The sequence below is a fragment of the Amycolatopsis sp. 195334CR genome (assembly GCF_017309385.1).
Classification (GTDB): Bacteria; Actinomycetota; Actinomycetes; order Mycobacteriales; family Pseudonocardiaceae; genus Amycolatopsis.
Map to the genome: position 1 here is coordinate 2,647,511 of NZ_JAFJMJ010000001.1, position 110,953 is coordinate 2,758,463.

Here is a 110,953-nt window from a genome sequence, read left to right on the forward strand (position 1 = left end):
CCGCGGACGGTGCCGGGGCCGGCTTGCGCTTGACCGCGGTGAGCAGCAGCTGCGCCACGTCCACCACTTCGACCTTCTCGCTGGCGAGCCCGTCGCTCTGGCGCGAGGTGACCCCGTCGGTCAGCATCACGCGGCAGAACGGGCACCCGGTGGCGATCTTCGACGGCGCGGTGCCGAGGGCCTCGTCCACCCGCTCCACGTTGATCCGCTTGCCGATGCGCTCTTCCATCCACATCCGGGCGCCACCGGCACCGCAGCACATCGACCGGTCGCCGTGCCGCGGCATCTCCCGCAGCGCGGCCCCCGAAGCGCCGACCAGTTCACGCGGCGCGTCGTAGACCTTGTTGTGGCGGCCCAGGTAACACGGGTCGTGGTAGGTGACGTCCTCGGCGATCGGCGCCACCGGGACCAGCCGCTTCTCCCGCACCAGGCGGTTCAGCAGCTGCGTGTGGTGCACCACCTCGTACTGCCCGCCCAGCTCCGGGTACTCGTTCGCGAGCGTGTTGAAGCAGTGCGCGCAGGTCACCACGATCTTGCGCTTGAGCGGTTCGACGTCCTCGAATACCGAGTTCAGCACCTCGACGTTCTGCTGCGCGAGCATCTGGAAGACGAACTCGTTGCCCGCGCGGCGAGCCGGGTCACCGGTGCAGGTCTCCTCCGGGCCGAGCACGGTGTACTTGACGTCGGCCATGTGCAGCAGTTCGGCCACCGCGCGGGTGGTCTTCTTCGCGCGGTCCTCGAAGGCGCCGGCGCAGCCGACCCAGAACAGGTACTCGGTGTCGCCGAACTCGCCGTCGAACACCGGTACCTCGAAGTCCAGGTCCTCCGCCCAGGCCAGCCGGTCCTTGGCGTTCTGGCCCCACGGGTTGCCCTTGTTCTCCAGGTTCTTGAACATCCCGTTCAGCTCGGTCGGGAAGTTCGACTCGATCATCACCTGGTAGCGGCGCATGTCGACGATGTGGTCCACGTGCTCGATGTCCACCGGGCACTGCTCCACGCAGGCACCGCAGCTGGTGCACGACCACAGCACCTCGGGATCGATCACGCCGAGCTCGTCCGGGCCGCCGATCAGCGGGCGCTCGGCCTCGGCCAGCGCCAGCACGTCGATGCCCGCGTGGGGGTTGTCCCCGGTGAGGCCGACCTCTTCCCCGGTGACGTCCTTGCGGCCGCCGGCGAGCAGGTACGGCGCCTTCGCGTAGGCGTGGTCGCGCAGCTGCGTGATCACCAGCTTCGGCGAGAGCGGCTTGCCGGTGTTCCACGCCGGGCACTGCGACTGGCAGCGGCCGCATTCGGTGCAGGTGGTGAAGTCCAGCCAGCCCTTCCAGCTGAAGTCCTCGATCTTGCCCGCGCCGAAGACGTCCTTCTCCGGGTCGGCCTCCTCGAAGTCGAGCGGCTTGCCGTCGCTCATCATCGGCTTGAGCGCGCCCAGCGCCACGCCGCCGTCGTCCTCGCGCTTGAAGTAGATGTTGAAGAAGGCGCTGAACCGGTGCCAGGCCACACCCATGGTCATGTTCCTGGCCACCACGTACAGCCAGACCACCGCGCTCATCAGCTTGACGAAGGCGAAGGCGGAGACCAGGTTCCCGCTGGCGGGCAGCAGGTTGCCGAGCGGCTCGGAAACAAAACCGGCCCACAGCGGCAGGTCGTGCGAGCCCATCGCGGACTTCGCCGCGCGGACGCCGAGGATACCGAGGCCCTCGATGATCACCACGGCCTCGACGAAGTAGGCCGACTTGAAGCTCGACCCGGCGAACCGCGAGACGCGGTCGGCGCGGCGCGGGTGGTTGGCCTGGCGGATCAGCGCGAGCGCGATGCCGCCGATCACGGTGCCGACACCGAGGATCTCCATCAGCAGGTGCCACAGCGACCAGTGGTCCAGGATCGGCCAGCCCCAGGTGGGCACGAAGACCTCACCGTAGGCCTCGAACAGGGCCAGCGAGCCGATCAGGAAGCCCCACATCACCAGCCAGTGCCACGGGCCGACGTGCTTGAGCTTGTTCATCCGCGTGTGCGCGGCGAACTCCTTGATCAGGGTTTTCATCCTGGGCGCGAACGGGCCGCGCCGGGTCGGGTCCGGCTGGCCGAGTCGGATGATCTTGACGAAGCGCACGATCGTCGCGGCGAACATGCTCCAGGCGACCAGGCTGACCGCGACGGCGATCAGCCCGAGCGTGAGCTGTACAGCACCCATGTCGGGGGCCTCCGGGGTTCATCTGGCATGTGGTGGTGCGAGGAGGGTAGCGCTGATTACTCATCAGTAACCAATTGGCGGGCGAGAAGTCCCACGGATGTGGCGCACAACTCGCTGGTTAGTGGGACGATCGTTCCGGTAGTTTCGGGTCATGGGCGCGTACCTTCTCCTGGCCGTCGCCATCGCGGGCGAAGTGACGGCCACCATCTCACTGAAACTGTCCGAGGGCTTCTCGAAGCCGATCCCCTCGGTGATCGTGGTGCTCGGGTACGGGCTCGCCTTCGCGATGCTCGCCCAGGTGCTCAAGGCCGGTCTGCCGATCGGCGTGGCGTACGCGATCTGGGCGGCGGCCGGGGTCGCGCTGGTCGCCCTGATCGGCGCGGTCTTCTTCAGCGAGAGCCTCAACTGGACCATGGGCGCCGGCCTGGTGCTGGTCATGGCCGGTGTGGTGCTGCTGGAAGTGGGGCGGTCGCATTGAGCGCGCTGAAGCGGCAGACGGACGGCCGCAAGGCTCGCGGGGAGAAGCGGCGCGCGGAGATCATCGACGCCACGCTGCGGGTGATCGAACGCGACGGCGTCGCCGGGGTCACCCACCGCACGGTGGCCGCCGAGGCCGAGGTGCCGCTGACCTCGACCACCTACCACTTCGACAGCCTCGACGACCTGCTGATCGCCACCCTCATCTCGTGCGCGCGCGACATGGCGACCGAGGTGTACTGGATGATCGACCGCGCCCGCTCGCGCGGCAGCCGGGGTGCCGAGGAGGTCGCGTCGCTGCTCGCCGAGGCGCTCGGGCCGCGGCGCGGGCGCACGATGGCGGAGTACGAGCTGTACCTGCTCGCCGCGCGGCGGCCGGAACTGCGCCCCGCCGCCCGGCGCTGGCTGGATGTGCTCACCTCGATGGTCCGGCATGATGACGAGGTGGCGTTCAGGGTGTTCCTCGCGGGGATCGACGGCCTGCTGGTGCAGGGCCTGATCGACGACGAACCGCCGTCGGCGGAGGAACTGCGGCCGGTGGTCGACTACCTGCTGAAGCCGCGCTGATGTTCACCGGGGTGGCGCGGGCCGACCGGGGCGGTGAGGTGGTGTTCGCCGAGGCGCGCGGGCTGGCGCACCGGGCGCACGGCGTGGCGAACACGCTGGAGACGCGGTTCGCGCTCGCCAGCGGTACCAAGGGGTTCACCGCGGCGACGGTGCTTTCGCTGGTCGATTCGGGGTTGCTCACCGAGTCGACCACGGTCCGCTCGGTGCTGGGGGCCGAACTGCCGCTGGTGCACCCGGAGGTGACCGTCGGGCACCTGCTGCGGCACACCTCGGGCATCGGCGACTACTGCCCCGACGACGAGGACCCGCCGCCCGGCCAGTGCCTGCTGGCGTCCACTTCGGACTACCTGGCCGCGGTGGCGCCGTGCCCGACGGCTTTTCCGCCCGGCGAGCGGTTTTCCTACAACAACGGCGGTTACGTGGTGCTGGGGGCGATCGCGGAACGGGTTTCCGGGGTGGCTTTCCCCGACCTGGTGCGGGAGCGGGTGTGCGAACCGGCGGGGATGCCGGACACCGCTTTCCTGCGCTCGGACGACCTGCCCGCCGGGGTGGCGACGGGTTACCTGGAGGACGGGCGCACGAACGTGTTCGCCATCCCGGTCCTGGGCCACGGTGACGGCGGCATCTACTCGACGGTGGCCGATATCCACGCCTTCTGGCGGGCACTGGTGGCGGGACGGATCATCTCGGCGCCGGAACGCATGTTCGCGGGCGAGGAGTACGGCCTCGGCTTGTGGGTGGTGCCGGGCGGGGTGGCGTTGGAGGGTGGTGACGCGGGGGTGAACTTCCGGAGCGTGCACCTGGTGGAGCGGGACACCACGTACACGGTGATCGCGAACGCGGGCGGCGTCATGGCGATGTCGCGGTACCTGGCCGACCTGGTCGACGCCGCGCTGTGAATGTGGCTTTCACGGCACATTCCGCTGTGAAAGCCACATTCACTGCACTGAGTCAGCCCTTGTTCTCGTGCACGCCGGTCAGGTGCGCCCGGCCCACCGTGTGCGAGAAGAGGTTGAAGCCGAGGAAGGCCGGGGTGGCGCTGTCCGGGATGTCCAGTGACTCCACGCCGACCGCGTGCACGGTGAAGATGTACCGGTGCGGCCCGTGGCCCGGCGGCGGGGCGGCGCCGAGGAACCGGTTCAGGCCGCCGTCGTTCTTCAGGGTCACCGCGCCCGGGGCGGGCGACGGGTTCTTGCCCGCGTCCGTCGGCAGCGAGGTTACCGTGGCCGGGATGTTGAACACGGCCCAGTGCCAGAACCCGCTGGCGGTCGGGGCGTCGGGGTCGTAGCAGGTGACCGCGAAGCTCTTGGTCTCCGCGGGGAAGCCCTCCCACGACAGCTCCGGCGAGACGTCGTCGCCACCGGCGCCGAAGATGCCGCTCAGCTGCGGCGTGCCCAGCGCGGCGCCCTCGGCCAGCTCCGCGCTGCGCACGGTGAACTCCGGCACCGCGGGCAGGAAGTCGTACGGGTTGGGCGGTTGAGGCATGCGATCCTCCTGTGCGTCGGCTACGCGGCACAGGCTATCGGCGCGCCCGTCCCCGGGCAGGGTAGGGACAACCTCAGGGGACATTCGGGGGTTCGCCCGGATGTCCCTCCCCGCCGGCACGTCTTAGCGTTGCTCGCAGAAGAAACCTGCATCGGGAGGACTCAATGGCGCGGCCTGGGCTAGCCATCGGCGGTATCGCGTTGATCGTGGCCGGAGCGGCGATCGGTTTCGGCTGGTGGTGGCCGTCGACGAGTGAGGCGACGGCGCAGGTGGACACCAAGATCCAGCGGGTCCGGCTCGCGTCGGACTCGGGGAGCGTGCACGTCCGCGCCGCGGACGTGCAGCAGAGCACCGTGGTCCAGCGCTTCGACTACCGCTGGGGCGAGCCGGACCAGAGCTACTCGGTCAACGGGGACGAGCTGGTGCTCGCCGACTGCGGCAACTGGTGCTCGGTGGACTACGACGTGGTCGTGCCGTTCGGAACCACGGTGTCGGGGGACGCCGATTCCGGTGAGATCGTGCTGACGGGGGTGGCCAGCGCGGATGTCACGGCCGATTCGGGGAGCGTCGACGTCCGCAACGTCGCGGGTCCGGTCACGGTGCAGGTTTCTTCGGGGAACGTGACGCTCGCCGACCTCGGCAGCACGGCCAAGGTGGTGGCCAACTCGGGGAAGATCAGCGGCACCGGCCTGAAGGGGAGCGTCGACGCGCAGGCCGATTCCGGGGACATCGAGCTGGTCATGGCCGCGGCGCAGGAAGTGAAGGCGCACGCCGACAGCGGCGAGGTCGAAGTCACCGTGCCGCCGGGCACGTACCGGGTCGAGGGCGACACCGACAGCGGCAGCCGGGACATCTCGATCCCGACCGGGGGCGGCGGCACGGCCGTGCTGCTGCAGCTGAACACCGAAAGCGGCGACGTCACCGTTCGCCAGGCCTGAGCACGGACACGAAGGGGATCACGGGGACATGGGGAAAACGGGCTGGGTGCTGACCGGGGTGGCGGCGTCGGCGCTGGTACTGGCCGGCTGCGACGCGATCGCGCCGCAGGAGGAGTTCAGCGACGGCACGCCGGTGCCGGACCAGATCACCAGCGTGCGGTTCGACGTGCCGGCCGGCGAGGTGAAGATCCGGGTGGAGCAGGGCGCGCCGGTCTCGCTGCGCCGCGACGTGCACTACCGGGGCACCAAACCGGGCCAGTCGCACCGGGTCGAGGGCACCACGCTGGTGCTCGACAAGTGCGGCAGCGACTGCTCGGTGAACTACGACGTGGTCATCCCGGCCGCGTTGCCGGTCAGCGGCAGCGCGTCGGCGGGGAACGTGACCATCACCGGGGCCGGGGCCACCGACGTGGACGCCTCGGCGGGCAACGTGGTGCTCGGCCAGCTCGCCGGGCCGGCGAACGTGACCGCGTCCGCCGGGAACGTCGAGGTCGGGCTGGCCACCCCGGCCGACGCGCGGGTCAAGGCGTCCGCGGGCACGGTGACCGTCACCGTGCCGCAGGGCACCTACCGCGTGACCACCGAGGCCAACGCGGGGGACTCCCACGTCTCGGTGCCGAACACGCCCGGTGCGCCGCACGTCGTGGACGTCGCCGCCTCCGCCGGTGACGTGACCGTTCGAACCGCGTGATCGGGACCCGCCGCGTCGCCCTCCTGTGCCCGGCGGACTACCTGGTCAGCGGGGTGCTCCCGGAAATCGGTGCCACCCGCCGGGAACAACCGGCGGACCCGGTACGTTGAGCCAGTCAGAAAGGTTGAGTCGCCCTCGCTCAAGTCCGAGTTGACCTGAGAAAGCGGCTCCAGATACAACTTGAGTGTGCCCGGCTCAACGCGGCGGGGGCGCGACTCGGTTACCCAGTGTTTCAAGAGAGAGGGAACGAACCATGGCGCGAGCGGTCGGCATCGACCTCGGTACGACCAACTCGGTCGTCGCCGTCCTGGAGGGCGGCGAGCCGACGGTCATCGCCAACTCGGAAGGTTCGCGGACGACCCCGTCCATCGTCGCCTTCGCCAAGAACGGCGAAGTGCTGACCGGGCAGCCCGCGAAGAACCAGGCCGTCACCAACGTCGACCGCACGATCCGCTCGGTGAAGCGGCACGTCGGCACCGACTGGAAGACCGAGATCGACGGCAAGGCCTACACCTCGCAGGAGATCAGCGCCCGCGTGCTGATGAAGCTCAAGCGCGACGCGGAGGCCTACCTCGGCGAGGAGATCACCGACGCGGTGATCACCGTGCCCGCGTACTTCGAGGACGCGCAGCGGCAGGCCACCAAGGAAGCCGGCCAGATCGCCGGCCTGAACGTGCTCCGCATCGTCAACGAGCCGACCGCGGCCGCGCTGGCCTACGGCCTGGACAAGGGCGAGAAGGAGCAGACCATCCTGGTCTTCGACCTCGGTGGCGGCACCTTCGACGTGTCGCTGCTGGAGATCGGCGAGGGTGTGGTCGAGGTCCGCGCCACCTCCGGTGACAACCACCTCGGTGGCGACGACTGGGACGAGCGCATCGTCACCTGGCTGGTGGACAAGTTCAAGTCCTCCAGCGGCATCGACCTGACCAAGGACAAGATGGCGCTGCAGCGCATCCGCGAGGCGGCCGAGAAGGCGAAGATCGAGCTGTCCAGCTCGAACAGCGCCAGCATCAACCTGCCCTACATCACCGTGGACGCGGACAAGAACCCGCTGTTCCTGGACGAGACGCTGTCCCGCGCGGAGTTCCAGCGGATCACCTCCGACCTGCTCGAGCGCACCCGCCAGCCGTTCAACAACGTGATCCGCGACGCGAACATCAGCGTCGGCGACATCGACCACGTGGTGCTCGTCGGTGGGTCCACCCGCATGCCCGCGGTGTCCGAGCTGGTCAAGGAGCTGACCGGCGGCCGCGAGCCGAACAAGGGCGTGAACCCGGACGAGGTCGTCGCGGTCGGCGCGGTGCTGCAGGCCGGCGTGCTCAAGGGCGAGGTCAAGGACGTCCTGCTGCTCGACGTGACCCCGCTGTCGCTGGGCATCGAGACCAAGGGCGGGGTGTTCACCAAGCTCATCGAGCGCAACACCACCATCCCGACCAAGCGCTCGGAGATCTTCTCCACCGCGGACGACAACCAGCCCTCGGTGCAGATCCAGGTCTTCCAGGGTGAGCGCGAGATCGCCGCGCACAACAAGAAGCTCGGCATGTTCGAGCTGACCGGCCTGCCGCCCGCCCCGCGTGGCGTGCCGCAGATCGAGGTCACCTTCGACATCGACGCCAACGGCATCGTGCACGTCCTGGCCAAGGACCTCGGCACGAACAAGGAGCAGTCGATGACCATCACCGGTGGCTCCGCGCTGCCGAAGGACGACATCGAGCGCATGGTCAAGGACGCCGAGGCGCACGCCGAGGAGGACAAGCAGCGCCGCGAGGAGGCCGAGACCCGCAACCAGGCCGAGACGCTGGTCTACCAGACCGAGAAGTTCGTCAAGGACAACGAGGACAAGCTCCCCGACGAGCTCAAGGGCAAGGTCAAGACCGCCATCGACGAGGCGAACGAGGCGCTCAAGGGCACCGACTCGGCGAAGATCCGCGAGTCCATCGAGAAGCTGAACAGCGCTTCGCAGGAGCTGGGCACCGCGCTCTACGCCAACGCCAACGCCGCGCAGGAAGCCGCCGGCGCCCCCGGCGCTGACGCCGGTGCCGGCGCCTCGTCCTCGGCCAAGGCCGACGACGTGGTCGACGCCGAGATCGTCGACGAGGACGACAAGAAGGGCGCGGAGGGCGAGAAGAAGTGACCCACGCGAATCGCGAAAACTCCGAGGGTCCCCGGCACGGGACCGGTGAAGAGCCAGAGGAGCCGCGAGTCGTGGTGCGCGATCGCCGCAAGATCGACCCGGTGACCGGCGAACTGCGGCAGCAGCCGGTTCTTGAAGAGGAGGAGCCCGTGGCGGGCAAGCACGCGGGCCCCTCCCTCGGCGAGTCCATTGTGGACGAGTCGGTGGAGCCGGTGTCCGACCTGGAGAAGCAGCTGGAGGAGCGCACCGCGGACCTCCAGCGGCTCCAGGCCGAGTACACCAACTACCGCCGCCGGGTGGACCGCGACCGCGAGCAGGTGGTGAACGGGGCGAAGGCCGGGGTGGTCGGCGACCTGCTGCCGCTGCTCGACGACCTGGAGCGGGCCGAGCAGCACGGTGACCTCACCGGCGCGTTCAAGGCGGTGGCCGACAAGCTGGTGGCCAGCCTGCAGCGAGCCGGGCTCGAACCGTTCGGCGCCGAGGGCGAGCCCTTCGACCCGAGCGTGCACGAGGCCGTGCAGCACGCCACTTCGTCCGAAGTGGACGGTCCGACGGTGACCCTGGTGATGCGCCGGGGCTACCGCTTCGGCGACCGGGTGCTGCGGGCGGCGCTGGTCGGCGTGACCGACCACGAGCCAGGCGAGGCACCGGCACCGCCGGTGGCCGAGGTGGAGCCCGAACTGGACGCCACCCAGTCCGGTGAGCTGCCCCTTGATGAGAACAGTCGCTAGCGAAGAACCGGAGGGAGGAGACGCCCGATGAGTGCTCGGGAGTGGATCGGCAAGGACTTCTACCGTGAGTTGGGCGTCTCCTCCGACGCCTCCGCGGACGAGATCAAGAAGGCCTACCGCAAGCTGGCCAAGGAGAACCACCCGGACGCCAACTCCGGCAACGCCGAAGCCGAGAAGAAGTTCAAGGCGGTGTCCGAGGCGTACGGGGTGTTGTCCGACAGCGCCAAGCGCAAGGAGTACGACGAGGCGAGGCGCCTTTTCGGGTCGGGCGGCCCCGGGGGTTTCGGGTTTCCCGGAGGCGGAGCCGGTGGCACCGACTTCGGCGATATCTTCGGAAACGCCGCCGGACAAGGCGGGGGCTTCGGTGGCCTCGGTGACATCCTCGGCGGGCTGTTCGGCCGCCGCGGGGCCGCCGGTGCCACGGCGAACCGCGCGCAGCGCGGCGCCGACGTGGAAACGGATGTCCGGATCGACTTCGTCGAGGCGGTCAAGGGCGCGACCCTGCCGCTGCGCCTGTCCAGCCCGGCGACCTGCGGCACCTGTGGTGGCAACGGCGCCAAGCCGGGCACCACGCCGCGGACCTGCGCCAGCTGTGGTGGGTCGGGGCTGGTCAGCCGGAGCCAGGGGGCGTTCGCCTTCTCGGAGCCGTGCCGGGACTGCCGTGGCCGCGGCACCATCATCGACGACCCGTGCGGCGAGTGCGGTGGCGAGGGCATCAGCACCCGCACCCGCACGCTGACCGTCCGGATCCCCGCCGGGGTGGACGACGACCAGCGCATCCGGCTGGCCGGTCAGGGCGAACCGGGCCGGGGCGGCGCGCAACCGGGCGATCTGTACGTCCGGGTGCACGTGGCGCCGCACGCGGTGTTCGGCCGATCGGGCAATGATCTGACCATCACCGTGCCGGTGAGCTTCACCGAACTGGCGCTGGGTGGCACGATCACGGTGCCGACGCTCGACGGCAAGGTCTCGGTCAAGGTGCCCCCGGGCACCGCGAGCGGGCGGGTGCTGCGGGTGCGCGGCAAGGGCATCACCAAGCGCGACGGCACCCAGGGCGATCTGCTGGTCACCCTGCAGGTGGCGGTCCCGGCCCGGTTGGACGACCAGGCACGGGCGGCACTGGAGAGTTACGCGGAAGCCTCCGCGCAGCACGACCCGCGTCCGGAGATCACCGCGCTGATCAGGGAACGGAGCTGAGCTGACGATGTTCGGTTCTTCGCTGCCGGGCGGCGTGCCGCAGGACGAGGACACCCCGGTATTCGTCATCTCCGTGGCGGCGCAGCTCTCCGGGCTGCACGCGCAAACCCTCCGGTCGTACGACCGGCAGGGGCTGGTCTCCCCCGGCCGCACGGCCGGGGGTGGCCGGCGGTACTCGATGCGGGACATCGCGCTGCTGCGCGAGGTCCAGCGGCTGTCCCAGGAGGCGGGGGTCAACCTCGCCGGGATCAAGCGGATCATCGAGCTCGAGAACCAGGTGGACGCGCTGCGTTCCCGGGTGAGCGAGCTGACGGAGGAACTGGCGGCCGCCTACGCCGCCGCCGAGCAGGCCGCGGCCGCGGTGCACGCGTCGTACCGCAAGGACCTCGTCCCCATGCGCAACCAGACGGCCCTGGTGGTGTGGCGGCCCAACCCGCCACGGCCCCGCCGCTGATTTCCTGGCGAAGACCAGGCCTCAGAACCCGGCGGTGGTGGCGACCCGATCCCCCGGGGTCGCCGCCGCCGTCGCTGGACGACGACGTGACTGTCCTCAGTCGACGGTGAACTGGTCGTACTTGATCCGCTCGGCCGGGGTTCCCTCTTCCATCAACCGCATCATGGTGGCGCGGATCATCGTGGGCGAGCCCGAAACCAGCACATCCGTCTTCGGCCACGGGCCGCGTCTGAGCACGGCTTCGACGAGCGTGCCCTGCTCGCCGCCCTTGACCTCGCCTTCCTCCACCACCGGCACCACGGTCAACCACGGGTTGGTCGCGGCCAGCATCTTCAGCGTGGGCAGGTCGTAGAGGTCCTCCGGGGTCCGGCCGCCGAAGAACAGGTGGACCGCCGGATTCTGCTTCCACCGCGCCAGATCGTCGGCGATCGCGCGCAGCGGGGCCAGGCCGGTGCCGCCGGCGATCAGCAGGAGCTTCCGCTTGTCGGCCTGCCGCACGGCGAGCGTGCCCAGCGCCGGGCCGATGCGCCATTCGTCGCCGATCCTGGTGTGGTGCACCATCGACCGGCTCACCCAGCCCCCGTCCACCGCGCGCACGTGGAACTCCAGCACGCCGTCGGTGCGCGGCGCGGTGGCCGGGGAGAAGTACCGCCACATGCGCGGCCGCTGCGGGACCTGCACGCTCAGGTACTGGCCCGCCCGGAACGGCACCGGGTGCTTCGGCACCACCCGGATCACCGCCACGCTCGAGTTCGGCTTGCGGTGGTCGATCACCCTGGCCGGCCACCACGCCGGGCCCTTCTCGGCATCGGCGGCTTCCCGCATGGCTTTCGCGATGATCCCGTAGGCATCGGTCCAGGCGCGTTCGACCTCCGCGGTCCAGTCGTCCTTCAGGTACTTCTTCAACGCGGCCAGCAACGCCACCCCAACCGCGTCGTAGTGGTGCGCGACCACGTCGAACTTGCGGTGGTCGCGGCCGAGCTGGTGCAGGAACGGCACCAGTTCGTCGGGCTGGTCGACCAGCCCGACCACGTGCACCAGTGCCCGCAGCAGCCGATCCCGCTGGGTGTTCATGTTGGCCGGGAAAAGGGCTCTCGTCGCCGGGGAAACGGTGAACAGCACACCGTAGAAGAACTGCGCGAGTTCGGCGGCCCTCGGTTCGATCTTCGCAAAGGAATCTCTGATCAGCTTTGTGGTCCGGTTGGTTTTGCTCCAGTTCGCCGGAATGGTCACGGGCAACGGGTCGGGAAACATGGCGTGGACACCCATCAGTGCGACGAATTCTCCAATCGATTCGAACGCGGCGTGATCTTCCAACACTCCCGTTTCCCCGACGGGGCAGGGACTCTACGACGCCAGTCGCTCGGCGGCGCCGGATCGCCACGCTTTCAGCTCGAATGGAGCAATGTGGATACTCGGTGTCGAACGGGGGTATTCACTGCGTGCCGCCGCCGTTCGGGTGCTTTTTCGGCGAACACATGTTTTTCTGGCTATTCGCCGTGAAAGCATCAGTCGATGGTGAACGGGTCGTACTTGATCTGGTCGAGCGCGGTGCCCGCGACCAGCATGCGCGAAACCGTGGCCCGGATCATCTGCGGTGAACCGGAGACCAGGACGTCGTGCTTCGGCCAGGCGCCGTACTTGGTCACCACCTCGGCCAGCGTGCCCTGCTCGAACCCGGGCAGCCCGGGGTTGTTCTCCACCACCGGGACCACGGTCAGCCAGGGGTTCACCGCCGCCAGCGAGCGCAGCTCCTCCAGGTCGTACAGGTCGTCGCGGTCGCGGCCGCCGTAGAACAGCTTCACCTTGGGGTTCTCGCCCCACTGCGCGAGCTCGTCGAGCATCGCGCGCAGCGGCGCCACCCCGGTGCCGCCGGCGATCATCAGCACGTCCCGGCCGGACTCGCGGTCGACGGCCAGCCGCCCGAGCGGCGGGCCGAGGCGCCAGCGGTCGCCACGCGCGGTGTGGCCGACGATGGCGCGGGAGACCCAGCCGCCCTCGACCGCGCGGATGTGGAACTCGATCGAGCCGTCCTCGCGGGGCGCGTTCGCCGGGGAGAGGTACCGCCACAGCCGCGGGCGCTGCGGCACCTCCACGCTCAGGTACTGGCCTGCCTGGTACGGCACCGGCTGCTCCGGCTCCACCAGCACCAGCGCGAGGTCCCAGGTGAGCCGGCGGTGCTCGGCGACGGTGGCGGTCCACGAACCGGGGTGCCGGTCGGCCGCGGCGGCCTCCTGCATCGCCCGCGCGATGATGGTGAACGCCTCGGCCCAGGCGCGCTCCACTTCGGGCGTCCACTCCGGACCGAGGTTCGTCTTCAGCGCGGCGAGCAGCGCGGTGCCGACCGCCTCGTAGTGGTTCGGGATGACGCCGAACTTGCGGTGGTCGCGGCCGAGCTGGCGCAGGAACGGCACCAGGTCGTCGGGCCGGTCGACCATCTGCACGATGTGCACCAGCGCGCGCACCAGCCTGCCCCGCTGGACCTCCATGTTGATCGGGAAGAAGTCCCTGGTGGCCGGCGCGAGGGTGAACAGCATGCCGTAGAAGAACTGGGAGATCTCCGGCGTGTACGGCTCGGCCTTCGTCCAGGTGTCACGAATCAGCCGCACCATCGCCGCGACGGCGGGCGGGGTCTCCCTCGTGGTGGAGGTCCTGGGTACTGGGCTGACCGGTTCTGCTGTCATCGTCGGCTGGTATCGGCTCCTCGTCCGGTTGCGCGGCGTGTTCGGCGGGGTGCCCCGCACGCCGATTGTGGCCTGGATTATTCATTAATGCGCGTAGCTCTGGGTTCCGCCGACCGGGGCAGGCCAGCGGCCTGAACCAGGGGTTGTGGTGTAGGGAATATTCCCCCTTTCGGAATAAGTCGATCGAGGTAAGCGGTCCAGTGGTTCATCTCGGAGGGTAGTCGTACTGGCCGGAAACCCCGGCTACGTTGCTCCGGACGGGTCAATCTAGGTACGTCTGCCGTGTGATGGATCACTGGTAAACTAGTTGCAACATACAACTAGTAACCCCCGGATTTTTTCACCGATCGGGGCAACGGGGAGGCTGGACCCATGGGTCCGACGGACGACGCCGCACTGGAGCTGGTGCGGCAACTCAAAGTGAACGCGCAGTTGCAGCAGGCGTGGACGACGCACCTGTGGCAGGCGCAGAACGGCCTCCACCCCGCCTCCGCCTGGCTGCTCGCCGAACTCGCCCAGCTCGGCGAGTCGCGCCCGTCCGAACTGGCCAAGCGGCGGATGGTGGACGTCTCGGTGGTCAGCCGCCAGGTGGCGCAGCTGACCGCGGCCGGGTTGATCGAGCGACGCCCGGCGCCCGAGGACGGCCGGGCGGCGCTGATCCGGGTGTCCGAACGCGGTGAGCAGGAGCTGGTCCGCTGGCGGCGGCAGTACACCGACTTCCTCACCGACGCGCTCTCCGGCTGGGACCCGGGCGAGCTCGACGCGCTCACCGAACGGCTGAAAGCGGCCAACGAGAGCCTTCGCACCACCCTCGACCGACGGTCGGGACCGCGCTGACCTGCGGTTTCGGCGAATTCAGAGTTGAGCGGAACAGACTCAACTTTCCTGACGTTGAGCATGTCGAGGACTTTTCCGGAAGGCTGGCGTCAAGCGACGCACGACATGAGGTGAGGGATGGACGCTTTCAACCCGACCACGAAGACCCAGCAGGCGATCTCGTCGGCTGCCCAGGCGGCCACCGTCGCGGGCAACCCCGACATCGCGCCCGCCCACCTGCTCGGCGCGCTGCTGGCCCAGGGCGAGGGGCTCGCCGGGCCGCTGCTGACCGCGGTCGGGGCGGACCCGGAGCAGGTGCACAAGGAACTCGAGCCGATCACCCAGGCGCTGCCGTCCGCGGTCGGCGCCACGGTCTCGCAGCCGCAGTTCGACACGCACGCGGTCAAGTCGATCACCAGCGCGCAGAAGCTGGCCACCGAGCTCGGTGACGAGTACGTCTCCACCGAGCACCTGATGGTCGGCCTCGCCGCCGAGGGCGGTCAGGTGGCCGACCTGCTCAAGCGCCACGGCGCCACGCCGGAGGCGCTGCGCGAGGCGTTCACCGCGGTCCGCGGCTCGGCCCGGATCACCAGCCCCGACCCCGAGGGCACGTTCAAGGCGCTGGAGAAGTACGGCGTCGACCTGACCGCGCGCGCCCGCGCGGGTGAGCTGGACCCGGTGATCGGCCGCGACACCGAGATCCGCCGGGTGGTGCAGGTGCTCTCGCGCCGGACCAAGAACAACCCGGTGCTGATCGGCGAGCCCGGCGTCGGCAAGACCGCCATCGTGGAGGGGCTGGCCCAGCGCATCATCGCCGGTGACGTGCCCGAATCGCTGCGCGGCAAGCGCGTGGTCGCGCTCGACCTCGGCTCGATGGTGGCCGGCGCGAAGTTCCGCGGTGAGTTCGAGGAGCGGCTGAAGGCGGTGCTCAAGGAGATCACCGACTCGGCCGGTCAGGTGGTCACCTTCATCGACGAGCTGCACACCATCGTCGGCGCCGGGGCCACCGGCGAGGGCGCGATGGACGCGGGCAACATGATCAAGCCCATGCTCGCCCGCGGTGAGCTGCGCATGGTCGGTGCCACCACGCTCGACGAGTACCGCCAGCACATCGAGAAGGACGCCGCGCTGGAGCGCCGGTTCCAGCAGGTGCTGGTCGGCGAGCCGTCCACCGAGGACACCATCGGCATCCTGCGCGGGCTCAAGGAGCGCTACGAGGTGCACCACGGCGTCCGCATCACCGACGGCGCGCTGGTCGCCGCGGCCACCCTGTCCGACCGCTACATCACCGCCCGGTTCCTCCCGGACAAGGCGATCGACCTGGTCGACGAGGCGGCCTCGCGGCTGCGCATGGAGATCGACTCGCGGCCGGTGGAGATCGACGAGGTCGAGCGCGGGGTGCGCCGGATGGAGATCGAGGAGATGGCGCTGTCCAAAGAGGACGACGCCGCCTCGAAGCAGCGCCTGGCCGCGCTGCGCGCCGAACTGGCCGAGAAGCGCGAGGAACTGAGCGCGCTGACCGCGCGCTGGCAGAACGAGAAGGGCTCGATCGAGCGCGTCCGCGACCTCAAGGAGCAGCTGGAGCAGCTGCGCGGCGAGTCGGAGCGGGCCGAGCGCGACGGCGACCTCGGCCGGGCCGCGGAGCTGCGCTACGGCAAGATCCCCGCGCTGGAGAAGGAACTGGACGCCGCCACCGCCACCGAGAAGGCGGTGCAGGCCGAGGTGATGCTCAAGGAGGAGGTCGGCGCCGACGACGTCGCGGACGTGGTCAGCGCGTGGACCGGCATCCCGGCGGGCAGGCTGCTCGAAGGCGAGACCGGCAAGTTGCTCCGGATGGAGGAGGAGCTGGGCAGGCGGGTGATCGGCCAGGAAGAGGCGGTCAAGGTCGTCTCGGACGCGGTGCGCCGCACGCGCGCCGGGGTGGCCGACCCGGACCGCCCGACCGGCTCGTTCCTGTTCCTCGGCCCGACCGGGGTCGGCAAGACCGAGCTGGCGAAGGCGCTGGCGGAGTTCCTGTTCGACGACGAGCGCGCGATGCTGCGGATCGACATGAGCGAGTACGCCGAGAAGCACTCGGTGGCCAGGCTGGTCGGCGCGCCGCCCGGGTACGTCGGCTACGACCAGGGCGGGCAGCTGACCGAGTCGGTGCGGCGGCGGCCGTACAGCGTGGTGCTGCTCGACGAGGTGGAGAAGGCGCACCCGGACGTCTTCGACGTGCTGCTGCAGGTGCTCGACGACGGCAGGCTGACCGACGGCCAGGGCCGGACGGTCGACTTCCGCAACACCATCCTGGTGCTCACCTCGAACCTCGGCTCGCAGGCCATCGCGGACGCCGCGCTGGACGACCGGCAGCGCCGCGACGCGGTGCTCTCGGTGGTGCAGCGGCACTTCAAGCCGGAGTTCCTGAATCGGCTGGACGACCTGGTGGTCTTCCACGCGCTCGGCACCGAGCAGCTGACGTCCATTGTGGACATCCAGGTGGACCGGCTGGCCAAGCGGCTGGCCCAGCGGCGGCTCACCCTCGAGGTCACCGAGGGCGCGCGGGAGTGGCTGGCGCTCAACGGCTTCGACCCGATCTACGGGGCCAGGCCGCTGCGGCGGCTGGTGCAGTCCGCGATCGGCGACCAGCTGGCGCGCCTCCTGCTCGGCGGCGAGGTCCTCGACGGCGACACGGTCCGGGTGGACATCCCGGCCGTGGAGGCCGGTGATTCGCTCACTGTGCGGAAGGTGTGAGTTACGTCCGTAGTCGCCCCCACTCGATCGGGTGGGGGCGACACGGCGTCCTGATCTCGGCGTTCGGGCCCAGGGCGATACGCTGGTCTTCGTGGGTATTCCGGCGTGGATCTGGTTCGTCGTCGCCGCCGTCGCCTTGGTGGCGGGGCTCGGGTTGCTCGGTGCCGACCGAGCACGAGAAGGCTCGCGCAACCGGGAGCGGATGCGCTGGGCGGATCTGCGCGGCTGGGAGTTCGTCGAGGAGGACGAACGCCTGCCGCGGCAGTGGTCCGGCGGCGCGATCGGCTACTTCGGCGCGGAGGCCGCGGTCAACGTGGTGGGCGGGTCCACCTTCACCTCGGACGGCCGCCGCCCGGTCTTCGTCTTCGACATCGAGTCCGAGGGCCAGATCCCCGCGGTGATCGTGGCGGTCCGCTGCAACCGCGTGCACCAGGTGCTCGTCGAGCTGTGGCTGGCCAGCGTGCCGTTCCAGCGCGCGGAGATGCCGGAGCTGCTCGGCCCGGTCGGCCAGCGCTACGCCTTCGCCGACGACGCCGAGGGCGCCCGCGCGGTGATCACCCAGGACCTGGTGGACGCGGCCGACGCGCTCGGCGGGGACGTCGGCGTGGCCTGGCTGGAGAACGAGTGGGTGCTCGCCAGCGTCGCGCCCAACGCCGGCCCGTCGCGGCTGGAGCGCCTCCTGCGCGACCTCGGCGAGATCGCCGACATCGTCGACCCGTTCGACGAGGCCGTCGAGCCGGAGTCGGAGGGCAGGCACTGGCAGAACCAGGGTTCCGCCGCTTCCGAGTACCGCCAGCAGGCGGGCGACTGACGCCGTGGGCACCGCACTGGTCACCGGCGCCACCGCCGGCATCGGCGCCGCGTTCTCCCACCGGCTCGCCGCCGAAGGACGCGACGTGGTCCTCGTCGCCAGGGACACCGCGCGGCTGGAGCAGTTGGCCGCGGAACTGACCGAGCGCTACGGCGTCGGCACCGAGGTGCTGACCGCCGACCTCGCCTCCGCCGAAGGCCGCGAGAAGGTCGAAGCCCGGGTCGCCGCCGGGGTCGACCTGCTGGTGAACAACGCGGGGTTCGGCCTCGGCGGGGAACTCCAGGACGCCTCACCCGAGCAACTGCAGGCGCAGCTGGACGTCAACGTCACCGCCGTGCTGCGGCTGACCCGCGCCGCCCTGCCGGGCATGCTGGAGCGCGGGCACGGCGACGTGATCAACGTGTCGAGCGTGGCCGGCTTCCTGCCCGGCCGCGGCTCCACCTACACGGCCAGCAAGACCTACGTCACCTCGTTCACCGAGGGCGTGGCGGGTTCGGTGCAGGGCACCGGGGTCCGCGTGATGGCCTTGTGCCCCGGGTTCACCCACACCGAGTTCCACCAGCGGGCCGGGCTGGACAAGCCGGGCCCCAAGCTGTTCTGGCTCGACGCCGACCGGGTGGTCGACGAAGGCCTGGCCGATCTGCGCCGCGGGCGGTGGGTGTCCATCCCGAGCCCGCAGTACAAGGCACTGGTGGCGGTACTGCGCGTGGTGCCGCGGTCGCTGATCCGGATCGCCGCGGGTCGCTTCGCCGGACGAGGCCGTACCTGAGCGATTCCGTCGGTGCCGTGTGAGAAGCTGAGCGCCGTGGCGATTCCTGGCATTGATCAAGCGGCGAAACTCGAGCTCGCCCGGCTCATCACCGAACTGTCCGTGGTGCACGGCAAGGTGACCCTGGCTTCCGGCAAGGAGGCCGACTACTACGTCGACCTGCGGCGCGCGACCCTGCACCACGCGGCCGCCCCGTTGATCGGCAAGCTGCTCCGCCAGCTCACCGCCGACTGGGACTTCGTCTCCGTCGGCGGCCTCACCCTCGGCGCCGACCCGGTCGCCGCCGCCATGCTGCACTCCGCGGCCGCGGACGGCGTGGTGCTCGACGCCTTCGTGGTCCGCAAGGCCACCAAGACCCACGGCATGCAGCGCCGGGTCGAAGGGGTTGAGGTGCGCGGGCAGCGGGTACTCGCGGTGGAGGACACCTCCACCACCGGCGGCAGCGTGCTCACCGCGGTGGAAGCACTGGAAGAGGCCGGTGCCACGGTGGTGGGTGTGGCCACCGTGGTGGACCGCGACACGGGTGCCAGGGAAGCGATCGAGAAGGAAGGCCTGGCGTACCGCTACCTTCTGGATGCGCACGACCTCGGTCTGTCCTGACCCCCGGGTTTCCCCTACGGGTCTTCCCCCCATTGTGGGGTGAGACCCGGTTTTCACCAGCGGTTCTCCAGCGGGCAGGAGTACGTTGGTGATGTAAGGGGGACGTGAAGGGGAGGGGTGACGGAGCCGGTGGCCGGATTTCTCGCGGATGTCACGGTCGCGATCCACGTTGTTGCCCTGCTGTACATCGGCCTGGGCGGGTTCGTCGCGTGGCGGTGGCCCAAGACCATTTTCGTGCACATCTTTTTCGCCGCATGGGGAATTCTGGTCAATGTTTTTCCCATTCCCTGCCCGCTGACCGCGCTGGAGAACTTCTTCCGCGCGCAGGAGGGGCTCGGCGACCTGCCCGGCGGGTTCAACGCGTACTACATCTACGACACGGTGTTCCCGCGCGAGATGATGCCGGTGATCGCCGCGCTCGCGCTGGTGGTGCTGGTGGTCTCCTACATCGGGGCCTACGTGCACTGGAAGCACCGCGACAGCGACGACGACCAGGCCGAAGGCACCCAGGCCCACCCCATCGGCCTCGGCTGAGGAGAATCGCAACGTGGTCATCGTTGCGATCTTTCTCGGCATCATCCTGCTGGGCCTGGTGATCGGCCTGGTCATGCGGCCGAAGGTGCAGGCCCGCGCCCGCGCGCACGTGGACGCGCTGCAGGCGATGGCCACCTCGTTCGGCTGGCAGATCGACCGGCGCGCGGTACCGGACATCCGGGCCCGGCTGCCGATCGGCGGCATGTGGGACGAGGACACCGGCATCCGCGCCACCGCCCAGCTGACCGGCCAGTGGCGCGGGGTGCCGGTGGTGGCGCTGCAGCTGGCCTACGGCACCGAGGGGCTGGCCACGCACACCTGGCACACCATGACGATGATCATGGTGCCGCGGCCGGTGCCCGGTCCGGTGGTCGCGCTGACCCCGCCGGGCGTGTCGTGGGCGAACTTCCTCGCCTCGGACCGGCAGGTCGGTTATCCCCCGTTCGACGGGCGCTTCCACGTGCACGCGAGGAGCGACGAGGAGGCCCGCGTCACGCTGACCCCGGCGGTGGCCGGTCAGCTGGCCGCCGACCCGCGCACGCGGGACCGGATGCTGTTCTTCGGGGAGCGCGACCTCGCCGCCACCTTCCCGGGTTCGATCACGCAGCAGCAGGCCGTGGCGCAGACCGCGGACCTGCTGCTGGAGGTCTCGCAGCGGATGGCGGTCCGATGACCGAGGCCGGGCCCACCGAATGGGTGGCGGAGCACGAGGTCGGCGTCGGACCGTGGCCGGGCGAATGGCCGACCGACGAGCGCTACGACCCGGAACTGCTGGCCGAGGGCGACCGCCGCAACGTGGTGGACGCCTACCGGTACTGGCGGCGCGAGGCCATCGTGTCCGATGTGGACAGCCGACGGCACCCGTTCCACGTGGCCATCGAGAACTTCCAGCACGACCACAACATCGGCACGGTGGTGCGCACGGCGAACGCGTTCGCCGCGGCCGCGGTGCACATCGTCGGCCGCCGCCGCTGGAACCGCCGGGGCGCCATGGTCACCGACCGCTACCAGCACCTGCACCACCACCCGACGGTCGGCGAGTTCACCAGCTACGCGGCGGAGTCCGGGCTGGCGGTGGTCGCCGTCGACAACACCCCGGGCGCGGTGCGGCTGGAAACCGCCGAGCTGCCGCGCGAGTGCGTGCTGTTGTTCGGGCAGGAGGGGCCGGGCCTGTCCGCCGAGGCGCAGGAAGCCGCGTCGCTGGTGGTGTCGATCGCGCAGTTCGGCACCACGCGGTCGATCAACGCCGGGGTGGCGGCGGGCGTGGTCATGCACACGTGGATCGAGCAGCACGCGGATCTCTCGACGGCTTGGTGATTCCCTAGGCGGGCGCGATCTCCACCGGGATGCCGTTCAGCACGCTGGTGCCGGACAGCGCGTCCATCAGGGTTTCGTCGGAGAGCAGGTTCGTGTTCGCGCCGGCGTGCGCGGTGGCCACCGCGGTCCGCATGCCCGCCGGGTCGTGGCCCCAGCCGTGCGGAATGCTCACCACGCCGGGCCGGATGACGTCGGTGACCTCCACCGGCACCTCGATCTTGCCCGCCCGCGAGTGCACCACGGCCTGCCCGCCGTCGGTCAGCCCGAGCCGCGTCGCGTCCTCCGGGTGCACCTGGACCGTGCACCGGTTCTGCCCGCGCACCAGCGGTTCCAGGTTGTGCATCCACGAGTTGTTCGAGCTGAGGTGCCGCCGTCCGATGAGGACCAGTTCGCCGTCGGGCGTCCGGTCCAGCTCGCGCGCCAGCCGCGGCACGTCCTCGGTGATCGGTTCGGGGGCCAGTTCGATCTTGCCGCTGGCGGTGGTCAGCACCTCGGGGACGCGCTGCTTCAGCGGTCCCAGGTCGACGCCGTGCGGGGCGGCTTCGAGATCGGCCAGCGTCAGGTCGTACGGCCCGGCGCGCAGCATCAGGTCGACCAGCCGCTCGGGACCGGTGCGCCCGGCGGCGACCGCGGGATCCAGCCCGGCGCGCCGCGCGGCTTCGGCGGCGACGAACTCGTCGAGCGCGGCGACGTCGGCGTCCGGCCCCTGACCGGTGACGACGCCGGTCAGCCGCAGCATGGTCTCCCACTCCTGCGGCAGCTCGGTCGGCAGCGCGGCCGGGGTCCAGTTCGCCACGTCCCGGACCGCGTACTGGTAGAGCGCCATGTCGTAGTGCGGGCGTTCCAGCGCGCTCGGGCCGGGCAGGATCACGTCGGCCAGCCTGCTCGTCTCGTTCAGGTAGACGTCCAGCGAGACCATGAAGTCGAGCTGCTCCAGCGCGCCGGTGAGCCGGTCGGCGTTCGGGGTGCTCAGGCACGGGTTGCCGCTGACCGTGACCAGCGCGCGGACCTGGCCTTCGCCGGGGGTGAGGATCTCGTCGGCCAGCACGCCGACCGGGACCTCGCCGAGCACTTCGGGCAGGCCGTGCACGCGGGTCTTCCAGCGGCCGGTGCGGAACGGCTTCGGCTTCGGCGTGGAGCTGTTCGGCTGCCCGGCGGCGGCCAGCGGGAACATCGCGCCACCGGGGCGGTCGAGGTTCCCGGTGAGCGTGTTGAGCACGTCGACCAGCCAGCTCGCGACCGTGCCGAAGGCCTGCGTGGTGGTGCCGATCCGGCCGTAGACCGCGGCGTGGTCGGCGTCGGAGAGTTCGCGGGCGAGCCGCCGGATCTCGTCCGCCGCGATGCCGGTCGGCCCGGCGACGGCCTCCGGGGTGAACTCGCGCGCCAGTTCACGGACTTCGTCGACGCCGTTGACGTGCTCGGTGAGCCTGCCGAGGTGCACGCGGTTCTCGTCGAACAGCACGTTGATCATGGCGAACAGCAGCAGCGCGTCGGTGCCGGGGCGGATGGCGTGGTGCTCGTCGGCGAGTTCGGCGGTGCGCGTGCGCCGCGGGTCGACCACGACGACCTTGCCGCCGCGGCGCTGGATGCCCTTGAGCCTGCCGCGCGCGTCCGGGGCGGTCATCAGGCTGCCGTTGGAGACGAGCGGGTTGGCGCCGAGGATGAGGAGGTGGCCGGTGCGGTCGAGGTCGGGCACCGGGATGGAGAGCCCGCTGCCGAAGAGGTAGCCGGACGAGAAGTGCTTCGGGACCTGGTCGACCGTGCCGGCGGTGAAGAAGTTCTTGGTGCCGAGCGCCTTGTAGAGGACGCGGCCGTAGAGCAGGGCGCCCAGGTTGTGCGCGCTGGGATTGCCGACGTAGAAGGCGACCGCGTCCTTGCCGTGGGCCTCGATGATCGGCGGCAGCCGCCGGTGGATCTCGGCGAACGCCTCGTCCCAGGAGGCCTCGACGAACTCGCCGTCGCGCTTGATCAGCGGCGTGCGCAGGCGGTCGGGGTCGTGGTGGAGCGCGCCGAGCGAGGCGCCCTTCGGGCAGATGTACCCGCTGGAGAAGACGTCGGCGCTGTCCCCTCGCACCTTCGAGACACGCGTTCCCTCGAACGTGACGTCGAGTCCGCAGGTCGCTTCGCACAGTGGGCAGGTGACGGCAGCCATCGCCTGAACATACCGACTGGTATGTCGACGAACAAGGGAGAATGGGCGGCATGACGGCGGCGGAACGGGCCGGTGAGGCGGAGAACGCGCTGCGGACGAGGCATTTCCGGCGGTTGTGGGGCTGGCCGTCGACGGTGCTGTCCCGCAGTGGCTGGCCCGCCGACGCCGGGCAGCGGGTGCACTGGCACTGGAACTACTGGTGGCAGGCGCACGTGCTGGACTGCCTGGTCGACGCGCAGGTCCGCGCGCCGTCGCCGGAGCGCGCCGAGCTGGTCTCGCGGTACGCGCGGACGATCAAGCTGCGGAACTTCGGCCGGTGGACCAACGAGTACTACGACGACATGGCGTGGCTCGGCATCGCGCTGGAGCGGGCGCGGCGGCTGGTCGAGTTGGAGTGCTCCCCCGCGGTGGACGCCCTCGTCGCGCAGCTGCGGGAGGGCTGGACCGAGGACGCGGGCGGCGGGATCTGGTGGCGGAAGAACGACCAGTTCAAGAACGCCCCGGCGAACGGGCCGGCGGCGATCCTGCACGCGCGGGTCGGGGACCTGACGCGGGCGCGGGAGTTGTTCGCGTGGATGGATTCGCGGTTGGTGGATCCGGTGACGGGGTTGGTGTGGGACGGGCTGCGGGTGGATACCGGGGAGCTGGTGAAGCACATTTACACGTACTGCCAGGGGGTTTTCCTGGGGACGTGTCTAGAACTGTCCGAAGTGGAGGCTGCTTCGCGGACCGTGCTGGCGGTGGCGGAGCATTGTGCGCCGGGCGGGGTGCTGCGGGCGCAGGGCGGTGGGGACGGGGGGTTGTTCGCCGGGATTTTGGCTCGGTATCTGGCGTTGGCGGCGCTTCGGCTGGAGGGGGCGGCGGCTGTGGTGGCTCGGGAGTTGGTGCTTTCTTCGGCGGAGGCTTGTTATGGGAGTACGGTAGCTGCTCCTGGTGGGCCCCTGTTCAGTCCAACGTGGACGGAGCCGGTTGCGTTGCCGTTGGTGGGTGGTGATCCGGCGCGGGATCTTTCCGTGCAGGTGGGTGCGTGGATGTTGTTGGAGGCGGCTGCGACGCTCGAATGAAGACGCTTGAATGAAGCGGGCCCCGCCCCGGTTTTTTAGTGTGACTACGGCGAAGTACCCGTTGTCAAGGCGGGAAAGATGCCTTGACAACGGGTACTTCGCCGTGTTTTTGGCTGGGGACCGGGGTGGGATGGGGAGTCTGGGCGGTGGTTTCGGTTTTGCGCCCGGGTTCTGTTTGTGCCCGGGTTCTGGTCTGTGGCCGGGGGCGGCCTTGGTGGTCAGCCTCGGCGTTGTTGAGGGCAGCCGCAGGAGGTGCGGTGTTGGAAGGTGGGGGCCAGGCGAACCGAGTCCGGGCGGCGGTCCGGGGTGGTGATCCTGCTGATCAGGGTGTGGACGGCGCGCCTGCCGATCTCCTCGATGGGGGGCGCCATGGTGGTCAGAGCGGGATCCACCTTGCCCATCCAGTCCGCGTCCCCGTAGCCCGCCAGGCCCAGTTCCTCGCCTAGCCGGAGGCCTCGGCGGTGCACTTCGTAGTGCACGCCGATCATCATCGCTTCGCTGGCGACCACGAGTGCGGTGGGTGCGTCCGCCATGTCGAGCAGTCGTCCGGTGGCGGCGGCCGCTCCACCTGCTGTCGACTCGCCGCAGGCGACCAGGTCCGGTTGCCACGCGAGGCCCGCTCGGCCCAGGCCGAGGCGGTAGCCGAGGGCGCGTTCGTCGTTCGCGGCTATGCCCACCGCGCCGGAGATCAGCCCGATCCGCTCGTGCCCGGCGCCGGCCAGGTGGCGGACCAGGTCGCACATGGCCTGGATGTTCTCCGTCCCCACCTGGTCCACGTCCCCCCGCGTGGCCAGCCGGTCCATCAACACCGTCGGCACGCCCAGGCGCACCAGGCTGGTCACCACCACGTCGTCCCCGGCGGCGGGCGTGAGCAGGATGCCGTCGATGCCCCCCGCGCGCAGCGAGCGCACGGCGTCCATCTCGACCCTGGCGGCGTCCTCGGTTTCGGCGAAGGTCACCGCGCAGCCCGCGTCGGCGGCGGCGCGTTCGATCGCCCTGGACAGTGCGGTCGCGTACGGGGTGGCGTCGAACGCCATCGCCACGCCCAGCCGATGGGTGACAGGCGCGCCCCAAAGTGGAATGTCGTGTGTCAGTGCGGTCATCTCTCCCGGCCCCTCGATGCCTGAATGAGAACGTGCCCGCCCGATAGACGCTCTCGAAACTACCGGCGCCGAAGATATCCCCGATTCGGGCGTCATCCGGTCGGGAGTCACTCGATGAAGCAGAAATTCAGCGAACCGGGTGAATTCCGGCGCAGCCGCACGACTCTCGGTGTCGCAGGGTCGGGGGCAGCCGGACCACCTCGGCCTTGCGGTCCGGGTCGGCGATCCTGGCCAGCAGCAACCGCACCGCGCGGCGGCCGATCTCCTCGATCGGCTGCGCCATGGTGGTCAGCGGCGGGTCGACCAGATCGGCCCACTCGACGTCGTCGTAGACCACCACCGGCAGGTCGCGCCCTATTTTCAGGCCGCGGCTGCGTGCCTCGTGCAGCACGCCGACCATCATGCCGTCGTTGGCCACCACCAGCGCCGTCGGTGGTTCGGGGAGGGCGAGCAGGGTGCGCAGGGCCGCCGCCCCGCCGTCGCGTGAGGAGTGTCCGCATTCGACCAGGGACGGGTTCCACACCAGCCCGCCGCGCCCCAGCCCGAGCCGGTAGCCGAGCGTGCGTTCCTCGCTCGTGGACAGTCCGGCCGCGCCGCTGATCAGGCCGATCCGGCGGTGGCCGAGTGAGGCGAGGTGCTCGGTCAGCGCCGAGGTCGCCTGGATGTTCTCCGCGCCGACCTGGTCCACGTCCCCGCGGGTGGCCAGCCGGTCGACGAGCACCGTCGGCACGCCCAGCGACACCAGTTCCCCGACCACCTGGCCGTCACCGGGCGCCGGCGTGATCAGCAGGCCCTCGACCCGGCGTGACCGCAGCGCGCGCACGGTCGACTGCTCGGTCTCCAGCTCGTCGTGGGTGTCGGCCAGCAACACCGTGTACCCGGCGGCCGCGGCCTCGCGTTCCACGGCCTGCATCAGCATCGCGAAGTACGGGTTCGCCATCAGGGAGATCGCCACGCCGATCGACCGCGTGCCGCCGGTGACCAGCGAGCGCGCGATCGCGTCGCCGGTGTAGCCGGTGGTCTCGATGGCCCGCAGCACCGCGGCCCTGGTCTCCTCCGCCACCGCGCGCGTGCCGTTGACCACGTGTGACACGGTGGTGATCGAGACGCCGGCCATCTCGGCGATGTCGCGCTGGGTCGGGCGGGACGAGCGTCCTGGTGGCACGGGGCTCCCTTCGCCGGTGTTGGCAAGCGTTTGCGCAAACGCTTGCGCGGCAGCATAGCCCGATCTACCGTCCCGGGTCATCTGTTCCGATCCTCAACGCGGAGGATGTCGTGCGAAAAATCTTGACCGCGGGGCTGGCGGTCGCGGTACTGGTGTCGGCGGGCGGGTGCACCGTCGAGCGGCACTGGGGCGGCAACACCAACTCCGGTGGCGGGGGCGGCAAGGCCAAGGTCGGCCTGGTCACCAAAACCGACACCAATCCCTACTTCGTCGAACTGCGAGCCGCGGCGAGCGCGGCCGCGCAGGCCAACGGCGCCGACTTCAGCGCGCTGGCCGGCCAGTTCGACGGGGACAACGACGGCCAGGTCCGGGCCATCGAGAACCTGATGCAGCAGGGCGCCACCACCATCCTGATCACGCCGAGCTCGTCCACCGGCGTGCTCGACGCGATCGACCGGGCGCGCAAGTCGGGCGTGCTGGTGATCGCGCTGGACACCGCGACCGAACCGGCGGAGGCGGTCGACGCCACCTTCGCCACCGACAACTTCGCGGCGGGCCAGCAGCAGGGCGCCTACGTGAAGGCCGCGCTCGGCGGCGCGCAGCCGAAGCTGTTCATGGTGGACGGCACCGCGGGCAGCACGGTGGACACCCAGCGGCACACCGGGTTCCTCTCCGGCATCGGCCTGGCCGACGGCGCACCCGAGATCAAGGGCGCCACGCCGGCCAACGGTGACCAGAGCACCGCGCAGCAGGGCGTGGAGAACCTGTTGCAGCGCACCACCGACATCAACGCCGTGTACACGATGAACGAGCCGATGGGCCGCGGCACCTACGCGGCGCTGAAGGCCCGCGGGCTGACCGGCCAGATCGTGATGGGCTCGATCGACGGCGGCTGCGAAGGCGTGCAGAACGTGCGCGACGGGCAGTACGCGGCCACCGTCATGCAGTTCCCGAAGAAGATGGCCGAGCAGGGCGTGCTCGCCGCCGTCGAATACGCCAAGACCGGCAAGAAGCCGACCGGGTTCAACAACACCGGGTCCGTGGTGATCACCAACAAGCCGATGCCCGGGGTGGAAAGCCGGAACACCGACTGGGGTCTGCAGAACTGCTGGGGGGAGAAATGAGCACCGCCACCGTTGAGTCCGATCGCCCCTCCGTCGGCGAGTTCTTCCTGCGCGCCCCGGCGGTCGGCCCGGCGCTGGCCCTCGTGGTCGCCGTCGTGGTCTTCTCGCTGTCCACCGACACCTTCCTCAACCTGGACAACATCTCCCTGGTGGTCCAGCAGTCGCTGGTGATCGGCACGCTCGCACTCGGGCAGACGCTGATCATCCTCACCGCGGGCATCGACCTGGCGAACGCGGCGTCGATGGTGCTGGCCACGCTGATCATGGCGAAACTGCTGGCCGGCGGGGTGTCCGGGATCTTCGCGCTGCTGCTCGGGATCGTGGCCACCGTGCTGGTCAGCGGGGTGGTCGGCTCGCTGGTCACCAAGGTGAAGCTGCCGCCGTTCATCGTCACGCTCGGCGCGCTGACCATGCTCACCGCGGCGGGCAGGCTGTTCGCCGGCGGCGAGGCGGTCCCGGTGGCCGACGGGCTGCTCAACTGGCTCGGCACCCGCCGCTACCTGTTCGGCGGCATCGAGATCACCTACGGCATGACGCTGGCGCTGATCATGTACCTGGTCATGTGGTACGCGCTGACCAGGACGGCGTGGGGCAAGCACGTGTACGCGGTGGGCAACGCGCCGGAGTCCGCGCGGCTGTCCGGGATCAAGGTCAACCGCACGGTGCTCTCGGTGTACCTCGTCGCGGGCGTGATCTTCGGCATCGCCGCGTGGCAGGCGCTGGGCCGCGTGCCCAACGCCGACCCGAACGCCTACCAGCTGGGCAACCTCGACTCGATCACCGCGGTGGTGCTGGGCGGAACCAGCCTGTTCGGCGGCCGCGGTTCGGTGCTCGGCACGATGATGGGCGCGTTGATCGTGGCGGTGCTGCGGTCCGGGCTGACCCAGCTGGGCGTGGACGCGCTCTACCAGGACGTGGCGACCGGCGCGCTGGTGATCGCGGCCGTCGCGGTGGACCGACTCGCCAGGAGGCAGCGATGACTTCGTCGAACCAGCCCACCCTGTCCGCCCGCGGCCTGGTCAAGCGCTACGGCCGGGTGACCGCGATCGACGGCGCCGACTTCGACCTGTACCCCGGCGAAGTGCTCGCCGTGGTCGGGGACAACGGTGCCGGGAAGTCCAGTCTGATCAAGGCGCTGTCCGGCGCGCTGGTGCCCGACGAGGGCGAGATCCAGGTCGACGGCGAGGCGGTGCACTTCCGCACGCCGATCGACGCGCGCAAGTTCGGCATCGAGACGGTGTACCAGGACCTCGCCGTGGCGCCCGCGCTCGACATCGCGTCGAACATGTTCCTGGGACGGGAAAAGCGGCGCTCGGGGCCGTTGGGTCTGGTGCGCAAGCTGGACACGGCGACCATGCGCGCCGAGGCGCAGCGGATCCTCGACGAGCTGGGCATCCAGATCAAGTCGATCACGCAGCCGGTGGAGACGCTCTCCGGTGGTCAGCGCCAGGGCGTGGCGGTGGCGCGCGCGGCGGCGTTCGGCACCAAGGCGGTGATCATGGACGAGCCGACCGCGGCGCTCGGCGTCGCCGAGTCCGGCAAGGTGCTCGCGCTGATCGACCGGATCCGCGAGCGCGGCCTGCCGGTGGTGCTGATCAGCCACAACATGCCGCACGTGTTCGAGATCGCCGACCGGATCCACGTGCACCGGCTGGGCAAGCGGGTGGCCGTGGTCTCGCCGAAGACGCACACGATGAACCAGGTGGTCGGGCTGATCACCGGGGCGCTGCGGATCGGTGAGAACGGTGAGGTGGAAGAGGTCCCGGCGGCTGTGCGGGCGGGTCTGTCCGGATGAGGGTGGTACTGGCTGGACTGTCCACTGTGGATCTCGTGCAGCGGGTGGCGGAGCTGCCCGCGCCCGGGGAGAAGGTGCAGTCGCTCGCGGTCGAGGTGGCCGCGGGCGGTCCGGCCGCGAACGCGGCGGTGACGGTGGCGGCGCTGGGCGGCGAGGCGGTCCTGCTGACCGTGCTCGGTGCCCACCCGCTCGCCGACCTGGCGCGCGCCGATCTCGAGGCGTACGGCGTGCGGGTGGTCGACGCGTTGCCGTCGCGGGTTTCGCCGCCGCCGGTGAGCGCGGTGTCGGTGCGCGACGAGGACGGCGAGCGCACGGTCGTCTCGCACAACGCCGCCGACGTCCCGGATTTCCCGGTTTCCCCGTTGCTGGACGAGGTTCACGGCGACTGCGTGTTGTTGGACGGGCACCACCCCGAGCTGGCGCTGGGAGTCGCGCGGCGGGCGCGGGAACTCGGCGTGCCGGTGGTCCTCGACGCGGGGAGCTGGAAGCCCGTGCTGACGGATCTGTTGCCACTGGTGGACATCGCGGCGTGCTCGGCGAATTTCCGGGCGCCGGTCGAACTGGACGTGCCCGTGGTGATCACCACCGCGGGGGCCGGGCCGGTGCGTTATTCCACTGTGGACGATTCCGGTTCGGTGCCGGTGCCCGAGGTCGAAGCCGCCGACACGCTGGGCGCGGGGGACGTCTGGCACGGCGCGTTCGCTTACGGCGCGGGCCTTCCGCTGGTGGAGCGGATCCGCTTCGCCAACGAGGTGGCCGCCGAACGGGTGTGGCATGCGGGGCCGCGGGCGTGGGTACCCGCGGTCCGCGAAATGAGGAGATAGAGGGAGTGCGATGACCTCGTTCGAGGACCTGCTGGAGCGCGCGCAGGGGTTGATCAAGTCCGGTGAGCGGGCCGTGCTGGGCATCGTCGGCGCGCCGGCGTCGGGCAAGACGACGCTGGCGTGGGGGCTGGCGGACGCGCTGGGCAACCGGGCCGCGGTGGTCGGCATGGACGGGTTCCACCTGGCCCAGGTCGAACTGCGGCGGCTGGGGCGGACCGAGCGGAAGGGCGCGCCGGACACCTTCGACGCGGGCGGCTACGTCAGCCTGGTCTCGCGGCTCGCGGCGGGCGGGGAAACGGTGTACGCCCCGGAATTCCGGCGGGAGATCGAGGAGCCGATCGCGGGTGCGGTGGCCGTGCCGCCGGACGTGCCGCTGGTCATCACCGAAGGCAACTACCTGTTGGTCGACGAGGATCCGTGGTCGCGGATCCCGCCGCTGCTGGCGGAAACGTGGTTCCTCCGCCCGGACGAAAACGACCGCATCGAGCGGCTGGTGTCGCGGCACCGGCACTACGGCCGTTCACTGGTGGAGGCGCAGCAGCGGGCGCGGGGCTCGGACCAGCGCAACGCCGACCTGATCGCGACCACGGCTTCACGCGCGGACCTGATCGTCGAGGACATGTCGCTGGCGAACTTCTCGCTCTAGGGTGACGCCTATGAGCGTTGTGATCGTCACCGGGGGAAGTCGCGGCATCGGCGCGGAGATCTGCGTGCAGGCGGCCGCGGGCGGCTACGACGTGGTGGTCAACTACGCCGGAGACGCCGCGGCTGCCGCCGATGTCGTTTCGCGGGTCGAGGCGTTGGGGCAGCGGGCGTTGGCCGTGCGGGGCGATGTCTCGTCGGAGCCGGACGTGCTCGCGTTGTTCGAGGCCGCTGTTTCCTTGGGCCCGCTCTACGGGCTGGTGAACAACGCGGGCGTCGTCGGGCGGTCGGCGCGCCTCGAGGACCAGGACGTCGACACGGTCCGGCGGGTGATGGACGTGAACGTGGTCGGGGTGTTCCTGTGCTGCCGGGAAGCCGTGCGCCGCATGGCCGACGGGGGTGCCATCGTGAACGTCACCTCCACGGCCGCCCGGCTGGGCTCGGCGGGCGAATGGGTCCACTACGCGGCCAGCAAGGCGGCGGTCGAAACGCTCACGTTCGGCCTGGCCCAGGAGGTGGCGGCGGCGGGCATCCGGGTGAACGCCGTGGCCCCGGGCCTGGTGAACACCGGCTTCCACGCAACAGCCGGCGTCCCCGACCGGATCTCGAGGCTGGGTCCCGCGCAGCCGATGGGCCGCGCGGGGGACCCGGCGGAAATCGCCGCCGCGGTGGTGTGGCTGCTGTCGCCGGCCGCCTCGTACGCCTCGGGCGCGGTCCTCCCCATCTCGGGTGGCCGCTGATCAGTCCGCGGGGAACTCGTACGCGAGCTCGTAGCGATCGCCGGACAGCCGCATGTCGTTGACCTCGACGACGACGCCCTCCCGGTCGAACGCCACCCGGCGCACCACGATGATCGGCGTGCCCGCGGTCAACTGAAGCAGCGATGCCTCCTCGGGTGTCGGCATGCGGGCGCCGACGGTCTCGCTGAAGTGGCCGAGCACGTGCCCGGCCTCCTCCAGGCGGGCGTAACTGCCACCGGGTCCGGTGTCGGCCTGCTCGATGGCGGTGCCTTCGGTGAGCGTCCGCGGAAGGCGCGACGTGGCCAGCTGGATGGGGTGCCCGTCCGCACTCATCACCCGCTCACGAACGAGGACTTCGTTCCCTTCGTCGATCCCGAGGATCACCGCTGTCTCCGCGTCGGCCTCTTCGACCCGGACCTCGACCTCGACGGTAGGCGTGAACTGGTTGGTCTCGGCGTCTCCCAAGAACGCGCCCTTCTCCGCAGCTCGCGCCGCCCGGGTAAGCCGCTCCGGCGAGCGCGCGAGCCGGTACTTCTCACGGACGAACACCCCTTTGCCGTGAATGGCCACGACCAGGCCTTCCTCGGTCAGTAGGCGGACCGCTTCGCGTGCGGTGTTCCGCGCGACCCCGTGCTCGTCGGAGAGCGAGCGCTCCGACGGCAGCTTCATCCCCTGGGCGAGTGCGCCCGAGTTGATCGAGTCGCGCAGTGCGGCGGCGAGTCGGCGGCTGGGAAGTTCGCTGCTGGACACGCCACGACCCTACTGGTTCAAGCCAGTTCCTTGACAAGGCCGCCATCGGGTACTTCACTGGCTTGAGCCAGTACAGGCTTAAGCCAGTTGGAGTGACCATGCGACGTGCACGTGGGCTCAAGGCGTTTCTCGACGAGTTGGTGGTGGCGGGTGAGATCGGCTCGCCGGCGGTTTCGGCGCGGACGGTGCGGTCGTTGCAGCCGCTCGAGTTGCAGCGCGACCATTCCGTGCTGGAGATCGGCGTCGGTGACGGGGTGACGACCGCGGTGCTGGCGGAGACCGTCGGGCACGGGGGGTTGGTGACCACTGTGGACAGTGACGTCGACCGCGTCGTGCTGGCGCGGAGGAGGTTGGTTCGGCACTACGGGCACGTGTCCGTGCTCCACCGCGAGGCCGCCGCCGGGGCGCCGAAGTACGCGCCCTTCGATCGCGTGCTCGCGCACGCGGGCATTCCGCTCCGGCGGCTCCCCTACGCCTGGGTCGAGCAGGCCGAGCCCGGCGCGCTCATCCTCGCGCCGGTGCGGGACTTCCTGGTCCGGTTCACCGTGCACGCCGACGGCACGGCGACCGGGCGTCCCGTGCTCGTGCACGCCGATCTGACCGAGGTGAACTGGCGGATTCGCTGGGACGAGCGCGCACCACGCCGCACCGGACGGGGACGCCAGTCCGTGGGCGTCGGTCGCCCCCGAGGGTGGGGCTTACCTGGTGCGACAGGCCGGTCCACGTCGCCTCTGGGACGAGAGCGAAGCCGCTTACCGGTGGTGGTTGGACCGCGGCACGCCGAACCCGCAGGACTGGGAATGGCTGGTGGCACGCGACCGCCAGTGCGTGCGCCTGCGGCCTGAACTGCGGTGATCCCCGGCCACGGACAGGTCACGTTTTGTGGTCGACAAGGTCGGGTACGTGGGCGGCAACGGGGAATTCACGGAGGGTGGGTGAAGGTCGGAGCCGGTCCACGACTAGGGAAGGGCGGCCGCGTAGCCATGCCGAGATTGAAGTCCGTGCACCACCTGGCCCTCACGGTCACCGACGTGGACCGGAGTGTGCCGTGGTACGTGCGGGTTCTCGAGCTCGAGGAAGCCGCGCGGCGCGAGGATCCCGAGAGCGGGTTGCGCAAGGTTGTGCTCAAGTCCGCTGACCAGGGGTTCTCCGTGGTCCTCGTACAACACCCGGACACCGAGCGCCCCTGGTTCGACGAGCGTCGCACCGGGCTGGACCACGTTGCCTTCTGCGTGGGCACCAGGGACGAACTCAAGGACTGGGAGAAGCGCCTCGCCGAGCACGGGGTGACCTTCAGCTCCGCGAAGGAGTCACGCACGCTGCCCGGGTCCGAGGTCGTCGTCTTCCGCGATCCGGACGGGATCCAGCTCGAGGTCTGGGCCGACACCGACAGCTGACCCGTCGTCCACCGGCTTCTTCATCTCCTGCCGGTACCGCCACACGCCCCAGCCGGTGCCCAGCACGAAGAACGCCACGCTCAGCCACACCACCGCCGTCTTCAACCACGGCAGCACGTCCAGCAACCCGGCCCCGTAGTACCCCAGCAGCACCAGCGTCGGCACCCACAGCAGGCCACCGGCCGCCGTGGCCAGGGCGAAGCGCTTCGGGTCCATGCGCGCGGCACCGGCGATCAGCGGCGCCAGCGTCCGCACCCACGGGATCCACCGCGCCGCGACGATGGCGAAGAACCCCCGCCGATCGAGGAACGCCCGCGCCCGCTCCAGGTTGTGCCGGTTCAGCACCTTGCCGCCGCGCCGGGCGATCAGCCTGGTCCCCGTGTGCTTCCCGATGTAGTACCCGACCTGGTTGCCGACCACCGCCACGACCAGCGCGGCCAGCGACAGCAACCACGCGCTCAGCTCGGCGTGGTGCTGCGCGAGCACCACGCCGGCCCCGAACAGCAGGGAGTCACCCGGCAGGAACAGGCCGACGATCAGCGCGCACTCGACGAAGACGAAGCTCAGCACGATGATCCACACCAGCGTGGGACCGGCCGTGTCCAGCCAGCTCACCCCGGTGCCCGCGGCCAGTACCTCCGTCACACCGGCAGCCTACGTCGGGAATCCCGGACCGGCCCGGCTTCCGTGGTCACAGCTGGGGAAGGGCCTCGCCCTGCATCGCCTGGATGTCCAGCTCCACCTTGACCACCGTGCCGATCGCCGCCACCCCGGCGCGCACCATCGCGTTGTAGTTGATGGCGTAGTCACCGCGCCGCAGCTGCGTCTCGGCGTGGAAGGCCGCCCGCACCCCGCCCCACGGATCGGCCTCGCAGCCGCCGTAGCGCAGGTCCAGCTCGACCTCCCGCTGCTGCCCGTGCAGCGTGAGCACGCCGTGCAGGGTCCAGTTCACCGGCCCGTGCTGGCGCAGCCCGGTGCTGGCGAACTCGATCACCGGGTACCGCTCCACGTCGAGGAAGTCGCTGGAGCGGAGGTGGTCGTCGCGCATGGTGATGCCGGTGTCGATGGCGGCCGCCTTGATCTCGGCCTGCACCGACGACCGCTCGGCGGGCCGGGCCACGGTGATCCGCCCGGACAGCTCGCTGAACCGCGCCTTGATGCTGGCGATGCCGAGGTGGCGGGCGGTGGCCACGACCGTCGAATGCGCCGGGTCGATCACCCACGGCCCGGCGGGCGGCAGTTCGACCGCCTCCGCGTCGGACTCGAGAACGATCTCGCCGAGCGAGCCGGAGCCGTCCGCGCCGACCCGCGCGGTGCGGGCGACCGGGGCGAACCCGGCCGCCGTGAGCACCGCGGTGTAGACGCCGGGGGCCAGCGGCGCGGTGTTCACCACGCCCAGCTGGTCGGCCTCCACCCTGGCCACCTGCTTGCCGGTCAGGTCGGTCACGGTCAGCACGGCGTGCGCCACGGCCCAGCCCGCGGCCCCGCTGACCTGCGCGCGCAGTCCCGCTGTGCTCATGCCCGTCCGTTCGTCAGCTCGTCGATCACCTGGTCGTAGCCGAGCCGGACGTCGTGGGTGGAATCACCGCCGCCCGCGAGCTCGACCCGGCTGGTGGCCGGAGGGTACCCGCTGGCCACGACGGTATAGGCGCCTTCGGGAAGATCGCTGATCACGTAGTTGCCCGAGTCGTTGGTCCGCGACACGGCCGCCACGTTGCCCTGGTCGTCGAGCACGGTGATCCGCGCGTCCGGCACCGGCTGGTCCGCCTCGTTCAGCGCGGTCCCGGACAGCACCACCGCGCCGCTGAGCTTCACGTCGTGCCGCAGCACACCGCAGTCCGGCACGGCCAGCGTGACCGCGAGCGGGCGCAGGTGCTCCCCGCTGGCGACCAGCGTGTAGTTGCCCGCGCCGATGCCGTGGAAGGCGTACCGGCCCTCTTCGTCGGTGGCCGAGGCCCCGGCGACCTCACCGCGTTCGTCGGTCAGCGTCACGGTGACCCCGCGCAGCGGCTCACCGGAGCCCGCCGCGGTCACCATCCCGCCGACCTCGCCCGAACCGGCGAGCGTGAGGTCCAGCTTGGCCGGGCCGTCCCCGACGACCACGCTCGACGCCTGCGGCTCGTGCCCGGCGGCCGAGACGATCAGCACGTAGGTGCCCGGTCCCGGGGTGACGATGGTGTACTCGCCGTCGCCACCGCCGGTGGCGCGCGAGACCTGGCGGCCGCTCTGGTCGATCAGCGTCAGCGCGGCCCGGACCACCGGGCTGCCGTCCTGCCGCCGGACGTATCCGGTGATCGGCTGCCCGACGTCGAGGTGACCGCTGACCGCGGCGGTGGTGATCGGCTGGGTCATGCCCTGCATCCTCGCGTGTCCGTTCTCCTCCGGCCGGGCGTGCGCGCCCACCAGTTCGGGCTCGCGCAGCGCCTGGTCGACCTCGTCCCAGGTGTCGGTCTTGGTGGACGACACCGCGGTCGCCTTCTTCTCCGGCTCCTCCTCCATCAGCGCCTCGCCGCCTTCCAGCACCGAAGCCGCGGCCGAGGGCGCGCCACCGGCCAGCGGGATCTCCCGCATGAACAGCAGCACGACGAAGGCCACCAGGGTCACCGCCGCCGCGCACCAGAACACCGTGGTGATCGACTCGGTGAACCCGGTCAGCACCGGGATCTTCAGCGCGTCCGGCAGGTTCGCGATGCCGGAGGTGTCGGCCTGGAAGTTGCCCAGCTGCGCCCCGGCTTCCGGCGGCAGCGCGCCGCCGAAGGCCTTGGCGATGTTGTCGGCCAGGGTGTTGAACAGGATGGTCAGGAACACCGCGACCCCCGCGGTGCCACCGATCTGGCGGAAGAAGGTGGCGGTCGCGGTGGACACGCCCATGTCGCTGCGCGGTCCGGCGTTCTGCACCGCGATCACCAGCGTCTGCATGCAGCTACCGAGGCCGAGGCCGATGATGCCGGCCGCGACCAGCGGGTGCCACAGCGCGCTGTCGTACTCGACCTGCGCGAAGAACACCGAGCCGGCGGTGATGATCAGCGTGCCGATCACCGGGAAGATCTTGTACCGGCCGGTGCGGCTGGTGATCTGCCCGGAGATCACCGAGGCGGCCATGATGCCGACCATCAGCGGCAACATCAGCAGCCCGGACTCGGTCGGCGAGTAGCCCTGCACCACCTGCATGTACTGCGGGATCATCATGATCGCGCCGAACATGCCGATGCCGACGATGAAGCTGCCCGCGATGGCCACCGAGAAGGTGCCGTTGCGGAACAGGCGCAGCGGGATCAGCGCCTCGTCCTTCATCAGCCGTTCCACGAACAGGAACAGCAGGATGCCCACGCCGCCGATGACGTAGCAGGCGATCGCCTCGGTGGAGCCCCAGCCCCACTTGTTGCCCTGCTCGGCGATGATCAGCAGCGGCACCACGGCCACCACCAGCGCCAGCCCGCCCCACCAGTCGATCCGGTGGTCGTGGCGCTCGTGCGGCACGTTGAGCACCTTGGCCACCACCAGGAAGGCGGCCAGGCCGATCGGCACGTTGATCAGGAACACCCAGCGCCAGCCGGTGATGCCGGCGATCGAGTCGATGTCGGCGAAGAAGCCGCCGAGCACCGGGCCGAGCACCGTGGACACACCGAACACGGCGAGGAAGAAGCCCTGGTAGCGGGCGCGTTCCCGGGGCGGCACGATGTCGCCGATGATGGTCATCGCCAGCGACATCAGGCCGCCGGCGCCGAGGCCCTGGATGGCCCGGAACGCGGCGAGCTGGTACATCGAGTCGGCGAAGGTGGCGGCCACCGAGCCGATCACGAAGATGGAGATCGCGGCCAGGTAGAACGGCCGCCGCCCGTAGATGTCGGACAGCTTGCCGTAGATCGGCGTGACGATCGTCGAGGTGATCAGGTAGGCGGTGGTGATCCACGCCTGGAGGTCGAAGCCGTGCAGGTCGTTGGCGATCCGCACGATCGAGGTGCCGACGATGGTCTGGTCCAGCGCGGCCAGGAACATGCCGGACATCAGGCCGATCAGGATGGTGACGATCTGCCGGTGGGACAGGCGTTCCGGTTCCTTCGCGGCGTGCTGTGGTGGTTGCACCGGGTTCGCGGCGCGGGTCATCTGGTGCCCCCCTTGGGCTGTGCGTGTTCTTCGGCGTGCTGCTGCTGGACCTGCTGCTGCTGGTGCTCGATGCCGACGTTGAGCCGGTCGAGCAGGCGCATCAGCGTGTGCCGGTCCTCCTCCGGCCAGTCCGCGAGCAGTGCGGCGATCCACTGGTTGCGCGACTTGCGGTTCTCCTCGAAGACCCGCTGGCCCTCGGCGGTCGGCGCGAGCAGGCAGGCGCGGCCGTCCTCGGGATCGGCGGTGCGTTCCACCAGGCCGTGCTGCACCAGCGAACTGCTCTGCCTGCTGATCGTGGAGATCTCCGAGTGGAGCGATTCGGCGAGCTTGCTGGTGCGCTGCGGGCCCTCGTGGATCAGGGTGAACAGGATCGCGTAGGCGGCCCGTTCGATGCCGTCCGGTCCCTGCTTGGCGACCTGCGCCTTGGCGCGGTTGACCAGCCGCATGAAGCGGACGAGCTGGAAGCCGAGCTGGTCGGCGACGTCGAGCTCGGCGTCGCTGGCCGAGGGTGGATCGCCGTGAAGAGGTGCCATGACCGGGTCTTTCGTGGGGTATGTCCGCTATGACTTGTTTGATCTCTGCAACTAGTTGCCTCTGGCAAGCATGTGCCCGGACCGCGGGCGGGCGCAACTCGATTTACCTGGTTGTGGCTGAGGCCACCCTCGATCGGGTGGCGGGATCAGGCGCCGAGGCGCCGGAGGACCTCGTCGATCTGGTTGGCCAGCGTCTCGGTCTCCTCGCCCATGGTGGCGCGCAGGTAGAGGCCGTCCCCGAGGGCGCCGACCATCTCCGCGGTCAGCGGGTCCTCGATGTGCTCGGCGAGCAGGTTCCGCCAGAGCTGGCCGCAGTTGCGGATGGTCTGCGCGACGCGCTCGTCCGCGCCGACCTGGCGCAGGGCGGCCATCGAGGCCCGGTGGGCTGGCTTGTCCATTGAGGCGTCGGTCACCGACGAGGTGAGGAAGTAGCGGACCGGGCCGCCGGGTGCGGTCCGTGCGTGCTCGACGTCGGCGAAGCTGAGCCGCCACACGCGGTCCAACAGGCCCGTGAGCAGGGCTTCCTTCGAGCCGAAGTGGTAGAGCAGGCCGCCCTTGGAGACCTTCGCCTTGGCTGCGACGGCGTCCAGGGTGACCGAGCCGGGGCCGTGCTCGATGAGGATGTCGACGTAGGCGTCGAGCACGATTTCGCGGGCGGATGGCCGGGGCACGAGTTGACTGTACCGTCTGGACGGTTTACTTTCGAATCGGGCGGAAACTGTACCGTCTGGACTGTTCAGTAATCAGGGGAGAGATCGTGGTCAAGGCGGGTCGCCGGGAGTGGGCGGCATTGGCCGTACTGGTGCTGCCGGTGTTGTTGATCAGCGTGGACATGACCGTGCTGGGGTTCGCGCTGCCCTACCTCAGCGAGGACCTCGCGCCCACCGGCACCGAGCAGCTGTGGATCGTGGACATCTACTCGTTCATGCTCGCCGGGTTGCTGGTGCTGATGGGCACGCTCGGCGACCGGATCGGCCGCCGGAAACTGCTGCTGGCCGGGGCCGTCGCGTTCGGCGCGGCCTCGGTGCTCGCGGCCTTCGCGACCAGCCCGTGGCTGCTGATCGCGGCCCGCGCGCTGCTCGGGGTCGGCGGGGCGACGCTGATGCCGTCGACGTTGTCGCTGATCCGCGGCATCTTCGTGGACCCGACGCAGCGGCGTGTGGCGATCGCGGTGTGGAGCGCCGGCTTCTCCGGCGGGATGGCGCTCGGCCCGGTGCTCGGCGGCTGGCTGCTGGAGCACTTCTGGTGGGGCTCGGTGTTCCTGATCAACGTGCCGGTGATGCTGGTGCTGCTGGTCGCCGGTCCGCTGCTGCTGCCGGAGGCGCGCGACCCGAACCCCGGCCGCTTCGACCCGCTGTCGGCGGTGCTGTCGCTGGCCACCATGCTGCCGGTCGTCTACGGCATCAAGCTGTTCGCCGAGCACGGCTTCGACCTGGTGGCCGTGGTGAGCGTGCTGGCCGGTGCCGGGATCGGCGTGTTGTTCGTGCGGCGCCAGCAGGTGCTCACCGATCCGATGCTCGACCTGGGGTTGTTCCGGAACCGCGCGTTCAGCACCTCGGTGGTGACCAACCTGCTCGGCGTGTTCTCGCTGACCGGGCTGCTCTTCCTGGTGCCGCAGTACCTGCAGCTGGTGCTCGGGCTGCGGCCGATGGTGGCCGCGCTGTGGTTGCTGCCGACCACGGTGGCCGGCGTGGCCGGCGCGCTGCTCGCCGCGCGGCTGGCGCGCCGGATCCCGGTGTCCACGCTGATCGGGACCGGCCTGCTGATCGCGGCCGGTGGGTTCGCGCTGCTGCTCGGCATCGGCGTCGACTCCGGGCTGGCCGCGCTGGTGATCGGGTTCGTGCTGGTCAGCATCGGGGTGGCGTTGTCGGAGACGCTGACGAACGACCTGATCATCACCGCCGCGCCGCCGGAGCGCGCGGGGGCCGCGTCGGCGATTTCGGAGACCGGCTTCGAGCTCGGCGGGGCGCTGGGCACCGCGGTGATCGGCAGCGTGGCCACCGCCGTCTACCGCGCCGGGGTGCCGGAGAGCGCGGGCGAAGCCGCCCGCGAAACCCTCGGCGGCGCCGCCGCGACGCTCGACGGGGACCTGCTGCACACCGCGCGCGAGGCCTTCGTGAGCGGGCTGCACGTGACGGCCGTGCTGGGCACGTTGCTGCTGGCTTACACCGCGGTGCAGGCGATGGTGCTGCTGCGCCGCCGACGCGAAACCGCGGAGGTGGCTGCCTAGGGCGTGTCCTGCGGATCTTTTCCATGATCGTGTGCAGATGATGGATTGTGGTGGGTCGTGGTGAGCTGACGGATAAGGCGTGGGCGGTGATTGCGCCGTTGTTGCCTGCGGAGACAGGTCGGCGGGGTGGTCGGTGGCGTAGTCATCGGCAGGTGATCAACGCGATTCTGTGGCATGAGCGCACGGGTGCGCCGTGGCGTGATCTTCCGGAGCGGTATGGGCCGTGGAAGACCGCGCATGAACGGTTGCGGAAGTGGACCGCGGACGGGACCTGGGACCGGATCCTGGAACACGTGATCGTCAAGGACGACTCCCTCGGGACACTCGAGGACAACGTCGAGTTCGTGATCAGCGTCGATTCCACGAGTGTCCGGGCCCATCAGCACGCGGCGGGCGCCCGGAAAAAGGGGGCTGCGCGGGCTGGATCGACGACCTCGCGATCGACGGGGAATGCCTCGGGCGTTCCCGGTGAGGACTGACGACCAAGCTCCACCTGGCCGTCGACGGCGCGGGTTTGCCGCTGGCAGTGATCCTCACGCCCGGTCAGGCCGGAGACAACCCACAGCTGCTGCCGCTGCTGGAGGAGATCCACGACATTGAGGTGGATGGGCAGAAGGTCCGGGTGGGGCGGGTCCTGGCAGACAAGGCCTACACCCACCCGAGCACCCGCACGGCGCTACGGAAGCGCAGGATCAAGGCCACTATTCCCGAGCGCGCCGACCAGATCGCCCGCCGCAAGGCACGAGGCTCGGCCGGTGGCAGGCCACCGGCCTTCGACCCCGACCTCTACAAGCTCCGCAACGTGGTCGAGCGCTGCTTCAACCGCCTCAAACAATTCCGCGACCTGGCCACCAGATTCGCGAAACGAGCCGCCTACCACCGCGCAGAGATCATCCTCGCCTGCATCGTCCTCCACCTCCGATGAAGATCCCCAGGACACGTCCTAGTCACCCCGCGGGCGCGTCCCAGGCGCAGTGAATGTGGCTTTCGCAGCGCCAGGCGCTGTGAAAGCCACATTCACTGCATCGCGGGGCCTGACAAGACGGGTCAGAGCACGACGGTCGGGGTGACCACGGTCCGCCGGGACGTCTCCGTGCCGACGTAGACCACGATCTGCGTGGTGCCGCGCGGCACGTCGTCCAGGACGAACCGGCCGCCCTCGTCGGCGGTGGTGGAGGTGGTGCCGTGCTCGGCGACGCGCACCTCCACCCCGTGCTCGCCGGCCGGCACCAGCCAGCCGTCGATCCGGTGGTGCTTGCCTATCTTGGTCAGGTTGATCATCACGGTCAGATCGCTGACGGTGAAGGTGATGGTGCCCTCGTCGCTGCCGCCGCGCACGCCTTCCAACGCGTTCGCGTGCACCCAGCGGGCCACCTCCACGTCCAGGCTCTCCAGCGCGATGGCGAACTGGACGCGCTCGACCAGGTCGCTCGGCGGCGGATCGAGCTGGTCCATCAGCCGGTCCAGGTCGGCGAGCAGCGCCTCGTCCTCGGGATTCGCGCTCCCCCCGAACTCCTCGATTCCGTTCATTGGCTGCCCCCTTCGGCCTCGAACAATGTGCGCAACCGGGTCAGGCAGCGTCGCCTGGTCGGTCCGATGCTGCCACGCGGTATCCGCAGTGCCTCGGCTACCGAGTGGTATTCGGCGCGGCCCGCCAGGACGGTCAGCCGGAGGAGGTCCTGGCAGTTCTGCGGCAGGTTGAGGAACGCCCGCCACATCCGGCTGTCCCGGTCGGTGCGCACGGCCTCGGCCTCCGGTGCCGGTTGGGTGCTCTCCACCCGCTCGGCCATCTCCTCGGTCAGTGGGACGGGCGGCGTCTTGCGGCCGTAGGGCCGCTGCGCCTCCCGCCGCGCGGTGGTGATCAGCCAGCCGGCCAGCGCCCGCGGTTCGTGCAGCTGGTCGAGATGGCTGAACAGGGCCAGCCACACCGTCTGGACCACGTCCTCGGCGGTGTGCCGGTCCAGGCCGTTGGCTCTGGCCACGTGCCAGACCAGCGGGGTGAGTTCGGCGACGAGCCGATCCATGGCCACGCGGTCACCCGCCCTGGCCGCCTGCATGCAGGCCGCGTACAGATCGGTGCCCTGGAGGCCCTCCCACGGCGGATCCGCCTCCGCGGTTCGCACTTCGGTCACTGCATCGACCCCCCAACGGGTGTCCGCTGCTCCTCAAGTTGGCGCTCGCAGTATCGCGGGACCATCGGGACTAGAGAGCACATGGGCTAGCACTGGATACATTTGTCACTTACTTGGCGTAGTAGGAGCGTATTACCTGAACACGGAAAAGAGCACACCTCGCGGTGTGCTCGTCCACTCCGGGATGGCCGGAGTGGGTGCCGGCCGGCGCCTGGCGGCGTTGGTCTAGTCGACCAAGTCCGGCGCCGGCCGGCGAACCCCACCCATCCCAGGCGGCCCCGCCCCCGCGGCCGCCTGCCCCCTTCCCGGGTGGCCCTGTTCCCCCGCGCACTGCTCGACGGTCCCTGTCCCGGTCGGTCCGATGACCCCCTTCGGGCCGTTTCCGGCCACACCGGCCCGGTGTTCCGGGACTCCCCGCTCCGTGCGAGCACTGCACCTCCTCCTCAGGGCTATCGGGTTCCAGGGTCGAAGGTGTCCGGCGGCCCCCTCGGCTGTCGGACACCTCCCCCGACCCTGGCTGGCGACCACCCGCACCGGGGCGTCCCCGGCGGTACAAGTGATCGTTGCCCCATATGACGCAGCAGCCGGACGCGCAGATACATTCCGCCGCGAAATTTTCCGACGACTTCTTCCATTGGGGGGAAGGGCATACCTTGGGGTGATGAGCAACGACGCTTTGGTGACCAGGCTGCGGGACGCGCTCGGCAAGGACGCCGTGCTGACCGACACCGACGTCACGGCCGCCTACTCGCGCGACATGATGCCCCTCGCGCCGGTCGGCACCCCGCTCGCGGTGGTGCTGCCCGCCGACGTCGAACAGGTGCAGGCCGTGGTCCGCGCCTGCGCCGAGGCCAAGGTGCCGATCGTGCCGAGGGGCGCGGGCAGCGGGCTGTCCGGCGCGGCCAACGCGATCGACGGCTGCGTGGTGCTGGTGCTGACCAAGCTCGACCAGATCGTCGAGGTGGACGCGGGCAACCGGCTCGCCGTGGTGCAGCCCGGTGTGGTCAACCTCGACTTCCGCAACGCGGTGGAGAAGCACGGGCTGTTCTACCCGCCGGACCCGTCCAGCTACGACTGGTGCACGATCGGCGGCAACCTGTCCACGAACGCCGGTGGCCTGTGCTGCGTGAAGTACGGCGTCACCACGGATTCCGTGCTGGGCCTGGAAGTGGTGCTGGCCGACGGGTCGCTGCTGAAGACCGGGCGCCGCACGGTCAAGGGCGTGGCGGGCTACGACCTGGCCAGGCTGTTCGTCGGCAGCGAGGGCACGCTCGGCGTGATCACCCAGGCCACGGTGGCGCTGAAGCCGCTGCCGCAGGCGCCCGCCACGCTGGTCGCCGGGTTCACCAGCACCGCGGCCGCCGGCGAGGCGGTGGCCAGGGTGGTGCGCGAGGGGCTGGTGCCCTCGCTGATGGAGATCATGGACGCCACCTCGATCAAGGCGGCCGAGACCTACCTGCGCACCGACATCGGGGCCGGTTCCGACTGCCAGGCGCTGCTGCTGTGCCAGTCGGACTCCGGCGGCGAGGTGGCCCGGCGGGAGCTGGCCGCGCTGGAGCAGATCTGCCTGGACTGCGGGTCCGACATGACCTACGCGACCGACGACCTCGCCGAGGGCAACATGCTGCTGCAGGCGCGGCGGGTGGTGCTGACCGCGCTGGAGACCTACGGCGTCTGGCTGACCGACGACGTCTGCGTGCCGCGGACCCGGATCGCCGAGCTGATCGCCGGGTGCCAGCGGATCAGCGAGGAGGTCGGGCTGCGGATCGCCGTGGTCGGCCACGCCGGCGACGGCAACATGCACCCGACGATCGTCTACTCACCGGATTCCGAGGACGAGTTCGCGCGGGCGCAGAAGGCGTTCGACGCGATCCTCGAGGTCGGCATGTCGCTGGGCGGCACGGTCACCGGCGAGCACGGCGTCGGCAAGATCAAGCGGGAGTGGCTGGAGCGGGAGATCGGCCCGGTCGGCCTGCGGGTCCACCGCGAGATCAAGCGCGCGCTGGACCCGGAGAACCTGTTCAACCCGGGGTCGATGTTCGCCCTCTGAGCGCCTACGGCTGCTGCGGCTCCGGCTCGGCCGGGGCCGCAGGGGTGCGCTTCTTCTCGCGGCGGGCCTTCAGGTACTCGAACACGATCGGCAGCACCGAGATCAGCACGATCAGGATGAAGATCGCGTCCACGTTGTTCTTGATCAACGGGATCTCGCCGAGCAGCGAGCCCAGCACGATCAGGCCGGCGGCCCACAGGATGCCGCCGAGCACGGTGTAGGTGAAGTACTTCTTCGGGTCCATCCGGCCGATGCCGGCGATCCAGGTGATGAAGGTCCGCACGAACGGCACGAACCGCGCCAGCACGACCGCCTTCGGGCCGTGCTTCTCCAGGAAGCCGTGCGTCTGGTCGACGTACTCCTGCTTGAAGAACTTCGAGTTCTTCTTGAACAGCGCGGGGCCGACCTTCCAGCCGATGCCGAAGCCGACCACGTTGCCGATCAGCGCGGCCGCGGTGGCGCAGACGCAGGCCAGCCACAGCGGCAGGTCGAGGGAGTCGTTGGCGATCAGCAGCCCCGCGGTGAACAGCAGGGAGTCACCCGGCAGCACCGGGAAGATGCTGCTCTCGGCGAAGATGATCAGGCACAGCACACCGAGTGCGACTGGGCCGAGCCCCGACAGCAGGACCTCGGGGTTGAGCCAGTCGGGCATAAGGCTCATCTGGTCGATGTTCTGCGCTGCGCTCACGCCGGAACACGGTACAGGGGTGACGTTGCGCACTCTTCGGTGTGTCGCTAAAGCAACGTGAGCAGGCCCGCGACGGCGCCCGCCGCCAGGCCGAGCAGGAGCGCGAGCAACAGCACCCAGCGCGCGGCCACCGGAGCCGGTGCGCTCGCCTGGCGCGTGACCGCGACGGGATCCGGCGACGGCTGGGACGCCGGCGCGGGCTCCAGTGCCGCGCGCTCGCGTTCCAGCGAACCGGCGTCCGCGCCGGACAGCAGCCCGTACCCGGCGGGCGCCGGGAAGGCGGGCTTGGCCAGGTGCGTGGTCGGCGGCTCCTCGACCGGCGCGGCCGGTGTGGCCGGTTCCGGCTGGCGGACCGGCTGGGCGGGCTGGGGTGGCTGGGGTGGCTGGGGTGCCCGCACGGCCTGCGCCCGCAGTGCCTCGGCCAGCAGGCGCTCGGGGTCTTCCGGCTCACTCACGCGGAAAGGGTATCGGGGTCACCCGGCGTCGGGAATCCACTGGCCCCGGCGCAGCACCCGCGACGGCCGCAGCTGGTCGTCGAGCACCACCAGGTCCGCGGCCAGGCCCGGCCGCAGCGACCCGGTCTCCTTCTCGATGCCCAGCAGTTCCGCCGGTCGCGTCGAGGTGGCGTGCACCGCTTCGGCCACCGACAGCCCGGCACCGGTGACCAGGTTGCGGAAGGCGGCGTCCATGGTGAGCGTGCTCCCGGCCAGCGAGCCGTTCTCGGCCAGCGTGGCCACCCCGCCGGTGACGTCGACCTCCAGCCGCCCGAGCCGGTAGCTGCCGTCGGCCGCGTCGGTGGCCGACATGGCGTCGGTGACCAGCACCGTCCGCTCCGGCCCGGCGTGCCGGGCGGCCAGCCGCAGCATGGTCGGGTGGACGTGCACCAGGTCGCAGATCAGCTCCACAGTCACCCGCTCGTCGTCCAGCAGGGTGCCGATCGGGCCGGGTTCGCGGTGGTGCAGCGGGCGCATCCCGTTGAACAGGTGCGTGGCCACGGTGGCCCCGGCGTCGATGGCCGGCCGGATCTGCTCCTCGACCCCGTCGGTGTGCCCGATCGCGGCGATCACCCCGCCCTCGGTGAGCTGGCGGATCGCCTTGACCCCGCCGTGCAGTTCGGGCGCGAGCGTGATCATCCGGATCGCGTCCTTGCCCTCGCGCAGCAGTTTGGTCACCGTGGCGGTGTCCGGTTCGAGCAGTGCGCCCGGATCGTGCGCCCCGCAGCGGGCCTTCGAGATGAACGGCCCCTCCAGGTGCACCCCGGCCAGCTCGCCGTCGGTGACCAGCTCGGCGAGCGCGCCCACCTGGCGGGCCAGCTCCGGCACGGTCTCCGAGACCAGGCTCGCCAGCAGGGTGGTGGTGCCGTGCCTGCGGTGCGCCTGGACCGCGCGCAGCAGCTGTTCCGGCTGGCCGCTGGAAAATGATCCACCACCACCGCCGTGGCAGTGCGTGTCGACGAACCCGGGGACGACCAGCGCGCCACCCACGTCGAGGTGTCTCCCCGCCGGCGGCGTGCCGGCGCCGACCGCGCTGATCGAGCCGCCCGACACGGCCAGCCAGGTGGCGTCGTTGGTCTCCTCGTCCGGTGTGGCCAGCCGGCCCCCGGTGATCACGAAATCGATTTCGGCACCCGTCACGCGCTCCAGCATATTGGTCTAAACCAGCTGATGGGTCACAACCCGCCAACCATGTGCGGAGATACGCCGTTCGAGGACGCTCTTCCAGGGCTAGTTGGGGGATTGCATCGCCCGCTGCAGGGCCTCCAGTGCCCGGCTCGCGGTCGACTTCACGGTGCCCTTGGAGATGCCGGCGGCCTCGGAGATCTCCGCTTCGGACAATCCGCCATAGTAACGGAGCACCAGCACCTCGCGCTGCCTCGGCGGCAGCTTGGACAGCGCGTTCACCACCGCCTGGTGCTCGGTGGACAGCATCGCCAGGCTCTCCGCGGACCGCGCGTTGACCGCGTGCGGCGGCACGTACTCGCGGGCGGTCTTCCGCCGGCGCAGCACGCTGCGCGAGCCGTTGACCACGGCGGTTCGCAAATAACCAACAGCGGCGGCGGCATCCCGGAGGCGGCCCCAGTTGCGGTGCAGCCCGGTGAACGCCTCCTGCACCACGTCCTCGGCGGTGGCCGGTTCGTCGACCAGCAGGATGGCCAGCCGCACCAGGCGCATCCGGTGGGTGCGGTAGAGGTCCTCCAGGGTCAGCGGCGCGGCGGGGGGCGGCGGGGCCGCCGGTCCGTCGACCGCGCGCAGGTGCCCGAGCGTGCGCTCCACGCTCTGCTCAGCGCTCGCCTCGTGCATGGTCCGCCCGTCCCGTGCTGGTCTCCGCCCGTACCCGGGAATGATCGCCGGGTCGGTTACCGTTTCCTGCGCTCGCCTGCTCACACCGGCAACACGCACGCAAAGCGTATCGGGTTGGCCAGGCGGCGCCACTGTCCGAACCCTCAGATACCGCATCCGGAGGCGTCATGGCCTGGTTCCTCGTCGAAATCCGCTACGTCCAGGAGAAGTACGGCGAGGTGCGGCCGGCGCACCGGGCCTTCTTGGCGGACCTGGCCGAGAAGGGCGTGGTGGCGCTCGGCGGGCCGCTGACCGACGGCACCGGCGGGATCACCCTCTACCAGGCCGAGGACGAAGAGGCCCTGCAGAAGATCATCGACCAGGACCCGTACTTCCTCGAAGGCGCGGTCGCCGAGCGGACGGTGCGCGGGTTCGACCCGAAGATCGGCGCCTGGCTGCCGTCGGCCTAGGCACGCGGCCGGTGAGCCCGGGCGCTCACCGGCCAGTGGTCAGGCGCGTGTCGCGGCGCGGCCTCCGTGACCGGTCACGGAGGCTTCCCGCGCGCCGCGCTTCGCGATGTCCTCCAGTGCCAGCTTGTCCGCCGACGGCACCCGTGAGCGCGAGCCGAGTTCGATGATCGGCGGCAGGAAGGCCCGGATCAGCTTGAGCGCGCCGACCCAGCGCGGCACGTGGATCGTCCGGCCGCGGCGCAGGATGCCCGCCTCCAGGCAGTCCAGTGCGGTGGACAGCGGGTAGGTCTTGCCGATCAGTCCGGGCATGCCCGCCCGCAGCTTGCCGAACACCGGGTGCGCGTCGGCGCTTTCCACCAGGTCCGTGCGAATCCAGGTCGGGTGCGCGACACCGACCTTCACGCCGAGGTGGGCGACTTCGGCGCGCAGGCTGTTCGAGAACGCTTCGACGCCCGCCTTGGCCGCGGCGTAGTTGGCCATGCCGGGCGCGTGCGTGATCGCGGCCAGCGAGGAGATGGCCAGCAGGTAGCCCTTGCGCTCGATGACGTGCGGCAGGGTCACCCGGAACGTGCGCCAGACGCCGAGCAGGTCCACCTCGATCACCTTCTCGAAGGCGACCGGGTCGACCGAGCGGACGAACCCGGTGGACGCGATGCCCGCGTTGGCGATCACCACGTCGATGCCGCCGAAGTGCTCGACCACCTCGCCGGTGACGCGTTCGAGCGCCTCCCAGCTGGTCACGTCGGCCTCCCAGGACCGGGCCGCGGTGCCGATGCGCTCGGCCACCTTCGCCTGCTCCTCGGCTTCGAGGCCGACCAGTGCCACCTTGGCGCCCCGCGCGGCCAGCCGCTCCGCGAGCCCGGCGCCCATGCCCCGCGCCGCACCCGTGATGAGCACGACCTTTCCGCTGACCTTGCGTGCCATGGTGCCTCCTCGTCGAGTTCTCCTCCGGGACCGTACCTCAACTTACCGCGAGTAGGCTACTGGTCGGTAGCAACGGCTCGGAATGAACCGGTCACCGTGCGGGTTGGCACCGGCATGGCATTCGAACTCGGCAAGATCGGCGTCTGGCGGCCGCTGTGGACCTCCACCCCGGAGCTGGCCGCGAAGGCGGAGGAACTCGGCTACGGCACCTGGTGGATCGGCGGCTCACCGCCCGCCGAGCTGGAGATCGTCGAGCAGCTGCTCGAAGCGACCAGCGCGCTGGTGGTGGCCACCAGCATCGTGAACATGTGGTCCGCCGACGCCGCCGAGGTGGCGCGCTCGTACCAGCGCATCGAGCAGAAGTACCCCGGCCGGTTCCTGCTCGGTGTCGGGGTCGGGCACCCGGAGGCCACGCAGATCTACCAGAAGCCGTACGACAAGATCGTCGAATACCTGGACCAGCTCGACGCCGGCGGCGTGCCGGTGGAGGCGCGGGCGCTGGCCGCGCTCGGCCCGAAGGTGCTCAAGCTCTCCGGCGAGCGGACGCTGGGCGCGCTGCCGTACCTGACCACGCCGGAGCACACCCGGCAGGCCCGTGAACTGCTCGGCAAGGACAAGCTGCTGGTCGCCGAGCACAAGGTGGTGCTGGACACCGACGACGCGCGGGGCCGCGCCACCGGCCGCGAGATGGTCAAGATGTACCTCCAGCTGCGCAACTACACGAGCAACCTGAAGCGCCTCGGCTTCACCGACGAGGACGTCGCCGGTGAGGGCAGCGACCGGCTGATCGACGCGCTCGCGCTGCACGGTGACGCGGAACACATCGCGGCCGGGCTGACCGCGCACCTCGACGCCGGTGCCGACCACGTGGCGATCCAGCCGCTCGGCGACGACCCGGTGCCCGCGCTCGAAGCGCTGGCCTACTTGGCCAAGTAGGCGTAGTTCTCCTGCCACTCGGCGAACCGGTCCCGGAAGTACGGGAGCCGGTCGGCGAGTGGCAGGAAGATCCGCGCGGTTTCGGCGTAGTAGCTGGCTTGCTTGGCCGGTCGCGGGTGGGTGTGCAGCCGCTGCACGTTGCTGTAGCGGTCGGCGAGCTTGATCGTCAGCACCTCTTCGGGCGCGGTGACGAACCGGCTCAGGTAGCTCTCGCGCGAACCCGACTTGGTCACCCAGTCGACGAGTTCGGCCGCCTTCGCGCCGAACTCGTCGCGGACCTCGCCCAGGCCGCACGGGGTGTCCTCGACCACGTCGTGCAGCAGGGCGGCGACCAGCACGTCCCGGTCGCGCGCCCCGGCGTCGACGGCGATCTCCAGCGCTTCCAGCAGGTGCCACGAGTACGGCTCACCGGCCGGGCGGGTTTGGTCGCCGTGGTGCGCGGCGGCGAATTCGTAGGCCCTGCCCAGTACTTCGACGGTCTCGGCGGGCAGTTCTCCGGCCAGCGCGGCCGCTGCGGACGGCCAGTCGCGCCAGGCCCCGAAAACGCGCATCGCGCACCCCCTTTTCGCCTGATCAGGCTAGCCGGTCGGGGTCTCTCCGGTGGCTCGTAAGATGCGGTTGAACGGCGAACCCTGCTTCGAGGAGGACCAACGATGCCCATCGCCACCCCCGAGGTCTACGCGGAAATGCTGGACCGGGCCAAGGCGAACGAGTTCGCTTATCCCGCCATCAACGTGACCTCTTCGGAAACCCTGAACGCGGCCATCCGCGGCTTCGCCGAGGCGGAGAGCGACGGGATCATCCAGTTCTCCACCGGTGGGTCGGAGTTCGCCTCGGGGCAGAAGGTCAAGGACATGGTGGTCGGGGCGACCGCGCTGGCCGAGTTCGCGCACGTGGTGGCGGACAAGTACGACGTCAACGTCGCGCTGCACACCGACCACTGCCCGAAGGACAAGCTGGACGGCTTCGTCCGCCCGCTGATCGACATCTCCGCGGAGCGGGTCAAGCGCGGGGAGAACCCGCTGTTCCAGTCCCACATGTGGGACGGCTCGGCGATCGACCTCGACGAGAACCTGGAGATCGCGGCGGAGCTGCTGGCCAAGACCGCGGCCGCCAAGATCATTCTCGAGGTGGAGATCGGCGTGGTCGGCGGTGAGGAGGACGGGGTCGCCAACGACATCAACGACAAGCTGTACACCGCCGACGGCGACTTCGTGAAGACGATCGACGCGCTCGGTGCCGGGGAGAAGGGCCGCTACCTGCTGGCCGCGACCTTCGGCAACGTGCACGGCGTGTACAAGCCGGGCAACGTGAAGCTGCGCCCGGAGGTGCTCAAGAACGGCCAGGCGGTGGCGGCGGACAAGCTGGGCCTCGCGGCCGGGTCGAAGCCGTTCGAGCTGGTGTTCCACGGTGGCTCTGGCTCGCTGCTGGAGGAGATCCACGAGGCGCTGTCGTACGGCGTGGTGAAGATGAACGTCGACACCGACACGCAGTACGCCTTCTCGCGGCCGATCGCGGACCACTTCTTCAAGAACTACGACGGCGTGCTGAAGATCGACGGCGAGGTCGGCAACAAGAAGGTGTACGACCCGCGGAGCTACCTGAAGGTGGCCGAGGGCGCGATGGCGAAGCGCGTGGTGGAGGCCGCTGAGTCGCTGAAGTCGGCTGGGCAGAAGTTGAAGTAGTTTTTCGGGGGCCCACCCCGGTTTTTCAGGGTGACTACGGCGAAGGCCCCGATGTCAAGGCGGGAAAGATGCCTTGACATCGGGGCCTTCGCCGTGTTGGCGGCCCCGGCTCACCGTTTGGTCAGACCACGGCGTCTGGGAGGGGGGCCGGTGGTTTCCGCGGGGTGTTCAGGCGGCGGGCGATCGGGCCCGCGGCGGCCCACAGCAGGGCGACGCCTACCAGCACGAACGGCACCGTGTAGTAGTCGACCGGAGGGGCCGATTCGGTGATGGCGTCTTCGCCGACGAAGAGGGGGCGCACTTGCGACTGCAGCCACAGCGCGCCGTAGCCGAAGGCCGTCACCAGGAGGCCGCCGACGCCCGCGGTGAGCAGGCGGTGCCCCCGGCCGATGCGGAAGGTCAGGTCCACCGCCAGGCCGACGAAGATCAGGTAGAACGGGACCGTCGAGGTCGGGAAACCGGCGCCCAGCAGCAGCGGCCAGATCACCGCCCGGTAGGCCACGTACGCCACGGCCACCGTCGTCGCGGTCCAGGGGTTCCGCACGGTGTGCCGCGCCATCGCCAGGATCAGCGCCATCACGCCGATGCCCCACACCGGGTACACCCACTCCTCGATCGGCATCGCGAAGTGGATCACCGCGTCGCGGTCGACCGGGCGGCCCATCTGCTCGGCGGCGAACTCCAGCAGCGTCGGCTCGGCGTACGGCTCACCGCGGTCCCATGAGCGCAGCTCCAGGATGCCGTACTCCTGCTGGCCGTTCGGGAAGAACGTGTTCTCCAGGAAGAAGATCCACAGCCCGGTCAGCACGGCCGAGCGCATCCGCCCCGGGGGCGCGGTCTTCAGCCAGCCGTCGATCGCGCCGGCCAGCATGATGCCGGTGCCGATGTAGAGCAGCAGGTGCGACGGGCTCCACGCGGTCAGGTCCAGGCCGTTGACCCGGTGGTTGAGCACGTCCAGCGGCCCGGCGATGAGGAACACCACGGTGCCCGCCTGCATCAACCGCAGCGAGCGCTTGTCGCAGCCGAGGCCGGTGTAGCTGTGGATGGCCACCAGCACCACCACGATGCCGGTGCCGACGGTGTTGATCAGGTGCGGCGGGGCCAGGTCGTCGCGCAGCCACATGAAGTGCCACGACATGTCCCACGACGAGCCGATCAGCTTGAACGCGAACGCGATCAGCCACATGCCGTAGGCGAAGTTCAGCGCCCACGGCGCGGTCGGCTGCCCGGGCGCGCCGCGCTTCCAGTACAGGCGGAAGAACAGCTTCGTCTTCGCGATCGGACTCTTCGGGATGACGTCGGGCTCGGCTTCCCCAGACGCACTCACTGCCTTCGTCACAAGGTCATCATCCCTGGTCAAGGTCACGGTCGATAGAGCGGGCGGGTAATCGGCGCGGAAACCAGGGTTCACCCGTAAGGGTTCCGGGTTTGCCTTCCGGCGGGTGGCGACGGCATGGTGGCGGCGATGATGCCGAAACGTATGGTCGCCGCCGTGCTGGTCGCCGCGCTCGTGCTGGGTGCGGGTGGGATCGTGACGAGCCTGTTCCTGTAGCGAGCAGAATGGCCGCATGACGCACAACCTGCTGGGACCCGACCCGACCGAACTGCCGGAGCGCACGGCCGCGCAGGCCGCGCTGGACGCCGGCACCGACCCCGCCGAGGTCGCCGCCGAGCACCCGGACTTCAGCGAGGCGTGGGCCTCGCTCGCCGAGAAGGCCTTCGAGAGCGGTGAGACCGTGGCCGCCTACGCGTACGCGCGCACCGGTTACCACCGCGGCCTCGACCAGCTCCGCCGCGCGGGCTGGAAGGGCTTCGGCCCGGTGCCGTGGGCGCACCGGCCGAACCAGGGCTTCCTGCGCGCGCTCGCCGTGCTGGGCAAGTCGGCGCAGCGCATCGGGGAGACCGAGGAGTACGAGCGGTGCCGCAAGTTCATCGCCGACTCCGACCCGGCCGCCGCCGAAGCCACCGGCCTCGCCTGAATGCTATGAGTGGGGCATTACTTGCAATCAACGCAAGTAATGCCCCACTCATAGCAATGCCCCGGGGTTAGAACCAGCCGCAGTTGCTCGGGGCCGGTTTGCCGGCGAAGCGGCCTTCCAGCCACAGGAACGCCTCCGGGAAGGCGCGGATCGCGCCGCCCACGTGCGTCGGCACCAGTGAGCTGCTGAACTGCACCTTCGCGCCCTGTTCACACCACTCGCGCGCCATGTCGCGCCCCTGCCCGTACGGCACGATGTCGTCGAGCGCGCTGTGCACCACCAGCGTCGGCACCGCGGGCTTCCGCTCCCCGATCCGCTGCTCGGCCAGCCGCGACCGGTACGGCTCCTCGCCCAGGTACGCGGTCAGCGGCCGGCCGTCCTTGGTCAGCCCGGTCGACTTGGTGAACGCGTGCGCCGCGATCGCCTCGATGGTGCACTGCGTCGACACCTGGTCGAGCATCTTGTTGCCCTTGTCGTTGAGCACGCCGCGGATGTTCAGCTCCGGGTAGGCCGCGTCCATGCTCAGCAGCGCGTACCCGAGGAACCCGGCCGCGTAGGCACCGTCGAGGTTCTTCGCCACGTCCGCCAGGTCGGCCGGGACCGCACCCGCGTACGCGCCCTTGAGCTTCAGTTCCGGCGCGTAGGCGGGCTGGAGTTCGGCCGCCGCCGCGGAAGCGCCGCCGCCCTGCGAGTAACCGGCGATCGCGACCGGACCGGCGTCGGGCAGGTTCGCCGCGTCGAGCCGCTGTGCCGCGCGGATCGAGTCGAGCACGGTGTGCGCCTGCGATTCGCGGTTCGCGTAGGTGTGCATCCCCGGTGTGCCAAGGCCTTCGTAGTCGGTCACCACCACCGCGTACCCGCGCAGCAGCAGGCCCGAGATGAACGGCCCCTCGTACTCCATGCCCGCGGCCATCGCCCGCGACGGCGCGCAGTTGTCGCCGACGCCCTGCGTGCCCGCCGCGTAGCCGATGATCGGCCGGTCACCGCCGCCGGTCCACGCCTGGTCCGGGGTGAGCACGGTGCCGGTCACCGCGATCGGCTCGCCGTGCGTGTCGCGGCTGCGGTACATGATCCGCCGCACCTTCGCCGGCGCGCGGATCAGCTTCACCGGGTCGATGAAGAACTCGGCGGGTTCGTGCTTGATGATGTCGCCGTTGTCGCCCGCGGGCAGCGGGGAAGGCGGATCGTAGAAGGATTCCGCGTTCGCCGGTGCCGCGGCGAACGACACCAGGCCCGTGAGCGTGAGGGCGGACAGGGCCGTGGCGAACGCCCGGCTGAGTGATCGGCGCAAGGTGGCTCCCCGTTGAGCTGCGCGGCTTTTCCGACGACAGTGTCGGAAATATCGTCAGGTGAGGTGGCGCACATGTCAAGACGAGTGGGCAGGCCGCGCAAGCTGCCGGTCGACGAGCAGCGCGCGCTGATCCTGGGTGCGGCCAGGCGGGTGTTCGCCGAGAGCGGGCTCCACGCGGCCACCGTCGAGCAGATCGCCAGTGCCGCCGGGCTCACCCGGCAGGCCGTCTACGAGACCTACGGCGGCAAGAAGGAACTCTTCGCCGAGGCGGTCAAGGCCACCGAGGAACTGGTGCACGCCAAGGTCGGCAAGCCCGCGCTGGACGCCTCCGAGCCGAAGCTGCGGGTGTGGGCGCGGGCGAACTACGCGGCGATGTTCGCCTTCGTCGCCGAGCACCCGGACGCGCTACCCCTGTTGCAGCAGGCCGAACGCGCCGGCGATCCGGCGATGGACCGCGTGCGGGCCCGGCTCGCCACGATCTACGCCGAGGCGAGCCGGGCCCGGTGGGCCGCGCAGGGGGTCGAATCGGGACGCACCGACAAGGCGCTGGTGGCCATGTACTTCGCCATGACCGAGGCGCTGGTCGGGCTGAGCTGGGACGAGTCGGCGCCCGATCCGGAGGCGCTGATCGACCTGCTCACCGAGTTCACCGTGGGCGGCGTCCTGCGGTTGCAGGGGCACGCCCCGGAGATCATCGCCCGGTTGCGTTAGCAGCGTCCGAGCATGTCGGTGAGCGCGGTCTTCTCGGCGTCGCTCACGGTCAGCTCCCACTTGTGCTTCACGCCGATCCACATCCGCGCGTAGGTGCACCAGTAGCCGGTCGACGGCGGCTTCCAGGCGTCCGGCGACTTGTCGCCCTTCTCCTGGTTGACGTTGTCGGTGACGGCGATCAGTTGCGGCGCGTCGAGGTCGTTGGCGTACTGCTCGCGCTTGTCGTCGGTCCAGCTCGCCGCGCCGGTGCGCCAGGCGGCGGCCAGCGGCACCACGTGGTCGATGTCCACATCGGACGGCTGCGTCCAGGTGGCGTCGTCGTACGGGCTGAACCAGCTGCCCGAGGTGGCCGCGCAGTCGGTGCCGACCTCCACGTCGGTGCCGTCGCGCTTGAGCACCGCCTCGCGGGTGTTGCAGTTGTCGCCCTGGTCGCTCCAGTGCGGGAACTTGTCGCGGTCGTACCCGTCCTGCGAACCGTCCGGCTGCACGGTCAGCTCGCCGAGCTGGGTCTGCGCGGTGCCCGCGTCCGGGATGTTCGGCGGTTCGGCGGAGGCGATCCCCGGCAGGCCCGCGACGAGCAGGGCGGAGACTCCGAGCGTGGTCAGTGCGGTGCGGGCGGTGCGGCGGTGCAGGGTCACCAGGTCACCTCTCGATCAGCTGTTGGGAACTTTCTGACCTTGACTCACATGGGTGAAGCTAGCAACGCTGCGAAGTGAACAGTAGGTGCTTTCGTCTGGTGGCTCAGGCCAGGCCGCGCACCAGCCGCAGGTCCTCGGTGTGCCGGTACCAGGTCCAGCGCTTCATCTCGCGCGGGTACGGCACCCCGTCGGACACCGGGATCGCCGGGATGCAGCCGAGCTGGAAGGCCCGGCCGTAGAAGGTGGCCGGGCGGCGGAACAGCACGCCCCTGGTCACCTGGACGACGAGCCCCGCGCCGCCCTCGGTGTCCGGCGTGACCACGATCGAGCGCGCGCGGCCACGCAGGGTGACCTGGTCGTCGCAGTAACCGACGCCCTGGACCGGCCCGACCTCACCGCGCCCGAGTAGCACCCCGCCCGCGTCGTCGCGGATCAGCGGCACCGGGTCGACGTCCCCGCGGACGGCCAGCCGGAAGGCCTGCGCGGGGTCGTCCGGCAGCGACCACAGGCCCGCGAACTCGGACCCGCCACCGAGCGGGACGAACCCGATCGTGGTGTCACCGAGCCGGTCCTTTCGCAGTAGCCGCAACACGATCGCGGCCAGGTCGGCGTCGGTGCCGGCGACCACCAGGTGCTCGGCCCCGGCCAGCAGCGGGTCCACTTCGGCCTTGCCGGGACGGGCCCCCAGTACCTCCGTCCGGAGGCCGTCGACGGCCGGGAAATCCGGCGCGCCGGGCCCGCAAACCAGCACCACTCCACGCACGCCCAGGTCCTCCGTTACAGTCATGCACCGGCATTTACCAGCGCCAAGTCCTTGTCGCCGAAACATCCTGGAGTGTCACATGCCGGCCATCGTGCTCATCGGTGCCCAATGGGGCGACGAAGGCAAGGGAAAGGCCACCGACCTGCTCGGCGACCGCGTCCAATGGGTCGTGCGGTACCAGGGCGGCAACAACGCGGGGCACACCGTGGTGCTCCCGGACGGCCAGGACTTCGCGCTCCACCTCATCCCGTCCGGCATCCTCACCCCCGGCGTGACCAACGTCATCGGCAACGGCGTGGTGGTCGATCCCGGGGTGCTGCTCGACGAGCTGGCCGGGCTCGAAGCCCGCGGGGTGGACACCTCGCGGCTGCTCCTCTCCGCCGACGCGCATTTGATCATGCCGTACCACGTGGCCATCGATAAGGTCACCGAGCGCTACCTCGGCGCGAAGAAGATCGGCACCACCGGGCGCGGCATCGGGCCGTGCTACCAGGACAAGATCGCCCGCGTCGGCGTCCGCGTGCAGGACCTGCTCGACGAGAAGATCCTGCGCCAGAAGGTCGAAGCGGCACTGGAGTTCAAGAACCAGGTGCTGGTCAAGGTCTACAACCGCAAGGCGCTCGAGCCCGAGCAGGTGGCCGACGAGGTGCTCTCGGCGGGCGAGAAGTTCGCGCACCGGATCGCCGACACCCGCCTGGAGCTGAACAAGGCGCTCGAACGCGGTGAGACCGTGCTGCTGGAGGGCTCGCAGGGCACCCTGCTCGACGTCGACCACGGCACCTACCCGTTCGTCACCTCGTCGAACCCGACCTCGGGCGGCGCCAGCGCCGGGTCCGGCATCGGGCCGGGCCGGATCACCACCGTGCTCGGCATCCTCAAGGCCTACACCACACGCGTGGGCTCCGGGCCGTTCCCGACCGAGTTGCACGACGAGTCGGGCGAGAACCTGCGCAAGGCGGGTGGCGAGTTCGGCGTGACCACCGGGCGGTCCCGCCGCACCGGCTGGTTCGACGCGGTGATCGCGCGCTACGCGGTGCGGGTCAACGGCATCACCGACTACTTCCTGACCAAATTGGACGTTCTCTCCGGGCTGGAGAAGGTGCCGGTGTGCGTCGGCTACGAGGTCGACGGCGTGCGCACCGACGACATGCCGATGACGCAGACCGACGTGCACCACGCGGTCCCGGTCTACGAAGAGCTTCCCGGCTGGTGGGAGGACCTGTCGGACTGCCGCACCTTCGAGGACCTGCCCGCGAACGCGCGGGCGTACGTGGAACGGCTGGAAGAGCTGTCCGGGGCGCGGATCTCGGCGATCGGCGTCGGCCCCGGCCGCGAGCAGACGATCGTGCGGCACCAGTTCCTCTGAGGGCGGCGGGAATCCCGGCGCGGCGACGGCGGTTGCCCAGGGCATGACCCTGGGAATCGCTATCGCCCCGGCCGCCGGTGCGGTCAACGCCGTGGACGACGTGGTCGGCCAGGCCCGCCGCGCGGCGGCCGCCGGTGTCCGGTCGGCCTGGTTCGGTCAGCTCTTCAGCTACGACTCGATCACGCTGGCGACGGTGGTCGGCCGCGAGGTGCCGGAGATCTCGGTCGGCGTGTCCGTGGTGCCGATCGCCGGACGGCACCCGCTGCTGGTCGCTTCGCAGGCGCAGACCGCGCAGGCGGCCACCGGCGGGCGCTTCACCCTCGGCCTGGGGCTGGGGGCGCCCGCGTTCGCCGAGCCGGTCTACGGCGTGCCGAACGACCGGCGGATCACGCGGCTGCGGGAGTTCCTGACCGTGGTGCGCTCGGTCTTCGAGACGGGCACGGCGTCGTTCGACGGCGAGCTGATCACCGCCAAACCGCCGATGACGGCGAAGGTGGCCGGCGCGGCACCGGTGCCGGTGGTGGTCGCCGCGATGGGGCCGCAGGCGCTGCGCGTCACCGGTGAACTGGCGGACGGCACGATGCCGCTGCTGGCCGGGCCGAAGGCGCTGGCGAACCACATCGTGCCGTCGATCAGTGCCGCGGCGGAGGCGGCGGGACGGCCGGCGCCGAAGATCATCGCCGCGTTGCCCGCGCTGGTCACCTCGGCGGTGGAGACCGCGCGGCAGCGGGTTGCCGAGCAGACCGCGTTCTACGACGGGATCCCGTCGTACCAGCGGATCATCGAACTGAGCGGGGCGTCGAAGGCGGCCGAGCTCGCGGTGGTCGGTGACGAGGAGACGGTCGCCGCGGAGATCCGGCGCTACTTCGACGCGGGGGCCACGGAGGTGGTGGTGACGCAGTCGGATCTGGCCGGTACCGCGGACCAGTTGCGCACCTGGCGCCTGGTCGGCGAACTGACCCGCTCGGTGGGCTGAGCCTCGGCCCGTTTCGGTGAGCGGAACGTCGCCTTCGCCGGGTGGCACCCGCCGCTCATCATGGGACGCCCCCAACGGTGGAGGCGTCCCATGAAACCCTCGGCGGTACTTCCCCTCTGCTGGGCCGCGGTCCTGCTCGACGGCTTCGACCTGGTGGTGCTCGGCACGGTCATCCCGGTGCTGCTGGAGGACAAGGTGTGGGGCTTCACGCCCGGCACCGGCTCGGCGGTGTCCACCGTCGGCCTGGTCGGGATGATGCTCGGCGCGCTCGCGATCGGCACGGTCACCGACACCATCGGCCGCCGCAAGGCGCTGATCTACGCGGTCGCCGGGTTCTCCTTCTTCACCCTGCTCTGCGCGTTCGCCCCGTCCGCGCTGGTCTTCGGCATCCTGCGGTTCCTCGCCGGCCTCGGCCTCGGCGGCTGCCTGCCGACGGCGATCACCCTGGTCACCGAGTTCTCCAGGGGCAAGGTCGGCGGCGCGGCCACCACGATCATGACCGGCTACCACGTCGGCGCGGTGCTCACCGCGCTGCTCGGCATCGTGGTGCTGCCCGCCGCGGGCTGGCGCTGGATGTTCGTCATCGGCGCGGCGCCCGCGCTCGTGCTGGTCCCGCTGATGGTCAAGTACCTGCCCGAGTCCGAGGTCTTCGAGAAGGCCGAGAAGGTCGGCCTCAAGGCCGTCAGCGGCCTCTTCAAGGGCGGTTTCCTGCGCGCCACGCTGGCCTTCTGGGTGGCGTCGTTCATGGGCCTGCTGCTGGTCTACGGGCTGAACACCTGGCTGCCGCAGATCATGCGCGTGGCCGGGTACGAACTCGGCGCGGCACTGGCGCTGCTGCTCACGCTCAACGTCGGCGCGATCGTCGGGCTGGTGGTCGCCGGGCGGGTCGCGGACCGCGCCGGCGTGCGGCCGTCGACCATCGCGTGGTTCGCCGCGGGCGCGGTCTTCCTGGCCCTGCTGAGCGTCCGGCTGCCGACCCTCGGGCTCTACGCCGCGGTGTTCCTCGCCGGGTGCTTCGTGTTCAGCGCCCAGGTGCTGGTCTACGCCTACGTCGGGCGGACCTACCCGGCCGAGGGCCGCGCGACCGGGCTCGGCTGGACCGCCGGCATCGGGCGGCTGGGCGCGATCACCGGGCCGCTGCTGGGCGGCGCCCTGCTGTCGGCCGGAATCGCCTACCCGTGGGGGTTCTACGTCTTCGCCGGGGTGGGCGCGCTGGGCGCCCTCGCCGTACTGGCCGTGGGCGCCCGCGCCTTGACCCTTACCCAGCAGCCTCGATAGCGGTGTCCGGGTGGTCGGCGAACACGCCGTCCACGCCCGCCTTGAAGAAGGCCTCGAACTCACCGAACGCGTTGCCCCACGCGGCCGGGTCGGCCGAGGAGCGGAGGTTCAGCGGCAGGAAGTTGTTCTCGTTGCGGAAGGTGTAGGGCACCACCGGCAGCCCGGCCTGGTGCGCGTTGGACACCAGCGCGGTCGGCGAACCGAGGTTGCCCGCCGCGTCGCGGCCGATCACCTGGTTCTTCTCCGGGCCGAGCGAGTCCGCGTACCCGGCGATCTCCTTCAGCCCGGCCGGGGTGACCAGGTCGGCGTAGGTGCGCGGGTCGCCGTTCTCGACGAAGTCGGCGGGCGCCCCGGTGGCCGAGGTCAGCTGCACCAGCCGGACCTTGAGCTGCTTGTTCAGCTCCTTGAGGTTGCCCACCTCGAAGGACTGCACGATCACCGGCGCGCTCTTGCGGTTGAGCCCGTTGCGCTTGATCAGCTCGACCAGCTTCGGCTCGGTCGGGTTGCCGATCTTGCGGAAGTAGGTGGAGTGCTTGATCTCCGGGTAGGTGCCCAGCTCCCGGCGCAGCTCGCGGCCGAGCTTCCGGGTCAGGTCCAGCACCTCCTGGTAGGTGGCGATCGGGAACCGGCCGTCGTAGATCTTGTTGTTCGGCCGCAGGTCCGGGATGCGCTCCTTGGCCCGCAGCATCTTCAGCTCGGCCAGGGTGAAGTCCTCGGTGAACCAGCCGATGTAGCTGGTCCCGTCGATCACCTTGGTGGTCTTGCGGCCGGCGAACTCGGGGTGGTCGGCGACGTTCGTGGTGCCGCCGATCTCGTTCTCGTGCCGGGCGACCAGCTGCCCGTCCTTGGTCGGCACCAGGTCGACGTCGACCCAGTCGACGCCCTGGCGGTAGGCCAGCTCGTAGGAGGCCAGTGTGTGCTCGGGCCGGTAGCCCGGCGCCCCGCGGTGTCCGACGATCACCGGCTCATCGTGCCCCCTGCCGTAACCGTCCCGCACCTCGCCCGGCTGGGCCGCGGCCGGGGCCGCCAGGCCGAGCACCGCCAGCCCGCTCAGCGCCAGCACCGCGAGTCTCTTGCGCACCATCTTCGTCCTCCTCGTGTGTGGGTCGGCGCTACCTTCACCGCCCCGGAAGTCCGGCCGCTTAAATACGGGTTAACGCGATCTGGATCAACCCTTCAACTGTGAGCCGGGACACCGTAGCGTGCATTCAGCGTTATGGCGTGCGAGCGGAGTGTGCCTTGGCCGAGACAGTGAAGTCACCAGAGGCAGCGGAAGTGGTCGCTGTACAAGACGAGGAACGGCCCGCCAGGCAGCTTTCCCGGCGGCCGGACCTGCTCGTCGGCGTGGTCTGCTTCGCCGTCTCGCTGTTGGTGCTCAAGCAGGTGTTCTTCCCGTTCGCCCAGGGCGTCCAGTACTACCTGGTGATCTTCCTCGGCTGCACGCTGCCCGCGGTTTTCCTGTGCTACCGGCCCAGGTCGCGAAAGGACAGCGCGGCGGCCGACGACCCCGGCGTGCTCGACTGGGTGCTCGCGGTGATCGCCCTGCTCACCGGGCTGTACCCGGTGCTGCCCTTCCCCGGCGGCGGTTTCGACGAGTTTCTCGACCGCCAGGGCGTGTTGTCCACTGTGGACATCGTAGCCGGGGCGCTACTCCTGGTGCTGGTGCTGGAGGCGACCAGACGGACCACCGGGCTGGTGCTGCCGCTGGTCTGCGTGGCCTTCCTCGCCTACGCCTACTACGGCGGTTTCCTGCCGCAGAGCTGGGGCATCGCGCACGCGGGCATCGACTTCGGCCAGATCGTCAACGCGTTGTACAACGACGCGAGCGGCTTCTACGGCACCCCGCTGGACGTGGCGGCGAGCTACATCGTGCTGTTCACCATCTACGGCGCGGTGCTCAACGCCTCCGGCGCCGGGCAGTTCTTCGTCGAGTTCAGCTTCGCGTTGTTCAAGCGGTCGCGCACGGCCCCCGGCCGCACCACCGTCCTTTCCGGATTCCTGCTCGGCACGGTTTCCGGTTCCGGCACGGCCACCGCGGTCAGCCTCGGCTCGATCACCTGGCCGATCCTGCGCAAAGCCGGGTATCCCAAGGAGAACGCGGGCGGGCTGCTGGCGGCGTCGGGCATCGGCGCGATCCTGTCGCCGCCGACGCTCGGCGCGGCGGCCTTCATCATCGCCGAGTACCTGGAGACCGAGTACCTGACCGTGCTGGTCTGGGCGATCGTGCCGACGCTGCTCTACTACCTCGGCATCGTGCTCGCGGTCGAGGCCGACGCCCGCCGCTTCGGCGCGAAGTCCGTCGAGGTGGCCCACGGCAAGGCCGGCAAACTGCTGCTGCGCGGTGGTTACCACTTCCTGTCGCTGGCCATCATCGTGGTGTTCCTGGCACTGGACATCCCGCCGTTCGCCGCGGTCGTCTACGCGACCGGGGTGGCCGCGTTGTTCGCGCTGATCGCCAAGCTCGCCGGTGCCGGGGAGGAACGCGGTACCGCCCTGAAGGCGTGGGGCAAGGAGATGGTCAGCGCGCTGGCGCTCGGCGTGCGGGGTGCGCTGCCGGTGATCGCGGTCTGCGCGGCGGCCGGGATCATCACCTCGACCATCACCAAGACCGGGCTCGGCCAGGTGCTCGCCGACGCGCTGGTCCAGGCGGCGCGGGCGATCTCCAGCAATCCGACCGCGGTGCTGGTGCTGACCGTGTTCTTCTCGGCGATCGCGGTCGGCGTGCTCGGCCTCGCGGTGCCGGTGACCGCGTCGTTCATCATCGCCTGGGTGGTGCTCGGCCCGGCGCTGGCCGACGTCGGGGTGGCGGACGCCGAGCGCGCGATGTTCATCTTCTACTACGCCGTGCTGTCCGAGGTGACGCCGCCGACGGCACTGGCCGCGGTGGCCTCCGCCGCGATCACCGGTGGCTCGGTGATCGGCACCATGTGGCAGGCGTGGAAGTACACGCTGCCCGCGTTCCTGGTGCCGATCGCCTTCGTGCTCACCGACAACGGCTCGGCCCTGTTGCTGCAGGCGGATTTCGGCACCGTGCTGTGGGTGGCGGTGGTGTCCGCGCTCGCGGTGGCCGTGCTCGCCGTGGTCACCGGCGGCTGGGTGGCCGGCCCGGTCCGCTGGCAGGTGCGGGCGCTGTGCGTGCCCGCCGCGGTCTGCCTGCTCTACCTGGAACCGATCGCGATCGCCGTGGGCGTCGGGCTCTGCCTGCTGGCCGCGGTGGCGCACCTGATCTGGCGCGAGAAACCCACTCGTGAAGCCGTTTAAGGAGAGAGTCATGCGTTCGAAGCTTTGGCTGGCAGGCGCGCTCGCCGTGGTGCTCGCGGCGTCCGGGTGCGGTGGCAAGCAGACCGCGGAACCCGCGCAGGGGCAGGGCGGCCAGGTCGCGTGCGAGGCCGCGGACGGCCGGATCACCATCGCCACCGGCAACGTCGGCGGGGTCTACTACGTGATGGGCGGCGGCATCGCGCAGCTGCTCAGCAACAACACCAAGCTCAAGGCGACCGCCGCGGAGACCGGCGCCTCGGTGCAGAACATCCAGCAGCTCACCGGCCGCGAGTACGACGTGGCCTTCACCCTGGCCGACACCGCCGCCGACGCGGTCAACGGCAAGGGCGCCTTCGACGGCAAACCGCAGAAGATCCAGGCGCTGTCCCGGATCTACCCGAACTCCACGCAGGTGGTGGTCCGCGCGGACGCGGGCATCAACTCGGTGGAGGACATGCGCGGCAAGCGGATCTCCACCGGCTCGCCGAAGTCGGGCACCGAGGTGATCGCGAACCGGCTGCTCACCGCGGCCGGGCTGAACCCCGACGCGGACATCCAGGCGCAGCGGCTGGCGCTGGGCAAGTCGGTGGAGGGCATGAAGGGCGGCACGATCGACGGGCTGGTGTGGTCCGGCGGCCTGCCCACCCCGGAGATCACCGACCTGACCACCTCGATGGGCACCGGGGTGAAGTTCATCGACATCACCCCGCTGCTGCCGAAGCTGCAGCAGATCAACCCGGTCTACGAGGCGGGCTCGATCCCGGCGGCCACCTACAAGCTGCCCGCCGACGTGCCAACCATCGTGGTGCCGAACCTGCTGGTGGTCCGCGACGACTTCCCGACCGGGGACGCCTGCGCGCTGACCAAGCTGATCTTCGACCGGAAGGCGGAGCTGGAGCAGGTCCACCCGGCGGCGAAGCAGATCGTCAAGGAGCACGCGAGCCACACCGACCCGGTCCCCCTGCACGCGGGCGCCAAGCAGGCCCTGGGTAGCTGACCCCAATGCTATGAGTGGGGCATTACTTGCGTTGATTGCAAGTAATGCCCCATTCATAGCAATCCCGGCGGGCGGTCGGGTGCGGGTCACGGCTACCCTGGCCCCGTGCGTGTCCTGGTAATCGGGTCCGGTGCCCGTGAGCATGCCCTTGTCCTGGCTCTGTCGCACGATCCGGCGGTGACCGCGATCGGGTGCGCCCCGGGCAACGCGGGCATCGCCGCGCTGGCCGAGCCGCTCGCCGTCGACGTCTCCGACGCGGCCGCGGTCGCCGAGCTGGCCACCCGCTGGAAGACCGACCTGGTGGTGATCGGCCCCGAGGTCCCGCTGGTGGCCGGGGCCGCCGACGCGGTCCGCAAGGCGGGCATCCCGTGCTTCGGTCCGTCCGCCGCCGCCGCGCGGATCGAGGGCTCGAAGGCCTTCGCCAAGGACGTGATGAACACCGCGGGCGTGCCGACCGCGCACAGCGAGATCGTGGACAACCCCGCGCACCTCGACGCCGCGCTCGGCCGCTTCGGCCCGACCTGGGTGGTCAAGGACGACGGCCTCGCGGCGGGCAAGGGCGTGGTGGTCACCAGCGACCGCGACCGGGCCCGCGCCCACGCGATGACCCTGCTCGACGGCGGTCACCCGGTGCTGCTGGAGTCGTTCCTCGACGGGCCGGAGCTGTCGCTGTTCTGCCTGGTCGACGGTCGCACGGTGGTCCCGCTGCTGCCCGCGCAGGACTTCAAGCGCGTCGGTGACGGCGACGCCGGGCCCAACACCGGTGGCATGGGCGCCTACGCGCCGCTGCCGTGGGCACCCGCCGGGCTGGTCGACGAGATCGTCCGGGTCGCGGTGCAGCCGGTGGTCGACGAGCTGGCCAACCGGGACACCCCGTTCACCGGCCTGCTCTACGCCGGGCTCGCGTTGACCTCCGACGGTCCGCAGGTGATCGAGTTCAACTGCCGCTTCGGCGACCCGGAGACCCAGGCGGTGCTGGCCCTGCTGCACACGCCGCTGGCCGGGCTGCTGCACGCGGTGGCCACCGGCGAGCTGGCCGAGCACCCGCCGCTGGACTGGGAAGAGGGCGCCGCGGTCACCGTGGTGATCGCCGCCGACGGTTATCCGGGGGTCCCGCGCTCGGGTGACGTGATCACCGGCGCCGAGGCCGACGGCGTGCTGCACGGCGGCACCCGCCGCCGCGACGACGGCGCTGTGGTCGCGCACGGCGGCCGCGTGCTGTCGGTGGTCGGGGTCGGCGCCGATCTCGCCGCCGCGCGCCAGGAGGTCTACGCCAAGGTGGAGAAGGTGCACCTGCCCGGTTCGCACCACCGCACCGACATCGCCCTGCGCGCCGTCCACGGGGAGATCGCGGTTCCCGCGAATTGAGCGGAACCATAACGCTGGTTCTCCCGTCCAAGAGCAGTCCGCCGTTGTCCGCGCGTTGGTAGCCTGCCAGCACAGGCAACCGTAGGTGGGGTGCGCAGATGTCAGAGAACGAGCCGTCGGTGACCGGTGCGGTCTACCGCCAGACCTCGTCGGGGTTGCCCACGGCCGTGCCGTCGGTGCCCGGGGTCAAGGACCTCCAGGTCCAGCCCGACCAGGTCGACGCGGTGGCCAAGATCATCCACGACCAGGCCGAGCAGCTCGAGCAGCGGCTCGCGCAGCGCCTCGGCCAGCTGTGGATCGATCCGCCGTCCGAGGACATCGTGAGCAAGCACGCCGTCGAGGCCTGGAACGAGGTCGTGGTGGCCGGTGAGGGCTCGTACGAGAAGCAGGTCCGCTCCTACGTCGAGGGCCTGCGCACGCTGGCCGACCAGTTGCGCACCGCCTCGCAGACGTACCAGGTCAACGAGGACGCGACCGTGGGCGCCCTCGAGGACCGGCGTGTCCACCCGGCTTAAGCCCTTCGTCTGCCTGGCCGCCGGGCTGGCCACGGTGGCGTGCGGGTCCGAGCAGGCCCCGGCCCCGGCGCCGACCACCGAGGCCGCGCCGGCGCTGGTCGCGCGCCCGGCCGAGCTGCGCCTGGACGGGGTCGACCCGTGCACGCTGTTCACCGAACCGCAGCTCGACGAGCTGAAGATCACCGAGCAGCCCGAGCCGCTGCCCGTGGACAACCAGCGCGAAGGCCCGACCTGCTCGCTGCCGGTCGCGAAGGGCGAACCGCACTACACCTACTACGTGGAAGCGATCACCGGCGCCGATCTCGCCGCCTGGCTGACCGGTGACCGCCACAAGAGCAGCAAGAACACCGAACCGGGCCAGGTGGAGCGCTTCCCGGCGCTGACCCACTACGGCCGCGGTGGTGCACCCAGCGACTGCGAGACGCTGGTCGGCGTGGCCGAAGGCCAGACCCTGCGGGTGCAGCTCTACCCGGTCACCAGGGGCGCGTTCGACCAGCGGCAACTGTGCGAGCTGTCGGCGGGCGCGGCGGCGCTGGCGGTACGGACCTTGGGATCCAGGGGTTAGGGGAGAGACGTGGACATTTCGGCGATGGTGGAGCGGATCCGCGGCCACCGGTTCGACGGGTACAGCCCCAACGGGATCGCGGACGAGATCGACAAGTTCCGCTCCGGCGGCGGGGTCGGTGGCATCGGCGAGGCCGTCGACGCGATGAAGGCGGTGGCGGCCGAACTGGCCAACACCGACAAGACCCTGCGCGAGGAGCTGTCGAAGCTCGGCGTGGCGTGGACCAGCGGAGCGGGTGGCCGGGCCAGCGCGGTGCTGGTCGAGCAGGCCGGGTTCTCCGCCGACGCGGGCGACAAGGTCACGCAGTCCGCGGAACTGATCTTCGCCCAGGGCGAGGCGTTCACCCGGACCCTGCACAAGCTGCCGGAGTCGAGCGCGATCCGCGCCGGTTCGGGCGGGTACTCGCTCGGCGACGGGCTGATGAGCCTGATCGGCTACGAGACCGACCACGCGAAGGCGGTCAAGGAGTCCCGCGAGGCGAAGGACCAGGCCGTCGGCGTGCTGAACGACTACGCCAAGGCCAGCGGTGACAACCTCTCCTGGACCGAGGCGCTGAACGCACCCGAGGCGCTCAACCTGGCCGGTGCGCCGGGTGGGCCCAGCCCGCTCGACATCGGCACGCAGGCCGCCAACGTGCACGCCGGCGGCTCGCCGATCGACGACTGCCCGCCGACCAGCGGGGGCAAGGGCTCGATGCCGACCACGAAGTCCGGCGCGGCGTTCGACCCGCCGACCCCGCCGATGGGCCTGCCCGCGCAGCCACAAGGTGCCAGCCGTCCCGGAGTGTCCATTCCGGACTCCTCCACCGCGCCGAGCTCGGCCACCCCGCCGTCGTCCGCCCCGCCGGTGGTCGCGCCGGGGCCGGTGGTGCCGGGCGGCCGGGTGCCGCAGCACACCCAGCCGAACCAGCCCGGCCAGCCGGGTCCGGGTCAACCGGGTCAGCCGGGGCCGGGTCAGCCCGGGGTGCCGAACACGCCCGGCGTGATCGGCCAGAACCCGCCGACCGGTCAGGGCAGCGCCAAGCCGTTCCCGAACAACTTCGGCACGCCGGTGACCCCGGGCGCACCCGGCACCACGGGCGTGCCCGGCCAGTCCGGTGGGATCGCGGGCAAGCTGAGCGGGCTCACCGGCGGAGGTGGCCCCGGTGCGGACAACCTGGTCGGTGGCAAGGGCGGCCCGCCGGGTGGCGGTGGCGGTGCCGACGGCCCGCTCGGCAAGGGCAAGATCTTCGGCTCCGGTCCGCAGGGACCCGGCCCGGTGCCCGCGGCCGGTGGTTTCACCGCGGTGCCGAAGCCGGGCGGGGTCGGCGACTTCGCCTCCGGCGCGGCGGCCCTCGGTGCCGGTGCGGTCGGCGGCGCGATGGCCGGTGAGGGCGACCGGCGCGGGCGCGGAGTCGGCCGGAGCGGCTCCCCCGGTTCGTTCCCGCGGACCGGCCAGGTGCCGATGGGCGACCTGCCCGAGGAGGAGCAGCGCGCGCTGCGCCGGTCCGGCCAGGGCCCCGAGACCGAGAAGCGCCGCGGGTTCCTGGAGCAGGCGGCCACCCAGGACGGCGAGAACGACGCCGAGCACGTGCGCAAGTTCGGCATCGACGACAAGGACCTGTTCACCGACCAGCGGATGGTGGCGCCCGACGTGATCGGCCGCGACGATGCCGGGGACGCACGCTGAGGAGTAACAAGGACGTGGGTTCGCCCAACGGCAGCCTGGTGCTGTCCGCGCTGGAATTCGACGTGCTCTGGGAAGCCCAAGGCCTGCCCGAGCGGCACGTTGCGCTCGACGTCCCGACGCCGGGCCACACCCACGCCGAACGAGCGGCGCTGATCGAGCGGGCGTGGCGCACGCTCGCCGACAAGCGCCTGGCCAGAGGCCGCCGTGCCGACGGTGACGTGCTCGACATGCTGAACCTGCTCGCCCACCCGAAGCTCAGCATCGACGTCTGGGTGTGGGCGGAACGGGAGATCCACGGGCTCGCGGCGAGCGTGGGCAGCGACGCGCTGCTCGGCGTGGTCGACGGAGACGAGGTGTGGCTCATCCCGACCAGGGACAGCTCGCTCGCCGAGGCCGCGGTGTCGGTTACCGGCGAGCTGTCCCCCGGCGTGGGCCGGTCGGTCAGCCTGCCGCACGACGTGCTCGTCGAAGCCGACGCCGACGCCCGCGGGGACGCGAAAGCGCTGGTCACCGCGCTGGAGGACCGCGGGGTCCCGTTGTGGCAGTGCCAGGAGCTGGCCGGGATGCTGCTCGGCACGCTCGCGCGCGGCCAGTTCGGGGTGGAGCGGCAGGGCCGGGACGGGACGATGCGCCGGGCGCCGAGGGTGGTCGCCTTCCACGACACCGACGCCGGTCGTTACCTGTTCCAGCTGGCCCGCAACACGGACAACCGGAACTGGGCGACCATCGCCCCCGCCGACAACACCCTGCTGGCCCAGCGGGTTTACGAACTCATGGAAGAGGTCTAACCGAGCACGAAAGGCAGCTTCGCGGCCAACTCGCCGAGCTCGGCCGTTTCGGCGTCGGTCGGGGTGCGGCGGCCGGTACCGACGAGCAGCGCGTCCTGGTCGGAAAACGACGCGGGGAACTTCGTCCCGGCGATTTCCTCCAGCATTTCGCGTGTCCTGGCGAGACCCGCCGCGGGCGGTTGCGCGGCTCCGGGCAGGTGCGCGATCAGGTCGAGGTGGTGCAGCGTCCACTCCAGGACGTACGCGGAGAGGTAGTCGCCCGCGGTGAGCACCATGTCCTGCGTGCTGACGCGCAGCCCCGGGTCGGCGAGCACCGCCGCGCGTCCGGCGGCGGACCCGACGTCGTTGAGGTGGAACTTCAGCAGGCCCGGTTCCTGGTACGCGGCAGCCAGCCGGACGATCAGCGCGTCGAGCGGGTCGTCGCCGGTCGGCGGGGTCTGCGAGACCGCCCAGTAGGTGACGGCGTCGCGGTCCGGTTCGGCTTCGGTGGGCGTGACCAGGGTGATCAGCACGTCCTGGGCGTCGATCACCAGGTGGCAGACCAGATCGCGGACGAGCCAGCCCGCGCAGCCCGAAGGCCGGGCGAATTCCTCATCGGTGAGTTCGGCGACCGCCGCGAGCAAAGCCGTCCAGGAGCGCGAAAAGAGATCCACACCGGCCAGGTTAGGGCTTCGGCAGCTTCGGGATAACCGCTTTTGCCGCCTCTTCCGCTTTCGCGCAGGCGTCGCCGCCGGTCGCCGAGTAGTAGGTCAGCCGGACGTTGTCGCCCTCGCGCGCGCTCGGCTTCACGTGCACCCAGGCCAGCGCGCACAGTTTGGATCCGGAGCTGTTGGTTTCCTTGCGCCGCACGGGAATCCCACCGATATCGACCTCCTCGCCCTCGGTGTCGGGCGCGCCGTGGTCGAGGCTGATCGACAACGTGTCCTGCGCGGCCCATTCGCAGCGGCGCAACGCCTGCGGCGCGGGTTTCACCGCCGCGCCGACGATCTTCTGGGCGGTGGCGTCGTCGAGCACCGAGCACGGGTCCACCGGGAGCAGGCTGCCCGGCCACGTCTGCCGGTCGACCACGGGATCGCGCAACCGCTTCAGCGCCTCGGTCATCGCGGTTTCGGCGATGGCGCACGGATCGCCGTCCCGCGAGGAGTTGTAGATCATCACACTGGACTGGGGTCGGGTGGGCAGCCGGACCATCGCCTCGCAGCCGCCGCTGATGTCGTTGAGCAGCACGCCCTGTCCGTCGATCACCGTCGGCGAGGTGCGGATGCCGGTGGTCTCCAGCGCGTCGCCGAGCACCAGGTCGAACTCCACGCCCTTGGTGCCGGTGTACTTGCAGCGGTGGGTGTACACGGGACGCTCGTCGGGGGTGTACTCGCTGTCGAGCACCTTGCAGGGATCGGCGCGCAGCAGGCGTTCCGGGGTCAGAGCGTCCTGAATGGACAGTGGTGGTGGGGCGTCGCGCTCGGCCTTCGCCGACTGCGCCACCCGGTAGATCGTCACCGTGCCCGCGACCAGCGCCACCGCGAGCACCGCCGCGCTCACCGCCCAGATCCAGCGGCGGCGCTTCTTCGCCGGACGCGGTTTCGGTGGCGGTGGCTGCCAGGCGGGCAGTGGCAGGGAGAGCGCGGTGCGGACCTCGGCGTCCTGCCGGCGGATCTGTGCGTGGACGTGCTCAGGCCACGGTGTGGTGCCGGGCGGGACGTGGCCGAGGAAGTCGAGCAATTGCGCCGGAGTCGGGCGGTGCGCGGGATTCTTGGCCAGGCACGGCTCGACGAAGCGGCGGATCTCCGGCGGCACGGCGCTGAGGTCCGGCTGGTTGTGGACCACGTTGTAGAGGGTCTGCGCGGTGGTGGTGCCGGTGAACGGACCCTGTCCCGTGGCGGCCATGACCATCAGCGCGCCGAAGGAGAACACGTCGCTGGCCGGGGTGACCGGCGCGGTCCCGGCCTGCTCGGGCGACATGAACGCGGGTGAGCCGATGATCGCGCCGGTGCCGGTGAGCTCCTGCCCGTCCTCGACGGCCCTGGCGATGCCGAAGTCGATCACGCGCGGGCCGTCGTCGGTGAGCAGGACGTTGCTGGGCTTGAGGTCGCGGTGGATCAGCCCGGCGCGGTGGATGTCGAGCAGCGCGGCGGCCAGCCCGGTGGCCAGGTGCCGCAGCGAATCGACCGGCAGTGGCCCGGCTTCCTTCAGCGACGGCCCGGTGACGAACACCGACGCCAGCCACGGGGTTTCGGCCTCGGGATCGGCGTCCATCACCGCCGCGGTGTAGGCGCCGGAGACCAGCCGGGAGGTGGCCACCTCCCGGCGGAACCGCTCGCGGAACCCGGGATCGTGCGCGAACTGGGCGTGCACCTGCTTGACCGCGACCAGCCTGCCGTCGGGCGCGATGCCCAGCAGCACGCGCCCCATGCCGCCCTCGCCGAGTGCGGCGATCAGGCGGTACGGGCCGAGCTGGCGTGGTTCGTCGGGGCGAAGCGGCTGCACGGCGCGACTCTACGGTTTCGGCAGTTTCGGCATGATCAGCTTGGCGAACTCGAGCGACGGCGTGCACACCTGGTCGGGGGCGGGCGCGGCGCCGGTGATGCTGTGGTGCAGTTCGACCACCTCGCCGCTGCGGTCGTCGATGGGCCGGTGCAGCCAGGTCAGCGTGCAACTCGCCCCGGCACCGTCCCGGTACTTCTTGGTCAGGTACACCGGTGTGCCGTTGACGTCGACGGTGCCGGTGACGTCGTAGTAGGCGTCCTTCGACTGCACCGGCGGATAGCTCGTGATCAGGTCGACGGTCAGGAAGCCGGAGACCTCCCAGCGGCAGCCGTGCAGGTGCTCGGGCTTGACCTCGGTCACCGGCCCGAGGAACGGCTGGACCTCGGCGGCCGAGGCCAGCGCGCAGGGCGCGACCGGGATGAGCGAGCCCGGCGGCTGCTCGTGCTGCGGCGGGTCCTCGCGCAGCCGGGTGATGGCCTCGGTGAGCATCGCCTTCGCCACGTCGCACGGCTGGTCCAGCTTCGCGCTGGCGCTGATCGAGGCCTTGATCGTGGTGTCGACGCTGCCGTTGACCGGGACCGCCACCTCGCAGGCGTCGCCCTCCTTGACGGTCAGCGGCAGCCCGGCGAGTTCCCCGGACGGCACGCCGCCGATCGGCTGGTTGTCGCCGAGGCCGAGGTCCACCCAGTCACCGTTCGGGCCCTCGTAGGTGCAGGTCCACAGGTGCACGTCGATGCGGGGCTTCAGCACGCCGACGCCCGGCACCGACTTGCCGTCGAGCACCCGGCACGGGTCCACCGTGCGCAGTTTGTCGGTGCCCAGCGGGTCGGGGTTGGGCGGCGTGCTGGTCGCCGGGGCGGGTGGTGCCGACTGGGCGGCGGGCTGCGGCGGCGGGTCGTCGGAGGTGAGTTCAACGGCGAGGATGGACCCCGCGATCAACGCGACCACCCCGGCCGCGGCCCCCGCGACGACCAGGCCACGACGGGACTTGCGCGGCTTCGGCGGGTGCAACGCCTGGTGCACGGCGAGGCGTTGCTGCTCGATCAGGTGCGGCACCACCGGGGGCCACGGGGTGTGGGTGGGCGCGATCGGGCCGAGTTGCTCGAGGATCCACGCCGGGGCCGGGCGCTGCTCGGGGTCCTTGGCGAGGCACGCCTCCGCGATGCGCCGGATCTCCGGCGGCAGGCCGCGCAGGTCCGGCTGGTTGTGGACCACGTTGTAGAGGGTGTGCGGGGTGGAGGTGCCGGTGAACGGGCTGTGCCCGCTGGCCGCCATGGCGAGCAGCGCGCCCAGGGAGAAGACGTCGCTGGCCGGGCTCAGCGGGCGTCCCTCGGCCTGCTCGGGCGACATGAACCCGGGCGATCCGATGATCGAGCCGGTGTGCGTCAGCTCCGAGGTGCCCTCGACCGCGCGGGCGATCCCGAAGTCGATCACGCGCGGCCCGTCCGCGGCCAGGATGACGTTGCTCGGCTTGAGGTCGCGGTGCACCAGCCCCGCGCGGTGGATCTCGCCGAGTGCCAGCGCGAGCCCGGCCGTCAGGTACCGCAACGACTCCGGCGGCAGCGGTCCACCGGCCGCCACGGCTTCGGTCAACGAGGGGCCCGGCACGAACACCGACGCCAGCCAGGGCGTCGCCGCGTCGGGGTCGGCGTCCATCACCGCCGCGGTGTAGGCGCCGGAGACCAGGCGCGAGGTGGCCACCTCGCGGCGGAAGCGCTCCCGGAACCCCGGATCGTGCGCGAGGCCGGGGTGGATCTGCTTGAGCGCGACGAGCCTGCCGTCGGGCGCCATCGCGAGCAGGACCCGGCCCATCCCGCCCTCGCCAAGGGCCGCCACGAGCCGATACCGCCCGACCTGCCCCGGTTCGCCCGGATTCAACGCCTTCACGACTCTCCCCACGCTCCTGGGCCCCGATGCTACAAACACCTCAGTGGGGGAAAGCACGCGCGAGGTGCGGCGGAAGTTCTAAAGTGGGCGCGGGAACCGCCGCCGGGGCAGCCACGTCTGATCCGACGGACGAAGCTTGGCGAAGGGGATGACCAGACGTGCCTGTGTACGACTCGGAGTCGATGGGGATCGCGGCGCGGCGGGTGGCGAAGCTGCGCGACGAATTCGACAAGTCCAAGGGCAAGGTCATGCCGGTCGAGGGGGAGCACAACCCGTTCGGCAGCATGGGCGGTTCGGAGGACGTCAAGGGCGCACTCGGCGGTTTCCAGACCGGCGTGCACTCGGAGTTCGAGGCCGGGGGCCAGCTGATGACCTCACTGAGCGACGCCCTGCTGCGGGCCGCCGGCCTGATCGCGGAGAACGACCAGGCCTCCGGTGAGGCCATCGCCCGGCAACAACGCCAGGCCTGAGAAGAAACTGGCGTAAGGGGGTCGAATCATGGGCGCACTCGGATTGCCGGCGGAATGGCCGGAGGTCGAGAACAAGGCCAAAGAGGTCGAAAAGGTCAATCCGGCCACCATTCAGAAGGCGGCCGACGAATTCAAGGAAGCCGGCGCGAATGCCGACGACCACGCCGCCGAGCTGAAGAACGCCGCGGCCGGCCTGCAGGACGGGGTCTGGGACGGCCCGGCGGCCGACGAGTTCTTCGCCTACGTGGCCAAGGTCGGGGACGCGGGCAAGAAGTTCAAGGACAAGCTCGACGAGGTCGCCACCGAGCTCGAAGGCCTGCAGAAGGACCTCACCGAGATCAAGCGCAAGATCGAGACCACCCGCGACGACGCGAAGAAGAAGATCGACGACAAGATCGCGGCCACCGACACGGCGGTCGCCCAGGCCCAGCAGCAGGCCCAGAACGGGCAGACGCCGAACCCGAGCCCGGACGCGATCATCGCCGCCGCCAAGGCGGAGAACGACACCACCGCCAGCAACGCCAAGACCGACATCGAGAACCTGCTCGCCGAGGCCGACAAGAAGATCGCCAAGTCACAGGAGCTGATGAAGAAGGAGATCGAGGGCGGTTTCTCCTCGGTCACCCCGCCCGGGACCGCCAGCGGTGGCTCCAGCGGCCACAACGGCGGTGGCGGCGGCAGCTCCGGCGGTGGTGGCGGCTCGTCCAGCGGCGGGGGCGGGAGCTCCTCGGGCGGTGGTGGCGGCCTCGGCCCGAGCGGTGGCCCGCCGTCCAGCGGACCGCCGCCCGGCAACGTGGACCAGTGGATCCGCGAGGCCATCAAGATCCTCCAGGCCAACGGCATCCCGGTCACCGAGGACAACATCGACGAGATCTGGACGATCATCGAGAAGGAGTCCGGCGGCGACCCCCACGCGATCAACAACTGGGACTCCAACGCGGCCAAGGGCACCCCGTCCAAGGGCTTGATGCAGTGCATCGACCCGACCTTCCAGGCCCACAAGCTGCCCGGCCACGACGACATCTACAACCCGGTGGACAACATCATCGCGGGCGTCCGCTACACCTTCGACCGCTACGGCGGCTTCGAAGGCCACCCCGGCCTGAAGGCGATGGCCGGCGGCGGCGGGTACCAGGGCTACTGAGCCCGTCGCGTCAGCGCACGACCTGCACCGGGTCCCCGACCTTCAGCGTGGAGAAGTACTTCGCCGAGGCGCCGGGCGACAGGTGGATGCAGCCGTGCGACTGCTGCGACAGGCTGCCCGAGTGGAACGCGATGCCGGGTACGAAGAACACCGAGTTCGGCATCGGCGCGTCGAACTGCCTGCTGTGGTAGTTCTTCACCTTCGAGATCACGCTGAACGTGCCGAGCGGCGTGGGGTAGCCCTTCTTGCCCGCGGTGATCGGCACCGGCCCGTAGACCACCTTGCCGTCGCGGATGATCCAGGTCTTCTTCGCCGAGAGGTCCACGCACGCGCCCGAGCTGATCGAGCACGGGACCCCGGCGGCGGGCTTGGGCTTGTCCACCGGCTTCGGCTTGGGCTTCGTGGTGCTCGGTTTCGGCTTCGAGGATGACGTCGGCGGCGGTGGGGGCGTGCTGGACGGCGTCTCCACCGGCACCGAGGACGGCGACGGCGTCGTCGTGGTCACCACCGGCGTCGTCGTGGTCGCCACGGGCGCCGCGGCCGGAGCCGCCGATCCCCCGCCCGAGCAGGCACCGAGCACCGCGGCCGCGGCCACCCCGGTCACCGCCGAGATCAGCTTCTTCACCGTAACCCCCAGAAGGTCGCCTACCCAGTGGAAGACGCCATAACCCCAGTTCAGTTGCCTCCGCGGAGATCACGCTTGCGCAACGCGCCTACGCTCCACCCATGGCCACGTTCCCCGGTCCGGCCCGGCGCGCCGACGTTCCCCCGTTCCACGTGATGGATGTGCTGTCCGCGGCGCAGGCCCGCCAGCGTTCCCACGGCGACGTCGTTTCGCTCGCCGCGGGCCAGCCCACCGCCGGCGCGCCCCGCCCGGTGCGGGAGGCCGCCGAGAAGGCGCTCCACGACGACAACCTCGGCTACACCGTCCAGCTCGGCATCCCGGAACTGCGCGAAGCCATCGCCGAGCACTACGACCGCCAGTACTCGCTCGAGGTCGGCGCCGAGGACGTGATCGTCACGACCGGCTCGTCCGGCGGTTTCCTGCTCTCGTTCCTGTCCGCCTTCGACCCCGGCGACCGGGTCGCGATGGCCAGGCCCGGCTACCCCGCCTACCGCAACCTGCTCACCTCGCTCGGCTGCGAGGTGGTCGAGTTCGGGGTGGACGCGAGCACCCGCTTCCAGCCGACCGTGGACCTGCTCGACCAGCTCGGCCCGATCAAGGGGCTGATCGTGGCCAGCCCGACCAATCCGGCGGGCACCGTGCTGCCGCCGGGTGAGCTGGCCGCCATCGCCGGCTGGTGCTCCTCGCACGGCGTCCAGCTGATCAGCGACGAGATCTACCACGGCATCACCTACGACACCGAGGCCGCGTGCGCCTGGCAGAGTTCGACCGAGGCGCTGGTGCTCGGCTCGTTCTCCAAGTACTTCGCGATGACCGGCTGGCGGCTGGGCTGGATGCTGGTGCCGCAGCGGCTGCACCGCGCGGTCGACGTGCTGACCGGCAACTTCACCATCTGCCCGCCCGCGCTCGCCCAGCAGGCCGCGCTCGCCGCCTTCCACCCCGAGTCCTACGCCGAACTGGACGGCCACGTGGCGCACTACCGCGCCAACCGCGACCACCTGCTCGACGGCCTGCGGAGCATCGGCCTGGACGTCGCGGCCCCGGTCGACGGCGCCTTCTACGCCTACGTCGACGTGTCCGCGTACACCGACGACAGCCTCAGCTGGTGCCAGCGCCTGCTCGCCGACACCGGCCTGGCGATCACCCCCGGCATCGACTTCGACCCGGTGGACGGCGGCAAGTTCGTCCGGCTGTCCTTCGCCGGTGCCCGTGAAGATCTCACCGAAGCCGTGCGCCGGCTGGGCGGCTGGCTCGGGGGAACCCCGGCTTTTCCCTGAACGTTGCCCTGGTGACGGGCTGATCGGCCACCCGCCGTGGGAGCCTGGGGGCACGTCAAGCGATACCGGAGGAAGCCATGTTCTGGAAGATCGTCGGCGCGCTGATCGTCATCTGGCTGGCGTTCACCGTGCTCGGATTCGTGGTCAAGGGCCTGTTCTGGCTGGCCGTCATCGGCGGGGTGCTCTTCGTCGGCACCGCGGCCTACGGTGCGATCAAGGGCAAGAGCGACCCGAAGCGCCTGCGTTCCTGAGCCGTTGTGAGTGGCCCCCGTCACCTGACAAGCTGTACGCGCACGTACACGCTGCGGAGGGGACGGGGCGATGGGTTCGAGCGGACTGGTCTTCTCGCCGCTGTCGATCGTGCTCGCCGCGGTGTTCTGCGCGGCGGGCGGGTCGAAGCTCGCCGGCGCGCCCGCGATGCGGCAGACGGCGGCCCACCTGCGGATCAGCCCGGCCACGGACAAGCTGGTCGGCGCGCTCGAACTGGCCGCCGTCGCGGCGCTGATCGTCGGGTTCTGGGCGGTCGGGCTGGCCATCGCCGCTTCGGCCGGCCTGGTCCTGCTGATGCTCGGGGCGGTGCTGGCCCACCGCCGGGTTGACGACCAGCTGGGCCGGTACATGCCCGCGCTGGTGCTGGGCCTGCTCGCGGCGGGGAACGTGGTGCTGTTGACTGTCAGTTAATCCTTGCGGGCGACCCCGCACAGGTGCGTCTCGTGGGCGTCGGACAGGGGGCGCATGCGCGGCCCGTCCGGCCACCACTGGTGCGCGTGGACCAGCCCGGGTTCGAGGATCCGCAGCCCGTCGAACAACTCGGTGATCTGCTCGCGCGAACGCGCGACCGCTTGCAGCGGCGTGCCTTCGTACAGCTTCAGCAGCTCCCGCGCCGCCGGGCTCTCGTTGTGCAGGTGCGTGAGCAGCAGGTAGGACCCGGGCGCGAGCGCGTCCACGTAGCCGTGCAGCACCTTCTTGGCCTGGTCGAGGTCCTCGAGGTGGTGCAGCATCGCGTTGGCCACCAGGCCCACCGGCTGGTCCAGGTCCAGGTGCACGGCCAGGTCGGCGAGCGTGCCTGCCGGATCGGTGAAGTCGCAGCCGAGGAAGTGCGTGGAGTCGTAGTCCACCAGCCGCGCCCGGCCGTGGGCCAGCACCAGCGGGTCGTTGTCCACGTAGGCCACCCGCGCGCGCGGGTGGAACTGCTGCACCACGCGGTGGATGGGCGGCGCGGAGGGCAGGCCGGAGCCGAGGTCGGCGAACTGCGCGACCCCCGCGCGCTCGGCGAGGAAGCGCACCGCCCGCAGCATCCACAGCTGGAGTTCCTTGGCCGCCGCCGGGGCGCCGGGCACGACTTCGAGCACCCGCCGCAACAACTCCCGGTCGGCTTCGTAGTTGTCCGCGCCGCCGAGCAGCGCGTCGTGGAAGCGGGCCTGGTTGGGCTGCGAGTAGTCGATCGGCACCGGGCCGGGGCCGGGCATGCGGACACCTCAGAACTGTGACGGGGGCAACACCGAGTACTTACTCTATGACGTCCCGCTCATCAACTGAACGGCAGCGGCCCTTCAGTACCCTTCCAGCCCAACTGCGCCCGGGCTTTTCCACTCCCGGTCCACCTTTCCGCGCGCAGCCCCGCTGCGATGGCGCCGTCCACGTTCACCTGGCGATCGTCGAAGAAGAGGCATTCCTCGCCGCGGGCGCCGAGCCGGTCGAGCAGTGCGCGGAAAATCGCTGGATCGGGTTTGAGCACCCCGAGGTCGCCGGAAAAGACGAGGTGCCGGAAATGCCGCGCCCACTCCTGCCGCTCCACGTGCCTGCCCATCGACGGCGCCGCGTTGGACAGCAGGGCCAGCGGCACCCCGGCCTCGTCCAGTTCCGCCAGCAGGGCCAGGGTTTCCGGGTCGGTCCGCGACCAGCCGCCGATGTCCAGCGCGGTGAGTTCGGCGGAGAAATCCGCGTCCACCTCGACGCCGAGGTCGGCGCCGATGGCGCCCCAGTATTCGAGGTCGCTGGCACCGGCGTCGTAGGCGTCGCGGTGTTTCCAGTACGCCGGTTCGAAATCACCGAGGGCGGCGCGGTAACGCGTGGCGAGTTCCGGCAGCGCCTCGGTGCGCCGGACGATCACCTCGCCGAAATCGAAGACCACCCAGTTCATCGTGGTTCCTTTCACTGACCGGCAACCGATTTGATCCGGCTGAGCGCTTCCTCGATGTCCAGCGCGGAAACGTCGCGGTGCGTGACGAACCGGACCTTGCCGGCCATCGGGGAGGCGAGCACGCCGGTGTTCTCCAGCCGGGAAATGGTCAGAGGCACGTCCGGCACCCCGGCCAGCACGATGTTCGTCTGCGGGGCGTGCACCGACCAGCCGATCTCGGCGAGGCCCTCGGCCAGCCGCCGCGCGTTGTCGTGGTCGTGGGCGAGATCGTCCACATTGTCCAGCGCGCGCAGGCAGGCGGCGCCGAGCACGCCGCCCTGGCGCACCCCGCCGCCGAGCATCTGCCGCATGCGGCGCGCCTGCTCGATGAACTCGCGCCCGCCCGCGAGCGCGGAGCCGACCGGTGCGCCGAGGCCCTTGCTGTAGCAGACCGAAACGGTGTCCGCGCCGACCGCGAGCGCGGCGACCGGCAGGTCGAGCGCGACCGCCGCGTTCCACAACCTTGCCCCGTCCAGGTGAACTTTGAGCCCGGCTTCCTTCGCGGTGGCGGCCAGCTGGGCGTGTTCGTGGGGTGGGGTGACCGAGCCACCCGCCGCGTTGTGCGTGTTCTCCAGGCAGAGCAGCGTGGTCCGCAGCAGGAGGTAACTGGTGTCGCGCGGGCCGATCGCCTTCGCCAGCGTCGCCGCCGTCGGACGGCCGGGCCCGGCGTCCGGTTCGAGCGGTTCCGGCATGCCGCCGGCCAGCCACGACGACGAGCCCAGCTCGCGGACCAGCACGTGGGCGTCGCGCGGGGCGAGGAAGCGGTCACCGCGGCCGAGGTGCAGCGACAGCGCGATGATGTTCGCCATCGTGCCGCTGGGCACCCAGAGCGCGGCGGGCAGGCCGAGCAGTTCGGCGGTGCGCTCTTCGAGCCGGCGGAGGGTGGGGTCGACGTCGATCACCGCGTCGCCGACCTCCGCGGAGGCCATCGCGGCGCGCATGGTTTCATCCGGGCGGGTGACGGTGTCCGATCGAAGATCGATGGTCGGGCTCGTTGCGAAGGTCACGGCCGGATCACACCATATCGTTCGTTGCGCTTTCAAACGTTCTGGTGGAATCCCGGTTCCGGTGGATCGATCCGACAACCCGTGCAACCGTGGACGGGCCGGGTTCCGTCTACCCTGTCGAACACCCGAGGAGCGGAGAGCCAACCGCGTGGACCAGCGCGAGGAGCAGGAGTTCGCGGAGTATTTCGCCGCCAAGCGGGACTCCGTGCGTAGAACCGCGTACATGCTCTGCGGCGACTGGCACCGCGCGGACGATCTCGCGCAGACGGCGTTCGTCTCGCTGCACCGGCGGTGGCGCAAGATCCGCGACCGGGCGGCGACCGACGCCTACCTGCGCAAGACGCTGGTGCGGGCCTCGATCGACGAGTCGCGTCGGCCGTGGCGTCGGGAACGGCAGGTGGAGGAGCTGCCAGAGCCCGCCGTCCAGTCCGGTCCCCGGCTCGACGAGCAGGTCGCCACCAGGGAGGACCTGCTGGCCGGACTGCGCGGCGTGCCGTCGAGACAGCGGGCGGTGCTGGTGCTCCGGTACTTCGAGGGGCTGGACGTCAGCGGCGTCGCGAAGGCGCTCGGGTGTTCCGAAGGGACGGTGAAGAGCCAGACCGCCCGCGGGTTGGAGAACTTGCGGAAGGTACTGGGCGGACTCGGTGAGGAGGTGGACTCCCGTGGATGACCGGCAGCTCGAGACCCTGTTCCGCGACGCGCCGGGCGAGCCCCCCGAGTCGACGTTCGACCTCGGCCAGGTGACCAGGGCGTCCCAGCGGGCGACGGTGCGCAGGCGGACGATGGTTTCGTCGGTTTGCGGTGCCGTGCTGGTGGTACTCGTGGGCGCGGGTGTGGTCGGGGTGTCCCAGGACAGCGGCGAGAAGGCGACTTCCGCCGCGGCCCCCCGTTCGACCGAAGAGGTGAATGGCAATACCCAGCTCGGCCCCATGGGGCAACCTGGGGACGGGTCGGGGCGTCCTCCGATCGCGGCACCAGAAAGCTTCCCGTCCGGCTCGCCCATGCAGGGGGGCGAGACGACCGGGGAGACCGGCCCTCGGGCCGAAGGCACCCACGGGTGCGACCAGGCGGACCGGGAGCTCGCCACCGCCCTCGCTGGCGAGCTCCCGGTCCCCGTCCCGGACGGGACGGCGATGCCCGGTCGCGTGTGTTCGACGGATTTCCGGTCGGCCTCGTTCCCGGTGAGCGGCGGGGTCGTCTCCGCGTCGGTGGTGCCGTCCGGGGTGTCGCTGACGCTGGCCACCCAGCCCGAAGGCACGCTGACCGCCGAGGCGCAGTCGCGCACCGGGGCGACGGTGCTGGTGCTGAGCATTCCGGCGGCGGGTTCGACCGACGCCCCGTTCGCCAAGGACATGCAGGGTGTCGCCGACGCGCTCGCGAAGCGGTTCTGACCGGCGGGCGGGGCCCGTGCTGGCAAAATGTCCGCCCATGACCACCGCCGCGAGCACGCCGAAGGGTGAGCGCCGCCGGGCCGCGCTCATCGAAGCGGCTTCGCAGCTGCTGGCCGAAAGCGGCTTCGACGCGATCCGGCACCGCGCGGTCGCCGAACGCGCGGGGCTGCCACTGGCGTCGACCACGTACTACTTCGACTCCCTCGAGGAACTGGTGACGGCGGCGGTCGAGCACCACGCGCGGCTCGAGTTGGCCCAGGGCAGGCAGTGCCTGGAGGAGGCGCGGGAGCGTTCGCTGGTCGACCTGGTGCTGGAAATGCTGCTGGGCCCGGAGCGAGACGACCGCGAAGCCGACGCCGAGGCGGTGCTGTTGCGGTACGAACGCCTGGTCGCGACGGGTCGGCGGAAGTACCTGCGCCCGCTGATGCGCACCCTGTCGGCCGAGTTGGATCACCTGCTGCTGGAGATCTTCGCGCGCTCGGGCAACCCGGTGGACGCGGCCGAGTTGGAACGGCTGGTCGCCCTGGTCGACGGTGCCGTGGTGAACGCCCTGATCGAAGTCGACCCGGACCCGAGGGCGGTCGCGGCCCGCATGCTGGGCGAGGCACTCGGCTGACTTTATCCACACCGATACTCACCTGTGGACAACCCCTGTGGACAACCCTCGTGGGTCGGGGTGCCGCAGTAGACTGGCCTAGGGACGCCCCCCGAGGTGGGCGGGGGATGTACTTGCTTCTGGGCGGTCGCGCTGCTGTTCGTTCAGGCGAGGAAGTCATCGACGATGGCGACGATTGCGGCGACCGCGCCATCGACATCCCGGAAATCCGGGGTGGGCAGCGCGCCCTCCATCGTGTCGACGTCGGCCCAGCCGCCGGTCCAGATGACGATATGGATTTCCCGGTCGGCGTCCTGGTGGAGCCAGAACCCGAGTGACTCGGGCACCGCCACGCTCGCCCGATCGGTCACGATCGGCTGCGGCCATTCCGCTCGCTCGTCGCGCCAGGTGAACGGCCCTACCTCGGCGTGGGCCCGCCATTGATCGGCGGCTGTCCGAAGCCGGTCGACGAGCTCGTCCAGGTCGATCAGGTGCTCCACGCCACCAGTATTCCGTCCTCACCCCGGTACCTGGAGCAACGGAGACCAGGGGCTTCTGTGTGCCGCCTGGGTGGTCGGGGGCCACCCCGGTTTTTCAGTGTGACTACGGCGGTGACCTCGGTGTCAAGGCGGGAAGGATGCCTTGACACCGAGGTCACCGCCGTGTTTTGGGCTGTGGACCGGGGATGGGGAGGGCTGGGTGGGAGGGTGCTCGGCTTTGGCTCCCGGGTCTCGTTTTCAGGATGTTCCCGGGGTGCGCTGCCTTCGGCGAGGCCGGGGGCGAGTCGTCTTGGGGACGCGTCCTTCACGTCGGTAGGTCGTGGGCATCCGGGTAGCGGTCGGCCAGGGCGGTCAGGATCCGCTCGTCGGTCGAGGTGATGTCCCAGCTGGTGCTGTCGAAGGCTTCAACGACGACCACCCGCGCCGACCCCGCCCAGGCGGTGAAGACGCCGTCGACCACCTGCACCGAAGGCGGGATCAGCGCCAGCAGGTCCAGCGTGGACAGCCGCGCCTCCGGCGGGATCGCGCCCAGGTCGCCACCACCCAGCCACTCCTCGATCTCCAGCTGCCACGCCGAATCCACCACGAACGGGCCCAGGTACACCAGCACCTCCGCCAGCGGCACGTACCGGTGCCCCGCTCGCCAGGCGCGGAAGGTGATCGTTCGACCAGGTGGCAGCACCCGCCCAGGCAATACCGCCCACCAGGACCGGCGCAACCGGAAAGGTAGCCTGAGCCGGTGAGTGAGAAGCCCGCCATTCCCAATGTGCTCGCCGCCCGGTATGCGTCCGCTGAGCTGGTTGCCTTGTGGTCCCCCGAGAACAAGGTTCGCCTCGAGCGGGAGCTTTGGCTCGCCGTGCTGCGGGCGCAGCGCGACCTGGGCGTCGACGTGCCCGACGGGGTGGTCGAGGACTACGAGCGCGTGCTCGACCAGGTCGACCTGGCCAGCATCGCCGAGCGCGAGCGCGTCACCCGCCACGACGTGAAGGCGCGCATCGAGGAGTTCAACGCCCTCGCCGGCCACGAGCACGTGCACAAGGGCATGACCTCCCGCGACCTCACCGAGAACGTCGAGCAACTCCAGCTCAAGCGCTCCCTCGAACTCGTCCGCGGCCGCGTCGTCGCCACGCTCGCGCGCCTGGCGAGCCTCGCCGTCGAGCACACCGATCTGGTCATGGCGGGCCGGTCGCACAACGTCGCCGCGCAGGCGACCACGCTCGGCAAGCGCTTCGCCACCGCCGCCGACGAGCTCCTGGTGGCCTACGACCGGCTCGAGAACCTCATCGAGCGCTACCCGCTGCGCGGCATCAAGGGCCCCGTCGGCACCGGCCAGGACATGCTCGACCTGCTCGGCGACAAGTCCACTTTGGACGACCTGGAGACCAGGGTGGCCACCCACCTCGGCTTCGCCAACCGGTTCGACAGCGTGGGCCAGGTCTACCCGCGCTCCCTCGACTTCGACGTGCTGTCCACCGTGGTCCAGCTCGCCGCCGCCCCGTCCAGCCTGGCCAAGACGATCCGCCTGATGGCGGGCCACGAGCTGGTCACCGAGGGCTTCAAGCCCGGCCAGGTCGGCTCCTCGGCCATGCCGCACAAGATGAACACCCGCTCCTGCGAGCGCGTCAACGGCCTCGCGGTGATCCTCCGCGGTTACCTCTCGATGATCGGCGAGCTCTCCGGCGACCAGTGGAACGAGGGCGACGTCTCCGATTCCGTGGTGCGCCGCGTCGCGCTGCCGGACGCCTTCTTCGCGCTGGACGGCCTGTTCGAGACCTTCCTCACGGTGCTCACCGAATTCGGCGCCTACCCGGCCGTGGTGGACCGTGAGCTTGCTCGCTATCTGCCGTTCCTGGCCACCACCAAGGTGCTGATGGCCTCGGTGCGCGCAGGCGTCGGCCGGGAGACCGCGCACGAGGCGATCAAGGAGAACGCGGTCGCCGTCGCGCTCGCCATGCGCGAGGGCGGCTCCGGCGAGAACGACCTCGTCGACCGCCTCGCCGCCGACGCGCGCATCCCGCTCGACGCCGGTGAGCTGGAGAAACTGCTCGCCGACCGCATCTCGTTCACCGGGGTCGCCACGGCCCAGGTCGACGCCGTGGTCAAGCGGATCGAGACGGTGCTGAAGCGCTTCCCGGAGCACGCGAACTACGCGCCGGCGCCGATCCTCTAGCCACCGTGTGAGCAAGCGCACCGAGGCACGTCCACGGTGTGGGACGGCATTTCCGGGGCGGGCGAAATCCCTAGTGTTGGCGCGAACCTGCCGCGCCGACACGCGCCCGAACCCCGGAAAGAAGCATGAGATCCACGCTGTCCAAAACGCTCGCCCTGGCCGCCGCGCTCGTCGCACTGGCCGGCTGCGGGTCGTCCGCCGGTGACCCCGCCGGGCAGACCCTGCGGGTCGGCACCCTCGCCGACGCCCCGCCGTCGATCTACCTGGAGAACGGCAACTTCACCGGCTACGACAACGAACTGCTGCGCGACATCGCCCGCCGCGAGGGCTTCTCGGTGGAGTTCGTCGGCACCGAGTTCGCCAGCCTGCTGGCCAGCGTGAACAATCGCACCTTCGACATCGGCAGCTCGACCATCTCCACCACCGACGAGCGCAAGAAGACGGTCGCCTTCTCCAACGGCTACAGCACCGGCTTCACCACCATCGTGACCAAGAAGGACGCCGGGCTGAAGGACATCCCGCAGTTCGCGGGCAAGCGCCTCGGCGTGGTGCAGGCCTCGGTGCAGGACGACCTGGCGAGCAAGAAGGTCCCGGGCGCCGAAGTGGTGCGCTTCCCGGACTACAACGCGGGTTTCGCGCAGCTGCGCAACGGCACGCTCGACGGCTGGGTGGTGCCGAAGGACATCGGCCAGAAGTACCTGGACCAGAACCCGGACGTGGCACTGGAGTTCGGCTACACGGTGGAGACCAAGGACACCCCGTCCGCCTTCGCCGTGCGCAAGGACAACAAGGAACTGCTGGACAAGCTCAACCGGGGGCTGTCCGCGGCGATCGCCGACGGCACGGTCAAGCGCCTGCACGCGCAGTTCTTCACCACCGAACCCCTGCCCGCCGAACTGGAGCCGGGCGGCCCCGGCCTGCCGGTCCAGAACCCGTGAAGGGAAAGCGAAAAATGAAGAAGTCGATCCTCGCCACCCTCGCGGCCGCGTTGCTGCTCACCGCGTGCGGCAGCGGTGAAGACGGTCAGAGCGCCCTGCGCGTCGGCACGCTCAGCGACGCGCCGCCGAACATCTACCTGGAGAACGGCAACTACACCGGCTTCGACAACGAACTGCTCAAGGCCATCGCCACCAAGCAGAACCTGAAGCTGGAGTTCTCCGCGACCGAGTTCTCCTCGTTGCTCGGCCAGGTCTCCAACGGTCAGTTCGACGTGGCCAGCTCGGCCATCGCGCAGACCGAGGAGCGCAAGAAGAACGTGGACTTCTCCGCGCCGTACAACTACGAGGTGATGAGCATCCAGGCCAAGGAGGGCTCGCCGATCACCGACGAGAACTCGTTGGCGGGCAAGCGGGTCGCGGTGATCCAGGCCACCGTCGGCGACAAGTGGCTGACCTCCACGGTGCCCGCCGCGCAGGCCGTGCGCTTCCCGGACTACGCCGCCGCGCTCACCGCGCTGAAGACCGACTCGGTCGACGCCTACATCCTCGACCTGACCATCGCGGAGCAGAACGTCACGCAGAACCCGGACGCGAAGCTCAAGGTGGTCAAGCCGTTCACCACCGACGTGCCGCACGGGTTCGCCGTGCGCAAGGGCAACACCGAACTGCTCGGCAAGCTCAACGAGGGCCTCAAGCAGGTGATCGCGGACGGCACCTGGACCCGGCTGCACCAGCAGTTCCTGCCCACCGCCCCGGCCGCGCCCGAGTTCAAGGCGTCCTAAGTGGACGTTCTGCTGGACACCTTCCTCAACTGGGACTACATCTGGGAGGTCTTTCCCGACCTGCTCGGCACCGGGCTGCTGAACACGCTCATCTTCGCGGTGGCCTCGGCGCTGATCGGCACCCTGCTCGGCATGGTGCTGGCGGTGATGGGCCTGTCGGCGAAGCGCTGGCTGCGCTGGCCGGCCCGGGTGTACACCGACATCTTCCGCGGCCTGCCCGCCATCCTGACCATCCTGCTGATCGGCCAGGGCCTCGGTGTGCTGGCGCGGGACATCGTCGGCAACAACCCGTACCCGCTGGGCATCCTGGCGCTGAGCCTGATCGCCGCCGCCTACATCGGCGAGATCTTCCGCTCCGGCATCCAGAGCGTGGAGAAGGGGCAGCTGGAGGCCAGCCGCGCGCTCGGCATGAGCTACGGCAAGGCGATGCTGCTGGTGGTCATCCCGCAGGGCGTGCGGCGGGTGCTGCCCGCGCTGGTGAACCAGTTCATCGCGCTGATCAAGGACTCCAGCCTGGTCTACTTCCTGGGCCTGCTGTCCAGCCAGCGCGACCTGTTCCGGATCGGCCAGGACCTCGCGGCGAACACCGGCAACCTCTCGCCGCTGGTCGCCGCCGGGTTCCTGTACCTGGTGATCACCGTGCCGCTGACGCACCTGGTCAACCACATCGACCGGCGGCTGCGCCAGGGGCGCAAGATCGACAACGACCACGAGGACGAGCTGGACCTGGTGGCCGGCGGAAAGGTCGGGGCATGAGCGGCGCGGCGAGCGTGGAACTGCGCGACATCCACGTGTCCTTCGGCACGCTCGAGGTGTTGCGCGGGGTCGACCTGCGGGTCGGCAAGGGCGAGACCACCTGCGTGATCGGGCCTTCCGGCTCGGGCAAGTCCACCCTGCTGCGGGTGGTCAACCGGCTGCAGGAGCCCGACTCCGGCGACATCCTGCTCGACGGCGAGAGCGTGGTGGCCACCGACGCCGACCAGCTGCGCCGCCGGGTGGGCATGGTGTTCCAGCACTTCAACCTGTTCCCGCACCGGACCGTGCTGGACAACATCACCCTGCCGCTGCGCAGCGTGAAGGGGCTGGAGAAGGCCGAGGCCCAGCAGATCGCGCGCGACCGGCTGGCCGAGGTCGGGCTGGCTGACAAGGCGCCCTACCGGCCGGCCGCGCTGTCCGGCGGGCAGCAGCAGCGGGTGGCCATCGCCAGGGCGCTGGCGATGGATCCCGAGGTGATGCTGTTCGACGAGGCCACCAGCGCACTGGACCCGGAGCTGGTCAAGGGCGTGCTGGAGCTGATGGCCGGGCTCGCCGGGCGCGGCCTGACCCTGCTGGTGGTCACGCACGAGATGGGCTTCGCGCGGCAGGTGGCCGATCACGTGGCGTTCATGGACCACGGCAGGATCGTCGAACTCGGGGAACCGGCCCAGGTCTTCGAGGCGCCGGAGAGCCCGCGGCTGAAGAGGTTCCTCTCCCAGGTCCTCTAGCCTGGTGGGGTGGCGAAGATCGCGAAGCTGGTGCACTACCCGGTCAAGGGGTGCGGTGGGGTCGACCTGACCACCGCGGAGCTGACCGCGGCCGGGATCCGGCACGACCGCACCTTCATGGCGGCCGCGCCGGACGGCACCTTCCGCAGCCAGCGCCGCTACCCGGTGCTGGCCGCGGTGCGGGTCGAGGTGCTCGACGACGGCGCCCGGCTGCGGTTGCGCGCGCCGGGCGTCGAGGACCTGGAGCACGAGGTGGCCGTCGACGGCCCCCGGCACGCCGCCTCGGTGTTCACCTTCGACGGCAAGGGCGTGCACCAGGGCCGCGAGGCCGCCGAATGGTTCTCCGAGGTGATCGGCGAGCCGTCGGTGTTCCTCCGGGTCACGCCCGAGCACGAGCGCGTCACCGGCGGGCTGACCGAGGGCACCGCGGCCTTCGCCGACGGGCACGCCGTGCTGGTCACCTCCGAGTCCTCTTTGGACTCACTGAACGAGCGGATCGCCTCGGCCGGCGGGGAACCGGTGCCGATGGACCGCTTCCGGGCGAACATCGTGGTCTCGGGCTGGGCCGAGCCGCACGTCGAGGACCTGGTGCGCACCTTCACCGCCGGCGGCATCGAGCTGGCCTATGCGAAGAAGTGCCTGCGCTGCACCGTCCCGCTGGTGGACCAGGAGACCGGCAAGCGCGTCGGCTCCGAGCCGATCCGCACGCTGGCGAAGTACCGCCGGGTGCCGGCGGGCAAGGTCGCCTTCGGCATGAAGGCGGCGGTCACCCGGCCCGGCCGGCTGGCCGTCGGCGACGAGGTGGCCGTGCGCACCTGGGACGCCGAACCACCGGAGTAGCGGTACCCCGTTCACCATCTGGGAAGAGCTGGATCGGCACGGGGACGTCTGGGACCATCGTGATCGTGACGACGCAGGTGCACCTCCTCGATGTGATCGCGCTGGTCCAGCGCAGGCACATCGATCTCGTGCGCGTCGATTCCGCTCTCTGCCGCCGCTGACTCGCTGCGTCGCGGCCATTTTCTTTTCCCACTGAGTAGAACTCGGTAAAAAACTCCCCGTTCCCGGCGGTCCCCGCACCCTGCCGCCATCCTGCGAACCGAGGTTCCCCATGCGCACCTTCCTGTTGTTCGGATTGGCTGGTCTGCTGGCCCAGCTCGTCGACGGCACCCTGGGCATGGCGTTCGGGGTGACGGCGACGACCACCCTGCTCGCGGTCGGCACCGCCCCGGCCGCCGCGTCCGCCGCGGTGCACCTCGCGGAGGTCGGCACCTCGCTGGCCTCCGGCCTGTCCCACTGGAAGTTCAAGAACATCGACTGGCGCACGGTCGGCATCCTGGCCCTGCCCGGCGCGGTCGGCGCGGTGCTCGGCGCCTACGTGCTGACCTCGCTGTCCACCGAGGACGCGACGGTGTGGATCACGCTGATCCTGCTGCTGCTCGGGCTGTACGTGCTGATCCGGTTCGCCTTCCTGAAGCTGGGCAAGCTGATCACCGGCAAGCGGCCGGGCGCCAAGTTCCTCGCCCCGCTGGGCCTGGTGGCCGGGTTCGTCGACGCCACCGGTGGCGGTGGCTGGGGGCCGGTGGCCACCACCACGCTGCTGTCCTCGGGACGGCTGGAGCCGCGCAAGGTGGTCGGCTCGGTGGACACCTCGGAGTTCATCGTCGCGCTCGCCGCCAGCCTCGGCTTCCTGTTCACCCTGTCGCAGGAGGACAACCTCAACTACACCGTGGTGCTCGGGCTGATGATCGGCGGCATCATCGCCGCGCCGGTGGCCGCGTGGCTGGTCCGGCACCTGCCGCCGCGCCTGCTGGGCGCGCTGGCCGGTGGGCTGATCGTGTTCACCAACGCGCGCACGCTGCTCAAGGAGTTCGGCGCCGCGGACTGGGTCTACACGGTGACCTACACCGCGATCATCGCGCTCTGGGCGGTCGGCGTGTTCGCCGCGGTCCGATCGCTGCGGGAGGAGCGCAAGCTCAACGCGGCCGCGGGTGAGGACGACGCGCCGTCCAAGGAAACCGTCGTGCAGTAGTTCCGGCGAGGCTTCCGCCCCGTCACCTGGTGGTCACTCTCAGCGCGCTTACTGGGCGCGTGGACACCAGACTGCTCGTTTCGCTGTCCGGCATGACCCCGAGGACGCTGCACCGCTGCGCCGAACTGGCCGAGGAGCTGGATCGGCGGGCGGTGCCGCTGTCCCTGCTGTTCACCCCGTCGACCGGGGTCACCTCGTGGCTCCGGCAGCGGGTGGACCACGGCGACGACCTGCTCCTGCACGGGTACGACCACACCGTGCCGCCGACCCACCGCGCGGTCAGCCTTGGCCGCAAGGCGGAGTTCGCCGCGCTGCCCGCGCACGAGGCCCGGTTGCGGCTGACCGCCGCGATCGCCTCGCTGGACCACGCCGGCCTGCGCACCGAGGGCTTCGCGCCCCCGCGCTGGCTGGCTTCGCGCGGCACGCTGGCCGCGTTGCGCGAGCGCGGCTTCCGCTTCTGCGCCGACTTCACCTCGATCCGGGACCTGGAGACCGGCGAGGTGCGGCGGGCGCGGGTGCACGGGTTCGGCAGCCAGAACCAGCGGACCGAAACGCTGCGCTGCTTCGCGCTGGTGCTGACCGCGGCCAGGGTGGCGCGCCGGGGCGGGCTGCTGCGCCTGGGCGTGGACGCGAGCGACCTGCGGCGGCCGAGCCGTCGCCAGGCTTTTCTCGACGCGGTGGACGTGGCGCTGGAGGCCGGGGCCACCAGCAGCACCTACACCCTCACAGCTTCGTCGGTTCGCCCTCGCTGAGCACCTTGACCTCGGTGCCGTCCGGGCCGAGGTTGGTGAACATGCCGTACATCATCTCCGGCACGGCGAGCACCTTCTCGTGGATCGGCACCGCCACCCGCGGCGCGACCGCGCGCAGGAAGTCGACCGCCTCCGAGGCCTTCAGCCACGGCGCCGCGGTGGGCAGGCCGAGCACGTCGACCTGCTGCTCGGGCACGAAGAGCGCGTCGCCGGGGTGGTAGAAGGCGCCCTCGTCGAGCAGGTAACCGACGTTGGGCACCACCGGCAGGTCGCGGTGGATCACCGCGTGCTGCCCGCCGACCACGTCGATCCCGGTGCCGCCGAAGGCGAAGGTGTCGCCGGGCAGCGCGGTCTTCGACGGCAGCCCGAGCTTCTCCACCGCATCCTGCGAACCGGGGTCGATGATCAGTTCGGCCCGCGGGTTCGCCCTGAGCAGTGCGGTCAGCCGCTCGCCGTCGAGGTGGTCGTGGTGCTGGTGGGTGATCAGCACCGCGTCCAGGTCGCGGAGGTCCTCGAAGCCGCGGGAGAACGAACCCGGGTCGAACAGGATCCGCGCGCCCGCGGTCTCGGCCAGCACGCACGAATGTCCAAAATGGACGTATTGCATCAGGATATCCCCTGTCTGTCCGGTCAAACCCCAGGTTAGGCGCCCACCAGGTCGGCGCCAAGTCGGGTGCGGGCGTACCGGACGGACCGCCCGTGCCGGGTGGCGGCGAGCAGTCCGGCCCCGGCCAGCGCCCGCAGGTGACCGGACACCGTGGCCGGGGCCAGGCCCAGGCGCCGGGCCAGCGCGGTGGTGGTCGACGGCTCGGCGAGCACCTGCAGCAGCAGCGCCCTGGTCCGGCCGAGCACCGCCACCAGCCGCGGGTCCGGGTCGCGCGACGGGCCCCACAGCCGGGCGACTCCGCGAGCCGGGTAGAGCAGGGACGGCTGCCACGGCGGCACCAGGATCACCCCGATCTTCGGCCAGGCGAACACGCTCGGCAGCAGCAGGAGCCCGCGTTCGTCGAGCGCGGTGCGCGACCGGGCCGCGCTCTCCACGGTCAGCACGTCCCCGGTCAGCTTCACCCGCGAGTGCAGATCGGCCAGCGCCAGCTCGATGCCGCCTTCGCCGAGCCGCCGGGTCCGGTGGTCGATGTCGGCGGCGAGCACCTCGTGCAGTCGCGGCCACTGCGGCTCGATCAGCTCGTGCCAGGCCAGTTCGAGTTGGTCGCCGAGCAGATCGCGGGCCCGCGCCGGGTCCTCGGGCAGGCCCGAGAGATCGGCGTCGACCATGGCCAGTTCCAGCGCCACCTGCTCGGGCGGGGTCCGGCGCAGTTCGGCGAGCTGGGCGTCGACGGTGGTGCGCGGGCCCTGCGGCGGCGGGCTGAGGAACTCGGTGATGTAGCGGGTGGCGCCCAGCACGGTGCGCAGTTCGGTGAGCGGGAGCGTGCGCGCGTGCTCGGCGGCGGTGCTCAGCCACGGGCCGTACGCCGGGTGGCGGCGGGCGCCTTCGAGCACCTGGATCGCGCCGAGCACCTCCTCGAGCGGGGAGATCGCGAACCGCAGCCGCTGCGCCCCGGTGGCGGTGAGCACCAGCTCGATCATCGGCGTCCTTTCGGGTGTGGCCGAATCATTATCGCTCGTTCCCGGTACCGCACAGGCTCGGCGCATGACCGAAACCCTGCTGCGGCACCGTCCCTATTGGCGCTGGTCGATGGGGGTGCAACTGGCCCGCCTGCCGGCCACCATGGCACCGCTCGCGTTCACCGTGCTGACCACCGCGACCACCGGCTCCTACCGCCTCGGCGGCGTGATGATGGCGGTGTTCGTGGTGGCCGAGCTGGCCGGTTCGGTGCCGGCGGGCCGGTTGCTGGACCGGATCGGGCCGTCGCGCGGGCTGGTGCTCTTCCTGCTCTGCGCGGCGGCCGGGCTGGGTGCGCTGGCCTTCGCCGCCTCGGCGGACGCGCCGCCCGCGGTGCTGCTGGCGCTCGTGGTCCTGCCGGGGTTGATCGCGGGCGGGTTGTCCGGCGGGTTCCGGTCCCTGCTCGCGGGCACCGTCACCGGCCCGCTGCTGCCCCGCGCGGTCTCGGTGGACGCGATGCTGATCGACGCGGTGATCATCGGCGGGCCGCTGCTGGTCGCGCTGCTCGCCGGGTTCGGCGCGGTGCTGCCGATCGCCGCGATGGCGGCGGTGTTCGCCGTGTCGGCGCTGCTGGTGCCGCGCCGGGAGGCGCCGGTGCCGGTGACCGGTGCACGGCTGCCGCTGCCGATCCGAGCGGCCGTGCCGTGGCTGGCCTGCCAGTTCACCATCGGGCACCTGCTGTCCACGGTCGAGGTCGCGCCGTTCGCGCTGGCGCAGCGGCTGGGCGGGGCCGAAGGCGCGGCGGCGTTGATCATCACCGTGCTCTCCGGCGCGAGCATCGTCGGCGGCGCGCTGTACGCGTGGCGCGGGGTGCACCTGACCGTGGCCCCGCGCACGCAGGCGATCACCCTGCTCGGCGGGTTCATCGCGGGCGGCTGCACGGTGGCGCTCGACCTGGGCTGGCCCGGGCTGCTCACCGGGGTGGTGCTGATCGGCTTCTGCACCGGTCCGCTGGTCACCGTGGCCTCGGTGCAGATGCAGGGGCTGCTGCCGGAGGGGCGCCGGTCGGAGGGGTTCTCGCTGTCCTTCGTGGTGCAGGCGAGCGGGTTCGGGCTCGGCTCGCTGACCGTGGGCGTGCTCCCCTTGTGGCTGGCCCCGGTGTTCGGTGTGGCCAGCGCGGTGCTCGCCTGTGCCATTCTGGGCAAAGGCCCCGCGAGAGTAGTTGGCACCTTGCCAGCAACGTCGTAGCCTTGGGGTCCCCAGACCGAGCAACCGGGAGACGCCGATGACCGCCGTCCAGCCGAAACCCGCCACGCAGGAGACGTTCGACTCGCTCAGCCCCGCCACCGACGAGGTGGTCGGCACCTATCCGGTGCACACGGCCGAAGAGGTCGAAGCCGCCGTCGAGCGGGCGCGCGAGGCCGCCGCCTGGTGGGATTCGCTCGGCTTCGGCGGGCGCGCGCAGCGCCTGCAGCAGTGGAAGGGCGTGCTCACCCGGCGGCTGCAGCAGCTGTGCCAGGTGGTGCGCGACGAGACCGGCAAGCCGATCGCCGACGCGCAGCTGGAGTCGGTGCTGGCCATCGAGCACATCGCGTGGGCGGCGAAGAACGCCCGCAAGGTGCTCGGCCGCAAGCGCCGCCCGGCCGGGCTGCTGATGTCGAACCAGGCCGCGACGGTGGAGTACCTGCCGCTCGGCGTGGTCGGCGTGATCGGGCCGTGGAACTACCCGGTGTTCACCCCGCTGGGCTCGATCGCCTACGCGCTGGCCGCGGGCAACGCCGTGGTGTTCAAGCCGAGCGAGTTCACCCCGGGCGTGGGGAAGTGGCTGGTCGACGCGTTCGCCGAGGTGGTCCCGGAGCACCCCGTGCTGCAGCTGGTCACCGGCTACGGCGCCACCGGCGCGGCGCTGACCCGCGCGGGCGTGGACAAGATCGCCTTCACCGGGTCCACCGCGACCGGCAAGAAGATCATGGCCGCTTGCGCCGAGACGCTCACCCCGGTGGTCATCGAGGCGGGTGGCAAGGACCCGGTGCTGGTCGACGCGGACGCCGACCTCGACGCCGCCGCCGACGCGACGGTGTGGGGTGCCTTCTCCAACTCGGGCCAGACCTGCATCGGCGTCGAGCGGGTGTACGTCCACGAACGGGTGCACGACGAGTTCGTCGCGAAGGTGGTGGAGAAGAGCAAGGCCGTGCGCGCCGGCTCCGACCACGACGCGCAGTACGGCCCGGTGACCATGCCCTCGCAGCTCAAGGTGATCAAGCAGCACATCTCCGACGCCCTCTCGCGCGGCGGGAAGGCGCTGGTCGGCGGGGCCGAGGCGGTCGGCGACCGGTACGCCCAGCCGACCGTGCTGGTCGACGTGCCCGAGGACGCCGAGGCGGTGCGCGAGGAGACCTTCGGGCCGACCGTGACCATCGCGAAGGTGGCCTCGATGGACGAAGCCGTGGAGAAGGCCAACGCCACCCGCTACGGCCTGGCCGCGACGGTCTTCTCCAAGTCGCGCGGCATGGAGCTGGCCCGGCGGCTGCGCACCGGCATGGCCGCGATCAACGCGCCGCTGTCGTTCGCGGGCATCGCCTCACTGCCGTTCGGCGGCGTCGGCGACTCCGGCTTCGGCCGCATCCACGGTCAGGAGGGCCTGCGCGAGTTCGCCCGCACCAAGGCCATCGCGCGGCAGCGGTTCACCGCGCCCATCGCGCTGACCACCTTCGACCGCAAGGAGAAGACCGACGCGCTGGTCGCCAAGCTGATCACCGTCATGCACGGGAAGCGCTGATCAGGTCGGCCGCCTTCTCGGCGACCATCACGGTGGGCGCGTTGGTGTTGCCCCTGGGCACCACGGGCATGATCGACGCGTCCACCACGCGCAGGCGCTCCACGCCGCGCACCCGCAGCTCGGGATCGACCACGGCCTGCTCGCCGGTGCCCATCGCGCAGGTGCCGACCGGGTGGTACAGCGTCTGTGTGTTCTGCCGGACGTGCTCGGCCAGCGCGTCGTCGTCGATGTCGTGGCTGTCCGGCAGGAACGGCCGGTCCAGGTAGCGCTTCAGTTCGCCGCCGCGACCGATGTCCATCAGTGTGCGCAGCCCGCTCAGCATGGCGGTGAAGTCCGCCGATTCCGCGTAGTACGCCGGATCGATCTCGGGGCGCCACAACGGGTTCGCCGAGCGCAGGCGCAGACGGCCCCGGCTGGCCACCTCGACCAGGGTGGCCGCGGAGGTGAAGCCGTTCGTGGTCGGCTCGCGCATCCCGTTCTCGTAGAACAGCGTCGGCGCCACGTGGAACTGCATGTCGGGCGCGGCGAGGCCGTCGATGGTGGGCATGAACCCGCCCGCCTCACCGACGTTCGAAGCCAGCGGGCCGCGCTTGGTGAGCTGGTAGCGCACCAGTCCCGCCGGGGTGGCGGCGTTGACCAGGTCGGTGGTGCCCTTGGTGGCCCAGATGACGCCCGCCGCCGGGTGGTCGTGCAGGTTCTCGCCGACACCGGGCAGCGACACGGCCACCTCGATGCCCAGCTCACGCAGGTGCTCGGCGGGTCCGATGCCGGACAGCATCAGCAGCTGAGGTGAGTTGACCGCGCCACCGGAGAGCACCACCTCGCGTTCGGCGTACACCGCGCGGTCGGCGCCCTTGGCCAGGTAGGACACGCCGATCGCCCGGGTGCCGTCGAGCAGCACCTTCGTGGTCTGCGCGTGCGTGCGGACCACCAGGTTCTTCCGGCCCAGCGCCGGGCGCAGGTAGGCGTCGGCGGTGGACCAGCGGCGGCCCTTGCGGCAGGTGACCTGGTAGAGCCCGGCGCCCTCCTGGCTCTCGCCGTTGAAGTCGTCGGTGGGCTTGAGGCCCCAGGTGGTCGCCGAGTTCACCCAGGCGTGGGACAGCTCGTGGGTGAACACGCGGTCCTCGACGTGCAGCGGGCCGTCCGTGCCGTGCAGCGGGCCGCCGAGCCGGGCGTTGCCCTCGGCGCGGATGAAGTAGGGCAGCACGTCCTCGTGGCCCCAGCCCACCGCGCCGTGCTCGTCGCGCCAGCGGTCGTAGTCGGCGCGGTTGCCGCGGATGTAGATCATCGCGTTGATCGAGGAGCAGCCGCCGAGCACCTTGCCGCGCGGCCAGTAGGTGGACTTGCCGAGGTACTTCTGCTCGACGGTCTCGTAGTTCCAGTCGTGCTGGGTCTTGAACAGCGAGGGGAAGGCGGCCGGGATGTGGAACTCGTCGGCGGTGTCCTCGCCACCCGCTTCGAGCAGCAGCACGCTGACCGACGGGTCCGCGCTCAGCCGGTTGGCCAGCACGCACCCGGCGCTGCCCGCCCCGACGATGACGTAGTCGAAAGTCTCCCGCTCGGCCACGCTGCCTCCTGTTGTTGACCTTCCGCCAACCGATGATGGTCCGGTTCGGGCTCGGGCGGAAGGGGGGAACCGAGTGTCGCCCAGATGTCGGCGTTTGGCCACGCTCCGTACCGGCCACCGGGCCGTTCCGGTTAATTACCGACCTGCAAGCAACCGTTTCCGTGATCGCTACGTCCCGACATCAGCAGCACCAAACACGAGCTCGCGCCAGCGAGCGGATGGGAGGCCCGTCATGGGAGCGCTGCGGAAGATCACCGGTGTGGTCGCGGGTACCGCGGCGATCGGCGCGCTGGGGTTGTTCGCTGCCCCGAGCGCCAGCGCCGCTTCGATGCCGTGCAGTGCGAAGGCGTCGGCCTGCGTGGACCTGAGCGCCAAGCAGGCGTGGCTGGCCGAAGGTGGCGAAGTCACCTACGGCCCGGTCCCGATGGCGTCCGGGAAGTCCGGTTACCGGACCCCGCCGGGCACGTTCAAGGTCACTTACAAGGACATCGACCACTGGAGCAAGGCCTTCGACGGGCCCATGCCCTACTCGGTGTTCTTCACCACGAGTGGCATCGCGTTTCACGAAGGGAACATCAAGCAGCAGTCGCACGGCTGCATCCGCTTGACGCACAACGCGGCCGTCACCTTCTACCGCGCCCTGCAGCCGGGCGAGGTGGTCGAGGTCGTGCGCTGAACCGGTACCGCGCCGCCGGTTGAGCACGGGCAGTCCGGTGGGTGGCTTCTGTCGGGGGGCTACCCACCGGTTTGCCGTGGACGGTGAAGTAGGCTCTGGGTGTACCGCTGACCTGCACACATAGGGAGCCGACCAGCCGTGGCCCGAGTCGTCGTGGACGTCATGCCCAAGCCGGAGATCCTGGACCCGCAAGGACAGGCGGTGGCCGGCGCGCTGCCCCGCCTCGGCTTCGAAGGCGTGACCGATGTCCGCCAGGGCAAGCACTTCGTGCTCGAGGTCGACGACTCCGTCGACGACGAGACGCTGGCGAAGATCGCCGAGGGCCTGCTGGCCAACCCGGTGATCGAGGACTGGACCGTGCGGCGGGTGGACGCGTGACCGCCCGCATCGGGGTCATCACCTTCCCGGGCACGCTCGACGACATCGACGCCGCCCGCGCCGCCCGGTACTCCGACGCCGAGGCCGTGCCCCTGTGGCACGCCGACCACGACCTGCGCGGTGTCGACGCGGTGATCGTGCCCGGCGGTTTCTCCTACGGCGACTACCTGCGCTGCGGGGCCATCGCGAAGTTCGCCCCGGTGATGACCGAGGTGATCGAGGCGGCGGCCAAGGGCATGCCGGTGCTCGGCATCTGCAACGGCTTCCAGATCCTGTGCGAGGCCGGGCTGCTGCCGGGGGCGCTGGTGCGCAACCACAAGCTGCACTTCGTCTGCCGGGACCAGTGGCTGCGGGTGGAGAACACCAGCACCGCGTGGAGCACCCGGTACGAGCAGGGGGCCGAGATCCTGGTCCCGCTGAAGTCGGGTGAAGGCGGTTACGTGGCCGACCAGCCCACCCTGGACATGCTGGAGGGCGAGGGCCGGGTGGTGTTCCGGTACGTCGGCGTGAACCCGAACGGGTCGCGCAACGACATCGCCGGCATCACCAGCGCGAACGGCCGGGTGGTCGGGCTGATGCCGCATCCTGAGCACGCGATCGACGCACTTACTGGTCCGTCGGATGACGGGTTGGGCATGTTTTATTCGGCGGTGGATGCTTTGGCTCTCGCCAGCTGATTCGTTTTGGCGGTTGCTCGCTGTTTTCGGCGGCCACCCCGCTTTTTCAGTGTGACTACGGCGAAGACCCCGATGTCAAGGCGGGAAAGATGCCTTGACATCGGGGTCTTCGCCGTGTTTTGGGCTGTGGAGCGGGGATGGGAGGGGCTGGGTGGGTGGGTGGTCCGGTGCCGTTGCCGGGTCGCGGTTTGCTGCGCATCGCCTTGGAGCGTTGCCGGGTGGCGGGTGGCGGGTGGCGGGTGGCGCCGGGGGGTGGTGAGTGCGGTGAATGTGGCTTTCACTGCGGAATGTGCGGTGAAAGCCACATTCACTGCATCGCCGTCAGGCGGTGGCCGCGTGGACTAGGCGGGCGTAGGGGCCGTCAGCGGCCAGTAGGGCCTCGTGCGTGCCGAGTTCGGTGATGGTGCCGCCGTCGATTACGGCCACCCGGTCCGCGGCGGCCGCGGTGTGCAGTCGGTGGGCGATGGCGATCACCGTCCTACCGGCCAGGACCTGCGACAGGGAGCGTTCCAGCTCCCGCGCCGAGCCCGTGTCCAGTAGCGAGGTCGCTTCGTCCAGGACCAGGGTGTGCGGGTCCGCCAGCACCACGCGCGCCAGCGCCAGCTGCTGCGCCATCGCCGCGGGCACCGACGCCGTGGTGAGCTTGCTGTCCAGGCCGTCCGGCAGCGAACGCGCCCACGAGCCCGCGCCCACCGAGTCCAGTGCGCCGAGCAACTCCGCGTCCGACCACTCACCGGCCGGGAGCGTCAGGTTCTCCCGCAGGGTGCCCGCGAACACATGGTGTTCCTGCGTCAGCAACAACACCTCACCCCGCAGCACGTCCTCCGGCAGGCGCGAGACCTCGACGCCACCGATCGTCACCGAACCCGAATCGGGGGCGGCGATGCCGGCCAGCAGGCGCCCCAGCGTGGACTTCCCAGCCCCCGACGGCCCGACGATCGCCAGCCGCTGACCGCGTGGGATCGACAGCGAAATCCCGTGCAGCACCTCGCGGTCCGCCGAGTAGCCGAAGCGGACGTCACGCACTTCGATCTCGGTGCCGGACGGTGTCCCCGCCCCCGAAGGCGGGGCGGTGGCCGCGTCCCGCACGCCGATCACCCGGCGCAGCGCGGTCCCCGACACCTGCAGGTCCTCGATCCACCACAGCAGCTCGTCCAGCGGCCCGGCCATGATCTGCATGTACAGCACCATCGTGGTGATCGTGCCCAGTCCGGCCCAGCCCTGCGTGTACGCCCACGCCCCGATCAGCAGCATCGCGGCCACCGGCAGCGCGTGCGAGAGCTCCAGCCACGGCGCCCACCGCACCTGCAGCTTCCGCAGGTCGCGTTCGCCCTGGACGGCCCGCGCCAGGCGTCGGTCGCCCTCGGCGAGACGGCGTTCGATCATGCCCAGCGCGTCCGCGGTCCGGGCGCCTTCGGTCGACTCGTGCAGTCCCGACTGCACGTCGCCCCAGGCGTCCAGCATGCGCTCGATCACCGACGGCACCCGCCGCCAGTACCACCGGGTCGGGAAGTACAGCACCGGCACGGCCACCAGCAGGCCCAGCGCCAGCAATGGCGAGGTGACCACCATGGCCACCACGGTCAGCGCCACGGTGATCAGCGCGACGGTGATTTCCGGTACCGCGTAACGCATCGCGTAGTCGACTTTGTCCACATCGGACGTCGCGCGGCTGAGCAGGTCACCGGTGCCCGCCGCTTCCACGGTGCCCAGTGGCAGTTTCAGCGCGTCGCCGACGAACTCCTCGCGGGTCTTCGCCAGCACCCGCTCGCCCAACAACCCGGCCCGCCGGTTGGCCGCCTTCTTCAGCACGGCCTGCACCAGCAGCACCACCACAAAAACCAGCGCCAGCAGGTCCAGCGACAAGCCGCCGCCCTCGACCACCGAGTCGACCAGCAAGCCCAGCAGCTGCGGACCGACCAGCCCGGCGGCACCCGCCAGGCAGAAGAACAGGATCACCAGCACGAACTCCCGGCGGAACGCCTTCATCGTGCCGATCGCCCAGCCGCGGGCCTGCGCCACGCCGGCCAGCGGCAGCTTCAGCTGCACGGTTGCCTCTCCTCGACTACGTACTCGTCAGCGACCGCCCGCCACAGCGGGCTCTGGCTGAACACCACCGTGGTCCGGCCCCGCCGGAGCTCGGCGACCCGTTCGGTGATGCGTGCCTCGGTGTGCGCGTCCACGGCCGACGTCGGCTCGTCCAGCAGCAGCACGTCCGCGTCCAGCGCGAGCGCCCTGGCCAGGTTCAGCCGCTGCCGCTGCCCGCCGGAGACCTCGCGGCCGCGTTCGCCGATCAGCTCGTCGAGCCCGAGCGGGAGCGCGTCCACGATGTCGTCCGCGTCCGCCGCGGTGAGCGCGGCTTCGACGGTGACCGATCCCGGCGTGACGATCTGCTCCCGCAGCACCCCCGAGAACCAGACGTCCTGGTTGTGCGCGTAGACCACCCGCGACCGCAGTTCGGCCAGTGCCGCGCGCCGGACGTCCACTCCGGACACCAGCACCGGCTCGGCCGGATCGGTGAACCGCGCCAGCCGGGCGGCCAGCTCCTCGGCGTCCGGCGACTCGACCACGGTCAGCTTCCCGGCGACCGCGGTGAAGCCGGACGCGGTGTCGTGCAGTTCGAGCGGCCCGTCGGGCAGCGCGATCGGCTCCGCCGGGTCGGTCAGCACCGGCCGCAGGCTCAGCATCTTGCTGACCTTCCGCGCCGCCACCATCGCGCCGGAGAACGAGCCCGCCGCCTCGGTGGTGGTGCTCACCGGGATGATCAGGAACGCCGAGGCGCCGTAGAAGGCGACCAGCTCGCCGACCGTGATCGTGCCCGCGACCGCCAGCTTCGCGCCCAGCCAGGTGATCGCCACGGTGACCAGCCCCGGCAGCAGCACCTCGGCGCCGACCAGCCACGACGTGCTGCTCGCCACCGCGTTGCCCTGCTCGCGGACGCGCTGGCTGGCCGTGGTGAACCGGTTCGCGAACTGCCGTTCCCCACCGACGCCGCGCAGCACCCGCAGGCCCGACACGATGTCCGCGGCCAGCGCGTTCACCGTGGACAGGTCCTCGCGCTGGGCCTCCTGGCGGCGTTGCAGCGGCGCGATCAGCGGGCCGATCCCGGCCACCGCCAGCGGCACGCCGACCAGCGCGACCGCGGCCAGCAGCGGGGACGTGCCCAGCAGCACGATGCCCACGGTCAGGAAGGCGACCACCGCGCCCAGCACCCGGCCGAACACCTCGAAGACCGCGCCGACCCGGTTCTCGTCCGAGGACGCGATCGCCATCATGTCGCCGGTGTCCGCCTGCCCGCGCAGCCCGGCGCCGAGCCGCAGCGTGTGGTGCGAGACCAGGCGCTGGGTGGTGGAGGCGGCGTGCAGCCACATGCCGTGCGCGTTGAACAGCAGTCCCGCGCCGAACACCGTCTGCAGCACGCCCAGCCCGGCGACCAGCACCACGTTCCAGACCAGCGAGGCGGTGTCGTCGCCGGCGATGCCCGCGTCGATCGCCCGGCCGACCACCAGCGGCAGCAGGGCGCCCGGCACCAGCCAGAGCGCGCCCAGCACGGCCGTGCCCCCGGCCAGCCACGGCCGCGACCGCAGCACCGCCAACAGGTAACCGAGCGGGGTCAGCCGCTCGGGCAGGCGCACGTCGGGCGCGGGATACGGTTTCGCGGACACGAGTTCCGACGTTAAGGCGGAGGCCGGTGCGCGGGCGACCGATTTTCCGGCGACCACCCTCCAAGGTGCTCCCCACCACACCCGTATTCTCGGGCGCGTGGCGACCCCCAATGCGGACACCGTGACCAGCACCGATACCACCGAGCACGCTGCGGCGACGCCCGACGTGCCGCAGCCCTACCTCGAACTCGGCCTGGCCGAGGACGAGTACGCCCGGATCCGGGAAATCCTCGGCCGCCGGCCCACCGACGCCGAACTGGCGATGTACTCGGTGATGTGGAGCGAGCACTGCTCGTACAAGTCGTCGAAGGTGCACCTGGGTTACTTCGGGGAGACCACCACCGAGGAGATGCGGTCGAAGATGCTGGCCGGCATCGGCGAGAACGCCGGGGTGGTCGACATCGGCGACGGCTGGGCGGTCACCTTCAAGGTGGAGAGCCACAACCACCCGTCCTACGTGGAGCCCTACCAGGGCGCGGCCACCGGCGTCGGCGGCATCGTGCGCGACATCCTGGCGATGGGCGCGCGCCCGCTCGCGGTGGCCGACCCGCTGCGCTTCGGCCCGGCCGACGCGCCGGACACCCGCCGCGTGCTGCCCGGCGTGGTCGCCGGGGTGGCCGGGTACGGCAACTGCCTCGGCCTGCCGAACATCGGCGGCGAGGTGGTCTTCGACGAAAGCTACGCGGGCAACCCGCTGGTGAACGCGCTGTGCGTGGGCGCGATGCGGGTCGAGGACCTGCACCTCGCGCACGCTTCGGGCACCGGCAACAAGATCATCCTGTTCGGCGCGCGCACCGGCCTCGACGGCATCGGCGGCGTTTCGGTGCTGGCCAGCGACAGCTTCTCCGAGAACACCGGCCGCAAGAAGCTGCCCAGCGTGCAGGTCGGCGACCCGTTCACCGAGAAGGTGCTCATCGAGTGCTGCCTCGAACTGTTCGCGCAGAAGCTGGTGGTCGGCATCCAGGACCTCGGCGGGGCCGGGCTCTCCTGCGCCACCTCGGAACTGGCCGCCGCCGGGGACGGCGGCATGCACATCGTGCTGGACCGGGTGCCGCTGCGCGCCGAGGGCATGACCCCGGCGGAGATCCTCTCCAGCGAGTCGCAGGAACGCATGTGCGCCGTGGTCGCACCGTCCGATGTGGACGCTTTCATGGCGGTCTGCGCCAAGTGGGACGTCACCGCCACCGAGATCGGCGAGGTGACCGACGGCGAGCACCTGGTGATCACCTGGCACGACGAGGTCGTGGTGGACGTGCCGCCGCGCACCGTGGCGCACCAGGGCCCGGTCTACCACCGCCCGTTCGCCCGTCCGTCCACCCAGGACGCCCTGCAGGCGGACACCACGGCGTCGCTGGCACGCCCGTCGACCGGGGACGAGATCCGCGAGACGGTGCTGAAGGTGATCTCCTCGCCGAACCAGGCGTCGAAGGAATGGGTCACCAGCCAGTACGACCGCTACGTGCGCGGCAACACCGTGCTGGCGCAGCCGTCGAACTCCGGCGTGGTCCGGATCGACGAGTCGACCGGCCGCGGGGTCGCCGTGTCCACCGACTGCAACAGCAAGTTCGTCTACCTCGACCCGTACCTGGGCACCCAGCTGGCGCTCGCGGAGTCCTACCGCAACGTGGCCACCAGCGGCGCCACCCCGGTCGCGGTGACCAACTGCCTGAACTTCGGCGCGCCGACCGACCCCGGTGTGATGTGGCAGTTCGAGCGGGCCGTGCACGGCCTCGCCGACGGCTGCGCGGAACTCGGCGTGCCGGTGACCGGTGGCAACGTCAGCTTCTTCAACCAGACCGGCGACACCGCGATCCTGCCGACGCCGGTGGTCGGCGTGCTCGGCGTGATCGACGACGTCCGCCGCCGCATCCCGACCGGGATCGGCGCGGAGGCGGGCGAATCGCTGCTGCTGCTCGGGGACACGCACGACGAGCTGGACGGTTCGGCGTGGGCGCACATCGTGCACGGGCACCTCGGCGGCCTGCCGCCGAAGGTGGACCTGGCGCGCGAGAAGCTGCTCGCCGAGATCCTGGTCGCCGGTTCACGGGACGGGCTGATCTCCGCCGCGCACGACCTGTCCGACGGCGGGCTGGCGCAGACGCTGGTCGAGACCGTCCTCATCGGACAGTGCGGCGCCCGGGTGGTGCTGGACGACGAGCAGGACCCGTTCGTGCAGCTGTTCTCCGAGTCGGCGGGCCGGGTGCTGGTGGCCGTGCCGCGGACCGAGGAGCTGCGGTTCACCGAGATGTGCACCGCGCGCGGCCTGCCGTGGCGCAAGACCGGTGTGGTGGACCCGGATTCGGGCGCGCTGGAGATCCAGGGCGTGACCACCTTCGGCCTCGACGAACTGCGGGAGACCTGGGAGCGCACGCTCCCCGCGTTGTTCGACTGACGCCTCAGCCCCGGACGGCGGCGATCCGCACGTCGCCGTTCGGCTGGCGCTGGGTGGTCAGCCAGTCGGGCAGCTCGGGCACCCGGTCCGGGCGGACCAGGGTGAGCTTCAGGTCCAGCTTTGGCGGCTTCGCGGACAGGCGCAGGTCCACGTGGTCGTCGAACTTCGTGCGCTGGAGGTCCAGCGATTCGGTGAAGGTGGTGCCCTCGAACAGGGCCTCACCGCTGAACACCGCGCCCTCGAAGCTCACTTCGGCGCCGAACTCACTGCGCACGAAAACGGCTTTCGCGGCGAACTTGGTGCCGCTGAACCAACCCCGCTTCAGCTTCGAATCGTGCAGTCGCAGCTTTCCGTGCAGTTGCGCCGCGGTCATCCACAGTGGACCTTCGATGGCCATCTCGTGGAAGCGGGTGGTGGAGTGCATTTCGGCGTGGCGCAGGGTCAGCTCACCGACCCGGCGGCCCGAAAGGTCGAAGTGGTCCAGCGTGGCGGTGGTCAGGTCGAGGTTGTACGCCTCGGCCTCGGTGTCGTCGCGGGACGGGAGCAGGTCGGCGATGAGGCGTTGCGCGGTCTGCCGGACCACGCGCTCGCGCTCGGCTTCGGGAGCCTTGTCGTCGTGTTTGAACGGTCGCCGCAGATAGGAACAGAGCACGTCGAGCACGGTCTGGCGGTAGGCCTCCCGCGTCCGCGCCAAGCCCGCCAGCGCGTGCAGCGCGCCCACCCGCACCTGGTCCGCGTCGTTCCCGAGCAGTTCGACGGCTTTCGCGAAGCGTTCGTCCGAGACGCGCTCCAGGTCCCGCTCGGCCCGGTGGCTTTCCAGCACGTGCCGCTGCCGCTCGATCTCCTGCCTGCCCTCTTCGACCTTGCGCCGCCGGTCGTTGAGCCAGAGCGCGTACAACGCGACGATCGACGCACCGGCGAGACCACCCGTGCGCAGTGCGTCGGCACGGGTGGTCTTCGGGTCGGTGAGCAGCCAGACACTGATCCCCACCAGCAGCACGACCGCGAGCGCGATCGTCAGTGCCAGCGGCGACTTCAACGCCCGCCGCACGGACTCAGAAGGCGTAGAAGGTGCTGATGCAGAACCCGGCGTCGTCGAAGTTCGTCGCGCTGACCGAACCCGAGACCGAACGCCCGCTCTCGGTGCCGGTGATGTCCGCGCTGACCAGCGTCTCGTCCGGCGGGGCCGAGGCGACGGTGTAGCTGCCCTGGCCGTCGATCGCGTAGCCGACCGTGGTCTCCAGCAGGCTCGCGGTGCTGGAGCAGGCCATCGACAGCGCGCCGGACTTGTCGCCGGAGTTGACCTTGCTGATGAACTCGTCGATCACGGCCTTGCCGTCGGTCTTGCCGGAACCACCGGGGCTGCTGCTCGGCTTCGACGAGGACTTCGGGCCGGACGACGGCTTCGAGGCCGACGGCTTGCTCGACGAGCTGCCGCTGCTGGTGTTGCCGGTGACGCCCTTCCAGCACCACTTGTCCCCGGACTGCACCAGGGTGCCGTCGAACTGGCCGGTCTCGCCGCCCGACTTCAGCGTCACCTCGACGGTGGCGGTGTACTCGGTGTCGGACTTCTTCGTCGGCCCGGAGACCAGGCGCGCCGCGCTCAGCTCGTCCAGCTCGCCGGGCACGTTCTTGACCTGCTTGTCGGCGTCCCCGCAGATCAGGCCCTCGATCGCGGCCTTGTCCTGGGTGTTCAGCGCGGCCACGATCGCGTTCGTGGTGCCCTCGGGGCCTTCCTTGTCGTCACCGAGGAAGAAGCCCGGCGCGACGAACCCGGTGATGCCGAGCGCGACCAGCACGACCACGCCGATGGTGAGGCCGATCCACAGCCCGGCCTTGCCCTTCTTCGGCGGCGGGGTGCCGTACCCGCCCTGCTGGGGGTAGCCCTGGTACTGGTTGGGGTCGTACCCCTGCTGCTGCTGGCCGTACTGGTCGTAACCCGGGTACTGCTGCTGTTGCTGGCCGTACTGGTCGTACCCGGGCTGCTGACCCGGTTGCTGGAAGCCGCCTGACTGGGGGTACCCGCCCTGGCCCTGGCCGTACGGGTCGGGTTGCTGGCCGTACGGCTGCCCCGGCTGAGGTGGGTACGTCATGTCAAGCCTCCGTGAGTACTGCGTGCGCGAGCTGCGCCCCATAGCTGCGACGCGGAGACGGAGGCCCGGGTTCCCCGAGTCCGTGCGCGTTGCCCCTGACCGGCATTCTGCCTGGTCGGGCCGGAAGGTGGGCCAACCGGGATCAGAAAGCGAACACCGCGGCCACGCACGGGCCGGTGCTCAGGTCGCCGGCGCCGAAGGTGGCGTGCACCTGCTGGCCGCCCGCCGACCCGGTCGCGGTGGCGACCACGGTGCCCGGGGTGTCCGAGGTGACCTCGTCGATCTGCAGGTTCGGCTTCTTGGCCACCAGCTCGTCCACGGTCGACTGGGTCGAGCCCTCCGAACCGTCGCAGACGAAGCTCATCGCGCCGCTGGCGTCCGCGGCGTTGATCTTGTCGACCATGTCGCGGATGACCTTCTCCACCGCCGCGTCCCCGCTGCCGGTTTCCGACTTGCTGCTCGGCGCCTTGCTCGGCGCGCTCGACGGCGCCTTCTTCGAGGACGGCGCCTTGCTCGACTCCTCGGCGGGCGGGGCCTGGCTGGTGGTCTGGCCGCCCGCGGTGTTCGTCGGCTCGTCCTTGCTCAGGAAGAAGCCCGGGGCGACGAAGCCGGTGATGCCGAGCGCCACCAGCACCACCACGCCGACGCCGATGCCCGCCCACAGCCCGGTCTTGCTCTTCTTCGGGGGCGGGCCGCCGAAGCCGTCACCACCACCCGGGTAGCCCTGGTACTGCTGGGTCGGCTGCCCGTACTGGTCGTACCCGGGCTGGCCGTAGGGCTGCTGCCCGTACGGCTGCTGTTGCTGCTGGCCGTAGGGGTCGTAGCCGGGCTGCTGGCCGTAGGGCTGGCCCTGCTGCGGGAAACCGCCCGACTGCGGCTGACCCTGCTGGCCATAGCCGCCCTGGCCGTACGGATCGGGCTGTTCCCCGTAGGGCTGCCCCGGCTGCGGTGGGTAGGTCATCAGGCTGCCTTCCGTGAAGCGGGCGTTGCGGGTGGCATCTCACCACAGAGTGAGCTGCGGCGCGGCCCATTCTTCCGGCTGGGATGGCCAGAAGCACAGCGGCTCCCGGAAATCGCTGGTCACGACACGGTGAACAGTCCGACGCACGCCTCGCCGATGGCCGCGGTGGCGGTCACGCTGGCCTCCACCGGCTTGCCGCCCGCGGTGCCGGTGACCTGCCCGGTGAGCACCTTCGACGACTTTGCCTGGAGCTCGCCCACCGCCAGCGACGGCTTCTGCGCGGCGAGCGCGCCCACGGCCGAATCGTCACCGCGGCCACCCGCGCACATGAGTTCCTTCGCGCCGGTGGCGTCACCGGCGTTCAACTTCGCGACGAAGTCCTTGATCACCTGCTCGACGCTGGCGTCGGCGGGACCGGAGCCACCGCGGCCACCCGGCGCGGGCTCGGCCGGGGACGACGGCACCGGGCTCGGGGTCTCGGCCGGCCGGGACGACGGCGGGGTCGTGGTGGTGGCGCGGGCGGGCGCGCTGCTCGTCGGCGGTGCCGCCACGGGCGCGGGGTCGCCGGTCAGGAAGCCGGGCGCGATGAACGCGGTGAACCCCAGCACGGCCAGCACCACCACGCCGGTGGCGATGCCGATCAACAGTCCGGTCGGCGGTTTCCCCGCCGGTTCTTCGTAGCTCATCGGGCTGCCCTCCGGTTCGGCGCTGTCGACCCCGAAAGGTGTACCGACCTGGCCTTGGAGGGCGCTTAGCCCGGCTGAGATCCCAGCTGAGATCCCGGGGGATCCCGCCGAGCGGAATCCCCCGGGGCCTGGCTCAGCCCGTGGCCATCTTCTGCAGCTGGGCGTAGTCCCCGTTCCACCGGTTGAAGTCGATCGGCGTCGAGGTGTACTGCCAGAACGAGTAGAAACCCCAGCCGTGCGGCAGGGTCCCCACCGAGGAGCTGTACCGCGCCACCCAGAGCGGCACCGTGCTGCCGAAGTTCTGGCTGGTGCCCACGCACTGGTTCCACCAGCTGGTGGAGGTGTAGATGACCGGCCAGCGGCCGGTCCGCGCGTGGTACCGGTCGTGGAACTCGCGGATCCACGCCCCCATCGACGCCTGCGACTTGCCGTAGCAGGTCGCGCCGTAGGGGTTGTACTCCATGTCGAGCGCACCCGGCAGCGTCTTGCCGTCACCGGACCAGCCGCCGCCGTTGTTCACGAAGTAGTCCGCCTGCGCGGTGCCGGACGAGCGGTCCGGCAGCGCGAAGTGGTACGACCCGCGGATCATGCCGATGTTGTAGGAACCGTTGTACTGCTGGGTGAAGTACGGGTTCTTGTACCCCGTTCCCTCGGTCGCCTTGACGAAGGCGAACCGCTTGCCCTGGTTCCACCAGTTCTGCCAGTTGACGTTCTGCTGGTGCCCGCTCACGTCGATGCCCTCGACGCTGGCCAGCACCTGCTTCCCGTCCGGGCCGACGGCCGGTTCCCGCCGGGCGGCTTCCTTGGTCTCCTCGGTGGAGTGGTCGCCTTCCACCCGCTGGATCTGCGAGCCGATCGGGTGGTCGTACTTCTGGACGTACTCGTCGACGGGCAGCCCGTCGACGAAGGCCGGGACCGCTTCAGCAGGGGCGGTGCCGGTGTCGTCGTTGTAGGTGCTCGCCGATGCAGGAGCGAGCGTGCCCAGCAGGAGCAGGCCTGCCGAGATGGAGACGACCGCGCCGGACAGGCGACGGCTTCTTCGCATGGACATAGGGGAATCCCTTCACATATACCCTCGCGGTGAACGGCTCACTGCAGGTGACCGCTCGAGCGTTGATTGTTAACGACCGAGTCGGCTTTGTCACGAAATCGCGTGAAAGATATGCCCGCGGTGAGTAATTTTCGGGTCAGCCGCCGGCCATGGCGGTGACGCGGTCCTCGGTGCCGTTGAAGTAGTTCTGGTCGCCGGGCAGGGAACCGGCGTCGGCCCACTGCCAGATGGTCTGGTGCGCCCAGCCGGCCGGCAGCGGCCCGATCTCGGGCGCGTACCTGGCCAGCCACAGCGGGTTCGTACCGCCGAAGGCCGGGCTGTCGCCGGTGCACTTCTTCCACCAGCTCGTCGAGGTGTAGATGGCGGGGGCCCGGCCGGTGCGCTGCGCGTAGGCGTCGGAGAAGTCCTTGATCCACGCGGTCATGCCGGCCGCGTCACGGCCGTAGCACTTGTCGTCGCTGTAGGGGTTGTACTCCACGTCGAGCGCGCCGGGCAGCGTTTTGCCGTCGCCGGACCAGCCGCCGCCGTTGTCCACGAAGTAGTGCGCCTGCTCGGCGCCGCCGGAGACGTCGGGGCGCGCGAAGTGGTAGGCGCCGCGGACCAGGCCGGCGCCGTGTGCGCCGTTGTACTGCTGGCCGAACTGCGGATTGGTGAAGCCGGT

At 70.6% G+C, this 110,953-nt stretch carries 112 protein-coding genes and 1 pseudogene (2 of these 113 cut by a window edge); 67 read left to right on the forward strand and 46 right to left on the reverse strand.

All coding sequences use genetic code 11. The features are described 5' to 3' along the window. Positions 1-2,191 carry the 5' portion of a (Fe-S)-binding protein gene (locus tag JYK18_RS12880; protein ID WP_206802305.1) on the reverse strand. The gene continues 107 nt to the left of window position 1, outside the view, so only the first 2,191 of its 2,298 coding nucleotides appear in the window; it begins with the start codon at positions 2,189-2,191; its stop codon lies off the left edge, out of view. A gap of 151 nt (positions 2,192-2,342) precedes the next feature. On the opposite strand from JYK18_RS12880, the gene JYK18_RS12885 reads away from it, so the two are divergent. The 3 genes from JYK18_RS12885 to JYK18_RS12895 are packed head-to-tail and all read left to right on the forward strand — an operon-like array spanning position 2,343 to position 4,134. Next, on the forward strand, positions 2,343-2,669 hold the full coding sequence (locus JYK18_RS12885; protein WP_206802306.1) for a multidrug efflux SMR transporter: 327 nt from the start codon (positions 2,343-2,345) through the stop codon (positions 2,667-2,669). A gap of 5 nt (positions 2,670-2,674) precedes the next feature. Continuing rightward, complete coding sequence (locus JYK18_RS12890; RefSeq protein WP_206804199.1) at positions 2,675-3,235, forward strand: TetR/AcrR family transcriptional regulator; 561 nt, start codon at positions 2,675-2,677, stop codon at positions 3,233-3,235. Then, positions 3,235-4,134 carry a serine hydrolase gene (locus JYK18_RS12895; RefSeq protein ID WP_206802307.1) on the forward strand — a complete coding sequence of 300 codons (900 nt, stop codon included), beginning with the start codon at positions 3,235-3,237 and terminating at the stop codon, positions 4,132-4,134. Before JYK18_RS12890 ends, JYK18_RS12895 begins: the two co-directional genes overlap by 1 nt. 52 nt (positions 4,135-4,186) lie before the next feature. On the opposite strand, the gene JYK18_RS12900 is transcribed toward JYK18_RS12895, so the two are convergent. Then, positions 4,187-4,720: a YbhB/YbcL family Raf kinase inhibitor-like protein gene (locus JYK18_RS12900; protein WP_206802308.1), complete on the reverse strand. Its 534-nt coding sequence runs from the start codon at positions 4,718-4,720 to the stop codon at positions 4,187-4,189. A gap of 164 nt (positions 4,721-4,884) precedes the next feature. Here JYK18_RS12900 and JYK18_RS12905 point away from each other — a divergent pair, with 164 nt between their 5' ends. The 6 genes from JYK18_RS12905 to JYK18_RS12930 all read left to right on the forward strand — a co-directional run bounded on the left by JYK18_RS12905 (position 4,885) and on the right by JYK18_RS12930 (position 10,865). Further along, entirely contained in the window at positions 4,885-5,658 is a 774-nt protein-coding gene (locus JYK18_RS12905) for a DUF4097 family beta strand repeat-containing protein (protein WP_206802309.1), read from the forward strand. Between the two features lie 28 nt (positions 5,659-5,686). Further along, positions 5,687-6,349, forward strand: coding sequence for a DUF4097 family beta strand repeat-containing protein (locus JYK18_RS12910; RefSeq protein WP_206802310.1), 663 nt, complete (start codon positions 5,687-5,689; stop codon positions 6,347-6,349). A gap of 253 nt (positions 6,350-6,602) precedes the next feature. After that, on the forward strand, positions 6,603-8,483 hold the full coding sequence (dnaK, locus tag JYK18_RS12915) for a molecular chaperone DnaK (protein WP_206802311.1): 1,881 nt from the start codon (positions 6,603-6,605) through the stop codon (positions 8,481-8,483). Further along, positions 8,480-9,214 (forward strand): nucleotide exchange factor GrpE, encoded by a 735-nt coding sequence (grpE, locus tag JYK18_RS12920; protein ID WP_206802312.1) that lies wholly within the window; start codon positions 8,480-8,482, stop codon positions 9,212-9,214. Before dnaK ends, grpE begins: the two co-directional genes overlap by 4 nt. Positions 9,215-9,241: 27 nt before the next feature. After that, a complete protein-coding gene (dnaJ, locus tag JYK18_RS12925) occupies positions 9,242-10,411 on the forward strand; it encodes a molecular chaperone DnaJ (RefSeq protein ID WP_206802313.1) in 1,170 nt (389 codons plus the stop codon). 7 nt (positions 10,412-10,418) lie between these two features. Next, positions 10,419-10,865 carry a heat shock protein transcriptional repressor HspR gene (locus JYK18_RS12930; RefSeq protein WP_206802314.1) on the forward strand — a complete coding sequence of 149 codons (447 nt, stop codon included), beginning with the start codon at positions 10,419-10,421 and terminating at the stop codon, positions 10,863-10,865. Positions 10,866-10,961: 96 nt separating this feature from the next. Here JYK18_RS12930 and JYK18_RS12935 read toward each other — a convergent pair whose 3' ends face one another. Beyond that, complete coding sequence (locus JYK18_RS12935) at positions 10,962-12,098, reverse strand: globin domain-containing protein (protein ID WP_307795888.1); 1,137 nt, start codon at positions 12,096-12,098, stop codon at positions 10,962-10,964. 275 nt (positions 12,099-12,373) lie between these two features. Then, positions 12,374-13,549, reverse strand: a complete 1,176-nt coding sequence (locus JYK18_RS12940) for a globin domain-containing protein (RefSeq protein WP_206802315.1) — start codon at positions 13,547-13,549, stop codon at positions 12,374-12,376. 372 nt (positions 13,550-13,921) lie between these two features. On the opposite strand from JYK18_RS12940, the gene JYK18_RS12945 reads away from it, so the two are divergent. From JYK18_RS12945 to JYK18_RS12980, 8 genes are all read left to right on the forward strand, one after another. Further along, entirely contained in the window at positions 13,922-14,386 is a 465-nt protein-coding gene (locus JYK18_RS12945) for a MarR family winged helix-turn-helix transcriptional regulator (RefSeq protein ID WP_206802316.1), read from the forward strand. A gap of 117 nt (positions 14,387-14,503) precedes the next feature. Continuing rightward, positions 14,504-17,098, forward strand: a complete 2,595-nt coding sequence (gene clpB, locus JYK18_RS12950; RefSeq protein ID WP_206802317.1) for an ATP-dependent chaperone ClpB — start codon at positions 14,504-14,506, stop codon at positions 17,096-17,098. A gap of 91 nt (positions 17,099-17,189) precedes the next feature. Further along, positions 17,190-17,909 carry a hypothetical protein gene (locus JYK18_RS12955; protein WP_206802318.1) on the forward strand — a complete coding sequence of 240 codons (720 nt, stop codon included), beginning with the start codon at positions 17,190-17,192 and terminating at the stop codon, positions 17,907-17,909. A gap of 4 nt (positions 17,910-17,913) precedes the next feature. Beyond that, positions 17,914-18,678 carry an SDR family oxidoreductase gene (locus JYK18_RS12960; protein ID WP_206802319.1) on the forward strand — a complete coding sequence of 255 codons (765 nt, stop codon included), beginning with the start codon at positions 17,914-17,916 and terminating at the stop codon, positions 18,676-18,678. A gap of 36 nt (positions 18,679-18,714) precedes the next feature. Next, positions 18,715-19,278 carry an orotate phosphoribosyltransferase gene (gene pyrE / locus JYK18_RS12965; RefSeq protein WP_206802320.1) on the forward strand — a complete coding sequence of 188 codons (564 nt, stop codon included), beginning with the start codon at positions 18,715-18,717 and terminating at the stop codon, positions 19,276-19,278. 129 nt (positions 19,279-19,407) lie between these two features. Then, positions 19,408-19,812 (forward strand): DUF2784 domain-containing protein, encoded by a 405-nt coding sequence (locus tag JYK18_RS12970; protein ID WP_206804201.1) that lies wholly within the window; start codon positions 19,408-19,410, stop codon positions 19,810-19,812. A 13-nt stretch (positions 19,813-19,825) separates the two neighbouring features. Next, the gene (locus JYK18_RS12975) at positions 19,826-20,485 is read left to right on the forward strand and encodes a hypothetical protein (RefSeq protein WP_206802321.1); all 660 of its coding nucleotides are present in this window, start codon (positions 19,826-19,828) and stop codon (positions 20,483-20,485) included. Further along, positions 20,482-21,129: a TrmH family RNA methyltransferase gene (locus JYK18_RS12980; RefSeq protein ID WP_206802322.1), complete on the forward strand. Its 648-nt coding sequence runs from the start codon at positions 20,482-20,484 to the stop codon at positions 21,127-21,129. Before JYK18_RS12975 ends, JYK18_RS12980 begins: the two co-directional genes overlap by 4 nt. Positions 21,130-21,133: 4 nt before the next feature. Here the strand turns inward: JYK18_RS12980 and JYK18_RS12985 are convergent, their stop codons facing one another. After that, positions 21,134-23,281: a molybdopterin-dependent oxidoreductase gene (locus JYK18_RS12985; RefSeq protein WP_206802323.1), complete on the reverse strand. Its 2,148-nt coding sequence runs from the start codon at positions 23,279-23,281 to the stop codon at positions 21,134-21,136. A 50-nt stretch (positions 23,282-23,331) separates the two neighbouring features. Here JYK18_RS12985 and JYK18_RS12990 point away from each other — a divergent pair, with 50 nt between their 5' ends. After that, positions 23,332-24,345 (forward strand): glycoside hydrolase family 76 protein, encoded by a 1,014-nt coding sequence (locus JYK18_RS12990; RefSeq protein WP_206802324.1) that lies wholly within the window; start codon positions 23,332-23,334, stop codon positions 24,343-24,345. A 218-nt stretch (positions 24,346-24,563) separates the two neighbouring features. Here JYK18_RS12990 and JYK18_RS12995 read toward each other — a convergent pair whose 3' ends face one another. Both JYK18_RS12995 and JYK18_RS13000 read right to left on the reverse strand, forming a co-directional pair. Then, complete coding sequence (locus JYK18_RS12995; RefSeq protein ID WP_206802325.1) at positions 24,564-25,448, reverse strand: LacI family DNA-binding transcriptional regulator; 885 nt, start codon at positions 25,446-25,448, stop codon at positions 24,564-24,566. A 127-nt stretch (positions 25,449-25,575) separates the two neighbouring features. Next, positions 25,576-26,613, reverse strand: a complete 1,038-nt coding sequence (locus JYK18_RS13000; RefSeq protein WP_206802326.1) for a LacI family DNA-binding transcriptional regulator — start codon at positions 26,611-26,613, stop codon at positions 25,576-25,578. Positions 26,614-26,723: 110 nt separating this feature from the next. On the opposite strand from JYK18_RS13000, the gene JYK18_RS13005 reads away from it, so the two are divergent. The 6 genes from JYK18_RS13005 to JYK18_RS13030 are packed head-to-tail and all read left to right on the forward strand — an operon-like array spanning position 26,724 to position 31,738. Further along, a complete protein-coding gene (locus JYK18_RS13005) occupies positions 26,724-27,737 on the forward strand; it encodes a substrate-binding domain-containing protein (RefSeq protein WP_307795889.1) in 1,014 nt (337 codons plus the stop codon). Then, on the forward strand, positions 27,734-28,717 hold the full coding sequence (locus JYK18_RS13010) for an ABC transporter permease (protein WP_206802327.1): 984 nt from the start codon (positions 27,734-27,736) through the stop codon (positions 28,715-28,717). Before JYK18_RS13005 ends, JYK18_RS13010 begins: the two co-directional genes overlap by 4 nt. Then, positions 28,714-29,532, forward strand: coding sequence for an ATP-binding cassette domain-containing protein (locus JYK18_RS13015; RefSeq protein WP_206802328.1), 819 nt, complete (start codon positions 28,714-28,716; stop codon positions 29,530-29,532). Before JYK18_RS13010 ends, JYK18_RS13015 begins: the two co-directional genes overlap by 4 nt. Then, positions 29,529-30,356: a PfkB family carbohydrate kinase gene (locus JYK18_RS13020; protein WP_206802329.1), complete on the forward strand. Its 828-nt coding sequence runs from the start codon at positions 29,529-29,531 to the stop codon at positions 30,354-30,356. The genes JYK18_RS13015 and JYK18_RS13020 overlap by 4 nt, the downstream gene beginning before the upstream one ends. Before the next feature lie 10 nt (positions 30,357-30,366). After that, entirely contained in the window at positions 30,367-31,002 is a 636-nt protein-coding gene (locus tag JYK18_RS13025) for a nucleoside/nucleotide kinase family protein (RefSeq protein ID WP_206802330.1), read from the forward strand. 10 nt (positions 31,003-31,012) lie between these two features. Next, positions 31,013-31,738 carry an SDR family oxidoreductase gene (locus JYK18_RS13030; RefSeq protein WP_206802331.1) on the forward strand — a complete coding sequence of 242 codons (726 nt, stop codon included), beginning with the start codon at positions 31,013-31,015 and terminating at the stop codon, positions 31,736-31,738. On the opposite strand, the gene JYK18_RS13035 is transcribed toward JYK18_RS13030, so the two are convergent. Next, on the reverse strand, positions 31,739-32,488 hold the full coding sequence (locus tag JYK18_RS13035) for a GntR family transcriptional regulator (RefSeq protein ID WP_307795890.1): 750 nt from the start codon (positions 32,486-32,488) through the stop codon (positions 31,739-31,741). It lies immediately after the preceding gene. A 98-nt stretch (positions 32,489-32,586) separates the two neighbouring features. Here JYK18_RS13035 and JYK18_RS13040 point away from each other — a divergent pair, with 98 nt between their 5' ends. Next, the gene (locus JYK18_RS13040) at positions 32,587-33,333 is read left to right on the forward strand and encodes a protein-L-isoaspartate O-methyltransferase (RefSeq protein WP_206802332.1); all 747 of its coding nucleotides are present in this window, start codon (positions 32,587-32,589) and stop codon (positions 33,331-33,333) included. A gap of 138 nt (positions 33,334-33,471) precedes the next feature. Next, the gene (locus tag JYK18_RS13045) at positions 33,472-33,885 is read left to right on the forward strand and encodes a VOC family protein (protein ID WP_206802333.1); all 414 of its coding nucleotides are present in this window, start codon (positions 33,472-33,474) and stop codon (positions 33,883-33,885) included. Here the strand turns inward: JYK18_RS13045 and JYK18_RS13050 are convergent. From JYK18_RS13050 to JYK18_RS13070, 5 genes are all read right to left on the reverse strand, one after another. Next, positions 33,799-34,530, reverse strand: coding sequence for a DedA family protein (locus JYK18_RS13050; RefSeq protein WP_206802334.1), 732 nt, complete (start codon positions 34,528-34,530; stop codon positions 33,799-33,801). The two genes, JYK18_RS13045 and JYK18_RS13050, sit on opposite strands and share 87 nt — an antisense overlap. Before the next feature lie 46 nt (positions 34,531-34,576). After that, positions 34,577-35,404 (reverse strand): YceI family protein, encoded by an 828-nt coding sequence (locus JYK18_RS13055; protein ID WP_206802335.1) that lies wholly within the window; start codon positions 35,402-35,404, stop codon positions 34,577-34,579. Continuing rightward, positions 35,401-37,992 carry an MFS transporter gene (locus tag JYK18_RS13060; RefSeq protein WP_206802336.1) on the reverse strand — a complete coding sequence of 864 codons (2,592 nt, stop codon included), beginning with the start codon at positions 37,990-37,992 and terminating at the stop codon, positions 35,401-35,403. Before JYK18_RS13060 ends, JYK18_RS13055 begins: the two co-directional genes overlap by 4 nt. Then, positions 37,989-38,525 (reverse strand): MarR family winged helix-turn-helix transcriptional regulator, encoded by a 537-nt coding sequence (locus JYK18_RS13065; RefSeq protein WP_206802337.1) that lies wholly within the window; start codon positions 38,523-38,525, stop codon positions 37,989-37,991. Before JYK18_RS13065 ends, JYK18_RS13060 begins: the two co-directional genes overlap by 4 nt. A 146-nt stretch (positions 38,526-38,671) precedes the next feature. Continuing rightward, positions 38,672-39,196, reverse strand: coding sequence for a TetR/AcrR family transcriptional regulator (locus JYK18_RS13070; RefSeq protein ID WP_206802338.1), 525 nt, complete (start codon positions 39,194-39,196; stop codon positions 38,672-38,674). A 56-nt stretch (positions 39,197-39,252) separates the two neighbouring features. On the opposite strand from JYK18_RS13070, the gene JYK18_RS13075 reads away from it, so the two are divergent. Then, positions 39,253-40,755: an MFS transporter gene (locus JYK18_RS13075; protein WP_242580699.1), complete on the forward strand. Its 1,503-nt coding sequence runs from the start codon at positions 39,253-39,255 to the stop codon at positions 40,753-40,755. A gap of 47 nt (positions 40,756-40,802) precedes the next feature. After that, positions 40,803-41,680, forward strand: a pseudogene (locus JYK18_RS13080) (IS5 family transposase). Positions 41,681-41,802: 122 nt separating this feature from the next. Here JYK18_RS13080 and JYK18_RS13085 read toward each other — a convergent pair. Together JYK18_RS13085 and JYK18_RS13090 are read right to left on the reverse strand one after the other, a co-directional pair. Next, on the reverse strand, positions 41,803-42,285 hold the full coding sequence (locus JYK18_RS13085) for a carboxypeptidase regulatory-like domain-containing protein (RefSeq protein WP_206802340.1): 483 nt from the start codon (positions 42,283-42,285) through the stop codon (positions 41,803-41,805). Next, a complete protein-coding gene (locus JYK18_RS13090) occupies positions 42,282-42,887 on the reverse strand; it encodes an RNA polymerase sigma factor (RefSeq protein ID WP_153036418.1) in 606 nt (201 codons plus the stop codon). Before JYK18_RS13090 ends, JYK18_RS13085 begins: the two co-directional genes overlap by 4 nt. Positions 42,888-43,548: 661 nt before the next feature. Between JYK18_RS13090 and JYK18_RS13095 the strand changes: the two genes are divergently transcribed. Then, positions 43,549-44,937 carry an FAD-binding oxidoreductase gene (locus JYK18_RS13095; protein ID WP_206802341.1) on the forward strand — a complete coding sequence of 463 codons (1,389 nt, stop codon included), beginning with the start codon at positions 43,549-43,551 and terminating at the stop codon, positions 44,935-44,937. Positions 44,938-44,941: 4 nt separating this feature from the next. Here JYK18_RS13095 and JYK18_RS13100 read toward each other — a convergent pair whose 3' ends face one another. The 4 genes from JYK18_RS13100 to JYK18_RS13115 all read right to left on the reverse strand — a co-directional run bounded on the left by JYK18_RS13100 (position 44,942) and on the right by JYK18_RS13115 (position 47,925). Next, positions 44,942-45,598 (reverse strand): DedA family protein, encoded by a 657-nt coding sequence (locus JYK18_RS13100; protein WP_206804203.1) that lies wholly within the window; start codon positions 45,596-45,598, stop codon positions 44,942-44,944. Between the two features lie 74 nt (positions 45,599-45,672). Then, a complete protein-coding gene (locus tag JYK18_RS13105; RefSeq protein ID WP_206802342.1) occupies positions 45,673-46,080 on the reverse strand; it encodes a hypothetical protein in 408 nt (135 codons plus the stop codon). Positions 46,081-46,098: 18 nt separating this feature from the next. Further along, positions 46,099-47,235 carry an N-acetylglucosamine-6-phosphate deacetylase gene (gene nagA / locus JYK18_RS13110; protein ID WP_206804204.1) on the reverse strand — a complete coding sequence of 379 codons (1,137 nt, stop codon included), beginning with the start codon at positions 47,233-47,235 and terminating at the stop codon, positions 46,099-46,101. A gap of 114 nt (positions 47,236-47,349) precedes the next feature. After that, on the reverse strand, positions 47,350-47,925 hold the full coding sequence (locus tag JYK18_RS13115) for a SigE family RNA polymerase sigma factor (RefSeq protein WP_113695495.1): 576 nt from the start codon (positions 47,923-47,925) through the stop codon (positions 47,350-47,352). A gap of 167 nt (positions 47,926-48,092) precedes the next feature. On the opposite strand from JYK18_RS13115, the gene JYK18_RS13120 reads away from it, so the two are divergent. Then, positions 48,093-48,374 carry a YciI family protein gene (locus JYK18_RS13120; protein WP_206802343.1) on the forward strand — a complete coding sequence of 94 codons (282 nt, stop codon included), beginning with the start codon at positions 48,093-48,095 and terminating at the stop codon, positions 48,372-48,374. A 39-nt stretch (positions 48,375-48,413) separates the two neighbouring features. On the opposite strand, the gene JYK18_RS13125 is transcribed toward JYK18_RS13120, so the two are convergent. Further along, a complete protein-coding gene (locus JYK18_RS13125) occupies positions 48,414-49,298 on the reverse strand; it encodes an SDR family oxidoreductase (protein WP_206802344.1) in 885 nt (294 codons plus the stop codon). Between the two features lie 114 nt (positions 49,299-49,412). On the opposite strand from JYK18_RS13125, the gene JYK18_RS13130 reads away from it, so the two are divergent. Continuing rightward, entirely contained in the window at positions 49,413-50,234 is an 822-nt protein-coding gene (locus tag JYK18_RS13130) for an LLM class F420-dependent oxidoreductase (RefSeq protein WP_206802345.1), read from the forward strand. Here the strand turns inward: JYK18_RS13130 and JYK18_RS13135 are convergent. Next, positions 50,219-50,785, reverse strand: coding sequence for an HD domain-containing protein (locus JYK18_RS13135; RefSeq protein WP_206802346.1), 567 nt, complete (start codon positions 50,783-50,785; stop codon positions 50,219-50,221). The genes JYK18_RS13130 and JYK18_RS13135 overlap by 16 nt on opposite strands. A 102-nt stretch (positions 50,786-50,887) precedes the next feature. Between JYK18_RS13135 and fbaA the strand changes: the two genes are divergently transcribed. Next, the gene (gene fbaA / locus JYK18_RS13140; protein ID WP_206802347.1) at positions 50,888-51,919 is read left to right on the forward strand and encodes a class II fructose-bisphosphate aldolase; all 1,032 of its coding nucleotides are present in this window, start codon (positions 50,888-50,890) and stop codon (positions 51,917-51,919) included. Positions 51,920-52,040: 121 nt separating this feature from the next. Here fbaA and JYK18_RS13145 read toward each other — a convergent pair whose 3' ends face one another. After that, on the reverse strand, positions 52,041-53,258 hold the full coding sequence (locus tag JYK18_RS13145; RefSeq protein WP_206802348.1) for a hypothetical protein: 1,218 nt from the start codon (positions 53,256-53,258) through the stop codon (positions 52,041-52,043). A 229-nt stretch (positions 53,259-53,487) separates the two neighbouring features. Between JYK18_RS13145 and JYK18_RS13150 the strand changes: the two genes are divergently transcribed. After that, complete coding sequence (locus tag JYK18_RS13150; protein WP_206802349.1) at positions 53,488-53,898, forward strand: DUF3151 domain-containing protein; 411 nt, start codon at positions 53,488-53,490, stop codon at positions 53,896-53,898. A gap of 67 nt (positions 53,899-53,965) precedes the next feature. Here the strand turns inward: JYK18_RS13150 and JYK18_RS13155 are convergent, their stop codons facing one another. Then, positions 53,966-55,153, reverse strand: coding sequence for a lipase family protein (locus JYK18_RS13155; RefSeq protein WP_374195049.1), 1,188 nt, complete (start codon positions 55,151-55,153; stop codon positions 53,966-53,968). Between the two features lie 108 nt (positions 55,154-55,261). On the opposite strand from JYK18_RS13155, the gene JYK18_RS13160 reads away from it, so the two are divergent. Continuing rightward, positions 55,262-55,900 (forward strand): TetR/AcrR family transcriptional regulator, encoded by a 639-nt coding sequence (locus JYK18_RS13160; RefSeq protein WP_206802351.1) that lies wholly within the window; start codon positions 55,262-55,264, stop codon positions 55,898-55,900. On the opposite strand, the gene JYK18_RS13165 is transcribed toward JYK18_RS13160, so the two are convergent. Then, positions 55,897-56,538: an HNH endonuclease family protein gene (locus tag JYK18_RS13165; RefSeq protein ID WP_206802352.1), complete on the reverse strand. Its 642-nt coding sequence runs from the start codon at positions 56,536-56,538 to the stop codon at positions 55,897-55,899. The genes JYK18_RS13160 and JYK18_RS13165 overlap by 4 nt on opposite strands. A gap of 103 nt (positions 56,539-56,641) precedes the next feature. After that, positions 56,642-57,325, reverse strand: coding sequence for a diacylglycerol kinase family protein (locus JYK18_RS13170; protein ID WP_242579087.1), 684 nt, complete (start codon positions 57,323-57,325; stop codon positions 56,642-56,644). 55 nt (positions 57,326-57,380) lie between these two features. Here JYK18_RS13170 and JYK18_RS13175 point away from each other — a divergent pair, with 55 nt between their 5' ends. The 3 genes from JYK18_RS13175 (at position 57,381) to JYK18_RS13185 (ending at position 60,921) form a co-directional block, all read left to right on the forward strand. Beyond that, complete coding sequence (locus JYK18_RS13175) at positions 57,381-58,667, forward strand: adenylosuccinate synthase (protein WP_206802353.1); 1,287 nt, start codon at positions 57,381-57,383, stop codon at positions 58,665-58,667. Positions 58,668-58,710: 43 nt separating this feature from the next. Then, entirely contained in the window at positions 58,711-59,643 is a 933-nt protein-coding gene (locus JYK18_RS13180) for a TIGR03564 family F420-dependent LLM class oxidoreductase (RefSeq protein WP_206802354.1), read from the forward strand. Between the two features lie 90 nt (positions 59,644-59,733). Further along, entirely contained in the window at positions 59,734-60,921 is a 1,188-nt protein-coding gene (locus tag JYK18_RS13185; RefSeq protein WP_206802355.1) for an aromatic acid/H+ symport family MFS transporter, read from the forward strand. Here JYK18_RS13185 and JYK18_RS13190 read toward each other — a convergent pair. After that, a complete protein-coding gene (locus tag JYK18_RS13190) occupies positions 60,902-62,005 on the reverse strand; it encodes a glycerophosphodiester phosphodiesterase (protein ID WP_206802356.1) in 1,104 nt (367 codons plus the stop codon). The genes JYK18_RS13185 and JYK18_RS13190 overlap by 20 nt on opposite strands. Positions 62,006-62,196: 191 nt before the next feature. Here JYK18_RS13190 and JYK18_RS13195 point away from each other — a divergent pair, with 191 nt between their 5' ends. From JYK18_RS13195 to JYK18_RS13225, 7 genes are all read left to right on the forward strand, one after another. After that, the gene (locus JYK18_RS13195; protein ID WP_374195013.1) at positions 62,197-64,182 is read left to right on the forward strand and encodes a TRAP transporter permease; all 1,986 of its coding nucleotides are present in this window, start codon (positions 62,197-62,199) and stop codon (positions 64,180-64,182) included. A 10-nt stretch (positions 64,183-64,192) separates the two neighbouring features. Further along, positions 64,193-65,179, forward strand: a complete 987-nt coding sequence (locus JYK18_RS13200) for a TAXI family TRAP transporter solute-binding subunit (protein ID WP_206802358.1) — start codon at positions 64,193-64,195, stop codon at positions 65,177-65,179. A 105-nt stretch (positions 65,180-65,284) separates the two neighbouring features. Further along, positions 65,285-66,547 carry a phosphoribosylamine--glycine ligase gene (gene purD / locus JYK18_RS13205; RefSeq protein WP_206802359.1) on the forward strand — a complete coding sequence of 421 codons (1,263 nt, stop codon included), beginning with the start codon at positions 65,285-65,287 and terminating at the stop codon, positions 66,545-66,547. 98 nt (positions 66,548-66,645) lie between these two features. Further along, positions 66,646-67,062, forward strand: a complete 417-nt coding sequence (locus JYK18_RS13210; RefSeq protein ID WP_242579089.1) for a hypothetical protein — start codon at positions 66,646-66,648, stop codon at positions 67,060-67,062. Then, entirely contained in the window at positions 67,046-67,627 is a 582-nt protein-coding gene (locus tag JYK18_RS13215; RefSeq protein ID WP_307795892.1) for a DUF3558 domain-containing protein, read from the forward strand. The genes JYK18_RS13210 and JYK18_RS13215 overlap by 17 nt, the downstream gene beginning before the upstream one ends. A gap of 9 nt (positions 67,628-67,636) precedes the next feature. Next, positions 67,637-69,295, forward strand: coding sequence for a hypothetical protein (locus JYK18_RS13220; protein ID WP_206802360.1), 1,659 nt, complete (start codon positions 67,637-67,639; stop codon positions 69,293-69,295). Between the two features lie 14 nt (positions 69,296-69,309). Then, entirely contained in the window at positions 69,310-70,083 is a 774-nt protein-coding gene (locus tag JYK18_RS13225; protein ID WP_206802361.1) for an ESX secretion-associated protein EspG, read from the forward strand. Here JYK18_RS13225 and JYK18_RS13230 read toward each other — a convergent pair. From JYK18_RS13230 to JYK18_RS13240, 3 genes are read right to left on the reverse strand one after another with little or no spacing between them, the layout of a single operon-like run. Beyond that, positions 70,080-70,736, reverse strand: a complete 657-nt coding sequence (locus JYK18_RS13230) for a maleylpyruvate isomerase N-terminal domain-containing protein (protein ID WP_206802362.1) — start codon at positions 70,734-70,736, stop codon at positions 70,080-70,082. The two genes, JYK18_RS13225 and JYK18_RS13230, sit on opposite strands and share 4 nt — an antisense overlap. Positions 70,737-70,746: 10 nt before the next feature. After that, positions 70,747-72,567 carry a serine/threonine-protein kinase gene (locus JYK18_RS13235; protein WP_206802363.1) on the reverse strand — a complete coding sequence of 607 codons (1,821 nt, stop codon included), beginning with the start codon at positions 72,565-72,567 and terminating at the stop codon, positions 70,747-70,749. A 9-nt stretch (positions 72,568-72,576) separates the two neighbouring features. Continuing rightward, positions 72,577-74,466, reverse strand: a complete 1,890-nt coding sequence (locus JYK18_RS13240; protein ID WP_307795893.1) for a serine/threonine-protein kinase — start codon at positions 74,464-74,466, stop codon at positions 72,577-72,579. A gap of 146 nt (positions 74,467-74,612) precedes the next feature. Between JYK18_RS13240 and JYK18_RS13245 the strand changes: the two genes are divergently transcribed. Together JYK18_RS13245 and JYK18_RS13250 are read left to right on the forward strand one after the other, a co-directional pair. Then, positions 74,613-74,924: a hypothetical protein gene (locus tag JYK18_RS13245; RefSeq protein WP_206802364.1), complete on the forward strand. Its 312-nt coding sequence runs from the start codon at positions 74,613-74,615 to the stop codon at positions 74,922-74,924. Positions 74,925-74,952: 28 nt separating this feature from the next. Further along, positions 74,953-76,068: a transglycosylase SLT domain-containing protein gene (locus tag JYK18_RS13250; RefSeq protein WP_206802365.1), complete on the forward strand. Its 1,116-nt coding sequence runs from the start codon at positions 74,953-74,955 to the stop codon at positions 76,066-76,068. Positions 76,069-76,078: 10 nt separating this feature from the next. Here the strand turns inward: JYK18_RS13250 and JYK18_RS13255 are convergent, their stop codons facing one another. Next, a complete protein-coding gene (locus tag JYK18_RS13255; RefSeq protein WP_206802366.1) occupies positions 76,079-76,693 on the reverse strand; it encodes a L,D-transpeptidase in 615 nt (204 codons plus the stop codon). A gap of 101 nt (positions 76,694-76,794) precedes the next feature. Here JYK18_RS13255 and JYK18_RS13260 point away from each other — a divergent pair, with 101 nt between their 5' ends. The 3 genes from JYK18_RS13260 to JYK18_RS13270 all read left to right on the forward strand — a co-directional run bounded on the left by JYK18_RS13260 (position 76,795) and on the right by JYK18_RS13270 (position 78,651). After that, positions 76,795-77,970 (forward strand): pyridoxal phosphate-dependent aminotransferase, encoded by a 1,176-nt coding sequence (locus tag JYK18_RS13260; protein ID WP_206802367.1) that lies wholly within the window; start codon positions 76,795-76,797, stop codon positions 77,968-77,970. Between the two features lie 77 nt (positions 77,971-78,047). Then, positions 78,048-78,221, forward strand: coding sequence for a hypothetical protein (locus tag JYK18_RS13265; protein ID WP_206802368.1), 174 nt, complete (start codon positions 78,048-78,050; stop codon positions 78,219-78,221). Between the two features lie 70 nt (positions 78,222-78,291). Further along, complete coding sequence (locus JYK18_RS13270) at positions 78,292-78,651, forward strand: DoxX family protein (RefSeq protein ID WP_206802369.1); 360 nt, start codon at positions 78,292-78,294, stop codon at positions 78,649-78,651. Here the strand turns inward: JYK18_RS13270 and JYK18_RS13275 are convergent. The 3 genes from JYK18_RS13275 to JYK18_RS13285 all read right to left on the reverse strand — a co-directional run bounded on the left by JYK18_RS13275 (position 78,648) and on the right by JYK18_RS13285 (position 81,159). Beyond that, positions 78,648-79,439 carry an SAM-dependent methyltransferase gene (locus JYK18_RS13275; protein ID WP_206802370.1) on the reverse strand — a complete coding sequence of 264 codons (792 nt, stop codon included), beginning with the start codon at positions 79,437-79,439 and terminating at the stop codon, positions 78,648-78,650. The genes JYK18_RS13270 and JYK18_RS13275 overlap by 4 nt on opposite strands. 62 nt (positions 79,440-79,501) lie before the next feature. Further along, the gene (locus tag JYK18_RS13280; RefSeq protein ID WP_206802371.1) at positions 79,502-80,113 is read right to left on the reverse strand and encodes an HAD family phosphatase; all 612 of its coding nucleotides are present in this window, start codon (positions 80,111-80,113) and stop codon (positions 79,502-79,504) included. An 11-nt stretch (positions 80,114-80,124) separates the two neighbouring features. Further along, positions 80,125-81,159 carry a GntG family PLP-dependent aldolase gene (locus JYK18_RS13285; protein WP_307795894.1) on the reverse strand — a complete coding sequence of 345 codons (1,035 nt, stop codon included), beginning with the start codon at positions 81,157-81,159 and terminating at the stop codon, positions 80,125-80,127. A gap of 148 nt (positions 81,160-81,307) precedes the next feature. On the opposite strand from JYK18_RS13285, the gene JYK18_RS13290 reads away from it, so the two are divergent. Genes JYK18_RS13290 through JYK18_RS13300 form a run of 3 tightly spaced genes read left to right on the forward strand, consistent with a single transcriptional unit; the run spans position 81,308 to position 83,166 of the window. After that, positions 81,308-81,829, forward strand: coding sequence for a SigE family RNA polymerase sigma factor (locus tag JYK18_RS13290; protein WP_113695526.1), 522 nt, complete (start codon positions 81,308-81,310; stop codon positions 81,827-81,829). Then, on the forward strand, positions 81,822-82,550 hold the full coding sequence (locus JYK18_RS13295) for a hypothetical protein (protein WP_206802373.1): 729 nt from the start codon (positions 81,822-81,824) through the stop codon (positions 82,548-82,550). Before JYK18_RS13290 ends, JYK18_RS13295 begins: the two co-directional genes overlap by 8 nt. Positions 82,551-82,587: 37 nt before the next feature. After that, positions 82,588-83,166, forward strand: coding sequence for a TetR/AcrR family transcriptional regulator (locus JYK18_RS13300; protein ID WP_206802374.1), 579 nt, complete (start codon positions 82,588-82,590; stop codon positions 83,164-83,166). A gap of 143 nt (positions 83,167-83,309) precedes the next feature. Here JYK18_RS13300 and JYK18_RS13305 read toward each other — a convergent pair whose 3' ends face one another. Both JYK18_RS13305 and JYK18_RS13310 read right to left on the reverse strand, forming a co-directional pair. Further along, a complete protein-coding gene (locus JYK18_RS13305) occupies positions 83,310-83,645 on the reverse strand; it encodes a hypothetical protein (RefSeq protein WP_206802375.1) in 336 nt (111 codons plus the stop codon). Between the two features lie 304 nt (positions 83,646-83,949). Then, on the reverse strand, positions 83,950-84,327 hold the full coding sequence (locus JYK18_RS13310; protein ID WP_206802376.1) for a hypothetical protein: 378 nt from the start codon (positions 84,325-84,327) through the stop codon (positions 83,950-83,952). Positions 84,328-84,384: 57 nt separating this feature from the next. Here JYK18_RS13310 and purB point away from each other — a divergent pair, with 57 nt between their 5' ends. The 9 genes from purB (at position 84,385) to JYK18_RS13350 (ending at position 91,803) form a co-directional block, all read left to right on the forward strand. Beyond that, a complete protein-coding gene (purB, locus tag JYK18_RS13315) occupies positions 84,385-85,815 on the forward strand; it encodes an adenylosuccinate lyase (protein WP_206802377.1) in 1,431 nt (476 codons plus the stop codon). Positions 85,816-85,940: 125 nt separating this feature from the next. Next, the gene (locus JYK18_RS13320; RefSeq protein ID WP_206802378.1) at positions 85,941-86,753 is read left to right on the forward strand and encodes an ABC transporter substrate-binding protein; all 813 of its coding nucleotides are present in this window, start codon (positions 85,941-85,943) and stop codon (positions 86,751-86,753) included. Between the two features lie 14 nt (positions 86,754-86,767). After that, complete coding sequence (locus tag JYK18_RS13325) at positions 86,768-87,535, forward strand: ABC transporter substrate-binding protein (RefSeq protein ID WP_206802379.1); 768 nt, start codon at positions 86,768-86,770, stop codon at positions 87,533-87,535. Further along, positions 87,536-88,291 carry an amino acid ABC transporter permease gene (locus tag JYK18_RS13330; RefSeq protein ID WP_206802380.1) on the forward strand — a complete coding sequence of 252 codons (756 nt, stop codon included), beginning with the start codon at positions 87,536-87,538 and terminating at the stop codon, positions 88,289-88,291. Continuing rightward, positions 88,288-89,019: an amino acid ABC transporter ATP-binding protein gene (locus JYK18_RS13335; RefSeq protein WP_206802381.1), complete on the forward strand. Its 732-nt coding sequence runs from the start codon at positions 88,288-88,290 to the stop codon at positions 89,017-89,019. Before JYK18_RS13330 ends, JYK18_RS13335 begins: the two co-directional genes overlap by 4 nt. A gap of 9 nt (positions 89,020-89,028) precedes the next feature. Continuing rightward, positions 89,029-89,859: an MOSC N-terminal beta barrel domain-containing protein gene (locus JYK18_RS13340; RefSeq protein WP_206802382.1), complete on the forward strand. Its 831-nt coding sequence runs from the start codon at positions 89,029-89,031 to the stop codon at positions 89,857-89,859. Between the two features lie 65 nt (positions 89,860-89,924). Next, positions 89,925-90,020: a putative leader peptide gene (locus JYK18_RS48290; protein ID WP_335645121.1), complete on the forward strand. Its 96-nt coding sequence runs from the start codon at positions 89,925-89,927 to the stop codon at positions 90,018-90,020. A gap of 110 nt (positions 90,021-90,130) precedes the next feature. Beyond that, a complete protein-coding gene (locus tag JYK18_RS13345; RefSeq protein WP_206802383.1) occupies positions 90,131-91,051 on the forward strand; it encodes a sulfite exporter TauE/SafE family protein in 921 nt (306 codons plus the stop codon). 71 nt (positions 91,052-91,122) lie between these two features. After that, positions 91,123-91,803: a DUF2334 domain-containing protein gene (locus JYK18_RS13350; protein WP_242580750.1), complete on the forward strand. Its 681-nt coding sequence runs from the start codon at positions 91,123-91,125 to the stop codon at positions 91,801-91,803. Here the strand turns inward: JYK18_RS13350 and JYK18_RS13355 are convergent. Both JYK18_RS13355 and JYK18_RS13360 read right to left on the reverse strand, forming a co-directional pair. Continuing rightward, positions 91,775-92,410, reverse strand: a complete 636-nt coding sequence (locus JYK18_RS13355) for an MBL fold metallo-hydrolase (protein WP_206802384.1) — start codon at positions 92,408-92,410, stop codon at positions 91,775-91,777. The genes JYK18_RS13350 and JYK18_RS13355 overlap by 29 nt on opposite strands. Positions 92,411-92,445: 35 nt before the next feature. Further along, positions 92,446-93,390 (reverse strand): DUF5937 family protein, encoded by a 945-nt coding sequence (locus tag JYK18_RS13360; RefSeq protein WP_206802385.1) that lies wholly within the window; start codon positions 93,388-93,390, stop codon positions 92,446-92,448. 64 nt (positions 93,391-93,454) lie between these two features. On the opposite strand from JYK18_RS13360, the gene JYK18_RS13365 reads away from it, so the two are divergent. Together JYK18_RS13365 and JYK18_RS13370 are read left to right on the forward strand one after the other, a co-directional pair. After that, on the forward strand, positions 93,455-94,615 hold the full coding sequence (locus JYK18_RS13365; protein WP_242579091.1) for an MFS transporter: 1,161 nt from the start codon (positions 93,455-93,457) through the stop codon (positions 94,613-94,615). A gap of 37 nt (positions 94,616-94,652) precedes the next feature. Continuing rightward, complete coding sequence (locus tag JYK18_RS13370) at positions 94,653-96,146, forward strand: aldehyde dehydrogenase family protein (RefSeq protein WP_206802386.1); 1,494 nt, start codon at positions 94,653-94,655, stop codon at positions 96,144-96,146. Here JYK18_RS13370 and JYK18_RS13375 read toward each other — a convergent pair. After that, complete coding sequence (locus tag JYK18_RS13375; protein WP_206802387.1) at positions 96,127-97,713, reverse strand: GMC family oxidoreductase; 1,587 nt, start codon at positions 97,711-97,713, stop codon at positions 96,127-96,129. The genes JYK18_RS13370 and JYK18_RS13375 overlap by 20 nt on opposite strands. Before the next feature lie 232 nt (positions 97,714-97,945). Here JYK18_RS13375 and JYK18_RS13380 point away from each other — a divergent pair, with 232 nt between their 5' ends. The 3 genes from JYK18_RS13380 to purQ all read left to right on the forward strand — a co-directional run bounded on the left by JYK18_RS13380 (position 97,946) and on the right by purQ (position 99,444). After that, entirely contained in the window at positions 97,946-98,389 is a 444-nt protein-coding gene (locus tag JYK18_RS13380) for a L,D-transpeptidase (RefSeq protein ID WP_206802388.1), read from the forward strand. Between the two features lie 138 nt (positions 98,390-98,527). Continuing rightward, complete coding sequence (gene purS / locus JYK18_RS13385) at positions 98,528-98,767, forward strand: phosphoribosylformylglycinamidine synthase subunit PurS (protein WP_153036373.1); 240 nt, start codon at positions 98,528-98,530, stop codon at positions 98,765-98,767. Beyond that, the gene (gene purQ, locus JYK18_RS13390) at positions 98,764-99,444 is read left to right on the forward strand and encodes a phosphoribosylformylglycinamidine synthase subunit PurQ (protein ID WP_206802389.1); all 681 of its coding nucleotides are present in this window, start codon (positions 98,764-98,766) and stop codon (positions 99,442-99,444) included. The genes purS and purQ overlap by 4 nt, the downstream gene beginning before the upstream one ends. A gap of 321 nt (positions 99,445-99,765) precedes the next feature. On the opposite strand, the gene JYK18_RS13395 is transcribed toward purQ, so the two are convergent. Both JYK18_RS13395 and JYK18_RS13400 read right to left on the reverse strand, forming a co-directional pair. Continuing rightward, a complete protein-coding gene (locus JYK18_RS13395) occupies positions 99,766-101,433 on the reverse strand; it encodes an ABC transporter ATP-binding protein (RefSeq protein ID WP_206804211.1) in 1,668 nt (555 codons plus the stop codon). A 50-nt stretch (positions 101,434-101,483) separates the two neighbouring features. Continuing rightward, positions 101,484-103,109, reverse strand: coding sequence for an ABC transporter ATP-binding protein (locus JYK18_RS13400; protein WP_307795895.1), 1,626 nt, complete (start codon positions 103,107-103,109; stop codon positions 101,484-101,486). Positions 103,110-103,230: 121 nt separating this feature from the next. On the opposite strand from JYK18_RS13400, the gene purL reads away from it, so the two are divergent. After that, complete coding sequence (gene purL, locus JYK18_RS13405) at positions 103,231-105,501, forward strand: phosphoribosylformylglycinamidine synthase subunit PurL (RefSeq protein WP_206804213.1); 2,271 nt, start codon at positions 103,231-103,233, stop codon at positions 105,499-105,501. A gap of 4 nt (positions 105,502-105,505) precedes the next feature. On the opposite strand, the gene JYK18_RS13410 is transcribed toward purL, so the two are convergent. The 6 genes from JYK18_RS13410 to JYK18_RS13435 all read right to left on the reverse strand — a co-directional run. After that, on the reverse strand, positions 105,506-106,552 hold the full coding sequence (locus JYK18_RS13410; RefSeq protein ID WP_307795897.1) for a pentapeptide repeat-containing protein: 1,047 nt from the start codon (positions 106,550-106,552) through the stop codon (positions 105,506-105,508). 4 nt (positions 106,553-106,556) lie between these two features. Continuing rightward, positions 106,557-107,594, reverse strand: a complete 1,038-nt coding sequence (locus tag JYK18_RS13415; RefSeq protein ID WP_206802390.1) for a hypothetical protein — start codon at positions 107,592-107,594, stop codon at positions 106,557-106,559. Between the two features lie 142 nt (positions 107,595-107,736). Continuing rightward, positions 107,737-108,555, reverse strand: a complete 819-nt coding sequence (locus tag JYK18_RS46650) for a Twin-arginine translocation protein TatA (RefSeq protein WP_242579093.1) — start codon at positions 108,553-108,555, stop codon at positions 107,737-107,739. 119 nt (positions 108,556-108,674) lie between these two features. Further along, positions 108,675-109,241: a hypothetical protein gene (locus tag JYK18_RS13425; RefSeq protein WP_206802391.1), complete on the reverse strand. Its 567-nt coding sequence runs from the start codon at positions 109,239-109,241 to the stop codon at positions 108,675-108,677. Positions 109,242-109,374: 133 nt separating this feature from the next. Continuing rightward, complete coding sequence (locus JYK18_RS13430; protein ID WP_374195050.1) at positions 109,375-110,286, reverse strand: lysozyme; 912 nt, start codon at positions 110,284-110,286, stop codon at positions 109,375-109,377. A gap of 142 nt (positions 110,287-110,428) precedes the next feature. Continuing rightward, a protein-coding gene (locus tag JYK18_RS13435) for a lysozyme (RefSeq protein WP_206802393.1) crosses the window boundary here: on the reverse strand, positions 110,429-110,953 show its 3' portion. Its footprint extends 282 nt past the window's final position; 525 of the gene's 807 nt are visible here — the last part of the coding sequence; its start codon lies beyond the right edge, outside the window; its stop codon occupies positions 110,429-110,431.

Bases quoted from the DNA above. Each gene is read 5' to 3' on its own strand.
- JYK18_RS13210 (WP_242579089.1), top strand. From the start codon at position 66,646: ATGTCAGAGAACGAGCCGTCGGTGACCGGTGCGGTCTACCGCCAGACC.
- JYK18_RS13355 (WP_206802384.1), bottom strand. From the start codon at position 92,410: ATGCAATACGTCCATTTTGGACATTCGTGCGTGCTGGCCGAGACCGCG.
- JYK18_RS12940 (WP_206802315.1), bottom strand. From the start codon at position 13,549: ATGACAGCAGAACCGGTCAGCCCAGTACCCAGGACCTCCACCACGAGG.
- JYK18_RS13270 (WP_206802369.1), top strand. From the start codon at position 78,292: ATGGGTTCGAGCGGACTGGTCTTCTCGCCGCTGTCGATCGTGCTCGCC.
- JYK18_RS13170 (WP_242579087.1), bottom strand. From the start codon at position 57,325: ATGACTGTAACGGAGGACCTGGGCGTGCGTGGAGTGGTGCTGGTTTGC.
- JYK18_RS13335 (WP_206802381.1), top strand. From the start codon at position 88,288: ATGAGCGGCGCGGCGAGCGTGGAACTGCGCGACATCCACGTGTCCTTC.
- JYK18_RS13275 (WP_206802370.1), bottom strand. From the start codon at position 79,439: ATGCCCGGCCCCGGCCCGGTGCCGATCGACTACTCGCAGCCCAACCAG.
- JYK18_RS13200 (WP_206802358.1), top strand. From the start codon at position 64,193: ATGCGTTCGAAGCTTTGGCTGGCAGGCGCGCTCGCCGTGGTGCTCGCG.
- JYK18_RS13320 (WP_206802378.1), top strand. From the start codon at position 85,941: ATGAGATCCACGCTGTCCAAAACGCTCGCCCTGGCCGCCGCGCTCGTC.
- JYK18_RS13055 (WP_206802335.1), bottom strand. From the start codon at position 35,404: ATGAGCACAGCGGGACTGCGCGCGCAGGTCAGCGGGGCCGCGGGCTGG.
- JYK18_RS12990 (WP_206802324.1), top strand. From the start codon at position 23,332: ATGACGGCGGCGGAACGGGCCGGTGAGGCGGAGAACGCGCTGCGGACG.
- JYK18_RS12900 (WP_206802308.1), bottom strand. From the start codon at position 4,720: ATGCCTCAACCGCCCAACCCGTACGACTTCCTGCCCGCGGTGCCGGAG.
- JYK18_RS13185 (WP_206802355.1), top strand. From the start codon at position 59,734: ATGAAACCCTCGGCGGTACTTCCCCTCTGCTGGGCCGCGGTCCTGCTC.
- JYK18_RS12910 (WP_206802310.1), top strand. From the start codon at position 5,687: ATGGGGAAAACGGGCTGGGTGCTGACCGGGGTGGCGGCGTCGGCGCTG.
- JYK18_RS46650 (WP_242579093.1), bottom strand. From the start codon at position 108,555: ATGACCTACCCACCGCAGCCGGGGCAGCCCTACGGGGAACAGCCCGAT.
- JYK18_RS12885 (WP_206802306.1), top strand. From the start codon at position 2,343: ATGGGCGCGTACCTTCTCCTGGCCGTCGCCATCGCGGGCGAAGTGACG.
- JYK18_RS13025 (WP_206802330.1), top strand. From the start codon at position 30,367: ATGACCTCGTTCGAGGACCTGCTGGAGCGCGCGCAGGGGTTGATCAAG.
- JYK18_RS12985 (WP_206802323.1), bottom strand. From the start codon at position 23,281: ATGGCTGCCGTCACCTGCCCACTGTGCGAAGCGACCTGCGGACTCGAC.
- JYK18_RS13135 (WP_206802346.1), bottom strand. From the start codon at position 50,785: ATGCGCGTTTTCGGGGCCTGGCGCGACTGGCCGTCCGCAGCGGCCGCG.
- JYK18_RS13100 (WP_206804203.1), bottom strand. From the start codon at position 45,598: ATGAGCCTTATGCCCGACTGGCTCAACCCCGAGGTCCTGCTGTCGGGG.
- JYK18_RS12905 (WP_206802309.1), top strand. From the start codon at position 4,885: ATGGCGCGGCCTGGGCTAGCCATCGGCGGTATCGCGTTGATCGTGGCC.
- JYK18_RS13095 (WP_206802341.1), top strand. From the start codon at position 43,549: ATGAGCAACGACGCTTTGGTGACCAGGCTGCGGGACGCGCTCGGCAAG.
- dnaJ (WP_206802313.1), top strand. From the start codon at position 9,242: ATGAGTGCTCGGGAGTGGATCGGCAAGGACTTCTACCGTGAGTTGGGC.
- JYK18_RS13120 (WP_206802343.1), top strand. From the start codon at position 48,093: ATGGCCTGGTTCCTCGTCGAAATCCGCTACGTCCAGGAGAAGTACGGC.
- JYK18_RS13010 (WP_206802327.1), top strand. From the start codon at position 27,734: ATGAGCACCGCCACCGTTGAGTCCGATCGCCCCTCCGTCGGCGAGTTC.
- JYK18_RS13030 (WP_206802331.1), top strand. From the start codon at position 31,013: ATGAGCGTTGTGATCGTCACCGGGGGAAGTCGCGGCATCGGCGCGGAG.
- JYK18_RS13150 (WP_206802349.1), top strand. From the start codon at position 53,488: ATGACGCACAACCTGCTGGGACCCGACCCGACCGAACTGCCGGAGCGC.
- JYK18_RS13020 (WP_206802329.1), top strand. From the start codon at position 29,529: ATGAGGGTGGTACTGGCTGGACTGTCCACTGTGGATCTCGTGCAGCGG.
- JYK18_RS13065 (WP_206802337.1), bottom strand. From the start codon at position 38,525: ATGGCACCTCTTCACGGCGATCCACCCTCGGCCAGCGACGCCGAGCTC.
- JYK18_RS12945 (WP_206802316.1), top strand. From the start codon at position 13,922: ATGGGTCCGACGGACGACGCCGCACTGGAGCTGGTGCGGCAACTCAAA.
- JYK18_RS13345 (WP_206802383.1), top strand. From the start codon at position 90,131: ATGCGCACCTTCCTGTTGTTCGGATTGGCTGGTCTGCTGGCCCAGCTC.
- JYK18_RS13425 (WP_206802391.1), bottom strand. From the start codon at position 109,241: ATGAGCTACGAAGAACCGGCGGGGAAACCGCCGACCGGACTGTTGATC.
- JYK18_RS13265 (WP_206802368.1), top strand. From the start codon at position 78,048: ATGTTCTGGAAGATCGTCGGCGCGCTGATCGTCATCTGGCTGGCGTTC.
- dnaK (WP_206802311.1), top strand. From the start codon at position 6,603: ATGGCGCGAGCGGTCGGCATCGACCTCGGTACGACCAACTCGGTCGTC.
- JYK18_RS13060 (WP_206802336.1), bottom strand. From the start codon at position 37,992: ATGACCCGCGCCGCGAACCCGGTGCAACCACCACAGCACGCCGCGAAG.
- JYK18_RS13415 (WP_206802390.1), bottom strand. From the start codon at position 107,594: ATGACGTACCCACCTCAGCCGGGGCAGCCGTACGGCCAGCAACCCGAC.
- JYK18_RS13395 (WP_206804211.1), bottom strand. From the start codon at position 101,433: ATGAAGGCGTTCCGCCGGGAGTTCGTGCTGGTGATCCTGTTCTTCTGC.
- JYK18_RS12930 (WP_206802314.1), top strand. From the start codon at position 10,419: ATGTTCGGTTCTTCGCTGCCGGGCGGCGTGCCGCAGGACGAGGACACC.
- JYK18_RS13260 (WP_206802367.1), top strand. From the start codon at position 76,795: ATGGCCACGTTCCCCGGTCCGGCCCGGCGCGCCGACGTTCCCCCGTTC.
- JYK18_RS13325 (WP_206802379.1), top strand. From the start codon at position 86,768: ATGAAGAAGTCGATCCTCGCCACCCTCGCGGCCGCGTTGCTGCTCACC.
- clpB (WP_206802317.1), top strand. From the start codon at position 14,504: ATGGACGCTTTCAACCCGACCACGAAGACCCAGCAGGCGATCTCGTCG.
- JYK18_RS12995 (WP_206802325.1), bottom strand. From the start codon at position 25,448: ATGACCGCACTGACACACGACATTCCACTTTGGGGCGCGCCTGTCACC.
- JYK18_RS13045 (WP_206802333.1), top strand. From the start codon at position 33,472: ATGCCGAGATTGAAGTCCGTGCACCACCTGGCCCTCACGGTCACCGAC.
- JYK18_RS13360 (WP_206802385.1), bottom strand. From the start codon at position 93,390: ATGATCGAGCTGGTGCTCACCGCCACCGGGGCGCAGCGGCTGCGGTTC.
- JYK18_RS13175 (WP_206802353.1), top strand. From the start codon at position 57,381: ATGCCGGCCATCGTGCTCATCGGTGCCCAATGGGGCGACGAAGGCAAG.
- JYK18_RS12895 (WP_206802307.1), top strand. From the start codon at position 3,235: ATGTTCACCGGGGTGGCGCGGGCCGACCGGGGCGGTGAGGTGGTGTTC.
- JYK18_RS13190 (WP_206802356.1), bottom strand. From the start codon at position 62,005: ATGGTGCGCAAGAGACTCGCGGTGCTGGCGCTGAGCGGGCTGGCGGTG.
- JYK18_RS13365 (WP_242579091.1), top strand. From the start codon at position 93,455: ATGACCGAAACCCTGCTGCGGCACCGTCCCTATTGGCGCTGGTCGATG.
- JYK18_RS13085 (WP_206802340.1), bottom strand. From the start codon at position 42,285: ATGAACGGAATCGAGGAGTTCGGGGGGAGCGCGAATCCCGAGGACGAG.
- JYK18_RS13280 (WP_206802371.1), bottom strand. From the start codon at position 80,113: ATGAACTGGGTGGTCTTCGATTTCGGCGAGGTGATCGTCCGGCGCACC.
- JYK18_RS13370 (WP_206802386.1), top strand. From the start codon at position 94,653: ATGACCGCCGTCCAGCCGAAACCCGCCACGCAGGAGACGTTCGACTCG.
- JYK18_RS13015 (WP_206802328.1), top strand. From the start codon at position 28,714: ATGACTTCGTCGAACCAGCCCACCCTGTCCGCCCGCGGCCTGGTCAAG.
- fbaA (WP_206802347.1), top strand. From the start codon at position 50,888: ATGCCCATCGCCACCCCCGAGGTCTACGCGGAAATGCTGGACCGGGCC.
- JYK18_RS13380 (WP_206802388.1), top strand. From the start codon at position 97,946: ATGGGAGCGCTGCGGAAGATCACCGGTGTGGTCGCGGGTACCGCGGCG.
- JYK18_RS13130 (WP_206802345.1), top strand. From the start codon at position 49,413: ATGGCATTCGAACTCGGCAAGATCGGCGTCTGGCGGCCGCTGTGGACC.
- JYK18_RS13125 (WP_206802344.1), bottom strand. From the start codon at position 49,298: ATGGCACGCAAGGTCAGCGGAAAGGTCGTGCTCATCACGGGTGCGGCG.
- JYK18_RS13115 (WP_113695495.1), bottom strand. From the start codon at position 47,925: ATGCACGAGGCGAGCGCTGAGCAGAGCGTGGAGCGCACGCTCGGGCAC.
- JYK18_RS12980 (WP_206802322.1), top strand. From the start codon at position 20,482: ATGACCGAGGCCGGGCCCACCGAATGGGTGGCGGAGCACGAGGTCGGC.
- JYK18_RS13180 (WP_206802354.1), top strand. From the start codon at position 58,711: ATGACCCTGGGAATCGCTATCGCCCCGGCCGCCGGTGCGGTCAACGCC.
- JYK18_RS13250 (WP_206802365.1), top strand. From the start codon at position 74,953: ATGGGCGCACTCGGATTGCCGGCGGAATGGCCGGAGGTCGAGAACAAG.
- JYK18_RS13300 (WP_206802374.1), top strand. From the start codon at position 82,588: ATGACCACCGCCGCGAGCACGCCGAAGGGTGAGCGCCGCCGGGCCGCG.
- JYK18_RS13160 (WP_206802351.1), top strand. From the start codon at position 55,262: ATGTCAAGACGAGTGGGCAGGCCGCGCAAGCTGCCGGTCGACGAGCAG.
- JYK18_RS13430 (WP_374195050.1), bottom strand. From the start codon at position 110,286: ATGCGAAGAAGCCGTCGCCTGTCCGGCGCGGTCGTCTCCATCTCGGCA.
- JYK18_RS13040 (WP_206802332.1), top strand. From the start codon at position 32,587: ATGCGACGTGCACGTGGGCTCAAGGCGTTTCTCGACGAGTTGGTGGTG.